This is a genomic window from Granulicella sp. WH15 (genome assembly GCF_009914315.1).
In the GTDB taxonomy this organism is placed as follows: Bacteria; Acidobacteriota; Terriglobia; order Terriglobales; family Acidobacteriaceae; genus Edaphobacter.
In genome coordinates this window covers 4,197,799-4,313,141 of the sequence record NZ_CP042596.1, presented here as the reverse complement: position 1 = coordinate 4,313,141, position 115,343 = coordinate 4,197,799, and the positions used below count along the sequence as shown (strand labels likewise).

General features: G+C 60.8%; 87 protein-coding genes and 1 pseudogene (2 of these 88 only partly in view). 37 read left to right on the top strand and 51 right to left on the bottom strand.

The features are described 5' to 3' along the window. Positions 1-609, bottom strand: the 5' portion of a protein-coding gene (locus FTO74_RS17850) for a hypothetical protein (RefSeq protein WP_162539354.1). 729 nt of this gene lie to the left of the window's left edge; 609 of the gene's 1,338 nt are visible here — the first part of the coding sequence; it begins with the start codon at positions 607-609; the stop codon falls past the left edge of the window. Between the two features lie 307 nt (positions 610-916). Here FTO74_RS17850 and FTO74_RS17845 point away from each other — a divergent pair, with 307 nt between their 5' ends. Together FTO74_RS17845 and FTO74_RS17840 are read left to right on the top strand one after the other, a co-directional pair. Continuing rightward, positions 917-4,510, top strand: a complete 3,594-nt coding sequence (locus FTO74_RS17845) for a TonB-dependent receptor (RefSeq protein WP_345933675.1) — start codon at positions 917-919, stop codon at positions 4,508-4,510. A gap of 52 nt (positions 4,511-4,562) precedes the next feature. Continuing rightward, positions 4,563-5,381 (top strand): glycerophosphodiester phosphodiesterase family protein, encoded by an 819-nt coding sequence (locus FTO74_RS17840; RefSeq protein ID WP_162539352.1) that lies wholly within the window; start codon positions 4,563-4,565, stop codon positions 5,379-5,381. 133 nt (positions 5,382-5,514) lie between these two features. Here the strand turns inward: FTO74_RS17840 and FTO74_RS17835 are convergent, their stop codons facing one another. Then, positions 5,515-6,459, bottom strand: coding sequence for a cupin (locus tag FTO74_RS17835; protein ID WP_162539351.1), 945 nt, complete (start codon positions 6,457-6,459; stop codon positions 5,515-5,517). A gap of 128 nt (positions 6,460-6,587) precedes the next feature. Here FTO74_RS17835 and FTO74_RS17830 point away from each other — a divergent pair, with 128 nt between their 5' ends. After that, entirely contained in the window at positions 6,588-7,493 is a 906-nt protein-coding gene (locus FTO74_RS17830) for an AraC family transcriptional regulator (protein ID WP_162539350.1), read from the top strand. A 163-nt stretch (positions 7,494-7,656) separates the two neighbouring features. On the opposite strand, the gene FTO74_RS17825 is transcribed toward FTO74_RS17830, so the two are convergent. From FTO74_RS17825 to FTO74_RS17750, 16 genes are all read right to left on the bottom strand, one after another. Further along, complete coding sequence (locus FTO74_RS17825) at positions 7,657-8,694, bottom strand: NAD-dependent epimerase/dehydratase family protein (protein WP_174242239.1); 1,038 nt, start codon at positions 8,692-8,694, stop codon at positions 7,657-7,659. A 295-nt stretch (positions 8,695-8,989) separates the two neighbouring features. Then, positions 8,990-9,685, bottom strand: coding sequence for a hypothetical protein (locus FTO74_RS17820; RefSeq protein WP_162539348.1), 696 nt, complete (start codon positions 9,683-9,685; stop codon positions 8,990-8,992). 5 nt (positions 9,686-9,690) lie between these two features. Continuing rightward, the gene (locus FTO74_RS17815; protein WP_255462370.1) at positions 9,691-11,220 is read right to left on the bottom strand and encodes a FlxA-like family protein; all 1,530 of its coding nucleotides are present in this window, start codon (positions 11,218-11,220) and stop codon (positions 9,691-9,693) included. Beyond that, positions 11,201-12,979, bottom strand: coding sequence for a HAMP domain-containing sensor histidine kinase (locus FTO74_RS17810; RefSeq protein ID WP_255462369.1), 1,779 nt, complete (start codon positions 12,977-12,979; stop codon positions 11,201-11,203). Before FTO74_RS17810 ends, FTO74_RS17815 begins: the two co-directional genes overlap by 20 nt. Positions 12,980-13,058: 79 nt before the next feature. Beyond that, positions 13,059-13,802 carry a response regulator transcription factor gene (locus tag FTO74_RS17805; RefSeq protein ID WP_345933670.1) on the bottom strand — a complete coding sequence of 248 codons (744 nt, stop codon included), beginning with the start codon at positions 13,800-13,802 and terminating at the stop codon, positions 13,059-13,061. A 148-nt stretch (positions 13,803-13,950) separates the two neighbouring features. Beyond that, entirely contained in the window at positions 13,951-14,721 is a 771-nt protein-coding gene (locus FTO74_RS17800; RefSeq protein WP_162539347.1) for a methyltransferase domain-containing protein, read from the bottom strand. A 19-nt stretch (positions 14,722-14,740) separates the two neighbouring features. Beyond that, on the bottom strand, positions 14,741-15,964 hold the full coding sequence (locus FTO74_RS17795) for an O-antigen ligase family protein (RefSeq protein ID WP_162539346.1): 1,224 nt from the start codon (positions 15,962-15,964) through the stop codon (positions 14,741-14,743). A 6-nt stretch (positions 15,965-15,970) separates the two neighbouring features. Beyond that, positions 15,971-16,441, bottom strand: coding sequence for a cytochrome c (locus tag FTO74_RS17790; protein WP_162539345.1), 471 nt, complete (start codon positions 16,439-16,441; stop codon positions 15,971-15,973). A 12-nt stretch (positions 16,442-16,453) separates the two neighbouring features. Next, positions 16,454-16,819: a cupredoxin domain-containing protein gene (locus FTO74_RS17785; RefSeq protein WP_162539344.1), complete on the bottom strand. Its 366-nt coding sequence runs from the start codon at positions 16,817-16,819 to the stop codon at positions 16,454-16,456. A gap of 122 nt (positions 16,820-16,941) precedes the next feature. Next, positions 16,942-17,739 carry a WecB/TagA/CpsF family glycosyltransferase gene (locus tag FTO74_RS17780; protein WP_162539343.1) on the bottom strand — a complete coding sequence of 266 codons (798 nt, stop codon included), beginning with the start codon at positions 17,737-17,739 and terminating at the stop codon, positions 16,942-16,944. Continuing rightward, complete coding sequence (locus FTO74_RS17775; protein WP_162539342.1) at positions 17,736-18,458, bottom strand: sugar transferase; 723 nt, start codon at positions 18,456-18,458, stop codon at positions 17,736-17,738. Before FTO74_RS17775 ends, FTO74_RS17780 begins: the two co-directional genes overlap by 4 nt. Then, complete coding sequence (locus tag FTO74_RS17770; RefSeq protein WP_162539341.1) at positions 18,445-19,650, bottom strand: glycosyltransferase family 1 protein; 1,206 nt, start codon at positions 19,648-19,650, stop codon at positions 18,445-18,447. The genes FTO74_RS17775 and FTO74_RS17770 overlap by 14 nt, the downstream gene beginning before the upstream one ends. Further along, positions 19,647-20,978, bottom strand: a complete 1,332-nt coding sequence (locus FTO74_RS17765; RefSeq protein WP_162539340.1) for an oligosaccharide flippase family protein — start codon at positions 20,976-20,978, stop codon at positions 19,647-19,649. Before FTO74_RS17765 ends, FTO74_RS17770 begins: the two co-directional genes overlap by 4 nt. Further along, on the bottom strand, positions 20,975-22,237 hold the full coding sequence (locus FTO74_RS17760; RefSeq protein WP_162539339.1) for a Wzz/FepE/Etk N-terminal domain-containing protein: 1,263 nt from the start codon (positions 22,235-22,237) through the stop codon (positions 20,975-20,977). The genes FTO74_RS17765 and FTO74_RS17760 overlap by 4 nt, the downstream gene beginning before the upstream one ends. Further along, complete coding sequence (locus FTO74_RS17755; RefSeq protein ID WP_162539338.1) at positions 22,234-23,895, bottom strand: capsule assembly Wzi family protein; 1,662 nt, start codon at positions 23,893-23,895, stop codon at positions 22,234-22,236. Before FTO74_RS17755 ends, FTO74_RS17760 begins: the two co-directional genes overlap by 4 nt. Positions 23,896-23,931: 36 nt before the next feature. Next, complete coding sequence (locus FTO74_RS17750; protein ID WP_255462368.1) at positions 23,932-26,928, bottom strand: SLBB domain-containing protein; 2,997 nt, start codon at positions 26,926-26,928, stop codon at positions 23,932-23,934. Between the two features lie 294 nt (positions 26,929-27,222). Between FTO74_RS17750 and FTO74_RS17745 the strand changes: the two genes are divergently transcribed. The 3 genes and pseudogenes from FTO74_RS17745 to ribB form a co-directional block, all read left to right on the top strand. Continuing rightward, positions 27,223-28,221, top strand: a complete 999-nt coding sequence (locus tag FTO74_RS17745; RefSeq protein WP_255462367.1) for a hypothetical protein — start codon at positions 27,223-27,225, stop codon at positions 28,219-28,221. Further along, positions 28,218-28,532, top strand: coding sequence for a cytochrome c (locus FTO74_RS17740; RefSeq protein ID WP_255462366.1), 315 nt, complete (start codon positions 28,218-28,220; stop codon positions 28,530-28,532). The genes FTO74_RS17745 and FTO74_RS17740 overlap by 4 nt, the downstream gene beginning before the upstream one ends. Positions 28,533-28,578: 46 nt before the next feature. Further along, positions 28,579-29,193, top strand: a pseudogene (gene ribB, locus FTO74_RS17735) (3,4-dihydroxy-2-butanone-4-phosphate synthase); the annotation flags it as partial. Positions 29,194-29,340: 147 nt separating this feature from the next. Here the strand turns inward: ribB and FTO74_RS17730 are convergent. Then, positions 29,341-30,279 carry a phytanoyl-CoA dioxygenase family protein gene (locus FTO74_RS17730; protein ID WP_162539337.1) on the bottom strand — a complete coding sequence of 313 codons (939 nt, stop codon included), beginning with the start codon at positions 30,277-30,279 and terminating at the stop codon, positions 29,341-29,343. Between the two features lie 272 nt (positions 30,280-30,551). Between FTO74_RS17730 and FTO74_RS17725 the strand changes: the two genes are divergently transcribed. Further along, on the top strand, positions 30,552-31,568 hold the full coding sequence (locus tag FTO74_RS17725) for an aldolase (protein ID WP_162539336.1): 1,017 nt from the start codon (positions 30,552-30,554) through the stop codon (positions 31,566-31,568). A 6-nt stretch (positions 31,569-31,574) separates the two neighbouring features. Here FTO74_RS17725 and FTO74_RS17720 read toward each other — a convergent pair whose 3' ends face one another. The 11 genes from FTO74_RS17720 to poxB form a co-directional block, all read right to left on the bottom strand. Beyond that, positions 31,575-33,686 carry a glycosyltransferase 87 family protein gene (locus FTO74_RS17720; RefSeq protein ID WP_255462365.1) on the bottom strand — a complete coding sequence of 704 codons (2,112 nt, stop codon included), beginning with the start codon at positions 33,684-33,686 and terminating at the stop codon, positions 31,575-31,577. Positions 33,687-33,757: 71 nt separating this feature from the next. Then, complete coding sequence (locus FTO74_RS17715; RefSeq protein ID WP_255462364.1) at positions 33,758-35,008, bottom strand: nucleotide disphospho-sugar-binding domain-containing protein; 1,251 nt, start codon at positions 35,006-35,008, stop codon at positions 33,758-33,760. Continuing rightward, the gene (locus tag FTO74_RS17710; protein WP_162539334.1) at positions 35,005-36,264 is read right to left on the bottom strand and encodes an amidohydrolase family protein; all 1,260 of its coding nucleotides are present in this window, start codon (positions 36,262-36,264) and stop codon (positions 35,005-35,007) included. The genes FTO74_RS17715 and FTO74_RS17710 overlap by 4 nt, the downstream gene beginning before the upstream one ends. Beyond that, positions 36,257-37,081, bottom strand: coding sequence for a class I SAM-dependent methyltransferase (locus FTO74_RS17705; protein ID WP_255462363.1), 825 nt, complete (start codon positions 37,079-37,081; stop codon positions 36,257-36,259). Before FTO74_RS17705 ends, FTO74_RS17710 begins: the two co-directional genes overlap by 8 nt. Positions 37,082-37,207: 126 nt before the next feature. Then, complete coding sequence (locus FTO74_RS17700; protein ID WP_162539332.1) at positions 37,208-38,701, bottom strand: radical SAM protein; 1,494 nt, start codon at positions 38,699-38,701, stop codon at positions 37,208-37,210. Positions 38,702-38,826: 125 nt separating this feature from the next. Next, positions 38,827-39,447: a GTP cyclohydrolase II gene (gene ribA, locus FTO74_RS17695; RefSeq protein WP_162539976.1), complete on the bottom strand. Its 621-nt coding sequence runs from the start codon at positions 39,445-39,447 to the stop codon at positions 38,827-38,829. Between the two features lie 25 nt (positions 39,448-39,472). After that, a complete protein-coding gene (locus tag FTO74_RS17690; RefSeq protein WP_162539331.1) occupies positions 39,473-40,285 on the bottom strand; it encodes a class I SAM-dependent methyltransferase in 813 nt (270 codons plus the stop codon). Then, positions 40,282-41,601: a nucleotidyltransferase family protein gene (locus tag FTO74_RS17685; protein WP_255462362.1), complete on the bottom strand. Its 1,320-nt coding sequence runs from the start codon at positions 41,599-41,601 to the stop codon at positions 40,282-40,284. The genes FTO74_RS17690 and FTO74_RS17685 overlap by 4 nt, the downstream gene beginning before the upstream one ends. A 200-nt stretch (positions 41,602-41,801) precedes the next feature. Continuing rightward, positions 41,802-42,125: a lyase family protein gene (locus FTO74_RS17680; protein WP_255462361.1), complete on the bottom strand. Its 324-nt coding sequence runs from the start codon at positions 42,123-42,125 to the stop codon at positions 41,802-41,804. 52 nt (positions 42,126-42,177) lie between these two features. Further along, a complete protein-coding gene (locus tag FTO74_RS17675) occupies positions 42,178-43,896 on the bottom strand; it encodes an NAD-dependent malic enzyme (RefSeq protein WP_162539330.1) in 1,719 nt (572 codons plus the stop codon). A gap of 30 nt (positions 43,897-43,926) precedes the next feature. Next, entirely contained in the window at positions 43,927-45,651 is a 1,725-nt protein-coding gene (gene poxB / locus FTO74_RS17670; protein ID WP_162539329.1) for a ubiquinone-dependent pyruvate dehydrogenase, read from the bottom strand. A 544-nt stretch (positions 45,652-46,195) separates the two neighbouring features. Between poxB and FTO74_RS17665 the strand changes: the two genes are divergently transcribed. The 4 genes from FTO74_RS17665 (at position 46,196) to FTO74_RS17650 (ending at position 53,292) form a co-directional block, all read left to right on the top strand. Beyond that, a complete protein-coding gene (locus tag FTO74_RS17665) occupies positions 46,196-47,056 on the top strand; it encodes an IclR family transcriptional regulator (RefSeq protein ID WP_162539328.1) in 861 nt (286 codons plus the stop codon). Between the two features lie 414 nt (positions 47,057-47,470). Continuing rightward, the gene (locus tag FTO74_RS17660) at positions 47,471-50,986 is read left to right on the top strand and encodes a carboxypeptidase regulatory-like domain-containing protein (RefSeq protein WP_345933652.1); all 3,516 of its coding nucleotides are present in this window, start codon (positions 47,471-47,473) and stop codon (positions 50,984-50,986) included. Between the two features lie 48 nt (positions 50,987-51,034). Further along, the gene (locus FTO74_RS17655) at positions 51,035-52,297 is read left to right on the top strand and encodes a mandelate racemase/muconate lactonizing enzyme family protein (protein ID WP_220399049.1); all 1,263 of its coding nucleotides are present in this window, start codon (positions 51,035-51,037) and stop codon (positions 52,295-52,297) included. A 23-nt stretch (positions 52,298-52,320) separates the two neighbouring features. Continuing rightward, positions 52,321-53,292: a hypothetical protein gene (locus FTO74_RS17650; protein WP_220399048.1), complete on the top strand. Its 972-nt coding sequence runs from the start codon at positions 52,321-52,323 to the stop codon at positions 53,290-53,292. A gap of 285 nt (positions 53,293-53,577) precedes the next feature. On the opposite strand, the gene FTO74_RS17645 is transcribed toward FTO74_RS17650, so the two are convergent. The 3 genes from FTO74_RS17645 to FTO74_RS17635 all read right to left on the bottom strand — a co-directional run bounded on the left by FTO74_RS17645 (position 53,578) and on the right by FTO74_RS17635 (position 57,331). Continuing rightward, the gene (locus tag FTO74_RS17645) at positions 53,578-53,952 is read right to left on the bottom strand and encodes a MerC domain-containing protein (protein WP_255462645.1); all 375 of its coding nucleotides are present in this window, start codon (positions 53,950-53,952) and stop codon (positions 53,578-53,580) included. A gap of 155 nt (positions 53,953-54,107) precedes the next feature. Next, positions 54,108-56,861, bottom strand: a complete 2,754-nt coding sequence (locus FTO74_RS17640) for a TonB-dependent receptor (protein WP_162539325.1) — start codon at positions 56,859-56,861, stop codon at positions 54,108-54,110. A gap of 161 nt (positions 56,862-57,022) precedes the next feature. Next, positions 57,023-57,331, bottom strand: a complete 309-nt coding sequence (locus FTO74_RS17635) for a hypothetical protein (protein ID WP_162539324.1) — start codon at positions 57,329-57,331, stop codon at positions 57,023-57,025. A gap of 187 nt (positions 57,332-57,518) precedes the next feature. Between FTO74_RS17635 and FTO74_RS17630 the strand changes: the two genes are divergently transcribed. The 7 genes from FTO74_RS17630 (at position 57,519) to FTO74_RS17600 (ending at position 72,317) form a co-directional block, all read left to right on the top strand. Continuing rightward, positions 57,519-60,329: a response regulator gene (locus FTO74_RS17630; protein ID WP_162539323.1), complete on the top strand. Its 2,811-nt coding sequence runs from the start codon at positions 57,519-57,521 to the stop codon at positions 60,327-60,329. Further along, a complete protein-coding gene (locus FTO74_RS17625; protein ID WP_162539322.1) occupies positions 60,326-61,282 on the top strand; it encodes a diguanylate cyclase in 957 nt (318 codons plus the stop codon). Before FTO74_RS17630 ends, FTO74_RS17625 begins: the two co-directional genes overlap by 4 nt. Before the next feature lie 152 nt (positions 61,283-61,434). After that, a complete protein-coding gene (locus FTO74_RS17620; protein WP_220399047.1) occupies positions 61,435-62,718 on the top strand; it encodes a hypothetical protein in 1,284 nt (427 codons plus the stop codon). A 336-nt stretch (positions 62,719-63,054) separates the two neighbouring features. Next, on the top strand, positions 63,055-66,546 hold the full coding sequence (locus FTO74_RS17615; protein WP_162539320.1) for a carboxypeptidase regulatory-like domain-containing protein: 3,492 nt from the start codon (positions 63,055-63,057) through the stop codon (positions 66,544-66,546). Between the two features lie 133 nt (positions 66,547-66,679). Continuing rightward, positions 66,680-67,840: an endo-1,4-beta-xylanase gene (locus tag FTO74_RS17610; protein ID WP_162539319.1), complete on the top strand. Its 1,161-nt coding sequence runs from the start codon at positions 66,680-66,682 to the stop codon at positions 67,838-67,840. A 15-nt stretch (positions 67,841-67,855) separates the two neighbouring features. Beyond that, the gene (locus tag FTO74_RS17605; RefSeq protein WP_162539318.1) at positions 67,856-69,457 is read left to right on the top strand and encodes a glycoside hydrolase family 28 protein; all 1,602 of its coding nucleotides are present in this window, start codon (positions 67,856-67,858) and stop codon (positions 69,455-69,457) included. 217 nt (positions 69,458-69,674) lie between these two features. After that, positions 69,675-72,317 (top strand): glycoside hydrolase family 3 C-terminal domain-containing protein, encoded by a 2,643-nt coding sequence (locus FTO74_RS17600; RefSeq protein ID WP_162539317.1) that lies wholly within the window; start codon positions 69,675-69,677, stop codon positions 72,315-72,317. A gap of 354 nt (positions 72,318-72,671) precedes the next feature. On the opposite strand, the gene FTO74_RS17595 is transcribed toward FTO74_RS17600, so the two are convergent. From FTO74_RS17595 to FTO74_RS17585, 3 genes are all read right to left on the bottom strand, one after another. Beyond that, complete coding sequence (locus FTO74_RS17595; RefSeq protein ID WP_181955712.1) at positions 72,672-74,252, bottom strand: alpha-L-rhamnosidase; 1,581 nt, start codon at positions 74,250-74,252, stop codon at positions 72,672-72,674. Positions 74,253-74,374: 122 nt separating this feature from the next. Continuing rightward, positions 74,375-75,019: an FMN-binding negative transcriptional regulator gene (locus FTO74_RS17590; RefSeq protein ID WP_162539316.1), complete on the bottom strand. Its 645-nt coding sequence runs from the start codon at positions 75,017-75,019 to the stop codon at positions 74,375-74,377. Between the two features lie 29 nt (positions 75,020-75,048). Then, a complete protein-coding gene (locus tag FTO74_RS17585) occupies positions 75,049-75,570 on the bottom strand; it encodes a superoxide dismutase family protein (RefSeq protein ID WP_162539315.1) in 522 nt (173 codons plus the stop codon). An 84-nt stretch (positions 75,571-75,654) separates the two neighbouring features. Here FTO74_RS17585 and FTO74_RS17580 point away from each other — a divergent pair, with 84 nt between their 5' ends. Beyond that, entirely contained in the window at positions 75,655-76,281 is a 627-nt protein-coding gene (locus tag FTO74_RS17580; protein ID WP_162539314.1) for a thymidine kinase, read from the top strand. A 9-nt stretch (positions 76,282-76,290) separates the two neighbouring features. On the opposite strand, the gene FTO74_RS17575 is transcribed toward FTO74_RS17580, so the two are convergent. The 9 genes from FTO74_RS17575 to trpD form a co-directional block, all read right to left on the bottom strand. Next, positions 76,291-77,958, bottom strand: coding sequence for a glycosyltransferase family 39 protein (locus tag FTO74_RS17575; RefSeq protein WP_255462360.1), 1,668 nt, complete (start codon positions 77,956-77,958; stop codon positions 76,291-76,293). 4 nt (positions 77,959-77,962) lie between these two features. Continuing rightward, complete coding sequence (locus FTO74_RS17570) at positions 77,963-78,307, bottom strand: DUF3467 domain-containing protein (protein ID WP_162539312.1); 345 nt, start codon at positions 78,305-78,307, stop codon at positions 77,963-77,965. A gap of 175 nt (positions 78,308-78,482) precedes the next feature. Beyond that, positions 78,483-79,220 carry an SPOR domain-containing protein gene (locus FTO74_RS17565; protein ID WP_162539311.1) on the bottom strand — a complete coding sequence of 246 codons (738 nt, stop codon included), beginning with the start codon at positions 79,218-79,220 and terminating at the stop codon, positions 78,483-78,485. Then, positions 79,221-80,021 carry a slipin family protein gene (locus tag FTO74_RS17560; RefSeq protein WP_162539310.1) on the bottom strand — a complete coding sequence of 267 codons (801 nt, stop codon included), beginning with the start codon at positions 80,019-80,021 and terminating at the stop codon, positions 79,221-79,223. It abuts the gene before it with no gap. Positions 80,022-80,126: 105 nt separating this feature from the next. Continuing rightward, positions 80,127-80,843, bottom strand: coding sequence for an outer membrane beta-barrel protein (locus tag FTO74_RS17555; RefSeq protein ID WP_162539309.1), 717 nt, complete (start codon positions 80,841-80,843; stop codon positions 80,127-80,129). Between the two features lie 93 nt (positions 80,844-80,936). Next, positions 80,937-82,322, bottom strand: a complete 1,386-nt coding sequence (locus FTO74_RS17550; protein WP_255462359.1) for a nodulation protein NfeD — start codon at positions 82,320-82,322, stop codon at positions 80,937-80,939. Further along, complete coding sequence (locus FTO74_RS17545) at positions 82,319-83,923, bottom strand: tetratricopeptide repeat protein (protein ID WP_255462358.1); 1,605 nt, start codon at positions 83,921-83,923, stop codon at positions 82,319-82,321. Before FTO74_RS17545 ends, FTO74_RS17550 begins: the two co-directional genes overlap by 4 nt. Before the next feature lie 65 nt (positions 83,924-83,988). Next, positions 83,989-84,384: a VOC family protein gene (locus FTO74_RS17540; protein ID WP_162539307.1), complete on the bottom strand. Its 396-nt coding sequence runs from the start codon at positions 84,382-84,384 to the stop codon at positions 83,989-83,991. Positions 84,385-84,445: 61 nt separating this feature from the next. Continuing rightward, positions 84,446-85,483, bottom strand: coding sequence for an anthranilate phosphoribosyltransferase (trpD, locus tag FTO74_RS17535; RefSeq protein WP_162539306.1), 1,038 nt, complete (start codon positions 85,481-85,483; stop codon positions 84,446-84,448). A gap of 226 nt (positions 85,484-85,709) precedes the next feature. Between trpD and sucC the strand changes: the two genes are divergently transcribed. The 3 genes from sucC (at position 85,710) to ndk (ending at position 88,321) form a co-directional block, all read left to right on the top strand. Then, positions 85,710-86,888: an ADP-forming succinate--CoA ligase subunit beta gene (sucC, locus tag FTO74_RS17530; protein WP_162539305.1), complete on the top strand. Its 1,179-nt coding sequence runs from the start codon at positions 85,710-85,712 to the stop codon at positions 86,886-86,888. Beyond that, on the top strand, positions 86,889-87,779 hold the full coding sequence (gene sucD / locus FTO74_RS17525; protein ID WP_162539304.1) for a succinate--CoA ligase subunit alpha: 891 nt from the start codon (positions 86,889-86,891) through the stop codon (positions 87,777-87,779). Positions 87,780-87,904: 125 nt separating this feature from the next. Then, on the top strand, positions 87,905-88,321 hold the full coding sequence (gene ndk / locus FTO74_RS17520; protein WP_162539303.1) for a nucleoside-diphosphate kinase: 417 nt from the start codon (positions 87,905-87,907) through the stop codon (positions 88,319-88,321). Positions 88,322-88,481: 160 nt separating this feature from the next. Here the strand turns inward: ndk and FTO74_RS17515 are convergent, their stop codons facing one another. After that, the gene (locus tag FTO74_RS17515; RefSeq protein ID WP_162539302.1) at positions 88,482-89,771 is read right to left on the bottom strand and encodes an SGNH/GDSL hydrolase family protein; all 1,290 of its coding nucleotides are present in this window, start codon (positions 89,769-89,771) and stop codon (positions 88,482-88,484) included. Positions 89,772-89,993: 222 nt separating this feature from the next. Here FTO74_RS17515 and FTO74_RS17510 point away from each other — a divergent pair, with 222 nt between their 5' ends. The 6 genes from FTO74_RS17510 to FTO74_RS17485 all read left to right on the top strand — a co-directional run bounded on the left by FTO74_RS17510 (position 89,994) and on the right by FTO74_RS17485 (position 95,659). Then, complete coding sequence (locus FTO74_RS17510; protein ID WP_255462357.1) at positions 89,994-91,067, top strand: aldose epimerase family protein; 1,074 nt, start codon at positions 89,994-89,996, stop codon at positions 91,065-91,067. 6 nt (positions 91,068-91,073) lie between these two features. Next, complete coding sequence (locus FTO74_RS17505) at positions 91,074-91,778, top strand: CoA transferase subunit A (protein WP_162539300.1); 705 nt, start codon at positions 91,074-91,076, stop codon at positions 91,776-91,778. Next, positions 91,775-92,440, top strand: a complete 666-nt coding sequence (locus tag FTO74_RS17500) for a 3-oxoacid CoA-transferase subunit B (protein WP_162539299.1) — start codon at positions 91,775-91,777, stop codon at positions 92,438-92,440. The genes FTO74_RS17505 and FTO74_RS17500 overlap by 4 nt, the downstream gene beginning before the upstream one ends. Before the next feature lie 111 nt (positions 92,441-92,551). Then, a complete protein-coding gene (locus tag FTO74_RS17495; RefSeq protein ID WP_162539298.1) occupies positions 92,552-93,604 on the top strand; it encodes a UDP-glucose--hexose-1-phosphate uridylyltransferase in 1,053 nt (350 codons plus the stop codon). Beyond that, positions 93,601-94,758, top strand: coding sequence for a galactokinase (galK, locus tag FTO74_RS17490; protein WP_162539297.1), 1,158 nt, complete (start codon positions 93,601-93,603; stop codon positions 94,756-94,758). Before FTO74_RS17495 ends, galK begins: the two co-directional genes overlap by 4 nt. Next, positions 94,748-95,659, top strand: coding sequence for an ROK family protein (locus FTO74_RS17485; protein WP_255462356.1), 912 nt, complete (start codon positions 94,748-94,750; stop codon positions 95,657-95,659). The genes galK and FTO74_RS17485 overlap by 11 nt, the downstream gene beginning before the upstream one ends. Before the next feature lie 148 nt (positions 95,660-95,807). On the opposite strand, the gene FTO74_RS17480 is transcribed toward FTO74_RS17485, so the two are convergent. After that, a complete protein-coding gene (locus FTO74_RS17480; protein WP_162539296.1) occupies positions 95,808-97,067 on the bottom strand; it encodes an ROK family protein in 1,260 nt (419 codons plus the stop codon). A 373-nt stretch (positions 97,068-97,440) separates the two neighbouring features. Between FTO74_RS17480 and FTO74_RS17475 the strand changes: the two genes are divergently transcribed. From FTO74_RS17475 to FTO74_RS17450, 6 genes are all read left to right on the top strand, one after another. Next, a complete protein-coding gene (locus FTO74_RS17475; protein ID WP_162539295.1) occupies positions 97,441-99,174 on the top strand; it encodes a sodium:solute symporter family protein in 1,734 nt (577 codons plus the stop codon). A gap of 24 nt (positions 99,175-99,198) precedes the next feature. Continuing rightward, entirely contained in the window at positions 99,199-99,468 is a 270-nt protein-coding gene (locus FTO74_RS17470; RefSeq protein ID WP_255462355.1) for a hypothetical protein, read from the top strand. Between the two features lie 130 nt (positions 99,469-99,598). Beyond that, positions 99,599-101,011: an L-fucose/L-arabinose isomerase family protein gene (locus FTO74_RS17465; RefSeq protein WP_162539294.1), complete on the top strand. Its 1,413-nt coding sequence runs from the start codon at positions 99,599-99,601 to the stop codon at positions 101,009-101,011. 65 nt (positions 101,012-101,076) lie between these two features. Beyond that, a complete protein-coding gene (gene xylB, locus FTO74_RS17460) occupies positions 101,077-102,549 on the top strand; it encodes a xylulokinase (protein ID WP_162539293.1) in 1,473 nt (490 codons plus the stop codon). Between the two features lie 247 nt (positions 102,550-102,796). Continuing rightward, a complete protein-coding gene (locus FTO74_RS17455; RefSeq protein ID WP_162539292.1) occupies positions 102,797-103,198 on the top strand; it encodes a DUF2237 domain-containing protein in 402 nt (133 codons plus the stop codon). Positions 103,199-103,501: 303 nt separating this feature from the next. Continuing rightward, entirely contained in the window at positions 103,502-106,930 is a 3,429-nt protein-coding gene (locus FTO74_RS17450) for a TonB-dependent receptor (RefSeq protein WP_162539291.1), read from the top strand. Positions 106,931-106,998: 68 nt separating this feature from the next. On the opposite strand, the gene FTO74_RS17445 is transcribed toward FTO74_RS17450, so the two are convergent. Beyond that, positions 106,999-108,426: a sodium:solute symporter family protein gene (locus FTO74_RS17445; RefSeq protein WP_162539290.1), complete on the bottom strand. Its 1,428-nt coding sequence runs from the start codon at positions 108,424-108,426 to the stop codon at positions 106,999-107,001. A 244-nt stretch (positions 108,427-108,670) separates the two neighbouring features. On the opposite strand from FTO74_RS17445, the gene FTO74_RS17440 reads away from it, so the two are divergent. Then, on the top strand, positions 108,671-110,191 hold the full coding sequence (locus FTO74_RS17440) for a hypothetical protein (RefSeq protein WP_162539289.1): 1,521 nt from the start codon (positions 108,671-108,673) through the stop codon (positions 110,189-110,191). Between the two features lie 128 nt (positions 110,192-110,319). Here the strand turns inward: FTO74_RS17440 and alaS are convergent, their stop codons facing one another. Next, positions 110,320-113,103 (bottom strand): alanine--tRNA ligase, encoded by a 2,784-nt coding sequence (alaS, locus tag FTO74_RS17435; RefSeq protein WP_162539288.1) that lies wholly within the window; start codon positions 113,101-113,103, stop codon positions 110,320-110,322. 60 nt (positions 113,104-113,163) lie between these two features. Between alaS and FTO74_RS17430 the strand changes: the two genes are divergently transcribed. Further along, positions 113,164-113,424: a type II toxin-antitoxin system prevent-host-death family antitoxin gene (locus FTO74_RS17430; protein ID WP_162539287.1), complete on the top strand. Its 261-nt coding sequence runs from the start codon at positions 113,164-113,166 to the stop codon at positions 113,422-113,424. Continuing rightward, positions 113,363-113,863 (top strand): PIN domain-containing protein, encoded by a 501-nt coding sequence (locus FTO74_RS17425; protein ID WP_162539286.1) that lies wholly within the window; start codon positions 113,363-113,365, stop codon positions 113,861-113,863. The genes FTO74_RS17430 and FTO74_RS17425 overlap by 62 nt, the downstream gene beginning before the upstream one ends. Before the next feature lie 4 nt (positions 113,864-113,867). On the opposite strand, the gene FTO74_RS17420 is transcribed toward FTO74_RS17425, so the two are convergent. After that, the gene (locus FTO74_RS17420) at positions 113,868-114,809 is read right to left on the bottom strand and encodes a hypothetical protein (RefSeq protein ID WP_162539285.1); all 942 of its coding nucleotides are present in this window, start codon (positions 114,807-114,809) and stop codon (positions 113,868-113,870) included. Continuing rightward, a protein-coding gene (locus FTO74_RS17415; protein WP_162539284.1) for a regulatory protein RecX crosses the window boundary here: on the bottom strand, positions 114,802-115,343 show its 3' portion. 13 nt of this gene lie beyond the right edge of the window; only the last 542 of its 555 coding nucleotides appear in the window; its start codon lies beyond the right edge, outside the window; it ends in the stop codon at positions 114,802-114,804. The genes FTO74_RS17420 and FTO74_RS17415 overlap by 8 nt, the downstream gene beginning before the upstream one ends.

The window sequence follows — 115,343 nt, the reverse complement described above, 5'->3', positions numbered from 1 at the left end:
TTGGGCCCAGAGCTTGTCCGTGGGTGTTTTTCGACCCCATGACCAGTGGGTAAAGAAACCGTACGCAGAGAGAGATGCGAGTAGAACTCCAGCTATCGCAAGTACGCCGGGAAGAAGGAATCTGGGCCTGGCTGGTATCGCCTTCACTCTCGGAGTTATCTCAGGCAGTATCTCCTCGGCATATTCCGCGTCATGCGAATCAGCTTCTGGAATCGGCTCAGATGCTCCGGATTCTTTTCTTTCTATCCGCTCGAATACAGGAATGTAACTTCCCCGCGGGATGCTCAGATGCAGAATCTCCGAGGCGCCTTCCTCGCGGAAGTATGTTTCAATGCGGAGTCGCAACCGACCGGCATGAGCGCGGACGATATTGTCATCACGAGGGTCGTACCCAACGGGACGACCAAAGACAGTTTCACCTATGCTCTGTTCGTTGAGACCTGTGCTTCGTCCAAGGATCGACTGTCTACAGACATAGAGCAGAAAGCTTGAAAGACGGGGCGAGCGCGCGAAGTGAGGAGTGGCGACGATCCGTTGGGTCAGTTGCCATCTCGGATCTCTATCGAGGGAGCCTGTACGAGGTTCCTCCTCCTTCATCGCCGTAATCATAAGCTAACCTAGAAAATTTTATAGAGTACACGTTGCTTCCTCGGTGAACGGAGTATGAAATAACCGCGAGCCAGACCAATTCTCAGGTTGTACCGAGGTGAGATGAGACTCGTATCCCCCTTATTTCAAAGTACTTTCGCAAAGTTACAGTAAAACGTGTGTAAACCAACCTTGTTTAGTGGACGTGTTTCTGCATAACTAGCGCTAACGCGAAAGACGGTTATCCAGAGAGCCTACGTCTTCAGGATCGGCAATCGTTCCGGTGCATGAAATAGCGCCGTAAGCACCGTCGTCTCACATTTCAACTATGCCTGGTCGAAATGCTTTGTCTAATCGCCCCTCGTTGGGTTCCAACCGGTATCAAGAGGCCAACATGCGTCAGAAAAGATATTCATCTACTTTTAGTTTTTCTTTCAGGTCAATATTCCGGTTTGCATTTCTATTTTCCCTTGTTTTTGTATCTGGACCCTTTGCCAAGGCGCAGAAGATCACTGCCTCGCTTACGGGAACGGTTCGCGACGCCAGCGCCGCCACGATACAGAACGCGGCTATTACCGCAACCAATACCGGTACCCAGGTGTCCGCGACGACGCGAACGGATCGTGCGGGACAGTTTGAATTTTCGAACCTGCCTCCGGGGCCGTACAGCCTGTCGGTGGATGCAGCCGGATTCAAGAGGCTGCTTCGCTCCGGCCTGGTCTTAAATATCGATCAGACGGTGCACTTCGACCTTGGGCTGGAGGTCGGATCGGACAATCAAACAGTTGAAGTCAACTCTGCTGAGCCTCTGCTGGAGGCTCAGACTTCGGATATCGGTCAGGTCATCGACAATAAAAGTATCGAGAATCTTCCCTTAAATCAGCGCAATCCATTTGCCTTAGTGCTTCTGGTTCCGGGAGTATCGGGCACGGTAACCTCCACCTTTACAGGGCTTCAGTTCAATGTGAACGGTGGCAGATCCGGCACTACGGATGTCTTGCTGGATGGCGTTCCATCTGCTCCTCCGACCGATGATTCGAATGCCTTGACGATCTTTCCCTCGGTCGATGCGACGCAGGAGTTCAAGGTACAGACGAGCAATTACTCGGTGCAGTTTGGAAACGCCGGTGGAGGCATCATGAACGTCCTCTATAAATCCGGCACGAATGATCTTCATGGGAGCGTTTACGACTACTTTAGAAATTCGTATCTCGATGCGAACAATTACTTCTCCAATCAGGCGGGTGTGCCGCTGCCGAGCTTCAAGCGAAACCAGTTCGGCTTCAGCTTAGGTGGGCCTGTCTACATCCCCAAGCTTTACAACGGTCGTGATAAAACGTTTTTCTTTGTGGACTATGAAGGGCTGCGTCAGGACACAGCCACTTCCGTCCTGACGACGGTCCCGACGCTTGCTGAGCGAGGCGGCGACTTCTCCGCCGACACTACAAGCTCCGGTGCTCCGATCACGCTCTACGATCCGACAACGACGAAGGCCACGACCTCTTCCTCGGGCGGAATTACCTATACAAGAGCCCCATTCAAAGGGAATAAGATTGATCCCTCGCGCTTCGATCCAGTCTCAGCGAATATTCTGAAGTATTTTCCTCTGCCTAATAGATCCAGTTCCTCGGGAAGAAATAATTACTTTGCGGCGGGCTCTGCACCCTACACGATCAATCAGTACGACATCAAGGTCGATGAGATTCTTTCGGCCCGGCAACGTATGTCGTTCCGGTTCTCCAAGAGAAATCCCGTCTCTGGTTTCGCGCCTCTGTTGCCTGCTTCGATCCTGGTTGCTCAGACCGCAACCATCAGCGCGCAGCCGGCGATAGGCGCAGGCTTCGACTATACCTTTGCCAAGAGTTCTACTTATATCTTCGAACTAAGGGCCGGCGTCAGCCACGTCTATCAGAACGCTACCGCGCCTTCCAGCGGATTCGATCCCACCACGCTGGGGTTTCCGTCTTATCTGGCCTCGTCGGCTCTTGCGACCTCGAAGAGCGCCCTGACCTTTCCGGCAATCGTTCCGTCTGGGTATGTGCAGATTGGCGCGGGTAATTATGGATCCATTGGTTCGGCGGGATATCTTGGCGACACCTTTCTCATCAACAACACGAAGATCGTTCATCATCACACGCTGAACTTTGGAGGAGAGTTCCGCATCCTGGCTAATAACGACGATCAGGTGGGACAGGCATCCGGAAACTTCAGCTTCGGTACGAACTTCACGCAGGGGCCGAATGCCCTGACGGCTTCCAGTTCCGCGGGAGACGGTTTTGCCTCGTTCCTACTTGGATTAGGATCAGGTTCGGTTACACATTACTTCAAGGTCGTCAATACGATCAGCCACTACGCAGCCGGTTATCTGCAGGACGACTGGACAGCCTCCGACAAACTTACTTTGAACCTGGGCATTCGGTACGATCTGTTTCTCCCCAGGACCGAACGGGATAATCGAACGACTTATCTGGATTTGAATGTCCCATCCCCGCTTGCGGCGACGACAGGACTTACTAGCCTGAAGGGCGGACTGGAGTATGCCGGAGTCAATGGAAATCCCAGAACGACAACCGACACGGTGTACAAGAACTTTGCACCTCGGGTGGGCTTCGCGTATCACCCGATCGACCGGCTCGTCGTCCGCGGAGCCTTCGGCATATTCTTCACCAACAACCCCAACCAGGCTGCCTCTACCGTTCAGAATACCGGCTACCGCACCAGCACATCCTATCTAGGCACAATTGACGGAGCCACACCGAATAACTATCTCTCCAATCCATTTCCAGGAGGTGCTTTTACTCCTGTGACGGGAAGTTCGCTGGGGTTAGTTACGGGAACGGGTGGAAGTATTTCTGCCAGTATTCGCAGACAGCCCTCTCCTTATACAGAGAACTACAACCTTGGCGTGGAGTATCAACTAGCGAAGGACTGGATGGTCGGTGTCTCTTACGTTGGCAATCACGGCGTCCAACTGCCGACCTCTCCGAACTACGATCAACTTCCAGATTCAGACCTCGCATTGGGAAGTCAGTTACTGGCGACGGTTCCTAACCCGCTTCAGGGGCAGGTTCAGATAGCTGGTCCACTCTCGGGAGCCACGATCCAGAAGAGATATCTGCTCTCACCGTTTCCCCAATTTACAGGTGTAAGTGGCGTCGTTGTCGCTGGGGCGATCTCGCACTATGACTCGGTGCAGATTCGAGTTGAAAAGCGATTCAGCAAGCGCGCCACGCTTCTTCTTTCCTACACGGGCAGTAAGTCGATGGACGACGACTCAGTTGGATTTGGCGGTAACTTCGGAACCAATGGTGTCTATCAGGATGCGAGTATTCCGCTGATACAGGATTCATATTCCTTATCTACCTTTGACGTATCGCGCAATCTGGTTATCAGTGGCGTATACAAGCTTCCGATAGGACGAGGTGAGCTCTTTGGCAATTCATGGAATCGCTTTGTCGATGCGCTATTTGGTGGATATCAGTTCAATGGAATCTTTTCAGCCCATAACGGCAATCCGCTGGCCTTCTCGGCAAACAATGTCGCGAATATCCTGAACCCCGGCGAACGTCCGAATAGCAATGGTCAGAATGCGAGTCTCGGAGGAAGGGTGGAAGACCGATTGAACCGATACTTCAATACGTCCAACTTCTCTCAACCCGCCATCTACACGTTGGGGAATATGTCGCGCACGTCTGGATATCTGCGCACTCCCGGACTGCGCAACTTCGATCTCTCAGTCTTCAAGGAGTTTGCCGTGACGGACAGAGTAAGAACGGAGCTGCGAGGTGAAGCCTTCAACGCCTTCAACACGCCTCAATTCGCGGGGCCCGATACAGGCGTATCCGATGCAACGTTCGGTGTCATCTCGTCTCAGGCCAACTCGCCACGTCAGATACAGATCGCGCTGAAGATTCGGTTCTGATCTCGTTCGACATAACGCTGCATACCGACCCATCTTGATTAGGAGAAGCTGTATGACCAAGAAAGCTATGTCACTTTTCGGAACGGCCCGCTGGACCGTTGCTCTTTTATTCCTGCTGCCAGCAATGTCCCAGATGCTTGCGGAAGAACCCATTCGGATTATTGGGCATCGTGGTGGTGTGGTAGATGAACACCATCCTGAAAACTCCGCGGGAGCAGTCAAGGAAGCGATTGCCCGAGGCTATTGGATGGTGGAGATCGATCTGGATGAGCCCAAGGGAGGAGGCATTGTGGTGCATCACATGTCTTTCCTTCAGGACTTCGGCGTCAATAAGCAGCCGAGCGATATGACGATGGCTGAGATTCGGGAGTTGACTTCTCCTGTCGATCACTCGCATCCTCTCGCGTTCAGCGAGTATGCGGCTCTGTGCAAAGGCAAGATCCAGCTCATGATTGATACCAAGCAGGCCGGGCATCCCAAGAGCTACTACGAATCCATGGAGAAAACTCTTCGGGACAATGGCCTGCTGGAGAATGCTTTCTTTATTGGCACGGATGAGACGCGAGAGTACTTCAAGGGGAAGGCCCGGATCAGCATCGGTGTGTCGGAGCTGGCCAAGAGGCTGGACGCCGGAGAGGATCTTTCGAAGACGTACTTTCTGTTTGACCACGGGATAACGCTCAACGAAAGAAGCGTAGAGCTTGCGAAGCGCGCGGGAATTCCAGTGGTTGTTTCGATCAACGAATTTCACTATGCGTACGTGCATAGCCCTGACCCGATTGCGGCCGCACATGCCGATGTCGACCGGGCTCGACGACTGGGAGTGAAATACTTCCAGATTGATGAGACGTACGATAAGTGGCTGCGTTGAGAAGTTAGAAGCGAGGACTTATAGAATCGCTTCTATACAACGAGCTTGCTGGAGCAAGATGCCCCATTCATACGCGATAAGGCTGCGTATGAATGGGGCGTTGCGTTTAAGTTGTAGCGGGTTGATGTAGGACTTAGTCTTCGGTGAAGAACTGGATGTCCAGGGTGCGGAGGTAGGTGTGCAGACCGGCGTCCTGGATTGGCATGACGTAGGCGTCCGCGGACGACGCGTTGATGTGCTCGTGCCAGAAGCCCGGAGGCGTGACGAAGGCCGCGCCCTTGACCCAGTCGACGCGGATGGCGTCCTTGATGGTGCCGTCGGGGTTCAGTTCGGGGCCGAGGAGGGTGTAGGCTCCGGGCTGCGCGTCGACTACGAAGTCCAAAGCGACCGACTGGTGGCGGTGGGGCAGCTGGCGGGTACCGGGGGAGACGACGCCGAACATCGTCCACAGGGTATGGGTGATGGTCATGGTCTGCTCGAAGTTCTTGTTGGCCAGCAGGACGCTGATGCGGCTGCGCTTCGAGGACTCGGGATCGTTCTTGGCGGCTTCAAGCTCGGCCATTACGGCTTCATGAGTGTAGACCGTGGGCTGGAAGCGGGAGGTCGCCTTCTGCGCGCCGAGGTAGGCGAAGAGGGGCGAGTCGTTGACGAGGTAGAAGGCAGTGTCGGTGTCAGCGTTGTGGATGGTCTCGAGCGCGGGCAGAGCTACGAAGTCGCCGGTCTTCCAGGCGATGGAGCCGTTGGCGGTCTCGGTGTGGCCGCTGCCGTGGATGACGTAGAAGAACTCGCTGCTGGCGTTGGGGGCGCTGGTGAGCTGCTCGCCCGCCTGGATGCGGACGAAGCTGGCGAGAAGACTGGGGCCGGTGGCGGGGTAGGGGGTGCGCAGGGCCTCGCTCAGGTCGAGTGGGATGAAGCGGCTGGGACCGGTGGCGTAGATCTCGGGCGAGAACTGCCGGATGGGTATGGCGGGGGTGGCGCCGGACTCGATGGGGTTGGCCGCCTTGCTGTACTCGTAGATGGCGGCGGCGCGGGTGAGCTGCTCGGTGGGGATGAGGGGAGATGCGGTCTCGGTGCTCATATTTGTCGCTCCTTGGGTGCCTTTAGGGGGCTGCAATGCTTTTTTAGTATGGGTGGCGGGGTGGCTCGGAGTATTCCCGATCCTTAGCGGAGATTCTGGAATCTTTAGAATGATTGCAAAGAGGTGGGATGAAGAGGATTACGGCTCGGGAGCGGGATGGTGCGGGGTTGCGGCATATCCTCGTGGGGGCCGAGGATGAGCTGCCGCCGCATCATGTCTGGTATGAGGGTAAGGGCTACTCGCTGTATGCGGCTGAGCAGCCGAAGAGTTCGTGGCGGGAGCACTCTCACGACTGCGTGCAGGTGACGATTGGGTTGGAGCCCGCGCATGTGCAGGCTACGTGGACCGGCTCCAAGGCGGCTGGGCAGAGGGAGCTGAATGGGAACCTGGTGTCGATTATTCCGCCGGGGGAGCCGCACAGCACGCTTTGGCAGCGGCGGGCGATTCTGATTCATCTTTATCTGGGGAATGGGCTGCTGGAAGAGGTGGCGAAGAAGCTGGGCGATGTGCCGGGCGCGCGGCTGCGGCCGGTTTACCTGGTGCGGGATCTGTTTGTGGAGGAGATGGGGCGGGTACTCTTTCGGGAGTGTCGCGGGGGGCGGCCCGCGAAGTTCTTTGTGGATGGGGCGGTGGGAACGCTGGTGACGCATCTGCTGCGGGCTTACGGGGCGGAGGCTTCGGCTGTAGAGGCGCAGCCTGGAGGGCTGGGGCCTGCTCGTGAGCGAAAGGTGCGGGAGTATGTCGAGCGATGCCTGGAGGGGGATCTTTCGATCCATGCGCTGGCTGGGGTTGTGGGGATGAACCCGCAGTACTTTGCGAGTGCGTTTCGGGTGACGACGGGGTTTACGCCGCATCGGTATGTGTCGCACCGGAGGATCGCGAGGGCGCAGCAGTGGCTGGCGGAGTCGGAGCAGACGATTGCGGAGATTGCTTATCGGTGTGGGTTCAAGAGCCAGGGGCAGTTTACGACGTTGTTCCGGCAGTTTACGGGGATGACGCCGGGGAGGTTTCGGGTGGAGAAGTTAGGGGAGTGAGTTTTTGCGCAAGCGTCAAAGCTCGCATTTGCGGCTGGTTTTAATGTCCGGGCTAAGCCCGGACCTACCTCAGAAGCAACGGCAAGAGCAAAGGCAACAGCAGATTCCTCCGCTTCGCTCCTGAATGACAACCAGAAGAACAGGCAACGGCAAGGTAACAGCTTTACCTCAGGATGGCGTGGGGTAAGTCGGCATGGGCGCGCGGGATGGGGTGGTGGTGGAGGTCTGCTTGCATCTGCTCTTCGATCCAGCGATAGGTCTTCTTCATACCGTCGCGGAGGCGGATGGATGGCTCCCAGCCCAGGCGATTGAGGATCATGGTGTTGTCGCTGTTGCGGCCATTGACGCCTCGGGGAGCGGTGAGGTCGTAGGTGCGGTGGAGCCGGATGCCTGCGATCTCTTCGGCGATATCGACCAGTTGATTGATGCTGACCAGCTCGCTGGAGCCCAGGTTGATGGGCTCGTCGATGTTGCTGTTCATGATGCTCTGGGTGCCGTGGACGCAGTCGTCGATGAACATGAAGCTGCGGGTCTGATGGCCGTCGCCCCAGATATTGATCTCGTGGGAGCCGGAGAGCTTGGCCTCGATGACCTTGCGGCAGATGGCGGCTGGCGCCTTCTCGCGGCCGCCGCGCCAGGTGCCCTGGGGGCCGTAGACGTTGTGGTAGCGCGCGACGCGGCAGGTGAGGCCGAAGTCTTCCTGAAAGTGGCGGCACATGCGCTCGCTGAAGAGCTTTTCCCAGCCGTAGCCGTCTTCGGGCATGGCGGGGTAGGCGTCCTGCTCCTTGAGGGCGATGACGTCTGGGCGGGTCTGGCGGGCGGCGTTGTAGACGCAGGCGGAGGAGGCGTAGAAGAAGCGCGAGACGCCGGACTCGCAGGCGGCCAGAAGCATGTTGGTGTTGGTCAGCACGCTGAGCATACAGAGGGCTTTGTTCTGCTCGATGAAGCCCATGCCGCCCATGTCCGCGGCGAGTTGGTAGACGTGGGTGGCTCCTTGGGTCGCGGTCAGGCAGCTTTGCTGGTGTTTGAGATCGAGGGAGAGGTTTTCGACTTCGGGGGAGAGTTGGTGCCACTCGTCGAGCGGTTTGATATCGACGGCGCGGATGACCTGGATGCCCTGGGATAGAAGACCTTTGACGAGGTGGCCGCCGATGAATCCGCCTGCTCCGCAGACGACTGCCTTGGGTGTTTTGGTATGCATCTGCACTCTCCGGCCCATGGTTGGATGAGCCCTAAATGGCAATTTATGAGTGTGCAGAGCTGGAGTTGTCAGTCTGATGTCATCTGATTGTCATGGGGCACTTCGTGCCGTTCTCGGGGCGGTATGGGTAGGATGATCTTCTGAGGGCCTCCCGCTGGTCGGCATCGAAGATTTTTGTTTTTGACCAGTAGGAGAAGCAGTAAAAGACGCGTGAACACCCGTCTCGCGCGTAGCGAGCCCGTCCGGCAGGACGTCTTTGCTTACTCGAGCCACGGCAACAGCCGCAACTGCACGATTAGTAAGGGGTTTTGGGGGTTGTGTCGTAGGTGGCGCCGAATTTGTTGGAGTGCTTCATGGCTGTGGTTCGGGGGATGGGGGCTTTGATCTCGCCCAGATTGGTGAGGCCGGAGGAGAGATGGAGATGACGCTCCAGGCTGCTCAAGACAGGCTGAGGAAGGCCCTCGATCCAGAGGTGCAGCTTGTAGTCGCCGGAGGGGATGCCATGGAGGTCCAGAGTGTCGCGGGCATCGGCTATGGCGTAGAGCGGGGTCGAGAGTGAGAGGACGACGGCGCTCATCTCGGGGTGGATGTTGCAGAAGATGTAGGACGCGCCTTCGCGGGGGAAGGTGACGGATTTGCTGGAGCCCGCTTCGTAGAGGCCGAGGTCGAAGCGGCGGCCGTCGAAGAGGGAGAAGACGTTGTGGAAGAACGGGTCGGCGTTGGGGAACTGCACGGAGCTGCCTACGGGGATGACCTGCAGGTGGGGGCTGAACATGCGGTTCTCTTGCAGCAGGGTGTAGCGGCCGTGTGGCGGGAAGGGCAGCGTTGGGGTGCCTGCGAGCGGCTCGAGCCAGGCTACGGCTGGTACGTGTCCCTGGGGGCCGGGAGTGGAGGAGACGATCTGGAGACGTAGCTCAGCGTCGGCGGCGATGGACTGGGCCAGCAGGGGAGGGGCTAAGAGGATGATAAGGCTGGAGAGTAAGTGTCGCATGGCCATCAGAAGCGATACCCCGCGCCCAGGCCGATAATGTTGCTGCTGGTGGCCGGGGAAGAGATGGGGGAGCTGATGAGGTGGCGGTACTCCAGGGAGAAGACGAGGTAGGCGCTGGGGCTATAGATGACGTTGCCGGTGTACGTGCGGTTGCGGGCGAGGTTCTGGTAGATGGTGCCGGTGGGGGAGGCGTAGCGGCGAAGCTCGTTGGCGAAGGCGTTGTCGATTCCGAAGGCGGCGTTGAACTGGAGGCGGGCGTTGACGGTCTGCTGGAGCTGCGCCCAGCCTCCCACGTCGCTGAGGGGACGGTAGCGGTAGCTGCCGGTGGTCATACTGGTGCGGTAGGCGAGATCTTTGTAGGCTCCCGCGCCGAGGCCGCCGAGGGACTGGCCGCGATAGAAGCTGCCGGTGAGAGCGAAGTGAGCGGGGAGTTGGAGGCGCGTGTCCAGCGTGCCCGCCCAGGAGTCGAAACGGTAGCCGAGGGGATCGCGGTGGGGTGCGAAGTAGCCGCCGATGCCGATGTGGGAGCCCTCGTCCGGGGTGGTGCTGCCGAGGACGGCGATGCGGGCTTCAACACCGGGCCAGCGGCTCTGCTCGGAGAGCGTGGGGGGGACGGCCGCTGCTGCAGAGGGGACGGGGAGTGGGGCGTCGCCTACATCGACCAGGGCGGCTTGCAGACGGAGGGCGTGCGTGGTGGCGAAGGGGAGGTCGTGGGTGATGCCGAGCTGCGGATTCCATGTCCAGAGGTTGCCGGACCAGGCGAGTGCGGGCTCGGCTACGGCGGTGAGGGTGGCTGGGCTGTCGGGGCTGAAGATGGGACGGTCGAGGGAGAAGTAGGCTTCGGTGTGGTCCCAGCGGAGGCCCGCGTGGGCGGTGCGGAGACGCAGCAGGGTGGCGTTGTTGCTGGCGTAGCCGGTGTAGCTGATGCCGGTGCTGGTGCCGGAGGTCGGCGGGCTGCCCGCGAAGTCGACGTGCAGGTCGGCGTAGCTCTGCGCGCCGAGGATGTGGGGGCCGCGGGCGTCAAAACCGAGGACGGTCTGGCGGACGGTGGCTCCGGTGCTGCCGGAGCCGGGGAGGGCCAGGGTGGGCGTGGAGGGAGCGTCGACGGCGCGGGTGTTGACGAAGCCGTTGAAGAGGAGCTGGCCGGTGATCTTGAGAGGGTATTTTGATGCGGTTTCGACCTTGATCTGGTCGTGAGTGGCGATCTGGGTGGCCTGCATCTCCTGGCGCTCGCGGAGGTCGTCGATGGCCTTGGTAGTGTCGGTGGTAGCGGCGGTGGTTTGGGATAGCTGGCTTTGCAGCGCGGCTAGCTGGGCGCGCATGGCGTCCAGTTGGCGCTGCGATTCCTGAAGCTGTGCCTGGGTGCGGGCCATGGCGTCGGTGAGCTGCTGGATCTGTTGGGAGAGGTCTGTGGGATTTGTAACCGTATTTGTTGTTTGCGCGTGCAGGGGCGGGGCGAGAAAGAGCACGAGCAGCGGCACGATGCGCCACGGCCCGCGTAGGCTCGGCGATTGGCTAGGTCCAGACCTTCTCATGTGCGATGACCCGATCCTGACGTTCGACATCTGAGGTGCTCGTTGCTTCGTCTGTGCGCAGACCGCGCTTTACCCGCATCTGAAAGATAGTCTCGCCGGGGCAACTGCTGAGGAGGATGACCTCACCTCCGTGTTCGACGGCGATGCGGTGGGCGAGGGTGAGGCCGAGGCCGGTGCCCTTCTGCTTACCCTCGCTGACGAAGGGATCGAAGAGGCTCTTGCGGATATTCTCCGGTACGCCGGGGCCGTTGTCGATGATGTTTACGATCATGTGCTCGGGCTGGGCCTCGAGCGTGACGGTGACGCTGGGGACGGTGCCGGTTTCGGCGGTGTGGGCGGCCTGGCAGGCGTTGAGGAGAAGGTTGTAGATGGCGCGCTCGATCTGCTTGCCGTCGACGAAGGCCGCGGTCTGGGTGGGCTCGCCGAGGCTGGTGATGAGCTTGACGCCGTGGGAGTCGGGGTGAGAGCGGACGAGAGCCAGGGCGCGGTCGAGCAGGGTGGAGAGCAGCTCGGGGGTGCGGCGGACGCTGGCTCCGGTGCGGCTGAAGACCAGCAGGGACTCGATCATGTCGGTGGTGCCGAGGACGGCAGTGCGGATGTCGGCGAAGATCTCGGCGCGCTCCTCGAGCGAGAGGCGGTCGGACGCGAGGAACTCGGAGTTGGCGTAGACAGCGGCGAGGTAGTGGCGGAGATCGTGCGAGACGGAGCTGGCCATGCGCCCGATGGTGGCGAGACGCTCGGACTCGAGACGAGCGCGGTTGGCCTGCTGGATCTCATCGCGCATTCTGTCGAAGGCTGCGCTGAGCTGGAGCACCTCCTGGGTGCCGTGGCGGGGGATGCGGAAGTTGCTGTCTCCCATGCCGAAGGCCTTGACGCTATCGGATAGCTCTTCGAGCGGGCGCGTGAGGAGGCGGGAGAGGGTGATCATCAGGACGGTGCCGGAGAGAAGGGCCAGAAGGCCGGTGCTCAGGACCATGTGGTCGATGCGGGCGATGCGGCGCTCAGCGGGCGCGAAGGACTTGAGGACGACCAGCTCGAGCGGCGAGGTGGCCGAGGTGGAGAGGTCTTCTGTCGCGGAGAGGAAGCGGGTGCCGCCGAGGGTGACCGTGGATGGGGAGGAGCTTATGGACGGATGGCTGGCGAGACCTGCCTGGTTGGCGGGCGTGAGCGTGCTGGCTACGATGTGGCCGCCGCTGAGGAAGGTCGCCTCGACGCCGGTTGGCTCGCTGATCTGGCGGACGGTGCGGCCGATGGAGATGCCGCTGATGACGTAGCCGAGGAGAGTGCCGTCGTCGTCGCCGCCGAAGTAGAGCGGGCGCAGGGAGCAGGCGTAGAGCAGGCTGCCGTCGATGAGGTACTGCTTGTCGGGGGAGGAGACAAGGGATTGCAGGGCGGTGTGCAGGGTTGCGTCGGGGGGGGCGTTCTTGGAGTAGACGGCTACGATGCGGCCGCTGGGATTGGCCAGGGCGAAGAGGTCGTTGCCGCTGAGCTGCCAGAACTCGGTCGCGCCGTCCTGGATGGTGAGGTCGTCGCCGCTGGTCATCAGAGCCTTGAGCGTGGGCAGCTCGGCGAGCAGGGCGTTCTCGCGCTCCAGCGCGGCGAGGCGCTCGGCCTGAAGGTTCTGGAAGGTGATGACGGAGTGGGTGAGGTCCTGCGAGAGATCTTCGGTGACCTGCGCGCCCAGACGATGCCGTATCAGCAGCATGAACAGAGCTGTGACTATGACAGTGACCAGGGCCATAGCGAGGACGAGCAGCACCTGGGTTCGTACGCCTTGCTTCCGCGGCCCGGTCGTTACTGGGGAGAGAGGATTACTGGCCGGAGAAGCCGTTTTTAAATCATGGGACAAATTTGTACCCTGCGCCGTAAATTGTGAGCAGATGCTTGGGATTGGCCGGGTCGGGCTCCAGCTTCTGCCGCAGTTTGAGGATCTGGTTGTCGACGGTCCGGGTGGTGGGATACGCGTTGTATCCCCAGACCTCGTTGAGGAGAAGCTCGCGGGTGAGCACGCGGTCTACGTTATCGGTGAAGAACTTCAGTAGCTTGAACTCGTGGGCCGTGAGCACGACGGGAGTACCGCTGCGGCGCGCGGTCATACTCTTGAAGTCGATCTCGCACTCGCCGAAGCGGAAGACGTTGGAGCCGGAGGGCTTGCGCTGGCGGCGGATGGCGGCCTGGATGCGGGCCGTCAGTTCGCGAGGGCTGAATGGTTTGGTGACGTAGTCGTCGGCACCGAGCTCGAGGAGGAGAACTTTGTCGACGACCTCGCTGATGGCGCTGAGGACGATGATGGGGGTCTCGTTCGAGAGGCTCTTGAAGGTCTGGCAGAGCTCGCGGCCGGAGATGCGGGGGAGGATGAGGTCGAGGACAACGGCCAGGGGGCGCACGCTGCGGAAGAGGTCGAGGCCGGTCTGACCATCGCCCGCGACTGCGACTGCGTAGTGCTCCTCAAGGAAGATGCGGCGGAGCACCTTCTGCATACGCGGGTCGTCTTCGATGATAAGGATGGTGCCAAGGTTCGCGGTCGGTGTGGACGCGAGCTCTATCTCGTTTTCTTCAACCATATCTGTGGTGGCGACCATAGCTTTCACCTCTTACTTATATTCTGGTCGATCCAACTCTACAATGACTACTCTTAACGGGGAAAAATGACAATCGTATGACATTTTAGGGCGGTTTAGGCTTCTTCGCGGCTAATTGCAAGGTTGGGTGTGAAGATAAGTCCGGAAGTTACGGTCTTGACGGAGTTGCCCTGGTCAGCACGCAGAGCTGGAACGAGCGAAATGAGGGATAGGCCCGAAGAAGCTTTTTGGCGATGGTCTTGATCCGGCTTTGATTGCTGCCCTGTATCCAGTTGAAATAGTGATGGCCGATGCAGCTTAGCCCTACGCTCTGGGCGATGTCTGAGAGCTCCTGCCGGGTGTACTCCCTGATGTGTCCGGGATTGATGGAGTAAAGCCGGAGCCGCTCGTAAGGGTTGCGTCCAAGCAACAGGCGGAGCCGCTTGCTGATATCAGTCGCGTTGGGGGTGGTGCAGATGAGCACTCCCTGATCGGTGAGTAGGGAGCTGAGAAGCGCAAACACAAACTCGGGAGCGACGCAGAGGTGTTCCAGCACCTCTGAAAATACGATCAGATCAAAGCGTCCGCAATCGGGCCAGCTCGAGACCACATGCGCGTTCAAAAGGTCGAAGGGGATGTGGGGAACGGACTTTAGATCGCTCGTCTCGCGATGGCCTCCGTCGTCAATTGCCGGATCGAAGCCTAGCGTGTGGATGTTGGGATAGAAGTTCAGGAGATATGCGGTTAGCTCGCTTCTTCCTATATCGAGTACCCGTGCGGAAGGGATTGGAACCTGGCCCCGGCATAGACGGAGAATGTCTGCGAAGCGCGCTTGATGGGTGTCGAAGTAAGTATGCCGGGACTGCTCGCCGCAGGTAATCGCTTTCTCGTTCTCGAGGAGTTGGGTAAGTACATGCTCGGGATGGACCGGATGAGACACGCTTCCTCCTGTGTGCGGGCTAGCTTTCGAGTGGGAGATCGGATGAGTGGGTTTGCTCCATCAGGAGGCTGAACATGACGATTGCCCACAACGAAAGCGAGAGGTCGAAGACTTCGGTATCGGCCAGGCCGCGTATCAGCACGAAGATCAGTAGAGCGCAGTAGAAGGTGCGCAGGGAGCCGGTGGTAAAGCGTCGAATTTGCAGGTAGAAGCTGATGTAGAGACCAGCCATCATGGCGATGCCAACTGCTCCGTAGGAGTAGAAAAGCTGAATCAGCTCGTTGTGTGCGTGGCGGGCTTCGAAGTCGCCGAAGGGGGGGATCACCTTCCAGACGGAGTAGAAGCCGTGGCCGATCCACGGTTGCTTGATGGCTTCGTCGAGGATGACGGCCCAGATGCCGAGGCGGCCGGTGAGGGTCTCGGGGCTGTTGCCCGCGTTGGAGTAGATGTCGAAGTAAGAGGTCAGGAGACTTGAAAATGCGAGGGTGATCAGTGCGGTCGTGAAGAGGAGCAGGAGCTTGGTGCGGCGGCTCATGGAGCGGTCGCGCAGAAGGATGAAGCCCTCGGCCACGAGGAAGGCAACGATGGTTGTTTTGCTGAGGCTGCGGAGGAGAGTTACGCCGAGCAGGATAGCGGGGATGGAGTAGCGGGCGATCTTCTGCTGTATGAGGTACTGGGCGAAGAAGAAGGCGAAGGCGCAGAGGTAGCCGATCTGGTTGGCTCCCAGTAGCTCCTCGTCGCCGAGCCTTAGGTCTGACTGGGTGGGCAACAGCCATGCGATGACCGCGATGGCGGACGCGCCGCAGACGTAGCCCTTCATCAGGGAGTGGACGAGGCTGGTGGTGGGTTGGATGCGCAGAAGCAGCACGATCATAGCTGTGTCGGCGGCCATGGCGCACCAGTAGGCTGCCGCTGCGGAAAGAGAGGCAGCAACGCTCCAGGAGAGGCTGCAGCAGGTGAAAGCAAGAAAAAACAGCACCCAACGGATGGAGGGAAGGTACAACATGCTGCCGAACGTTCGGTCGGCTGCGCCGAGGGTGCTGAAGGCGACGACGAAGAGGAGCAGGAGGTTCAGTGCAATGCTGATCTCGGTGCCTGTTTGCGGATCGGTGCCGAGGGCGCGCACGGAGAGGAGAATGATGAAGAGCCGGAAGGAAAAGAAGAAGCCGACGACAAAGGGCATCGCCGTGTCGGGCGATGGTGCGGCGATCTCTCCGGCGAAGTGGCTCTGCTCTGAACTCATATCTGCTTAGTGGGTGTACATCTCTGGAGTGCCTTGACTGCCTGCGGGCGGCAGGTGGCGCAGGTAGACGACGATCGACCAGAGCTCGTCGTCGCTGAGCGTTCCCTGCGAGCCGGGCATCCCGGATGGGCGGATGCCATTGTCGAGAATCCACTTGAGCTGGCCGTCGGTGTAGCGCTGGACCTCGGCCGAGGCCAGTGAGGGGATGGGCGGGGAGATGTGGTCGATGAAGGGAACGCCGGTGTTCTGGCCGTCTGTGCCGTGGCACGCGACGCAGTAGTGGGAGAAGGCTTCCTTACCGTCCTCCCAGTTCTGATGGGTGTAGGGGATTGGGTTCTTCTGGTCTTTGTTGCCGATGAAGATGTGGTGCTTGGCAAAGGTAATGGTGCTGGTCTCGAACCGGCTCGGAGGACTGGCCTTGCATCCGGCCAGTCCCAGCAGACAGATTGCCGCGATTGTTATTTGGGGAGGGCGCATCTTCTCATTCACCTAGTCCACTACGTGAAGGGTCAACATCATGCCGCCGTGGCCGGAGCCGCAGAAGACGGAGCAATGGGCTACGAAGTCACCGGTCTTGTCGGGAGTGAGCGGAAGCTCGGCCGAGCCGCCCTTGTTGATCTTCGCGTTCAGGTTCAGCTCGCGAAAGCGCAGGCCGTGGGCTACGTCGAGGCTCTTGATGACGAGCACTACGGGCTGCCCCTTCTTCAGGGTGATCTCGCCGGGCTCGTATGCGAAGCGCTTGGCTGTGATCTCGATGCGCTTGGGGGCTTCCTGCGCGTGAATGATGTGGGTGGAGAATGCGCCCGCAGAGACAAACCCGGCAAGCAGGAGCAGCAGCAGCAACTTCGTTTTCATGGAGACTCCTTGAAGGTTGGGACTAGGTGAGTAGGGACTTGTGGTGCCGGTAAGGCGCTCGGGGTTTATCTACCGACATATTCACGTTAGTGGTGAGCCGGTCGGCAGTTGTCATGCCGAGGTTAGTCAATTGTCACGGGATTATCTTGCCGTTTGAGCAGTTGCAAAGTGATCTTCCAGAGAAAGGCGGGGTTGTTCTGGAGGTAGCGTCGCCAGAGGCGTTTGGGGTCTTGCATGAGGCGATGCAGCCATTGCAGTCCTGCGCGCTGGATCCATGCGGGGCTGTCGCGCAGGCGGCCGGTGTGGTAGTCGAAGGCTGCTCCTACGCCTACGAGGAGCGGGACGCCGAGGCGGTCCACATATTGAGCCATAAAGCGTTCCTGCTTGGGAGTGCTTAGGCCCACCCATAGGATGTGCGGCTGGGCGGCGTGGAGCTGAGAGAGAAGGTCAGCTTCCTCGGCCGGGTTCAGGCTTCTGAAGGGAGGAGTGTAAGTGCCGACGACCAGAATGCCGGAGAACTTTATTTCGAGGGCCTGTTTCAGCTGCTCGGCTACGCCGGGCTGGCCGCCGTAGAGGAAGTGGCGATAGCCGCGTTCGCGCGAGAGACGGCACATGGAGGCCATGAACTCCGGACCGTAGACGCGGTCCATGTCGGCGAAGCCTTGCAGGTGGCCTACCCAGGACATGGGCATACCGTCGGGCGTGTTGAGCACAGCGCGGTTCAGGATTGTGCGGAGTGTGGAGTCGCGTTGGGCCTCCATGACGCCGTGTACGCCGGTGATGCAGATGTAGCCGGGGAGTCCGCCTGCGATCCAGCGATCAGCCAGGTCAACTGCGCTATGCATGTTGATGGCCGAGACATTGACGCCGAGGACGTTGGCGTGAGCGTGGTTGCAGGTTGGATCGGGATGCTGCTTCATACGCCTCCGCGCATTGCGAAGATCAGGGTGTGGATGAGGATGGCCAGATCTATAGAGAGGGTGCGGTGACGGATGTAGAAGAGGTCGTGGTGGACGTTCTCGTGGATGGGAAAGGCGCGGTCGGGGCTTAGCTGCCAGAGGCCGGTGATGCCGGGAATGACCTGGAGCCTTTGCCGCTGGCAGCGGTTGTAGCGGTGCACGATGAAGGGCATCTCGGGACGGGGGCCAACCAGCGACATCTCGCCGAGGAAGACGTTCAGCAACTGCGGAAGCTCATCGAGGCTGGTCTGGCGCAGAAATCTTCCGAGCCTGGTGATGCGCGGGTCGGTGGATGTCTTGGGGGAGTAGTCGTAGCGCCGCGCGGTGTAGGACATCGAACGGAATTTGTACATGTTGAAGGGGATACCGTGGCGGCCTGCTCGTCTCTGCACGAAGAGAGCGGGGCCACGCGAACTGAGGCGGATGAGGAGTGCGATGAGAAGCAAAACGGGGGAGAGCAGAAGCAGGAGAAGAGACGATACGACGAGATCGAGCAGCCGCTTGCTGAAGGTGTAGCTCCAGCGGGGGGTGCGCTCGATCCTGATGCCGCGGCGGCGCAGGAGTTTGCAGAGGAGGACAAGGCGCAGGAATGACCGGCGTGAGAGCGTGCCCTGGCGCTTGCCGGAGGTTGCGACGGCATCGGAATAGATCTTCTCGACGTAGGATTCAGAGGTAATCACGCTCATCCTTTCTCTGCACCAAATAACGACTGCCGTTTGGAGACGGCGTCCGAGCGGTGCGTATGTGGGCTGCCGAGGGCAGAAGCTCGCGATAGAGGTTGATGTACTGCGTGCCTAGTGCCTGGGAAGAGAATTGGGGAAGAGAGAGGAGCAGAGGTGGAGGCTCTTGAAGAGTGGCCAGGATGGCTTGTGCGAAGCGTTGTTCCGCGCCTGGTCCTAGAGCAACGAAGCGGCAGTGGTCTGCGTCGATCTCGCGGAAGGCGGGGATGTCGGAGCAGAGAACGCGGCAACCGGCGAGCAGGGCCTCGGCGACGGGAAGGCCGAAGCCTTCGGTCTCGGATGGCGCTGCGAGAGCTTCGCAGTGCCGGTAGCACCACTGCAGTGCCGGTTCGGAGAGGCCTTGAAGAAAGACTATGTTGGGTTTCAGTTGCAGTTCAGAGATGAGTTGATGAATATGCGGGGTCTCGGGGCCGGTGATGCCGATGACCACTAACTTCATGCGCGAGGGAACGAGGCTTCCGCGCAGCAGGCGATGGAAGGCTCGGATGAGAAGGGGAATGTTCTTGTTCTTGCGGTGCTGGGAGACAGTGAGCAGGAAGGGTTCGCCGTGCCAGTCGGGGAGTGGGGAGTATTCGGCGCAGACTGGATCCGGCTCAACGCAGTTGTAGATGCGGAGTGATTTTTTTTGCGCCGTTCGCGGTAGATACTGCTTCATGCGAAGAGCGGTGGTGTCGGATACGGATGCGATCGCGTCGACTGCGTGCAGGCACTGGCGCAGGATCAGGCGATTGAAGAGCACTTTGGGGAAGCCGAAGTTCTCGGGGATCTCATAGGGGTAGAGGTCGTGCAGGGTGAGCACAATGGGGCAGGAGATTGCTGAGGCAGCAACAGGTACGGGATAGGAGAGATGGACGATGTCGGGCTGGATCTCTGCGGCCAGTTGGGGGAGGCGACGATAGTGCCATAGGTTGCGGCTCAAAGGGGTTGGAGCCATATCGGCGATATGGAGGGTGACGCGGGATGTTGTGTGCAGGCCCGCCGCCTCCGCCAGTTCTCGCTGCCAGGGGGCGAGGACGAGGTGTACCGATGAGATGTCGGGCTGCGTGAGGAGGCAGCGCACCATGTTCAAGGCGTGGCGTTGCAGGCCGGAGATGTGGGATGAGAACTGGGCCGCGGTGATCAGGATCTTCATCGTGATGGACCTTCCTGAAGCTCCGGGGCGATGGGCATGGAGGTCATGGTGGTTGGGGTGGGAGCGAGCTGTCGCATGAGGGGGAGATAGACCAGCAAGGAGGCCGCGCCGTAGCAGATGCGTGTGATCGCTAGTCCATGAAGGCCGTGGTGGTGAAGCATGTAAAGCATTAGGAGCAGCAGGCCGCTGCGGCTCCCCAGGCTGATGTACGCGACGATGCGGAACAGGCCCAGGGCCTGCATGGCGTAGGTTCCGGTGACGCTGAGCCCGGAGAGAGCGGAGCCTGCGATGACCAGGGGAAGAATGGAGGTGGCGCTGTGAGCCACCGTGGGGCCAGCCCAGATGCGAAGGAAGCTGTTGCCGAAGAGGAGCAGGAGGGCTGCTCCGCAGGAGACCAGGAGCAGGTTGCAGAGGAAGGCTTTGAAAACTGTGCCGCGCAGGGCGGCTGGCGAAGAGGTGCTCGCTCGGCTTGAGAGGTAGGGGAAGAAGAAGCCGAGGCCGGATGCGGTGAGGCCGAAGAGCGGCTCGGCAAATTGGATTGCCAGAGAGTAAGGCGCGACTGCGGCGGCTCCGAGCGAGATGCCGAGCAGGATGCGGTCGAGCTGACGGAAGAGGATGCTGCCGAGTGTCTGGAGCCAGAGGAAGATGCCGGAGCCTAGCAGGGCATGGGTCTCCTGAGGCTGGAAGGACGGCCAGAGGGAGGAGATGTCGATGAACTTGCGCAGGTGCAGGAACTGCAGGCAGGTGCCGATGGTGAAGAGCACTGCGGTGGCGAGCATGATGCTCTCTGTCTTCATGCGCAAGGTGGCGAGGAGTGCTGCCGAAGCCAGCGTGAGGATACGGATGGCGGTGCTGATCTGTACGGTGCCGCGGTAGGCTTCGAACGCGCGCTGCGTGCTGACGCTTACTGCTTCGATGGCGCGTATGAGGATCATGACGCTTGCGATATGAAGGGATGCCAGGCACTCGCTGAGGGGAACGGTATGGGAGACGGCGAGGTGGCGGGCCATGTAGGGAGAGGCGAGCCATGTCGCGAGTGCCACGACGCTGCCGAGGATGAGGTTGATCGCGAGCAGGGTGCGAACGGTATGGGCGATCTGATTGGGCCGGTCTGCGCCGCGTAGCCCGGCTACGCGCTGGATGCCTGCGTCGGAGAAGCCGGAGGCGAGGATGCCGCCGGCGCTGACTACTGCTGTGGCTACCATCCACAGGCCATACTCCGCCGCGCCCAGCCTGCGCAGGACGATGGGAGCGACCACGATCATGCCGAGGGGATAGGAGGCATAATCGAGCACGCCGTGCAGGGCGTTGGTGAGGTGCCTCTTCATGCAGCGCGCTTTCCTGGCGATGCGATGAAGTGGATGCGACGACGAATGACGGGGATGATCTCGGCGGCGAGCGTTTTGCGGGGATCGTTGGGGAGCAGGTGAGACCAGCCTTCGCGGAGGAGGAGGGTCGCAGATGTTGCTGCGACGGCAAGAAAGGTCAGCAGAAGCGTGACGATGAGGCGTGGGGGAAAGGACTTCTTCTCGGGGATGCCGGGTGCGTCGATAACGCTGATGACGGGGACGTCCTTTGCCTCCTCGATGCGGGCCATCTCATACTGTTGAGTGAGCAGCTCGAAGACGGTCTCCTGTACTCTTACGCGGCGGTAGAGGTCTGCGTAGGGAACGGCTAGGCGGGGGAGTTGGCGCAGGGGTGGGTAGAGTGATCCTTTGTCGTTTGCAGCAGGCTCTGATTGCAGTGGGGCCGATGTGCCGGTCATCTGCGTGAGGTCGCGTTGCAGGGCGGCGATGCGGGCCTGGGTCTCGCGCACGCGTACGTTGCCGTCGCCGTAGAGTTGGCGCAGGGATTGCAGGCCAGACTGCTCGACGAGCAGCTCTCCTTGTATGCGTGCTCCGGCTTCGACCATCGCGCGGGTCTGCTCTTTGATGTCGACGGTGCTGTTGCGGCTGGAGAACTCGCTTAGTTCGAGCTGTGCGTGTTCGAGATCGTTCTGCACGGAGTGGAGGCGATGCTCGATGAAGATGCGCTCCTGGTGAGCGGCGGAGGTGCTGGTCTGCATGACAAGCTTGTTCAGCTCTTCCAGGTAGGCCTGTGCGAGATCGCGTGCGCGCGTGGGGTCGGTGTCTTCTACCGAGATGGTGATAACACCGCTCTTCTTGTCGTCGCTGATTTTGGTGTTGTGCGCCAGGCGCTTGGCGGTGGAGATACGATAGCGCGAATGGTAGACGTGTTGCAGATCGAAGCGGTCGATGAGGTGGCCGCCGACAGTGCCGCTCTGCAACAGGGTGACGAAGAGAGCCGTGGTGGTGTGGCCGCCGAGGAGGCCGCTGGCAAGGCTGCCGAGTGAGCCCAGTCCGCCGCGTCCGGCGAGGGCTGCGAGCATCATCGCCCCGGAGTTTTGCTGGTCGGGCGGCATGATGCTGGCTGTGGCTTTGTATTGCTTGGGAAGAATGCAGGCAATGCCCAGGCTGAGAACGAATGAGATGGCGGTGACGCGAGCCAGGAGTTTTCTGTGCTGCCAGAGCAGGGCGACGCGGACGGCCCAGTTGGCGGGAATGGGGGATGCAGTGCGGGTGTTCATCTCGTTCTCCCGAGGGGCCTGTAGGAAAGCTGAAGGGTGAATGCGTTGTTGTGTTGTGGCTGCGCGTAGAGCAGAGGGAAGCGCCAACGCTCTGCCTGGTCTTCGAGACGAAGCTGCCACTCGGGATGCAGAGCGATATCGGCTGTGACCCGTAGGTCGCGCAGGGAGCCGCCTTGCAGGAACTCGCTGCTTGCGTTCATGCTGCGGGTGCTTAGCTCGATGAAGCTGCGTGGAGAGATCTGCCAGGTTGCCCAGAGTTGTTCGCCCTGGCCTTCGCGTCCGATCCAGCTGCCGATGAGCTGACGATTGTTGGTATAGCCGCTGAGGTAGTGGACGTTGAAGTAGTAGAAGCCGGGGAAGAGGCTGCGATGAGGGGAGAGCAGGCCTTCGGCGCGGACTGTGAGATGCGGCAGGCGTGGGACGCAGCGAAGGGTGAAGCCGGAGATCCACGTGCTCTGCGTGGGGTAGTTCAGCGGGAAGGGTTCGTCTTCGGCGAAGGCATCAACGTAGCCCGTGAGGCACTGGCGCAGGCCGGGGATGCGGTAGGAGGCGTCGAAGGCGGTGCGGCGGTCGCCGGGGTCGTTCTGCTCATCGCCTGTGCCGACGGAGAAGATGCTGCGGGAAAAGCTGGAGGTGGTGAAGGGGGCGCCCTTGCCAGCGAAGAGTACGGTGCGGGAGACGCCGAACTGGAAGTTCGGCGTGGGCGCGAAGGAGAACTTTTCACCGTGGATGAAAGGTTGATTGTCGATTGCGGTGCCTGGGGTTCCGAAGGTTGTATGGTCGGCCTGTAGATACTGCGCGCCTGAAAGGCGGCCTACCAGCAGTTGGGCACGGATGGGGCCGAGAAGCTTGAGAAAGCCGGGCAGTTCAAAGGGCTGGAGACGATCGTAGCGAAGCATGGTGATAGGCTCGGCGTTATTGCTAAAGAGTGTGGAACCGCTACGCGCGGGACCCCACCAGAGCGTCTGCTGGCCGAAGGTGAGTTGGTTGTTGGCAAAGGCGAAGGAGACGTTTGCTTCGAGAAGGCGGCCGCGAAGAAAGTTCGATGTCGGGCCTGCGGCTGCAAATGGTGTGAAGTCCGCGAGGGCTATCTGTTGTTGGGCCTGCATGTTTGGGGTGGGGGTTGAGGGAACGCGTTGCAGCTCGCTCCGGATGTATGCGGAGAAAGGCCCGGCGGTGGCTCGAATCGTGATGCCGGAGTAGAGATTTGCTCCCTGGCCGAAGGGGCGACCATCGTCATCAACGAGTGTTGATGCAAAGTGGTAGCCGTCGGTTAGTGGCTTGCCTGCTATTGATGTAATGCGTTGATCTATCGACTCGAGGCGAAGCTCGGTGTTGCGCTCGCCGCTGCGTCGTTGCAGCTCTGGTGTGAACTCCTGCTTCAGCGCGCGCAGTGTGGAGGCTATTTCGTTGCTGATGGGCTCATCTGTCGTCAGCTCTTCGGCCTCTTCGAGCAGGCGGGCACAGTCGAGGCGAGTCCAGGGGCGCAGATCGAAGAATGCGCTCTGGAGGTAGCCCTTGGAGGCGAGCAGATCGAAGGCGGGATAGACCCAGCTCTCGATGGGCACGTATGGCGATGCCATATAGGACACGTTGCGTTGGGGCGTGTCCTTGGACTGTGCTGCGGCGTGTTGAGTGACGACAGATGTGAGGCTCATAAGAATCACCGTGACGATGCGAGACGCTGGCATTGCTTACAGGGCTGCTGCCGCGATACCTGCGGTGATACCGATGGACGAGGCAAGCTGGGCGGTGGTCAGGAGGTTGCGCCACAGGAGAGAGGCTCCGATGATCTTCTGCGGCACTACGACGACGTCGCCGGGATTGAGCCGGGTGGAGAGCACGTTGGGGTCGAAGAAGCCGCCGGAGTGGTGTCCCACTACGGAGCCGTTGGCTCGGATGATAAAGATTTCCTTCCTGTTGGCGGTGCTGTTGGTGCCGCCAGCGTGGCTCAGATACCAGGCTGCTGTTTTGCCCGGTGCGAAGGTGAGCGCGGTGGCGTTGTAGACCTGGCCCGACACGAGCACGAAGCCGGGGCGTTTGGGGATGGTAAGGACGTCACCGCGACGCAGCTCAATGTCCGCGGGGGTGTTGGCCCAGCTATTGATGTCGTCGCTGATGTGGATGACCATGCGGCCGCTGGCGGGTTGGCTCTTCAACTGATTGAGGGCCTGCTCCTGTTGCGACTTGATGAGTTGCAGCGTGCTGCCTGTGTCTCCGGCTCCAAGAGCTGGGCCAAGGCGTGCGGCTGCGGAGTTGGTCTCAATCTGACGGATCAGCTCTTGACGGCTCTTCTCTTCAAGCTCTCGTACCTGCTCGCGGATAAGCACGGCGCCCTCTGGATATGCGGTGTCGCGCAGGCCACCGGCACGGCGGAGAACGGAGCTGAGATGCTCGCCCTCTTGAAAGCCGTAGTTGCCGGGGAAGCGGACCTGACCTTCGATCCTGACTGATTGGCCTATGTCGTTCCAGCCGGTGATCTGGTGGATGGTGAGGATATCGCCGGGCTTGAGAGGCACGTCTGAGTTGGGCTCGGTGCCGTTGACGGCGGCTCCGATGTGGAGTGTGGCGAGCTTGCCTGCTACGCGGTTGCCGCCTTCGATGCCGTAGCTGGTGAGGTCGGCGCTGTCGAGTAGTGCGTCGCGCTTGAAACCACCGGCCATGCGCACGAGCTGAGCTGCCGTCATGCCGGCCGAGAGGGGATAGTTGCCGGGGCGGAGAACTTCGCCGTGGATCGTGACCTTGGGGGTATCGACCTCGTAGCGGCCGAAGATGCGGATCGTATCGAAGGGCTGAAGCGAGAGGTTCGCGTTGCCGATGAGCACGTCGGGGACATCGAAGGAGATAGTCTCGGCATGGAGGTCGGGGGGAACGAGGCGCACGATCTCGCCGTGGGCCGCGGGCTCCGGCAGCATGTCCTGATAGCTGTGCAGCACATCGCTAAGGCGCATGGCATCGGAATAAGGCAGGCGTCCAGGGCGTACGACGTGGCCTTGTAGGTAGATGGCGCGCTCGCTGTAGGGAAGGATGGGGGCGATGTGGATGCGGTCTCCATCTTTGATAAGGAACTTATCGATAGCGGCGTGGTCTGGCTGTGGGGCTTGTCCGCTGGAGTTGCTTAGGGTTACGGTCTCGCGCTGGTGGTTGGCGTCGATGCGCTCGATGGTGATGTGGCCGAGTGAGGCCGCAACCGTCAGGCCACCTGCGTCTTCCACCACGGAGGCAAGGGTTGATTCGCCGGGCTTGAGCTCGTAGATGGCAGGCCGCTTGACTGCGCCTGAGACCGCGACCTGCGGGCCTGCGGGAGGGACTTGTAGTGTGTCTCCGCTCTCGAAGCGTGCGCTGTTCTTCTGAACGCCGTGGAGGAGAAAGTCGTAGAGGTCGATGTCTTCGATGAGCTGCTGTCCGCGATAGTGGCGGACGATGCGGAGCGAGCCGACCGAGGTGGGACCGCCAGCCGCGTAGAGGGCGCTGAGGGGAGTTGCGAGCGAGCTGATGTCATAGCCGCCGGGGCGTTGCACATCGCCTACGAGGTAGACGCGGACCGAGCGCAGGCGCGAGATCATGACGGAGACCTGCACGTTGCGGTACTGCTGCTTGAGTGCGCTGGTGATCAGGCTCTCGGCGCGTTGCAGAGGCAGACCTGCGACCTGAAGTGAACCGGCTTCGGGTAGCAGGATCTGGCCGCTGCGGTCGATGGCGCGCGTGAGGCTCTGCGTGACGCCGCCCCACAGGTTAATGGTGAGCGTGTCGCCAGGGCCGACGACGTAGTCCGGTCCCAGGGGGATGTCGAGGGGCGTGTCGCGAGTCGAAGTTCCGCGAGACATGGACGAAGAGAGGTCGCGGGTGACGAAGACCTCTGAGCCGAAGCGCTTGAGAGGGGCCGACTGCTCTGGGATCTGTGTGTACAGATCGCGCATAGAACGCAGGTTGTAGGGCGTTGGTTGATGAAAGACCTTGGGGGCATCGGTCGAGGCGCTCGTCTCTTCGTGTCCTCGCCGGGCCGCATTGTTCTGACGGTTGATGCTGGTGTTGGTGCGAGGCGACAGCGTGGTTTCGTCCTCATCGAGGGGAGAGGAGTTTGAAGAGAACCGGGTGGCGGTGCTCATGTTGTCCGACAATGCCAAGGCAGACTGCGAGGATAAGGGATCGTCCTGCGCGTTGCCTGTAGCCATGGATTGCAGGCCGTTCTGGGGAGAGATGTATCCGCGCGAGCGCAGGAAGGTTGTGATGTTTGCACGCACGCCGGCGTTGGTCATGATCTGGTTGTCGAGCATCGCGTCGGAGATATCGCTTGCTTCGACCTGCGTCCCCTGCTGCTGCAGACGGTCGGCGACCTGGGACTTTACCTCTGTCGATAGGTCGGGGTTCTGCTCGAGGATACGAATGATCTGGTCGGCAGGCAGAGAGGCTGCGGGAGCATCCAAATTGCTCGAAGCAATAGAGGAGGTGCGATCGTCGCTTGTATCTGTGCTACCGCCAAAGGCCATCGCGGAGGCGCTGGTGTCTGGATTCGTCGGAGGCTGCGATGTGCTTGTGCTCTGCGTCGAATCAAGGACGGACGACTCCTGGGCCATGGCGTGGCTCGGAAGAAGAAGCATGAAGCCTGCGACGGATGACAGGGCTAACAGAAGCACCCGGGCAGGCCGGGCGAAGCGGACATTCAGATGCGTGTGTTGCCGTAGAGTCATATGGTTGCACCAGTGAGTAGGAGCACTGCCGGAGCAGTCGGCTCTTCACCATTGACCCTAGAGAACAGGGGGGGGGAGCGGTGTCATGGGTGCGTCAGCGAATTGTCATTCCTTTGTTGCTCGTGCGGTTCGGTAGCCGTTGGTTGTCGCGGCTGCAAAAGTGACAATCCATTGACAAGGACTAGACGATCCGGAGACACGCCGAGGCGAGCATGTCGATAGTTTGCAGGTATGCCGCGTTTATTTTCGCATCTCACTCTCACTGAAGTGGCACGGTCAACGAGGCGTGTTGCCTTGGTTCTGGCCATGCTTTGCGCCGTGCGGTATGGAGCCGCACAAGATACCCCATTGCTGTCCGGTGGTGTGGGGTTTCTCACTAGAACCAATGGAGGCAGCACATCTTATACGCCCATCATTGAGCCGCTGCTGGCTGCGCCAATCGGAAATCATTTTCTTGTGGAGTCTCGAGCCGCGTTGACCGAGTCCTTTGCGCCTAATGGTGGCGGTCAACCTGGGTACGATCATAGCCATTTCATCGGGTTGACTTATCTGCAGGGAGACTATCTTGCGACCCGGCACCTCACGATTGTGGGCGGCAGCTTCATCACGCCCTTCGGTACTTATAACGAGCGGCTCTCCCCTCTCTGGATTGGGAATCTGCAAGATGGCCCATTGATCGCAAGCCTGGGTGCAATGGGAACTGGCACTGGAGTTGGTGGAGAGCTGCGTGGCTCTGCTATCTCACGTCATAAATACTCGATCGATTACGTTGGCTACTTTTCCGCACGCAGCGGGAATGAGCAGTTCAATTCGGAACGCTCCACTGGCGGCCGCGCGAGCCTCTATCTGCCGGATAGCCGGTTGGAGGTAGGTGTGTCGTACGGGCGATTGCTGCAAGGGACACAAGAGAACTTCTACGGCACGCATGTATGGTGGGAGCCGAAGAATACTGCACTCCGGATTCGCTCGGAGTTTGCGCGTGGCCATCATGCGCAGGGCTACTGGATCGAAGCAGACTATCGGACGCAGGCTTTTGGAGGGCTGGATAGCTGGATCGGCCGTATCGAGCCGGTGTTCCGTATTCAGCAGACGTTTCGTCGAGATACCGTTGTCAGCGATGGCCTGCCGCTCGTAAATACTCAGCGTGCGGACTTTGGGCTGGACTACAACCTGCCGCATAACACGCGAATTCTTACCAGCTACTCACGGCAGTTTTCTTCCACCGGTAATAACAACATCTGGGAGACGGGGATCGTTTATCGCTTCCTATTTCCAGCCTGGAAAGGAAAATGAAGATGAGCTCGAAATATATTTCTCGATTTGCACTCGCAGTTGGTGCGTTTCTACTGATCTTTGTTGCTGCGGCACAGGCGCAGACAGCGCCGACGCAGCAGGCAGCTCAGAAGCGCGTTGCTCAGCCGCAGAAATCTGAGCAGGTTCACAGCGAGGGCGAACGCATCTTTGCTCAGAACTGCTCTCGTTGTCATACGGCACCGGATGGATTTTCGCCGCGCATCTCGGGCACGGTGGTGCGTCATATGCGCGTGCGGGCGCAACTGAGTCAGCATGATGAGGAAGAGTTGCTGCGCTTCTTCAACCCGTAGCGCTGAATGTGTGGAATGTAAATGAAATGCATGGGATGGAATGAGTATGCTGATGCCATTTGTCACTGTTCCGGAGGCGCTTGAGTGCTTTGCCCTTGGACGCATGATTGTTGTGGTGGACGATGAAGACCGCGAAAATGAAGGCGATCTCACGCTTGCCGCGGAGTTCGTAACGCCCGAGGCCATCAACTTTATGGCGAGGTTTGGCCGTGGGCTTATCTGCCTGACGCTGACGGAAGAACGTGCCGATCATCTGCGGCTCAATCCTATGGCCCAGGTGAATACCTCTCGCTTTGGTACTGCGTTTACGGAGAGCATTGAGGCCAGGGAGGGCGTGACGACGGGCATCTCCGCGCATGATCGCGCCCATACCATTCGTGTCGCCATCAATCCGGATTCGACCACGCAGGACCTCGCGCGGCCTGGTCATGTGTTTCCCTTGCGGGCGCGCAATGGCGGCGTGCTGGTGCGTGCGGGACAGACGGAGGCCTCGGTGGATCTGGCCAGGTTGGCGGGGCTTAGGCCCGCGGGGGTTATCTGCGAGATCATGAAGGATGACGGCACAATGGCGCGTGTGCCGGATCTCGTTGATTTTTGCTGTGAACACGGTCTGAAGATGCTTACCGTTGCGGAGCTTATCCGCTATCGGCTCCAGAATGAATGCGACGAGCCTTGCTTCTGATCTGCGGCCTTGCACCTGATAGTCGGCTGGTGCAAGGCTGAGGTTTATAGCGTAAGCATCGACGAAAGAGCTCCGTAATCTGAACGGTTGCATTCAGATTACGGAGCTCTTTTAGTTCATCGGTAGCTAGATAAGCTGGCTGACCATGCGTGCATACTTCGCGCGAGCCGATGGGGATTCAGCTGTCTGGGACAGATGCTCCAGCTCTGCCTTGGAGGGCTTGAAGGTTAGCGGAATACTCCTCCAGTAAAACTTCAGCTCATCCGACTGCCAGTTGGCGTAGGTCTTCTCCCAGGACTTTCCGGACTCACCGGCGAAGACCAGATTGGATGGATTGAGGACGCGACGAGCATCTTGGAATCTGCAATCGAGCGAGATGCGCATCTGCTCGGTAAGGTTCGGAGATGCCGCGTGAACGGTCAGGCTGTGGAAGATCAGGACATCACCGGCGTTGATGCGACCCCCAACCCATGCCTCGCCTGCGGCCTCTTCTATCGGGATCTCCGGGACGTGGAGATTCTCTCGCTGGTGCGGCTGAACACCGAAGCGATGGGAGCCTTCGAGTATCCGTAAGGGGCCTGCGTTGACAGGGCAATCGTGCAGGGGTATCCACACGGTGAAGAACTCGGGGTCTCCTCCCATGAACTCGTAGTCCTGGTGGGCATGAACGACGAGATGCTCGCAGTTGGGGAAGATCAGGCGGCCGATTGGCTTGGGGTGAACCAGCACCTGATCGCCGACGAGCATCTTCATCACGTTGTGCAACGTGGATTGATGGGGCAGAGCATGGAAGGATTCGAGGTTGAACACCTCTTGGTAGACACGCTTGAACACTGGGTCCGGATCGCCGCAGGCCGCGCCCATCCTGGCAATTCTCTCTCTAGGGTCGCTGTCTGCTGCCAGCCAGTTCGCGGTGGATAGAAGCTGTGTTACATCATCCAGCACGGAGTGGACAGCGTCCTGGGGCAGGAGGCCGCGGATCAGTACATAGCCCTTGGAGGCGATCTCATCCTGCAGAACCTCTGCTGTGAGATCGGCTGCCTTGAGTTCGTGAAAAGCTTTCATTCGGTTCACCTCTGCCGAGCCACCGATTGGTGGTGGCGCTGAGTTCACCATAGCTAAGGGGTACACGCGTGGGTGTCTCCGGATCATCTGCTCTTTGTCAATTGATTGTCACGTCGCGATGGACGAAAGAGGCAGACGTAGGGCGGTGACAATCTTCTTACTTCGAGATGACAATTACTTCTCTGCTGGTTCATTAAGCTCGGGGTAGCGTCTGCTCCCATCGCGTTTCAGTATGGCGGCGCGCGAATGAACGAGCAGAGGAGAGAAGCGATATGGACAGCGAGCTTATCGATCAGGTAGCCCCGGAAGAGGTGGTAGAGAAAGCACTCGGAAGGTCGCAGGACGCGCTGCTGTGCGATATGGATCTGCCTTTGCGTGAAACGTTTTATCCGCTTGGCTTTGCTATCGAGATTCTGACCAATCATCGCGATGTGCTTGAAGCAGCGAACGAGAGTTTTGGGCACATCAAGGAGTGTCGTGCCGTTACAGGTTTGCAGATACGCATTGGAATCAGCGAAGGGACTAGTCTTGCAACTCCCCCTGAGCCAACTCGTCGAGAGTATAACCATCTGTACTCCCTGGTTGCGGATGTACAGAATCAGGCGATGCTGGATTTTAAGACTTGCACTGGCTTTGCGTGGTTGACCAGGGCTGCGTCGATGAACAGGCTCTACCTTCGTTACAACTTTATAGAGAAGATGGTCTACCTGCTGTTGGGTGCGTCAGTCGTTACCGATCTTCATGCGGCCTGTGTTGGCAAGGACGGAAGAGGACTCTTGCTCTGTGGTGACTCGGGTGCGGGAAAGTCAACGTTGGCTTATGCCTGTGCGCGTGCTGGATGGACCTATACGTCGGATGACACTAGTTATCTCATCAACCAGTCGGATGCTCCGCGAGTGGTGGGGCACTCGCATCGAGTACGCTTTCGTCCGGCGGCGAAGGAGTTGTTTCCAGAGCTGCTTAGTCATGAGGTAACGCCGCGTATGGAGGGGAAACCTTCCATTGAGGTTCCGGTATCTGAGTTGCCCGTTCTTCGCACGGCAAGCGATGCCAGGGTGTGTGCGATTATTTATCTCGTGCGTCGTCCGTCTGCACTGGGAAGGCTTGTGTCCTTGCCCGAGGGTACGGCCGCAAGGCGTATGCGCAGAGAGCTTTATTCAGCGGGTGAGATTCGTGCCCAGCATGAGAAGATCCTGGGGATATTCGATCGAGTTCCGACGTATGAGCTTGAATACTGTGACTCGGAGCAAGCGATTGAGCAGCTCGATCTTCTGGTTAGTGGCCTATAAACTTTTTTATGGAATGACTCTTCGCCGCGCCACGGCTGTGAACCATATGCTGCGGCCGCAATCGGTGGAATAGAGCAGGGTGTGTGAGTCGCTCTCCCATGAAGGTTGAATCTGGTTGCAGGGAACGTCGGCGATCCTGTGGGTTGCGCCGCTTGCCCGATCACGAAGCCAGAGGTTCCAGACACCGCGATCAAGATGACTGTAGGCCATCCATCGCCGGTCGGGAGAGAGTGACGGATAGCGAGAGGCCTCGAGTGTGATCGGGGAGTTATTGTGAGTCGCATCCGTTATGTATATCTGGGGCTGATGGCCCGCTTCGGTGGCGGAGAATGCGTACTCACTCTCAGAGAGGAACGAGTCTTCGTAGATATTTAGCTGAAGAGGAGTCAGTGCAACATCAGGTGCGGTGTTGGATTGAAATGCTCTGCGGAGCATAAGTCGTCCGCGGCCATGATCGTCGCGTATGAATGAGAGATCGTGGCCATCGGATGAGAGTGCCGGTTCTCGCGCATCCTCGATCACGAGGTGTGTAGTGTCTTGCAGGTCTATGAGCTGTGAGCGGGGGCTTGATGCCTGCTCCACAAAAGTGTGTCCGGGGTCGCGGGTGAAGGAAAGATTGTCGTACGGAGCGTCGGCAGCGGGATTGACTCGAACTCCATTCTGGACATGGGTGACTAGCTGGTATCCCGTGAAGGTAAATGAACTGTAACTGATTTCATTACGAATTAACTGTGGAGTTGAATTGAGAAATCCCTGTGTTTGCAGGGGTAAACGGTAGGCGTACTCCTGCCGCATGGCTCGTTCGATGTGAAGTGTTGAGCTTGCGCTGAGGATTACGGATGTGGCCATGACTATTGGCCAGGCGTAACGACTCCAGTCACGGGTGGAACTTGTTTGCGTAGTGTCGCGCCACAAGAGGGCGTAAGTCCCGCAGAGTACTGCCATCATTAGGGGAAGTCGCGGAACGTACAAAAGGACTGAGAGGCCCAATGGTCTGTTGGGCACGGGGAATGGAAAGCCGATGCCAAGGTAGGCAGCGATCAGGGCTGCGAGCCACAGATGGTATCCGCGTTGGAGCAGCGTCGCCGCCAGCACGCATACAGGAAAGAGCATGAGAACGAAGTTGTAAGAGGCCGGAATGGTGGAGATGGCGAGAGCAGCCGTCAATAGCGCCGACCATTCCAGCAGGATGCGGTGTTTGCTGTGATCTTTTCTGCGAATGAGCAGGATGGCTGGCGCTAGTGCCAGCATCTGCAGCGCGGGCGCAAGCAGTGAATAGCAAAGGACGGATGCGTGCCAGGGATGCGGGTTCCACTGGGGTTCGGAGAGGAAGAGGCAATGCAGGACACCGGAGATGGAGGCGGCGGCCGTATAGGTGCCGAGCCCCTCTCCGCGCATGACCCAGGGTAGAATCTCCTGGAGCCAGGTACGGTGTGCGTTCAGGCCGAAGATGGCGATGGAGATGGCAACTGCGGAGAGGCCTGTAAGTGCGCCTGATGCGAGCGCACGCCAGTCTCTGCGCTGTAGAAAAAATACGAACAGGAGAAGCGGAAAGACCTTACAGGCCGCGGCAATCGCCACCAGCGCACCGGCAAGAGCGCGATGTCCACGCAAATAGCTGAAGCAAGCTGCGGTGAGCAGCAACAAGAGAATCACGTAGAACTGGCCGTATAACAGATTTCGATGCAGTGGGAAGCTGAGGAACATGGCCAAGGCAATGCGTTGAGCGCTGAGACCTGTGAGCGAGCGCAGCATCCAGCCGATGGGGATGAGGAAGGCCAGGTTCAGCAGTATCCAGATGTGTTTGGCGTGTAGAGGGGTGAAGCCTGTGAGTGGCCAGACGGCGAGAGTCGAGAACGGTGTAATGGGTAGCAAGCCGATGACGCGGATGTCGATGGCTCGATGATCCTTCTCGCGCTCGATCCAGGGCCATTCGTACATGCGCGAAGTATCGTAGCCCTCATGCGCGAGATGAGCCGCCAGATAGTAGTTGGGGAAGTCGGTGTTGAGCGTACGCCAGGCGCGCGGCAGTGTGTGGATGCAGAGAAATGACACGGTCAGGAGAAGAAGCGCGCGCTCCAGCCAACTGACGACACGATGATGTTGCGGAGTAGTCACGCACCAGCGTAGCTTCGCGCTGTGGGTGCAGTTGTCATTTGCTTGTCATCCTTCTGTTAGACGAACGTCATTCAAGTGTTGTTGGAGCTATGTCTCGCCAGGGCAGCTTCGATGATATCCGAGGCACGCTTGAGGCCGTGTATGGACTGCATCTGCGCCTGGATTTTTTTTGCTGCATCGCGATAGCTTGCGTCGCTCTGTAGTCTTACCAGTGCGGCGCGTATCTGTTGCGAGGAGCGGTTGGGGATGGAGAGGACTTCGGCTGCGTTTAATCGCGCCAGGCGAGTGGCGACGGCAGGTTGATCGAGAACCATGGGTAGAGCGAGCATGGGCTTGCCCTGCATGAGTGTCTCGAGAACGGTGTTCGGGCCGGCATGAGTGATTACAATCTCCGCTCGCTTGAGAAGTTCAAGCTGTGGAGCATCTTTCACGACCAGAGGATCTCCGGGGAGGTCTACGAAGAGCGCCGGGTCTCGCCGACCACCCAGTGTGATGACCAGTTGCACATCCAAGTCGCTACATGCTTCGGCGATTCGATGAAAGATGGCAGGATCGTTCTTGCGTGTTGTTCCCAGCGATGCGTAGATGATGGGGCGACCATCGAGGCGATCCCAGGGAAATGGAATGGATGGTCGAGTGTTTTCGTCCACGAATGGTGCGGTGTAGAAAAAGTTTACGGGAAGTGTGGCACGGGGGAGATCGAGGCACTGGGGAACTTGCGTGATGTGGGCGAGTGAAGGAAAGGCCTTATAAGCTTTGCGAATTGGTCCCAGGCCGACGCGGCTTCTGTACTGGTCAAGCCTGCGGCGGACGGGGCCTTTCATGCGCAGCACAGAGACCTCCAGAGCATACTTTTGCAGGCGGTCGAGCCATGATCCTGTAGGTGCGATGAATGAAGGTGCGTTCCATCCGAAGTTGTGCGGGATGGAGGTGGAGACGATGAAGTAGGGGAGGCGAAGCATCTCGGCCAGGGTGGGGCCGGCCAGAGAGATTTCGCCGATAAGGAGCGTATCTACGCCGGAGCCTTGAATGGCTGCGGGAAGCTCTTGCAGAAAGAACTCCATGTCTTCGGCGATGCGGTTTACACCATTGCGCATCGCTGCAATGCGCGAGGATGGCTTGAGCTTTGAGTGGCTCGAGTGGGACTCATGCACTCTAATGGCAGAGAACTCCAGGCCATGACGAAGTATCTTCTGCTCGAACTCCGGGCTTTGAAAGAATGTGACTCGGTGCCCGCGCGCTACCAGCTGTCGTGACAAGGCTATGAGTGGGTTTAGATGGCCGGTGCCTTTGTAAGAGAGGACGCCGAAGTGGGCTTTCATGCAGCATCACCGCAATGTGGCGGAGAGCAGAGCTGGCGGCCTCCGAGGCGTACTTGTCCTGGTCCGAGAATCTCTTCTGCTCTTTGTAGTAGCTCATTTACGGGAGCGCGCAGCCACCGGAGTGTTCCATCGATGGATAACGGGTTCAGGCCATCTCTTGACTGGGAAGGAAGCCGCTTCCAGATTGCCTCTGAGGCAAGTTGTACGCGCCCTGCAACTATCACGAGCTCTATGTCCGTGATGGAAAGTGTCCGCAACCTGTCCGCAGCGTGTTGTCCCGTATCTTGAATCGCGATCAGGTCGGCTGCGCCGGATGCACAGATCTCGCCTTCGTCGTTGCTCAAACGCAGTATCTTTGCGGGAGCTTCTGTCACCATGTGATAAGCGGTTCTGGGGGCGATGCCGCAAGAGACGATAGCAAATCGAATCTCGTCCAGGAGGTCGCCTGTGGCTGTCAGGGGGGAATCGTTGCCGAGAGCGATGTTTTCCAGAGTGCCGAGGACGTCCATGTCGGGGAGCTTGTCGAAGAGAAACTTGTTGGACGAAGGACAGACGATCAATGAAGCTCGTTGCGCCTGCAATAAGGAGAAGCCCGCGCTGTCAATGGCAAGACCGTGTACGAGCACGGTATTCTCATTCAAAAGATTGAGGCGATCAAGTTCGAATAGCTCTTCCCGCATCTGCTCGTCAAGGCCTTCACACGCGTGGATGATAAAGGCGCTGTCTGCGGGCGTGGCGGAGTAGGCTGCGTGAAGATCGCCGCCCAAAGCCAGAGAATGTCCCCAGCCGTATTTCTGAATCACCTTTGTCGGAAAGTCTTCCCTTTGCAGCTCTGGCCAAAGCGTGTCGTGGTGGCACACGGTTGTGACTCCGCAGAGAAGGTTTCGTATGCCGCCCCACCACAGACGTACATCCCTGGGGATGGATCGGTACTTTGCAAACAGATCAGGAAACCGGGCGTGTATGTCTTCGCCCCAGTCTATGTAATTGCGGTACGGTGGGTTCGCCAGTCTCGGATGCAGGGCGAATTGCAGGTGATCGTGTGCATTGACCAAGCCAGGCATTACCAAAAAGCCACTGAGATTGATCTCTGTGTATTCGCCTGTCGAAGGTGATAATGCTCTATCGTGCAGTATGTGCATGATGCGGCCATGAGCAATCTTTATGGATGCGTATATGTTTTCCTGTGGGCCGATAGCGCAGCGTGCGCCATGAATGAGCGTGGCTCCGTTGCACGAGGAAATGGAACTACGCATCTTTCCTCGCGACGTAAATACGAAAGCGGGATGGCTCACGACGGTGGCGCAGCTTGGAGATCCACGGTCGCATGGCCCACTTGAGGCCGTACCAGGGAGAGTGCACTGTCCATTGGATTGAGAGCTTCTTTGCAAGAGTTTGCAGGCGCTCGTCGGTCAGGAACTCGAGGCTGGTTACTGAATTGGATGCGGTGCCAAAGCGTTGACGAAAGGCGGCGTGGCGTTCGGCAACCATCAGGCTTCCGCTCTCTTCGCGTGAGTACCAGGGCGTGTCGCTGATGATTGCCAGGCCACCGGGTTTGAGGCAGCGCAGAGACTCACGCAGAGTGGCCTCATAATCTTCAGAGTAGTGGAAGGACGCGTTGAAGATGATCGCGTCGAACTGTCCGGCCTGGAAAGGGAGATGTGTAGCTTCGGCCTGGAAGCGTGGAATTGGATTGGGAAGATGCTTGTCGAAGTGAGCAGCGGCACCCAGGCCGTCGTCTTCGTTGGTGAGCAGGTCCACGGCTATGGGGCTGTAGCCAAGGAGCGCCAGACGAAAGCTCATCCAGCAGTTACCGGCACCGAGATCCAGAATCGATCCGCGATGATGCAAGGGCTTTAACACGCGCCGGATCAGGTAATCGTAGCTCTTCGAGCGGATCTTCCATTGGCTATTGTTTCTTCCACTGCTGTCTTTGTACGGCAGCGATAGGTAGAACTCCTCGCTCTGGCTTCCTCGCCCCTCTTCTGCTCGGATATGTTCATAATCGGCGATAAATCTGGCATAGTAAGCAGCTCGTGCGGGTGGCAGGGCGTGCACGATGCCATTGCGCATCTCCATGTGGACTGAACATTGCGAACACCGCAGCCCCTGCATCTTGCTTCTGCAACGAGGGCATTGGAGGTGAACTCCGAGATGATCCTCGGATATGGTTCTGGCAGTAAAAGAGAGCGCCTGCATCTATGCTTTCCTGAGCGGAAGCAGTTGTTCCACGGGCACGATGACCGGTGGGGCAAAGGCTTCTATGGTTTCGGGAAAGGTGAATGCATCTGCATCGCGGCTCACTGGTTCTAGCTGCTCGACCTTTCGCCATAAGTCGGCGACTCGGGTGGCTGTATGTTGGGAGGGCTCAGGCTCCTGCCATGAATCGACCTCTGCATGAAGCGCTTCGCGCACCGCACGATAAAAGTCAGTCGTATAGGCGGCGCTGAACATGATGCACAGATCGTCGCTGTCGGTCCAGTTACGCTTTGTGCCAAGCTGAGCCTGCACGCGCTCATAAAAAAGCGTGCCTGGCAGGGGGTATGAGAAGGAGATCCCGATGTCATCTGGGCGCATCTTGCGAACGAAGGAGATCGTCTGCTGAAGCTCGGTCCAGGTCTCGCCCGGATAGCCGAACTGGAGAAAGAAACATGCGCGAATGCCCGCGTCTTTCAGGCGATTGCGAGCAGCGATGATTGTGTCGAGGGTGATGCCTTTGTCCATCGCGTCGAGTATCTTCTGCGCGCCGGATTCAACGCCCATCCACACCTCTGCGCATCCGGCCTCCTTGAGATGTAGGACTGTCTCTTCCCCCATTAGGTCGGCGCGAGACTGTACCTTGAAGGGGATAGACGCATTCCGCTTGGTTACCTCTGCCGCGAACTCGCTGACCCAGTGATGATTGAGTGCGAAGACATCATCTCCGAACCAGATGTGCTGGACTCCGGCGCGTTTCAACAACTCCATCTCGTCGGCTACGGTAGAGGCTGCGCGAAGATGGAAGCGATTGCCTGATATCGGTTTTGCGCACCAGTTGCAGCGGAATGGGCAGCCGCGGCTGGCTACCATGTTCGTCGAGAAGTACCCATGAGCACTCAGCCATGCTGCACGGTAGGGGGCCAGATCGATCAGGTCGCGGGCGGGAAGTGAAAGGTCAGACCACGCCGGGTTTTTCGCCAGATGCTGTTGACTTCTGACAGTCTGCATGTGTTCGTCGAGCCTTACGAGGCCATCTAACTTTGGTAGCTCCGTGTTGTTGATGATTGAGTGGCATAGCTCGACTAGAACTTCCTCTGCTTCGCCGCAGAGCACGTAATCAAAGCCATTGGCGAGGAACAGATCGGGATTGTCGGTGGAGTCGGAACCGTGAACCAGGACGATAGCGCCGATCTCTCGAGCTGCCTGTGCGATCTCCCAGGCCACCTCTCTCATGCGCGTGAGGCACATCTTGGAGAGGAAGTTGAAATCGTCCTCGTAGACGGCCACGATCTGCGGCTGATGCTGTTGCAGCATGGCCTTGAACTTCTCTGCTGGAGTTTCAAGCATCGCATCGAAGACCGCTACGGAGAAACCACGATCGCGCAGTGCTGTTGCCGCATAGAGCGTGCCGATCGGTACATAGGGCTGCATTTTACGCAGCTGTTTGGCGTCGTACGGAAGATGATACGAGTGCGTCAATAAGATATCAGCCACGGTCCACCTCGGTGATTGCGCGGCTGCCCTGCGAGCGTGCATGTCGTGAGACTGGATGCGATGGGGAGCTCCGCTTCATGTAGTCAGCGTAGCTTTGTGTAGCGTGGCCACTTGTCTCAAGAATGTCAGATCAATGTCATCGTTTTGGAACCCGTGAGATGACCGAGCTGATCACGCTTGACCGCGAGATAGTGAGCCGAGTAGGGGCTGCCGGGTACGTCGGCGCTCAGGCGCTCGACGATCTCGATTCCCGCGGCAAGCACGGCGTCGATCTTCTCGGGGTTGTTGGTCATCAGGCGCAGTGCGGGAATCTTAAGGTGCTGCAGAATGGCCACGGCAAGGCGGTAATCACGCAAGTCCACTGCATGCCCCAACTGGAGATTGGCTTCGATGGTGTCGAGTCCCTGGTCCTGTAGGGCGTAGGCGCGCAGCTTCTCCATAAGGCCGATTCCGCGTCCTTCCTGATGTTCGTAGAGAAGGACGCCGGTGCCTTCTTCTGCGATGGTGCGCAAGGCGAGGTGAAGCTGATCGTGGCAATCGCAGCGCAGAGAATGGAACACGTCGCCGGTGGCGCATTGAGAGTGGATGCGAACCAGGGGAGGGGAGCTGTGAATGTCGCCAAGCACGAGGGCCAGGGCGCTTTCGCGTTTGACGGTATCTCCTTCGAGAAGACCTTCGAAGCCTAATAGCCGGAAGTTAGCCCAGTGTGTTGGAAGAGCGATTTCAGCGATTTTTTTTAGCGTAATCAATGTGGGTGTTCTCGAGGATTGCTTATTGTTCTGTGCGGCGAAGCTGATACAGCACGTGGTCGCCCAGCATCGCCATGGGGTGGGCGAGAGCGCGGTCACATGCCTCCATGGTGGCGAGCAGTCGCGGGTGGTTTGAGATCCAGGGCTCTGCTGCACTGGGCGGCACGGCGATGCCGATACCAATTCGTTTTTCGAGTACAAACCATGGAGCGAAGGAACGTTCGATCTCTGGACGTCGATGGTAGACGACGTTGAACTCACGCTTGGCTAGGCGCGCCGGTACGATACCTCGCTTGGAGCGACGCAGTGCCAGATGAGGCCGACCGCGTAGGGTTTCAACTATCATCTCGCCGGGGCAGCATGTGCCGAAGAGCACCAGCATGGCGGCGGCCCCAGGTTTGAGCAGGCGGGCCAGGCCGCGCGCTACCGGGGCAAGATCGACGACACAGTTGAGTGGAGCGAAGTTGGAATAGGCTCCGTCGAACAAAGGATGACCCGCTGCGAGATAACGGTCGGCGAACTCTTCCATCTCTTCTCCTGCGGCTATCTCTGCCGTGGAACCGAGTGGGGTTAGCTTGGCTGCTGAGAGTTGCACCATCGTCGGCGAAGGGTCTGTAAGGTGCACCTTGAAGCCATGTTCGGCAAGGAAGGTCGCATCTTCGCCTGTGCCGCCGCCGAGTTCCAGCACTCGGCCTTCGGATGGAAACTGCTGCAGCAGGGCTGCGCGTACTGCGCGGCGCTGTGCCGCCACACTGGACCAGGCTCCGAACCGCGAGTCGAAGGCTGGAGCGATCGCATCAAAGGCAAGAGCTGCGGGACGCAAGGATGAAGTCATAAGGGGAGCCGATCCAGGTGCTGCCGCCAGCGGTGTCGCTCGATGGCATAGCGCAATCCTTCCACGATGTGAAAACGCAGGCGGGCAAGAACGTGTTTAATCTGCATGCAGTATCGCGAGATGCGTGTTGAGAGTGTTTCGTTGAGTACGGCTTGTCTCACTGGTAGCGGCAGGCGAGACGGCAGGAGCAACTGGTTAAGTGGACGCTTGCCTGTGATGCCTGCGATCTCTAGTTCCTTCTGCAGAAGAAGATACAACTTGGTTCCGGGATAGCTTCCGAAGATGGTGCGTTGACCGTATAGATCGACCCAGAGGCGTATGGATGGAGGCAGCGTCGCAACGGTCCAGGAGGTAAGTTCCGCGGGAGCGAAGTCGCCCATGACAGAGGTAATCAGGTAAGTTACTATCCCGATTCCCAAGGTTGTTCTTAGGTCACTCTCGGCTGCTGCGCGAAGCTCGCGCCAGAACGTGGTATCGTCGCGGCGCGCGAGTATGTGGCGGTAGAACTCAAGCAAGTGTGCGGAGCGGGAGAAGGCGCTGCATACATCTTTGAAAGCATGAAGTCCTTGGGCCAGGAAGAGGTCGACGGGTGAAAAGACCGGCATGGTGATGCCGCAGATCTCTCGGTGCACGATGCGGTGCAGGCGCGAAGACTCAGAGGTCTTGGCTTCCAGATGCAGTTCTACAGCGAGGCTGGGGAGATCCTTGTAGAAATCCTTCATCGAGACGTATGGTGCTGCGTTGGTTTTGAACTCCCAGCTTTTACCGCTGACTGCGTATAGGCGATAACCACGGCGCTCAAGGATCTGTTGAGCTTCGGGTGCGTGCCGTTCGGCGATAAGGTAATCGAGATCGAACTGATGGCGCAGCTCTGGACTAGGCACCGACACTGGGCTTAGTGATACGCCCTTCATTACGGCATACGAAAGGCCAGCCTTTTGAAACTCAAGCTGAAGCGCAACAGACTCGTCGATCATGCCGCGTGTTCGCTGGGTATTGTCGTCCATGTTTTGTTGCAGACGCTGGAGTACGGATGGAGGCAACGCACTGTGCAGCCCCAGTTCCGCGAGCCGATCGAGTAGGTAGAGCGCAAGGCCGCTGATATCGAGCCAATGAAGTAGACTACGCCATTGACTGCTGGTGAGGTGGAGCAGCAGCTCGACCTGATAAGGGACCGGCTCGGCGAAGCTCAGCAAAACAGCCTTGTGGATTTGCTGTTCTCGGCTCAGGCGATGAAGTGTGCTGGCTGCATCGTCTCGCAATGCCCAGGCAGGGGAGTGTACCTGTTGCGAAAGCTCTTGGCTGGAAAGGGGCAAGCAGGTGTCTCCTCATCTGTGAGGCTAGCAAGCGGTGCGGGGAGCGTTGTCATCTTGTGGTCAAGCAATTGTCACGGTTTTGTTGGTGCGGCAGATCACCCCTATACTGTCGGGCAGCGAAATGGAAACGCGAAGCGAGTTGCGTTGGCTGGCGCGATGATATGTGAGACGAGCATAGAGCGGCCAGGGGCTGTGGGTTGTCACTCTTTTGTCAGTGAACGGTCGAACCATCCTGAGTGTGCTCTAGTAAGGCCCGACCATCTTGGTTGGATCGACTGGATGATGAGTGGCTTGTAGACGTTCATCTCCAGGTAGCCGCCCGCGCCACCGAAGCCTGTGGCCACGTAGTTGTCCATGACCTGCACCGCGATCATCGTGAGGGCTTTGGCTTGGTTTACCTTGCCCGGCATGATGGAGGAGCCGGGTTCGTTCTCGGGAGTCAGCAGTTCGGCAAAGCCCGCACGTGGGCCGCGGGAGAGGAGGCGGATATCGTTGGCGATCTTGTAGAGAGAGACCGCCAGCATGCGTATCTCACTTTTGAGACATGGGGCACATGAGGTTGAGGCTATAGGCGATTTACTTGCATGGCTCGATATTCTTCCGTTGGTAAGGAACGTAGACAGGCTCCCAGGTGTTGGCTTGAAGCTCGCGGTTCAGAGCATCCTCGTTGGCGATCTGTGCTTGTCCATCGCGAATGGCCTGCCTGCCTACGGCCTGGCCGATCAGGTGACCGAGGCTGCGGGCCTCTGAAAGCGGCGGGAGGAGGCGCGCTTGCTTATCCGTCTGCGTGGGTAGGTGGCGGATCAACTCTTCGGCTGCCGCTTTAATCATTGCATCGGTTACGCGTTTGGCCTTTGAGGCAAGGATGCCGAGCGCGAGACCGGGGAAGATGTACGAGTTGTTCGTCTGGGTGACGGGGACTTTTTTGCCCGCGACGTTCACTGGCTCGGAGGGGCTGCCGGTACCGATGAGAGCACGGCCATCGGTCCAGTCCATCAGGTCTTGAGCGGTGGCTTCGCTGCGCGAGGTAGGGTTCGAGAGCGGAAAGATGACGGGGCGCTCGGCGTAGGTCGCCATCTCTCGGACTGCCTGTTCGGTGAAGGCGCCGGGTTGGCCGGATACACCAATGAGTACTGTGGGCTTTGCGTTGCGCACTACGTCGAGCAGCGCGATCTCGCCGTTCGGCTGCCGCCAGCTCTCGACCTCCTGCTCTTTGCGCGCGTAGGGCATCTGCTCGGGGCGCACGTCCTGGCCCGCCTCGGTAACGAGGCCGTAGCGGTCGATGGCATAGAAGCGGCTGCGCGCCTGTTCGGCGGTGAGCCCCTTGTCCTGCATGAACTGCGCCAGCATATTGGTGATGCCCAGACCCGCGCTGCCGAAGCCAACGATCGCAATCTTCTGCTGCTCAAGCGGCACTCCGGTTACGTTGATCGCAGAGATGAGGGTGGCGGCGGCCACAGCAGCGGTGCCCTGGATGTCGTCGTTGAAGGTGCAGAGCTGATCGCGATAGCGGGCGAGGAATCGGGCAGCATTCGCACCGGCAAAGTCCTCCCATTGCAGGAGAACGTGCGGCCAGCGCTTCTTTACGCTCTTGACGAAGAGGTCGACAAAGTCGTCGTACTCCTGGCCGCGAATGCGGGGATTTCGCCATCCGATATAAAGAGGATTCTTCAGGCGGTCCTGGTTGTCGGTGCCTACGTCGAGCAGGATGGGAAGGCAGTGCTCGGGATGAATGCCGCCGAGCGCGGTGTAGAGAGCCATCTTGCCGATGGGAATACCCATGCCGCCCGCGCCCTGATCGCCCAGTCCGAGGATGCGCTCGCCATCGCTGACGACAATGCACTTTACGTCGTCGTAGATGGCGTGGCTCAGAATCTGATCGATACGATTCCGATTGGGATAGCTGAGAAATAGTCCGCGTGGCTTACGCCATATCTCGCTGAAGCGCTGGCAGCCCTCGCCGACGGTCGGAGTGTAGACGAGGGGCAGCATCTCTTCGATGTTGCGCACCAGCAGCGCATAGAAGAGTGTCTCGTTGGTGTCCTGCAGATCGCGGAGGAAGCTGTATTTGCTGAAGGTGGTAGGTTGCGCCCGCAGGGCCGCCATACGACGCTCAAGCTGGTCAGCGAGACTGCCCACAAGCGGAGGCAGCAGGCCGTGCAGGTCGAATACATCGCGCTCATGATCGGAGAAGGCTGTTCCCTTGTTGAGACGGGGGGAGTTGATCAGGTCGAATCCCGAGAGGGAGACCTGAAGAACTCTTCCGGAAGCGGCCGCTTGCAAGTGCTCGTTCATCTATCACTTCTCCAAAAGCTGTTGTGTGTGTCAGCGCAGCAGGTTGGTCCGAGCGAGGTCCACTACTTCATCTCCGCGTCCGCTCAACACAGCGCGAATCATATAAAGGCTAAAGCCAAGGGCCTGTTCCATGCTAATGGTTGGCGGCATGGACAACTCCTGCCGGTTGACGAGCACCTCGACCAAAGCAGGACCGGAGTGCGCAAAAGCCGCGGCCAGAGCGGGGCGCAGCTCCTCCGGTTTCTCCACGCGGATGCCGAGGATGTCGGCGGACTCGGCCAGCTTTGCGAAGTTCGGGTTGAGCAAATTGGTCCCATAATCGACCAGTCCGGCTGCTTTCATCTCCAGCTCCACGAAGCCGAGGGAGCTATTGTTGAAGACGATGAGTTTGACGGGAAGGCTGAGCTGGCGGAGCGTGAGCAGATCGCCGAGCAGCATGGCCAGACCGCCATCGCCGGAGAGCGTGATGACCTGTCGGCCAGGATGGCTGGCCTGCGCGCCGATGGCCTGGGGCAGGGCATTGGCCATGGAGCCGTGCGTAAAGGAGCCGAGCAGCCTGCGCTTGCCGTTCATGTGCAGGTAGCGCGCAGACCAGACCGTAGGTGTGCCCACGTCGCAAGTGAAGATCGCATCCTCTGCGGCCAACTCGTCGAGCAGCTTGGCGACGTACTGTGGATGGATTGGCGTGCGGCCTGGCTCCCCCACGGCAAGATCGTCAAGGCCCTTGCGTGTGTCTTTGTAGTGGCTGAGACACAGGTCGAGGTACGAGCGGTCGGTCTTGTCTTCGAGCAGGGGAGTCAGTGCCGCCAGCGTGTCCTTCACGTTGCCGATCAGTCCCAGATCGGCTGGAGTACGGCGTCCGATCTGCTCGCCGAGGCGGTCGACCTGGATAATCTTTGCGGTCTTCGGATAGAACTGCTGATAGGGGAAGTCCGTGCCCAGCATGAGAAGGACATCGCAGTTCATCATGGCGTGATAACCGGAGGAAAAGCCCAGTAGGCCAGTCAGCCCAACGTCATAGGGATTGTCGTACTCGATAAACTCCTTGCCGCGCAGCGCATGGACGATCGGTGACTTCAGCCGCTCCGCCGCTGCGATCAAGTCGTCATGAGCTCCCGCGCAGCCCGCTCCGCCAAGAATGGTCACCCTGCGCGCGCGGTTGAGGATGTCAGCCGCACGGCGAAGTTCATTGTCGGACGGGAGCAATGACGAGGCCGAGTCCTCGATCCCAAGTGAGAGCGCAGCGGCAGATGTTTCTCGCAGCGCCACGTCGCCGGGAATGACGATCACGGCAACGCCGCGCTTGGTGAGAGCTGTGCGCATGGCGATGCCCAGCACGCGTGGCATCTGCTCCGGCTGCGAGATCAACTCGCAGTAGTGGCTGCAATCTTTAAAGAGATGCTCGGGATGTGTCTCCTGAAAGTAGCCGCTGCCGATCTCGTAGCTGGGAATTTGCGCTGCAATTGCGAGCACGGGAACACGGCTACGGTGGCAGTCGAAGAGCCCGTTGATGAGGTGAAGATTGCCCGGGCCGCAACTGCCTGCGCAGACCGCAATCTCTCCCGTGAGATGAGCCTCCGCGCCGGCGGCAAACGCGGCCACCTCTTCGTGCCTTACATGCAGCCATTCAATCTGCTTGTTCTTCCGAATGACCTCAGTGAGTCCGTTCAGGGAGTCACCTACTACCCCGTAAACCCGCTTTACTCCGGCGTTCACGAGTGTCTCGATGAAGATCTCCGCTACCTTTTTTGCCATGTGTTTACTCCGCCTTTGCAAACGATGGATTAAGGAGTTACGTGGAATAGTGCTGGAAATTCGATGCTACGCCTTCGACATTATCTTAGGGCAAGTCCTCGCATGATATGGCAGAGATGACTCACTTATTCACAAGGCTGTCAGGAAGTAGTTTATGAGAGAGCGCGATTCCGAAATAGGTGTCGCAGGACATTGCTTGCGGTTGAGCCGATAGGCGATCCATTCGTCAAATGGACGCTAGCATGGAAAAAATACGGACAGCAATCGAAAAGTAAGATTTCTTGACTGTAATTCCTGGAGTCTGCTACTGTCCTGCCCGCAGAATGAAACATCTATTGCATATCTTGAAATCTTCATCGCCGAGACCTGCGAATGGGGAAAGTCATATGGCGATTGAACGCAAATGAGGATTCGATCCTGCCTTTCTTTTTGGCTATTTGTGCCAAGTGTGATTGCATCTCTCGATTTGGAGTCGCAAGCAAAGGAGGTGAGCGCAGAATAATATGCGCTGCCCCTGTCGAAAGCAATTCTGGGGAGTTGCTCTATGCGGGCAAAGTCGAAGTCGGCTCCAGTGGGAGTAATCACGAAAGTGCTAAAGATTCTGGAGTTGCTCGATCGAGCCCCTGATGGACTCCAGCTACGAGACTTGGCCAGACAGACGGGGATTAATAAAAGCACGGTACATCGGTTTGCCAGCCATCTGGAAGCAGAAGCTTATCTGTTTCGTGATGCAGGTGGAACTTACACCCTGGGACCGAAGCTGGCTCGCTTAGGGAGCGGAATCAGCTTCCAGGCAACACTTTGCAAGATTTGCCGGCCCATGCTGGAACATCTGTGGAAAGTAACTGGCGAGACAATTAACTTGGCGATTCTCGATGGCTCCGATGTCCTCTATCTGGATATTCTTGAGACACTGCACACCTTCAGGCTTGTCTCTAAGGTTGGAATGCGTCGTCCTTTTCATTGCACCTCGCTCGGAAAGGCAATCGTCGCAAATATTAAGGATGAGCAGGTAAGGGAGCAGCTCTTTGCCAATGTTCAATTTGATGAAGGCAAGACCCCGCGAAGTATCACGAGTATAGGAAGGCTGAAAAGAGACCTGGTCAATATTCGAGAGCGTGGGTTTGCGCTTGATGAAGGCGAGGCCGTAACAGGGGTGCGTTGCCTCGGCGCAGCCATCCTTGGCGCGGACGGGAAGGTTGTCGGAGGGATAAGTATATCGGGCCCGATGGTAAGAGTTACACGAGAGCTTCTGCCTTTGTTTTCTATGAAGCTACGTGAAGCTGCGCAAGAGATATCGACATGCCTGGGTTACCGACCTGCTGAAAAGAATAAAAGGCCGGATTCTTCTGCTTTCGTGTTTACACAAAAACGTGTCTCAGCCAAACGTATGGGCGTGAAGTAGAACCTGCTTTGCCAGACGAATTGTTCGAACTTGCACTTAACGATTGTGTGGACAAAAGAGCGTATTGCAAAAAGCAACTTCCTCCTCGGGTCATTCACAGATTTATTGATCCGTACTTTTCCCCACTTCGACTAGGCACAGCTCTCCTACGAGCACTTCATCGTTAGGGGTAACAAATTCCGCTGAAATTTCATTATGTGAAATTTTCATTTTGTATTTCAATCTACAAATTTATGGGACTAATGAAGTATTCGCATCAAAGTAGCTGTTTTAGCACTTAAAAGGCTTGACACGTATCGTTGATGGTGGTGTATGGTTGGACCCGCTTAGCGATAGGGCCGTCAGTTTAGACAAAGCCTGCGTAATCACAGTGACTGTCTAAGCCTTATCTGACGACGCTAGGTTGAGTGCTGGATGGGAGATCATATGCTCAGGCGTGCTCAGATATTTTTAGGTTCAGTCCTGTTGACAGTCTCACTCGCATCCGCTCAGACAAGCGGAACGATCGTAGGAAACGTGCATGACGCAATGGGAGCTCAGGTTGATGGAGCTTCTATAACCGTCACCAATATTGAAAGAAATACAAGCCAGACGGTTATTTCCGGCGAGGATGGAAACTATGTGGTTCCATTTCTTCCGCCCGGAAGTTATCGCGTTACCGTAGAAAAGCAAGGGTTTCAGCGGCAAGCTTCACCACCCACGCAGATAGACGTCGATCAACGCGCGCGCCTTGACTTCGCCCTCAAGGTCGGTTCAATCTCGGAGTCGATTGAGGTGACGAGCGCTGCACCGTTAATCCGATCAGAGACGGCCGAGCTCGGAGAAGTAATCGGACAGAAGCCAATTGAAGCTCTCCCGCTCAATGGTCGCAACTTCGCACAACTTGTCTATCTGGTTCCTGGCGTAACGACAGGACAGCAAGGAGAAAACCTCTCGGGGCAGAGCACTTATAATCCGCGTGCGGCTTCGGACTTCAATGCGCTGGGGGCCCAACAAAACTCAAGTGGATGGCTCGTTGACGGAATTATGGACAATGAGTTCACGTTTAATACAGTGATGGTGCAACCGTCAGTTGAGTCAATCTCAGAGTTTAAGGTTCTTACAGGCGTTTACTCCGCAGAGTACGGCCGCGGCAGCGGTATCGTGACGACGCAGACAAGATCGGGCACAAATCAATTTCATGGTGAGGTATTTGAATACCATCGTGACAAAGATCTGAGCGCGAGAAGCTACTTCAATCGTCCCCCTGCAATCAAGCAAAATTTTATTCGAAATCAGTTCGGGGCAGCATTGGGTGGCCCTATCTGGAAGGACAAAGCATTCTTTTTCATGGATTACTATGGTGAGACCCAGATTCAGGGAAATACCTTTGTCGACACGGTGCCAACGGCCCTGGAGAGAACCGGCAACTTCAGTGAACTCTGTGCGGGAAACGGCGGATCACTCAACGCCGATGGATTGTGTATTGATAGTGGTGGCAATCCGTCGGGAGGTCAGATCTATGACCCATACTCCACGACACTTGTAACGGTAAATGGACAGGCGACTTTTGCTCGTACCCCACTGGCAAATAACGTCATACCTCAAAAATATCTAAACGCTGTTGGTCTCACAGTCGCGAGTATCTATCCATTGCCTCAGACTGGTGGGTTGATAAACAACTATACCGATAGCATTGGAACCACTCTTAATGACAATGGCGGGAATATCCGCGTCGATTATAAGGTCGGCAGCAAGGATTCAATGTTTGGTCGTTACAGTTATGAACGATTTACTGGTTTTTCTGCAAAAGGCCAAGGTGGCTGTTGCATTAGAACACCTGCCGGACTTCAGGAGAAATACAATCTGGGGCCGTATATCTCGGGTGGTCAGAACACTGTTTTGCTTGCTGGCGGGGCAGTACTTAGCGAAACTCACGTTTTTTCGCCATCATGGGTAAATCAGTTCAGTATTGGTTACGCGCATACCAATCCACTGACACAGCAGTCGGATTATGGACTGAACGGTGCAACGGGTTTGGGAATTAATGGAATTAACTTCAACGACGCTACTTCGGGAATTCCGACACTTACCATTTCAGGGGTAGCAGGTGCTTACACGGCAATTAATGACGGACCCAATTTTTTGCCTATTCAGGCACGACAGACCAGCTATCAGATAGAAGATAGTGTTTCCTGGACCAGAGGTTCACATTCAATAAAGTTTGGTTATCGTCTCGTCGACGATCAGGCTTCTCCTTTTACCGGGATCAATACGCGTGGCACTCTTACTTTCGGTCTCAATCTGACAAATAATCCACAGACCGCATCGGGTGGAGATGGCCTTGCATCACTCGAGATGGGGTTGATGGCTAATGGAACTGCTGCCGGGGCGACCAGGGGAGTGCTGCTGAACCCCTATGTATTGACGACTTGGGAACATGCGGCATACGTCCAGGATGATTGGAAGGTAACTCCACGTCTCAGTTTGAATCTGGGAATGAGGTGGGATCTGATTACTCCATATACGGAGCAGAAGAATCGCTTGACGAACTTTGATATGGCGAGTTTGAGTCTGATCTACGCCGATACGCCTGGAGTATCCGATACGGCTAATGTTAAGACTCAGTATAGAAACTTTGGCCCACGTATTGGATTTTCCTATGACATAACAGGCAAGGGCAAGACGGTGGTTCGTGGCGGATATGCGATCTCCTATTTTCCTCAAGAGCCAACCGGGACAGGCCTTCTGGGGATTCAGAATCCATGGGCTGTTACTCAAAATTCTGCAACTTTTACCAATAACTACCCAACAAGTTCACAGTTGGCAACTTCTGAGCCACTATTGTCGCAGCCTTTTCCTGTGCCCACACCTGTGAAACCTGTTGGTACAGCGGCTTTAATCGCTGCAAATCCCAGCATTATTGGATTGGCTTATGCAAACCAAACGCCTTCCTTCCAGAGTTATACGCTCAACATCGAACAGCAGTTCTTGAATGATTACCTACTTGAAGTTGCCTATGCGGGAAGTCACTCGAATCACTTGCTTTACTGTTTTAATCCGCAAGAGGTAGAGCCTGGACCGTCGAGTATTTCATCCAATAGCCGTGTGACTATTCCTGGAATAGCGTCAATCCGCTCGATTAACTACTGCCAAAATACAAATCGCGGAAACTACAACGGTCTGAATGCAAAATTGACCAAGAGGTTGAGCGGGGGATTAAGCCTGATCGCCAGCTATAGCTACTCTAAGTCCCTTGACTATGGCGGAGCTACTAACAGTGGCGGTGCAGTAGGCAGCACGCAGACGATTACAAATATTCTAGGTGCTTACGGACCATCTGGTTATAACGTTCCTCATCGGTTTGTCGGTAGTTATGTCTGGGAGTTGCCCTTCGGCAGGGGGAGAAAATTCTTAGGTGAGAATCGCATCGCTTCTGCGATTGCAGGAGGATGGGAGTTCGATGGAATCGCCACAATTCAAAGCGGCCTACCCTTTACGTTAACAAACATGAGTAGTTGCCCAAATAACGCGACAAATTGCTGGCCGGATAGAATTCCTGGAGTATCGCTAAAGCCTGCTCATCAGGACTATGCCCACTGGTTTAATGCGGCAGCCTTCGCCGTGCCCTGCCAGGTTGCTCTCACAGCTACAAATGGGTGCCCGACGGGAGAGGCCGCATATCGATTTGGAACTGAGGGGCGGGGAGCACTCCGTGGCCCTCAAACAGTGAACTTCGATCTCTCTCTTGCTCGCACCTTCCCGATCTGGAGACAGATTAATCTAATGGCTCGGCTAGACGCGTTCAATGCGCTAAATCATCCTCCCATGAGTTTTCCCAACCAGACGATTAATTCTTCTGCCCCCGCTAATACGTCGGAGGCCATTACCTCAACCATCTTGGGAGTTGATCCTCGTGATCTTCAGATATCCGCGAAGATCAACTTCTAACTGGAAATCTAGACTTACTCTACACAACAGCAAAGAAAGGAATAAATTATGACGCAGTATTCGAGAAGGTCATTATTGAAGGGTGCTGCTCTGCCGGCCCTTGGAACCTTTGCCCTTCCTACATTGGCTGCGGCAATACAGACAAACAGTTCACCACAGCAACGTCCCAGGATGAAGATTACAGACATACGTACGGCTCAGGTTAATGTACATGGGCCACAGACTCATGTACGTGTTTACACGGATTCAGGGCTCTATGGACAAGGTGAATCGACTGATGCGGCGGTCGGTACAGCATCATTGGTGCGCAGCTTTCGCAGGATATTGATCGGGCAGGATCCTCTCAATGTCGAGGCTTTATGGGAGAGAGTACGGGTCTCCGGAATCTTCGCAGGGGCGCAAGGTGGTCAATATATTACTGCGCTGACCGGGATTGAGATAGCGCTCTGGGATTTGGCAGGAAAAATACTCGGACTACCCGTGTATCAATTGTTAGGTGGTAAGTTTCGCGATAAAGTGAGGATCTATTGCGACTCCGACATGGATGACCCACTTGGTCCCGAGTCGGATAAGAAACTTCCCTGGATCAAAAGCAAAGGATTCACTGCGATGAAAATCGATCTGGATGAGGCCAAGGATCCCGCACGGTTTGACTCGGTCAATTGGACGGCCAGCAATGGTGAGATCGATCGCATGGTGAAGTGGGTAGCTCACGTTCGTGAGTCGATTCCAAAGGAGATGGATCTGGCCTGCGATATGCACGGCCGCTACGATGCTCCTACGGGCAAGAAGGTCGCAAAAGCGCTGGAGCCATTTAGGCTGCTCTGGCTTGAAGAGCCAGTTCCGCCTGAAGATATCGATGCAATGGCCGACATTCGGCACTCAACGTCGACGCCTATCTGTTGTGGAGAAAATTTGTACATGCGGTGGGGATATACGGAGTTACTCCAGAAGCAGGCGGCTGACATCATCATGCCGGATATTCAAAAAGTAGGTGGGCTTTCTGAAGCGAAGAAGATCGCGAATATGGCGCAAGCCTATTACATTCCGTTTGCTCCTCACTGCGTTGTATCGCCGATTGGGCAGATGGCCTCAGCTCATGTCTGTGCGGCAGTACCTAATTTCCTCGTCTGTGAGTGGCACTGGATCAACCATGTGGATCTTTGGACAACATTTGTGAAAGAGGGCGAAATCATTGTGAACGGCTATATTACTGTGACTGACAAGCCTGGTATTGGAGTTGAGATGGATGAAGATGCTGCCAAGAAGGCGCAGATCAAAGGTACACCCTGGTTTGAACCTAATCTGTAACGCCACGAAGGAGATAAGTTAAGATGCTAGATCGTACATTGAAGTGGAACGTGGCAGTTGTTGTATGTTGGATGGCGTTCATTGCTGCTGTCCCAAAGGTAAAGGCGCAGCAGGAGTTTTTTACACGTGAAGATGTCATTAAGTACACGCCCGACTGGCAAGGAGAGCGGTTTGCTGATGGACGGCCGAAGGTGCCGGATAGCATTCTGGACCGCATGAAGACAGTGACTCTCGAAGAGGCCTGGGCTACTCTGCAGGAGGCCAACTTTATGCATCAGTATGAAGATGGATGGCTTTCCATTCATTCCGATAAAGTGTTGGTTGGGAGAGCGCTTACGGCTGTGTGGATGCCGGGACGGCCCGATATTCAGAAGGTGATCGAAGAGCAGGGCGTGAAGGATCACAGAGCTGGTGCGATGAATGCATGGCCAGTGGATATGCTACAACCTAGGGATGTCTATGTTGCCGATCATTTTCAGCTCAAGGTGGATGGGCCTTCAATTGGTGATAACGTGGGCAATGCCATTTATGCGAAATCTGGGAACGGAATTGTTTATGACGGGGCTGTTCGAGATATCAATGGACTTGATGAGCTTCCAAACTTTACGGCGTTCGTGCGTTCTTATGATCCCTCCCATCACTATGGCTCGTTGCGAACGGGAAAGCTGCTGAATTCGACGATGGTCAGTATTAATGGGCCCGTGCGTATCGGTCATGCGTTGGCGATGCCTGGAGATGTTGTTCTAGGTAGAAATGGTGGAGTGATTTTTATTCCTCCACAGCTAGCGGAAAAGGTAGTGAAAAGCTCCGAGCGTACGCATCTGCGGGATATGTTCGGACATCAGCGTCTTCAGGAAGGGAAGTACACTGCCGGGCAGATTGATGCACGCTGGACTCAGGTTATCGAGCAGGATTATATGGGATGGCTAAAGCAGAATGAGGATCATTTGCCAGTTTCCAAAGAGCAGATCGAGGAAATACTGAAAGAGCATTGATTACTATTTGTAGCCAGCGTAGAAATAATTTTTAAGATTGGTAGCCTTGATAGGGCAGGGATTGAGTTAGTCGCGGAAGGAAATTCCAAGCCATGCTCCAGCGGCAACAGAGAGAAGGCAGAGTAGGGCAATCAGCAGTATTGTCCACCTTTGCCTGATGCTAAGGCGAAGACGCTGGAGTCGCTTTCTGCTGCCGCGGAAGCGTCGTATGCGATGCGAATAAGCCATAGTATGCCTCGCTTGTCGTAGAGTGCTATTTCATCAAGCTGGCTTATGCTTTGTTGTCTAGGTGCAGGCCGTACATTGTTTGCAGAAAGTGTGGTTCTGCCGGTGTGCGGTGATCATACAGATACTTCCGGCCAATGTAATTGCCACCTCAAGCCAGTGTGAGGGCAGTCGGTCTCCGAAGAGTGCGCCTGTAGAGATAAGTGCCAGGCCAAGCGCCATGAGAGCGAGGATCGACCGCCTCTTATGCTTCTGATATCCGGAAAGGATGGCTACTGCTCCGAGTATCGTTACCAGGATGGCCAGTACTCGGTGAGTTGTTTCTTCGGCTGGTAGCAGGTGGGCATAAACCGCCATTAATGAGAGCACGATAGGTGCTCCGACGCAGTGAACAAAGCAGGCGGCTGAGGCGATGATTCCGATCCGATCTACCATTCCCACCAGGGATTGACGTTGCCACATGGAGTGACTTCTCCTGCTGCAGGATGCAGCGAATTGCAAATTTGTAAATAAAAAAGGATGGAACAAAGCGTGTTTGTATCGACCGAAGAATCTCGGCCGATACGAACACGCAATGGTTGTGTCGCGGGTTAGAAGTGGTAACCGAGCTCCGCGGTAAAGGTGCGCGGAGTAAGGTAGTGGGTTCCACTGAACGTCGAAAGGAAGTTGTACAGCGCGTACTTGTTGGTTAGGTTGACGGCCGTGCCGCGAAGGCTCCACCGATACTTCACACCGTTAAAGAGATTGTCTTCTCCAATTGATGCGTCGAACACATTGCGCGGCGCAATGCGTGGCGGATTCTTGTCGTCGTTCTCGGTGCCGGGTGCGGGGATGCTGAGCAGCTTCGAGGAGATCTGCGAGGCCAGGCAGGTTGTGGGTAGAGCCGCGTACGGCGTGGCTTTCACGCCATTGCAGACGAGTCCTGCTTCAAACTCCTGATCGGCGGTAAAGCCACTCAGGTCAACCGCAGGTTGCCCATTGATGGTTGTGGAGATCGGCTGGCAGAGGCTGTTGGGATCGGTCGTGTTGTAGCAAGGAGCGGAGCCGGCAGTAAGTCCGCTGTCGTAGCGCCAGTTGAAGCCGACCCACGGGCCGCGTTTGTGGGGAAACTGGTACTGCAGGTGCGTTGTCTCGTTGAACTTTTCATCGTGGTCGATGCGGAAGGGATAGGTGCTTCCCTGCTGCGCCGGTGCAGCACCAGCGCCTGCGCTCTGCGGCGGGAAGAAGCGTGCAGCCACCGAGGACATGATGACGAAGGCGGAGAAGCTATGGTAGTTAGGAACATCGACGCGCAGAGCAAAGCCCGGGATCTTTGAGTTATGCCAGTCAATGGGGAAGGTGATGGGGGTGTTGCCCAGGACGCTGAAGTCGAAGGCGTTGTGAGTGTACTTCCAGATGTAATCGCCGCTGAAGATCAGGTTCTTGCCGAAGGCCTGCTGCAGTCCGGCATGAAACTCATTCCTGAAGCCGGGCTGTAGGTTGCTGGCCGCGGGAGAGATCCCAGGGGAGCAAGCCAGCAGCGGGTTCAGCACATTATTGCCGCAGCCCTGGCTGGATAGAACGAGGTTCTCGTTGAAGGGAGTTTCGAGCGTACGCGCATAGGACACACGCAGCACAGTATTGGTCTGTTTGATAGTGTAGGCGACGCCAAGTCGTGGCTCAGCCTGTCTTGCGATAGTAAGTCCGTTATAAAGATCGCCGCGGATGCCTAGATTAAAGAGCCAGTTACCAGTCTTGATTTGATCCTGAATATAAAGAGCGAGTTCTTTTACGTCGGTATGTCCGAAGTAGTTATAGAGTGAGCCGCCGCGAGTAAGGTCATATGGTGCAAGGTCAGGGTTATAAAAGCCACCTACCGAGGGATCGTTGGAGAAGCTATTGATCCCATCGCACTGCGAAGGATCGGTAAAGCCCGGCAGTCCGCTACCTGTCCCATCGACGCAGGGTGCATTGGTGGCGGCGTTAACCAGGCCAAGGTTGTCATGCTCGCGGAGAAATGTTTGCGAGTAGAAGACTCCAGCCTTGATATTGTTGATGCCCTTTGCATAAGAGTAGTCCGCGTGCACGCCGACGTTATTCAGCGAGCGAGCCTGGGAGATGGACTGAGCCTGAATCGGCCCCAGGTCGGCCAGAGGATTGTTGCTAGGGTAGTAGTTATAAGCGTCGCGCCGAACATAAGCCCCCACGTTGAAGACCGAGTTAGCTCCAATGGTGTGCGTGTAAGTCGGTGCGATATTGAAGGTAACGATCTTCGATCTCTGATCGGCATCGCCTACACTGCCGATGACCGGGTTGGCGCTGCTCCCGGCGCTGACTACATTTTGAACATTCAGATTGTCGTAAGCGTTTGGCGTCTGGAACCACGAGCGGCTCAGACCCAGGTTGACGTGGATGGAGTCGCGCGGAGAGAGTTGCCGGTCGAAGCGATCGAAGCTGTTGACTTCGTTGCCCTTATCGTGGAAGACAACAAACTCCGGCGGATCGAGAAAGCGTCCTGTGTTCAGTCCGTCTACCTCGATGAAGTTACCCCACTTATCGCCGCCATAGCTCAGGTCCACCGAGCCGGTCGCCGAGCCGAAGGTGCCGTACGAAGCGGTAATGGCTCCAGTCGGCGTATGCACGCCCTGTCCCGAGCGGGTGGTCACCTGGATCACGACGCTGGTCTTGCCGCCGTACTCAGCCGGAGGTGCGCCGGAGATAACCTCGAGCGATTGCACCGAGTTAGAAGGAATCTGGTTCGAAAACACCTTGCTCTGCTGGTCTGTAATGGGTTGGCCGTCGATGGAGAAGGAGTTGGAGGCGTGGTCGCCGAGGCCGTGGAAGAGACCGTTTGAGTCGGCCGCGATACCCGGCGAGGCCAGCGTAACCAGCGAACTGAGAGACGACGACTGGCTCTCCAGGGGAAGTCGATCAAAGAGCTTGCGGTCGACGTCGGTATGGAAGGTCGAGTCGTTTTCGAGCAGGTCGCCCGCATCGACGTTAACCACAGTGGTGCTGCTGCCCGCCTTCAGGCTGATCGCGAGAATGATGGGCACGAACGAACGCACATCGACATCCCGGGAGATCGTCGAAAATCCTGCCGCCGCAATCGTAAGGTGATAGGGATTCAGTGGAAGATTGGTGAGCTGATACTTGCCCGCGCCGTCCGACTTGGTCTGCTGGGCATAATGACTTACAGGGTTTTCCAGAGTAATGGAAGCACTCGGAACAACCGCGCCGGAGGCATCGGTCACCGTGCCATAGACGGTGCCGGAGCTTCCAGCCGATTGCGCGAAAAGGGCTGATACAACTGAGACGAAAAACACGAATGTAACGACAACACTGCGTCGGATAGACGTGTGCATACACAACCTCCCTGAGGTTTAAAGGCCTGAATTGTTCTTTAGAAACGCTGTTCTCGAACGGATAACTCCGTGAGACTCTGTCCCATCGATCTAGGGGTGCCAGATACAGTTAGTCCTGCTTAGTGGCAGTTCTAAGTCGAGTGGCGCTGCATCTAGGGGCTTTAGGCGTTGGCAGGCGGGGGGCGTGTAAACAGCGCGAATCGGGATAAGGTACGTGGGCGGGCAACAGGAAGTGCTGCCTCTACTTTGGAATAGACCTCGGACGCCGGTATCTGCGGAGGTGCCGCTGTAAGCTGAATGGTCAAATGCGCTGTAGCGCACAGGCCGCAATCAGCACGCGAAACGCTGCCTTGGTTGTGAGAATGGACGACAGACAGTGTTCCGCCAAGCAGCACCAACGCAATGCACAACAGGCCGATGACGATCTTCCATGGCAACTGCATGTGAATGGTGGTGTACTTGCGGATCATAGATTGAATATAGTTTATGTTTCTGTCAATTGATAGCGAACACTCAATATCCATATGGGGAATGAGATCTGTATTTCTGCTTAAGTTCCTGCAATCAGTGATAGATAGAGTCACAAAGCGCATACCGGATCAGGCTCGGAAGTAAGTATGATTGTGATGGGGATTTATCGGCAGCAGAGGTCAATTCATGGAAGCAACTGCTACTTTTCTTATCGGGCACTATGACTATCGGCTCGTCGCCTTGTCGATTCTGGTTGCGATCTGTGCCGCCTATGCCGCGCTTGACCTGGCAGGCCGTGTCACTGCCTCTCACGGCTTTGCCAAGCTCGTCTGGCTTATCGGCGGTGCGGTCTCGATGGGGCTCGGTATCTGGGCCATGCACTATCTGGGCATGGAGGCTTTCCGGCTGCCGGTCAAGGTCTACTACGACTGGCCCACCGTGCTGCTCTCGACGGCCGCGGCCATCGCGGCTTCGGCGGTGGCGCTCTTCGTCGTCAGCCGCAAGACCATGGGAACCGGTGCCATCGCGGTAGGCGGCATCCTGATGGGGGGCGGCATCGCGGCCATGCACTACATCGGCATGGAGGCCATGCGCTTGCCTGCCATGTGCATGTACTCCGCGCCGACGGTCATTCTCTCGGTCGTCCTCGCGATCCTTATCTCGTCCGCAGCCCTGTGGCTTACCTTTACAGTGCGCAGCCAGACCGACACCTGGAGCTGGCGCAAGACAGGCAGTGCCGTCCTGATGGGGCTTACCATTCCGATCATGCACTACGTCGGCATGGCGGCAGTACGTTTCACGCCCGCGCCGCTCGACCCCGCCAGCCTCGACCACGCGATCAATATCTCGCAGGTCGGAGTGACCGGTATCGCGTTGGGAACTCTCTTTGTACTGGGCGGCGTCTTCATCGTGGCCTTGCTCGACCGCCGTTTCTCCCTGCAGGCGCTGCAACTGGAGCTGAGCGAGCAGCGTTATCTCATGATGGAGGAGATGACCGCCGAACGCGAGCGGACCCGCGCCGCCGAGGCGGGAAGCCAGGCCAAGAGCGAGTTTCTCGCCAACATGAGCCACGAGATCCGCACCCCGCTCAACGGCATCATCGGCATGACCGACCTCGCGCTTGAGACCGAGCTGACGCGTGAGCAGCGCGACTACCTGGAGACGGTCAAGCTTTCCGCAGACTCCCTGCTTAACGTTATTAATGACATCCTCGATTTCTCGAAGATCGAAGCGGGCAAGGTCGATCTTGAAGTGATCGACTTTGACCTGTACGAGTGCATCGAGGGCACTCTGAAGACGCTCGCCCTCCGCGCTGATGAGAAGGGGCTCGAGCTGCTGTGCGAGGTTGCCCCCGACGTCACCGAGTCGGTCGTCGGCGACCCCGGCCGCCTGCGCCAGATTTTGCTCAACCTGGTCGGCAACGCCATCAAGTTCACCGCCGAGGGTGAGATCGCGCTCAAGGTCCAGGCCGAGCTGCTCGAGGACAAGTGCACCACGCTGCACTTCATCGTCTCCGACACCGGCGTCGGCATCGCGCCCGAGAAGCTGACCACCATCTTCGATTCCTTCAGCCAGGCCGACACCTCCACCACCCGTGAGTATGGCGGCACCGGCCTCGGCCTCACCATCTCCCGTCGCCTCATCGAAATGATGGGCGGCCGCATCTGGGTCGAGAGCGATCCGGGCGTTGGCTCCCGCTTCCACTTCACGGCCAAGCTGGGCACGGATGCCGTCCGTCAGGTCGTCGTGGAGAACGCCGCTCCCGGCACCCTGCGCGGGGTTAAAGTGCTCATCGTCGACGACAACCGCACCAACCGCCGCATCCTCGAGGGCTTGGTTACGCGCTGGGGCATGAAGCCCACCGTCACCGCCGACGGAGAGGTTGCGCTGAAGCAGCTCGAGGCCGCGCAGGCCGCGCGCGAGCCCTTCGACCTTATCCTGACCGACATGCACATGCCGAAGATGGACGGCTTCACCCTGGTCGAGCAGATCAAGGAGAAGATGGAGCTTTCCACCTCGACTATCATGATGCTGACCTCCGGCGGCCAACGCGGCGACGCCGCCCGCTGCGAGGAGCTGGGCATCTCCGCATACCTGCTCAAGCCCGTCCGCCAGGTGGAGCTGCGCGAGGCGATTGCCCGTGTCTTGGCCTCTAAAGAGCAGGTGGGAGCCAAGCCCTTGATTACCCGCTACACGCTGCAGGAGGAGCGCGATCCCTCCCGCAGCCTGCACATCTTGCTGGCCGAGGACAACGTCGTCAACCAGAAGCTTGCCACCCGTATGCTTGAGAAGCGTGGCCACCACGTCATCGTCGCGAGCAACGGCCGCGAGGCTCTTGAGGCGCTCGACCGGAAGACCTACGACCTGGTACTGATGGACGTGCAGATGCCGGAGATGGACGGTCTGACGGCCACCCGGTATCTCCGCGAGAAGGAGCTTGCCGCAGGGAAGGATCACCATCAGCCAGTCGTCGCCATGACGGCTCTGGTGATGAAGGGCGACCGCGAGCGCTGCATGGAGGCGGGCATGGACGGCTACCTCTCCAAGCCCATCCGCCCGCAGGAGCTGGACGAGGTGTTGGACCGCTACCTGATGCAGCAGGGCGACGAAGAGCCTATGGCCACCGAGCCGGTAACCACCGACTCAGAGCCGTCCGCAGTGGACGCAAAGGAGCTGATGCGCCGCATCGACGGCGACCGCGAGCTGCTGGCCGAGCTGCTCGAGCTCTTCCGCGCCGACTATCCGGAGCAGATGGGCCGCGCCCGCCAAGCCGTCGCCGCAAACAATCCGGGCGAACTGTACAGCATCGGCCACACGCTCAAGGGGGCCTTGGGCAACCTGGCTGCCACCCGCGCCGCCGAGCTGGCCGCAGAACTTGAAACCATAGGAAAGACCGGCGAGCTTGCGCCAGCTCTGGAGACGCTCTCCCGGCTGGACGAGGAGCTTGTCCGGGTGATTGCCAAACTTGAAGAACTTGCAGTGGAGCTGGTTAAGTGAAGATCCTTGTAGCAGATGACGATCCGATATCTCGCCGCATGATGGCTCGCATCCTTGAGCAGAGCGGCTATCAGGTAACCACAGCCGCCAACGGACGCGAGGCCGTCAGCGAGCTGGCCAAACCGGACGGCCCCCGCTTGGCGCTGGTCGACTGGATGATGCCCGAGCTGGACGGCCTGGGCGTCTGTCGAGAGGTCCGCAACCTCCACGAAGAGTCCTATATCTATATAGTGTTGCTCACCTCCAAGGAGTCGAGCGAAGACGTGGTGCAGGGCCTTGAGGCAGGCGCGGACGACTACCTGACCAAGCCCTGCGATCCCGCCGAGCTGAAGGCCCGGCTGCACACCGGACGACGCATCCTGGAGCTGGAAAACAAGCTGGTCGAAGCGCGCGAGAATATGCGTTTCAAGGCTACGCACGACGCCCTCACCTCGTTGTGGGATCGCGGAGCCATCATGTCGCTTCTGCAGAGCGAGCTAAGCCGCTCCCGTCGAGACGGCCTGCCGGTTTCGGTGATCCTCTGCGACGTCGATTACTTCAAGTTTATCAATGACACCCACGGCCACCAGGCGGGCGACTCGGTTCTCGAAGAGATCTCCCGCCGCATGCTGTCGTCGGTGCGGGCGCACGACTCGGTCGGCCGTTACGGCGGGGAGGAGTTTCTCATCGTCCTCGGCGGCATCGACCGGGATCACCTCCAGCTCCGCGCCGAGCAGCTACGGAACGCGATCCGCTCCACTCCCTGCGAGACCGTCACCGGCCCACTTCTTGTCTCGCTCAGTGCCGGAGCTACCACCATCGAATCTTGGCAGCAGCCGGTTTCGGTCGAGCAGGTATTGAAGCTGGTCGACCAGGCTCTCTATAGGGCTAAGGAGCAGGGGAGAAATCGCATCATCTATGCAGACTCGCCAGCACCGGAGATAGTAGCTGCGGCGGAAGCTGCAAAACCTTAGCCAAACTCGGCAGCATCTACCCCTGGTACTCCGTGCTGCGGCGTGTCTTCCCCTTTTGGGACGCGCCACGGCGTATCCTAAAGACGCGCAGGCCGGAATGATATTCGCAGACTGGAATCCCCGTTACTGGAATTGATATGCTTAGATCTGAAGTGGAACAAGATCCCAGTATCGAACTGAGCGACGAGAAGATTCGGGAACAACTCGACCTGCTGGTACAGGACACAGTCTTCCGTTCCAGCAAGCGCTCCATCGAGTTTCTTCGCTACGTCGTCGACCAGACCTTAAAAGGCTCCGCGGACCAGATCAAGGAGCGCACCATCGGGGTCGAGGTCTTCGGTCGAGCGCCCTCCTACGACACCAACATGGACCACGTCGTCCGCACCGCGGCTATCGAGCTGCGCAAGCGGCTCGCCATCTACTACGGCGAGGAGAAGCACCGTTCCGAGATTCGTATGAGCCTGGTCCCCGGCTCTTACGTTCCCCACTTCACGCTGCCCACGCAGCCCCTGCCGCCGGAACCGGAGGTCGCCCCGGAGCCTGCCGCTTCGGCGGCTCCGACAACCATCGCCACGGCCCAGGCCGAGGGAAGCGTTCCCCCGCCAGAGCCCACTCCCGCCGCGACCATCTCCGCCGCCTCCCACCGGCGCTCGCTCTTCTTCGGTCTCGGCCTCGCCGTTCTCGTGATCCTCAGCGGCGTGGCCTACGGACGCTTCCACGCTCAGGCCACTCAGGACATCTTCTGGCGTCCCATTCTCGACTCCCCCGGCTCGGTCTTGCTCGCCGTCGGCGACGTGCCCAACGGCCCCCCGACCCCCAGCCCCACGGCGGACAACCAGGACGCCTCCCTCCCGACCCTCCAGGCCACCGCCGCCCCCACCGTCCCCTTCGCCGACATGGTCACCATCGCGAGCGTGGTGGGTACCCTCGAGTCGCACGGCAAAAAGGTACTCATCCGCCGCGAGAGCGTCAGCTCCTTCTCCGATCTGCGTGAGGGGCCAGCCGTTCTCATTGGAGCCTTCAACAACGAGTGGAGCCTCCGGCTTACCAACCAGCTCCGCTACACCTTGGCCCTCGACGCCGAAAAACACCTTATCTATATTAAAGACACAAAAAATCCCACCAGCCGCGCTTGGAGCTGGGGAACCGACCAGCCCAAGGTGCACAAGCACGGCGGCCCGGCACTGCACGACTTCGCCTTGATCTCCCGCATTTGGAACTCAGACACCGGCCACGTCGTCATCGTCATTGGCGGCCTCTACACCTACGGCACCCAGGCCGCAGGCGAGTTCCTCACCGACCCCAACCTCGTCCAGTCCATCGTCAAGTCCGCACCGCTCGACGACGCCCACCGGAACCTCCAGATTGTGCTTGGAACCACCGTAACCGACGACACACCCGGCCCTCCGAAGGTTTTGGCGGTCTCGGTGGAGTAGCCGTTTTGCCATCAGAGCAGCCCTTGAGTAAATTTGTTAAGCATAAGAAAATAAACAAGATATTCCAAAACCTGACGGTCAGGAACCGTACCTGTCTATCTTGTTGTCTCTTTGCGTCGATACAAAGCCCTTCGATCAGCTGAGGTCCCATCCTCGCGCAGCAGGCATCAAACCAATGCGCGACGATTATGAGGAGCCAAACGATCAGGGAGCGAATCAGGCGTGTCAAAACTACGCATTCTATCGACCGGAAGCACTCCGGCCCCTCGTTTCTTCCTCCCCGGCGTTATCAGCAGACAAGCACTAACCCGCAGTAATGTTTTCCAGGAGACCTACATGAACACCGCCTTCCGGCTCATCCGAGGCATCGCCCTCGCCTGTGCCCTTTACCTTTGCCTGCCCAGCGCAGCCTTCGCCCAGGGCTTGGGAACTATTAACGGTACGGTCGTCGACTCCACCGGTGCCTCGGTACCCGGCGCTACCGTAGTCCTCACCGAGATCAAGACCGGCCAGACCACCACCGTCCAGAGCCACGACGACGGTCTCTTCGTCTTCCCATCCGTTCCCCCGTCGAACTACAAGCTGGACGTCTCCTCCAAGGGATTCCAGAACTACGACCAGACCGGCATCCTCCTGCAGGCCGACCAGAGCCTGACCATCAACGTTCCCCTGCAGATCGGCTCCGAGACCCAGACCGTCACGGTCGAGGCCAACGCGGCTCAGATCAACGTCACCTCAGGCGGTGTCTCACAGGTCATCGGCGAGCAGCAGGTCATCGAGCTGCCCCTCAACGGCCGTAACGCGGCCAGCCTCACCACGCTGGTAGCCGGTGTCGTCACCGCTCCCAACGCCGGCGCCGACCAGGGCGCCACCAAGACCTTCCCCTCAGCCGTCACCATTTCGGCCAACGGCACCCGCGTCGGTCAGACTAACTACCTGCTCGACGGTGGCAACAACGTCGACGAGTACACCAACGTCAACGCGCCCTTCCCGATGCCCGATGCGGTCCAGGAGTTCAGTGTCGCCACCAGCAACTACAACGCCGAGTACGGCCAGAACGCCGGCGGTGTCGTCAACATCATCACCAAGAGCGGCGGTAACAAGTTCCACGGAGACCTCTTCGAGTTCGTCCGCAACCGTGCCTTCAACGCGGCCAACTACTTCAGCTACGTCAACGGCGTAAAGACCGTCGATCCCCTGAAGCGCAACCAGTTCGGCGGCACCGTCGGCGGCCCGGTCGAGATCCCCGGCCTCTTCAAGAACAAGCACACCTTCTTCTTCGTCGGCTACCAGAAGACCATCGCGCACACCTCTTCGGTCAGCGCTACTGCTGACACGCTGCCCACCGCCGACCAGCTCGCGGGCAACTTCAACTTCACCAGCGCGGCCGCTCCCGGCACCACAGCCTTCAACAGTGCCTGTATTGCGAACCCCTCCCTCGCCACCACTCCGGCGAATGCGGCGCAGTGCTACCCCTACACGGCCAATGGCGGCAACTCGTACACCGCTCACATCCCCACCACCGCCTTCAACAAGTCCTCTCTGGCATTGCTGAAGTACCTGCCCACCCCGGATGCGAATGGGTCCTTTACCTTCGTGAAGCCCAACTTCACCTCGCTCGGTGAGGTTACCGCCCGCGTCGACCAGGATCTGACCTCGAAGGACCGGTTGACCGCCCGCTACTTCTCCGATGGCTACAGCCTTCAGGGTGTGCTCAATCTCCAGAACCTGCTCACCTATGCAGACTCGGCCAACATCCACTACTACAATGCGTTGCTCTCCGAGACCCATACTTTCTCGGACCACATCCTCAACAACCTGATCGTCAGCTACCAGCTCGAGCAGGCTGGCCGCGGACCGCTCCCCGGATCGATCAATGTTAACGATCTCGGCGTCAACATCTGGCAGCCTGACTTCAAACAGATCAACCAGATCCTGGTTGGAACCACCAGCGCCACCTTCTTCAACATCGGCGATAACCCGCAGGGAACCTTTAACCGCGCCAACTACACCCTCGGAGACGACGTTCACATCCAGGCCGGCAGCCACAACATCGCCGTCGGCTTCCACGGTGAGCAGTCCAAGGTAGACGTCAACAATCTCTACCAGCAGCCTGGTCTCTTCACCTTCAACGCCACCGTTACCAACGACGCGATAGCCAGTTTCCTCACCGGTTATGTGCAGCAGTTCAGCCAGGCATCGGGCCAGTTCCTCAACCTGCGTGGCCACTTCTTCGGCTTCTACGGTCAGGACGCCTGGAAGATCGGCCGTCGCTTCACCCTCACCTACGGAGTTCGCTACGAGCCCTTCCTGCCCTGGCATGAGAAGGAAGGCCGCATGGGCAGCTTCTTCCCCGATGCCTACGCCTCCAACACCCACTCGACGGTCTTTCCGCTCGCGCCTGCCGGTCTCAAATTCGCTGGCGACCCCGGTTTCAACCCCAATGGCGTGCCGAACATCTACACCCACTTCATGCCGCGCATCGGTTTTGCATGGGATGTTTTTGGCGACGGCAAGACCAGCCTTCACGGCGGCGGCGGCTCCTTCTACGACTCCCGTATGAGCAGCGTGTTCTATAACATCTACTCCAACACCTCGCCGTTCATCACCAACTTCAACGTCAGCTCGGTCCTCGGTTCCACCACGGCCGGCAATACTGTCATCAACTTCAGCGATCCTTATGGCAGCACCGGAAGCGCCAATCCGTTCCCGGCGGCACAGCCTCCGCTGAACACCTCGCCGATCCCGACGCAGGCGTTCCTCACCTACGATCCGTTCCGGCCCTTTGCTACGCCAATCACCTACTCGTACAACCTCACGCTGGAGCAGCAGATCACCAACAACCTCTTGACTCGCATTGCCTACGTCGGCTCTCATAGCAGCCACCAGTGGGTGCCAGTGGACATCAACCCGACGTTGAACGCGGATGCGGTGCCGGTTAACGATCCTCGTTACAATCGTCGCCTTTATAATCCGACCGGTTGCTCTGCTACAAACAGCTGCTATACCCAGTCCATTACCGAAGCCAACATGGGCGGTAACGCAAGCTACAATTCGCTGCAGTTCTCCGCGGAGCAGCGTATGCGCTCCGGTCTCACCATCCTGGCCAACTACACATGGTCCAAGGCAATCGACAGCACCGCCTACAACCAGTCTTCTACCGCCATTGCTTCCAGCAGCTCTTATGTCTTCCCGATCTATGAGCCCAACTTCAAGCGCCTCGATCATGGCCCGTCAGACTTCGATCACACTCACGTAGCCTCCATCTCGTTCGTGTACGAGGTTCCCAAGGTCTTGAAGGACGCTCCGGGAGCGGTTCGCTATATCGTCAACGGCTGGCAGGCTTCGGGTCTCTTCCAGACTCGCAGCGGCGATCCCCTCACAATCCTTGCTGCGTCAAGCAACATCGATGGTTCCTCGCAGAATCGTGATCGTGCAGTCCTGATCCCAGGCGTCAACCCCTATGGTGGAACGGCCTGCGGGACCACTGCTCACTGCAAGAATGGCCTCAATCCGGCTGCTTTTGCTAATCCGACGGCTAATCCGGCCGCCCCTGGGAATAGCTACGGCAACATCGCCAAGGGTTCCTTCCGCGGACCACGTTACACCGACGTGGATATGGCCCTTACCCGCAACTTTGCTGTCACGTCCCGGGCTGCTCTGCAGGTACGTGCCGAGTACTTCAACCTCTTCAACCACACCAACTTTGGCGATCCTAATACGACACTCGGCGGACCGTTCGGCCGGATTACCGGTACGACCCCGCAGAACGGAGCCAGCGCGAACGATCCCCGTATCGCGCAGTTCTCCGCCAAGCTGGTCTTCTAACCGCCTCCTCGGTGCTCCGAGTAAGGTTGGCGAATGAGGCCACAGATATCCCGTCTCCCCAGGTCTTCGGAGATATCTGTGGCCTCGCGCCATCGTTACAGGCACGTCTCGACAACCCTCAAAGGAGGATGGTTTGAAAGATCACGCACGCAATAGCAGCTCCAACCTCACACGCAGAGATCTTCTGCGCACCGGCTCCGCCGCCTTGGCCGCTTCTGTGCTTTCCACGCCGCTGGCCTGGGCTGCGGCGTCAGACGCCGACATCACCGGCCGTAACTCCCTGAAGGCTCACGCACACAAGCACGGCCTCCTCACCGGCTTTGCGGTTAACGTCCATCTTCTCCGGACCGATCCCGTCTACACCCGCATTCTGACCGAGCAGGCCAGCATCCTGGTGCCCGAGCTGGCGCTCAAGTGGGTTGCTCTCCGCCCCGCGCCCGACAAGTTCGACTTCACCGACGCCGACACCTTCGTCGACTTCGCCCATAAGCACAAGATCAAGCTTCGCGGCCACACGCTCGCCTGGCACGAGTCCATCCCGTCCTGGTTCGAAGCCACCGTCACCAAGGAGAACGCGCGCCACTTCCTCGAAGAGCACATCGCCACCGTCGTCGGCCGCTACAAGGGCAAGATGCAGTCTTGGGACGTCGTCAACGAGGCCATTCTGCCCAAGGACAAGCAGCCCGGCGGCTTCCGCGACTCACCCTGGTACAAGCGTCTCGGCCCCGAGTACATCGACATCGCCTTCCGCGCCGCTCGCCAGGCTGACCCGAAGCTCATCCTCACCTACAACGACTACGGCGTCGAGTACGACAACGAGGAGGACGGCGAGCGCCGCAAGGTCATCCTCGAGTTCCTGCGCAGCCTCAAGACCAAGGGCGTGCCTCTGGACGCCGTAGGCATCCAGTCCCACATCAAGGCCGGTTCTCCCTCCACCATCGGCAAGGGCCTGCGCGAGTACATGGCCGCCGTTCGCGAGATGGGCCTTCAGATCTACCTCACCGAGCTGGACGTCAACGAGGACGACCTCGCCTACAACGATGTAGCCAAGCGAGACGAGACCATCGCGGCCACCTATCGCGACTTCCTCAACGTCGCTCTCGCCGAGCCCTCCGTCAAGGACCTGCTCATATGGGGTGTCGGCGACAGCCACACCTGGCTCAACGATGGCCCCACTCACCACCGCAAGCAGCCCAACCGGCCCCAGCGCTCGCTGCCCTTCGACAACGACTACCGCCCCAAACCGGCCTTCTTCGCTATCCGCGATGCCTTCGACCATCGCGCCAAAGCCTAGCTCGACAGGAGACTTATGATCCGCAGAGACTTCCTCCGCCGTGGCTCGACCGGCATCGCCGCCGCGCTCATTCCCACTGCCTTTGAGGCCCACTCGCTTCAGGCCCAAGCCCACAAGGCGGCCACGCCCGCCACCGGCAACTTCAACGTCCGCAGCTTCGGCGCAGTCGGCGACGGCTCCACTATCGACAGCCCCGCCATCAACCGGGCCATCGAGGCCGCAGCCGCAGCAGGAGGTGGCACCGTCCACTTCCCGGCAGGCACCTACGCCTCCTACACCATCCGGCTCAAGAGCCACATCTCCCTGCACCTCGACGCGGGCGCGACCATCCTCGCCGCCAGCGTTCCCAACGAGGGCACCACCACCGGCGGCTACGACGCAGCCGGTCCCGCCCAGCCGTGGGAGGCCTACCAGGACTACGGCCACAACCACTGGCCCAACTCCCTCATCTACGGCGACGGCCTCGAGAACGTCTCCATCTACGGCCCCGGCCTCATCTGGGGCAAGGGCCTCAGCCGCGGTGAGTCGGGCGAATTGCCCCTGGCCGAGAGCCCCGGCGTCGGCAACAAGGCCATCGCGCTCAAGAATTGCCGCAACGTCACCCTGCGCGACTTCTCCATTCTCATGGGCGGCCACTTCGGCGTCCTCCTCACCGCCGTCGATAACGTCATCATCGACGGCCTCACCATCGATACCAACCGCGACGGCATAGACATCGACTGCTGCCGCAACGTCCGCGTCTCGAACTGCGCCGTCAACTCGCCGTGGGACGACGCCATCTGCCCCAAAAGCTCCTTCGCCCTCGGCTACGCCCGCTCCACCGAGAACGTCACCATCTCCAACTGCTACGTCACCGGTCTCTACGAGTTCGGCACCCTGCTCGATGGCACCTTCAAGCGCGCCAACTACTCACAGGAGCGCAAGGCCGTCGGCCGCATCAAGTGCGGCACCGAGTCCAACGGCGGCTTCCGCAACATCACCATCACCAACTGTATCCTCGAGGGGTGCCGCGGCTTCGCGCTCGAGACGGTAGACGGTGCCTACATCGAAGACATCACGGTCACAAATCTGGTCCTCCGCGGAGCCGTCCACGCGCCCATCTTCCTGCGCCTGGGTACCCGTATGCGTGGGCCGAAGGGCGTAGCGCCCGGTGTCCTGCGCCGCGTCGTCCTCTCGAACTTCACCAGCATTGGCTCGGCGGCGGAGTACCCCTCCATCGTCAGCGGCGTCCCCGGCGTCCTGGTCGAAGACATCAAGATCAGCGACATGTACCTCTCGAATCTCGGTGGCGGCACGGCCGAGTGGGCGGCGATGAACCCGCCCGAGCTGCCCGGAGCTTACCCCGAGGCCAGCATGTTCGGCACGCTGCCCGCGCGCGGCTTCTTCCTGCGCCACGCCCGCAACCTCGAGCTGAGCAACATCGAGATCGCCACGGAGAAGCCGGACCAGCGTCCCGCCGTCTGGGCGCACGAGGTCAACGGCCTGGACATCTTCCGCCTGCGCATGGGCCGCGGCACCCCGGCCTTCGCGCTGAGCAACACCCGCGACTTCCGCAGCTTCGGCAGCCGCGACGCCAAGGACGTAATGCTCGACAAGACCGACCGCTACACCCTCTAACGGCCACAAAGCCGTTGTTGTTGTCGTTGTTCCTGCTGTTGCCGTTGCCTGTTTTCTTGGTTGTCATTCAGGAGCGAAGCGGAGGAATCTGCTTTTGTTCTTGCCGTTGCCTCCAAGGCAGGTCCGGACACTACCCCGAACCTGCCAGCCTCAAACAGCCGAACGGGCAGTCCAAGGCTGCATACAACTCAAACCCCACACACCCAAAGGGCCAATCATGTCGTTCGCACGTCGCATCACCTCGGTTCTCGCGCTCTCGGCCCTAGCGGCCCTGCCTCTCCTCGGCCAGCAATCCAAGCCCGACGCCTACCTCGACCCCACCCTGCCCCTGCCGCAGCGCGTAGACGACCTCGTCCACCGCATGACCCTCGCCGAGAAGGTCGCGCAGATGCAGAACGAGGCTCCTGCCATCCCGCGCCTCCACGTCGCCGAGTACGACTGGTGGAACGAGGGCCTGCACGGCGTAGCCCGCTCCGGCTACGCGACGGTCTTCCCGCAAGCCATCGGTCTCGCAGCCACCTGGGACGCCCCCCTCATCGAGCGCATCGCCGACACCATCTCCACCGAGGCCCGCGCCAAGTACAACGAGGCCCAGCGCCACGACAACCACGCCATCTTCTACGGCCTCACCCTCTGGTCGCCCAACATCAACATCGACCGCGACCCGCGCTGGGGACGCGGCCAGGAGACCTACGGCGAAGATCCCTTCCTCACCGGCCAGATCGGCTCCGCCTTTGTCCGCGGCCTCCAAGGCAACGACCCCAACTACTTCAAGGTCATCGCCACGGCCAAGCACTTCGCCGTCCACAGCGGCCCCGAGTCCTCGCGCCACACCTTCGACGCCGTCGTCTCCCCGCACGACCTCGAAGACACCTACCTGCCCGCCTTCCGCTCGCTCGTAGTCGACGCCCACGCCGACAGCGTCATGTGCGCATACAACTCCATCGACGGCTCGCCCGCCTGCGCCAGCAAGCTGCTGCTCCAGAAGACCCTCAAGCAGAACTGGCACTTCAACGGCTACATCGTCTCCGACTGCGCCGCCATCACCGACGTCGCCGTCGGCCACAAGTTCTCGCCCGACATGGCCCACGCCGCCGCCGTCTCGGTCCAGACCGGCACCGACCTGAGCTGCGGCAAGGAGTACGCGGCCCTCATCGACGCCGTCCACCAGAACCTCATCACGGAGGCCGAGATCGACCAGGCGGTCAAGCGCCTCTTCACCGCGCGCTTTCAGCTCGGCATGTTCGACCCACCGGCGAAGGTCGCCTACAACGCCATCCCGTTCTCCGAGAACGACTCGCCCGCCCACGGAGCACTCTCGCTCGAGGCCGCGCGCAAGTCCATCGTCCTCCTCAAGAACGCGGCCAACACTCTGCCGCTGGCGGGTTCCATCCATACCCTCGCGGTCGTCGGCCCCAACGCCGTCGCCATCCCCGCGCTTGAGGGCAACTACAACGCCGTCGCCTCCCACCCGGTCACGCCGCTGGCCGCGCTCGAGCAGCGCCTCCCCGGCCACGTCCTCTACGCGCAGGGCTCGCCCTACGTCGAAGGCGTCCCCATCCCCGTTCCTCCCACTGCCTTCTCGCACCTGAAGGCCGAGTTCTTCAACGGCTCCGCCCTCACCGGCACGCCCGCCGCTACCCGCACCGACCGCAACATCGACTTCGACTGGAACTCCGCCGCGCCCATGCCCGGCGTCTCGGACACGGCCTTCTCCGTCCGCTGGACCGGCGACCTGGCCGCTCCCACTCCGGGCACCTTCACCTACGCCTTCGCCTTCTCGCACTGCAGCACCTGCGAGGACGCCGAGAGCATCCACGTCTGGCTCGACGGCAAGCAGGTCTACGAGTACATCCACGCCCGCAAGCATGGCCGCCGCGCCCCCACCACGCCCTTCCAGCTCACCTTTACGGACACCAAGCCCCACCCCATCCGCATCGAGTACACCCACGACGCCCCCCACTTCGGCGCGGGCCTCACCTTCAACTGGCAGCCTCCCGTTGCCGCCCTGCGCGAGCAGGCCGTGGCCGCAGCCGCCAAGTCCGATGCCATCGTAGCCTTCCTCGGCCTCAGCCCCGAGGTCGAAGGCGAGGAGATGCCGCTCAAGGTAGCAGGCTTCGCGGGCGGCGACCGCACCACCATCGAGTTGCCCGCCGCCCAGCAGCAACTGGTCAGCGCGCTAGCCGCCACGGGCAAGCCGCTGGTCATAGTCCTAATGAACGGCGGAGCCCTGGCCCTCGAATCCGCCGCCGAGAAGGCTTCGGCGATCCTCGAAGCCTGGTATCCCGGCCAGGCTGGCGGCACGGCCATCGCCGAGACGCTCTTCGGCCAGAACAACCCGTCGGGCCGCCTGCCGGTCACCTTCTACGCCAGCACCGCGCAGCTCCCCGCGTTCGACAACTACGCGATGGACCAGCGCACCTACCGTTACTTCACCGGCGCGCCACTCTGCCCCTTCGGCTTCGGCCTCAGCTACACCAGCTTCGCCTATAGCGCAGCGAAGCTCTCCACCAAGACCCTCGCTGCGGGCCAGCCCCTCAGCCTCACCGCCGAGGTCAAAAACACCGGCTCTCGCGAAGGCGATGAGACGGTGGAGTTCTACCTCATCCCCAAACACATCGCCGGAGCACCCCTCCGCACCCTGGTCGCCTTCGAGAGGGTCCACCTCAAGCCCGGCGAGTCCAAGCCGGTCCACGCCACCATCTCCCCTCGCAGCCTGAGCCTCGTAGCCACTGATGGTATCCGTTCGATCCAGTCCGGAGACTACGACCTCTACGTCGGCTCCGGCCAGCCCAGCCCATCCACGACGGGCCTAACCCTGCCATTCAAGATCGAAGGCACCGCCCCCATCGCCCCATAACCAATACCAAAACACCAGCAAAAGCGCCCTCCATCGCGAGGGCGCTTTTGCTGGTGCTTGTTCCTTTGCTGTTGCCTGTTTTCTTGGTTGTCATTCAGGAGCGAAGCGGAGGAATCTGCTTCTGTCTTTGTTGTTGCCCTTAGCGCTGAAGGCGCGCGCTATACCAGCCTAGGGCGAAGCCCTAGGTAACCGTATGAGTAGGAATGACAAGGGCTGAAGGCCCGACCTATCCCTTGCACGATATTGTCCTGCCGGACGGGCCTCCTGCGCGGAGAGCGGGCGTTCGCACGCCTTTTTACTGCTTCGCGTGGTCCTCCCGCTGGTCGGAAGCAAAATCCCCAACGGGAGGATCACTCACCCCAACTTCACCCGCTCATTCGGCTTGATCGTCAGCTTCCGCTGATGCTTCCGGCCATCGCTAATGCTCACCTCCTGCACCGTCGAGGCAACGCCCACAGCCTCCTGCAACCGCCCCTGCCGATCCGTCACGATCCTTACGACCCCGCCCTTCACACTGGCCACCAGCCGCCCGCCCAGTGTCAACGAGGCCCCATCCCCCTCATACTTCATCACCGCCCTGCCGCCGCCCACAGGCATCTCAAACCGAGCATCCTGCGAGACCGCATGACCCGGCCGCACGCTCCACACCAGCGTCTCGACCTCCTCCCGCACGCCCGCCAGCCGCCACGTATGATCCATCATCACCAGTGCGCACGGCGAGTAGCTGGGCAGATCCTCCTGCGTAAACGCCCCAGTCAGCGGATCGATCTGCTGGCGGAAGGTCATATCCGCCTGGATCGCCTCGCACCACATCTCCATCATGTGCGAATGCTCCGCCGACCTGCCATAGTGATCGAACCACCGCCCCGCCCGCAGCGCCGTCAGCGCCTGCGCGGCCCCGCCCCATGAGTTACGCGGAATCGGCCTCACGAAGGTAGGGTCATCCATCGCAATCGACGGCATCGGAAACTTCGGCCAGAACGCCTTCGGGTTGTGGATCTGCCGCTCCCACAGCGCGTCGAAGGTCTTCTGATCGACCACGTGCTCGCTACACATGCGGCTCAGTACGTCCGACCGCACCCGGATAAACTTGCCCTGCGCGTCCAAGTCATAAAAGGCCGCATCCTCGGGCACGTACAGTTTCTCTAGGATCAGTCTGCGCATCGCCTCGGCCTTCTCGGTCCAGTGGTCGGCCTCGGCGTTCTTGCCCAGAGCCTTCGCCATCGAGGCCAACGCCACCCGCGCACCGTACGTCGTCGCCGAGAGGTCCGGGCATAGCCACGGCAGCGTCGGCAGCGGCGGAAACAGCTTGGCATCCTTCTTCGGGCACTGCGGAGGAATCCCCGCCCAGCGCGGGCTGTTGTCGTGGCCCGTGTCGTAGGTGCAGAAGCCCTCGGTCAGCCCGGTGCCGCGCGTGTTCCTGAATTTGATCAGCCAGTCGTCCCATCGCGAACAGGCTTTATAGGCCGCCTGCAGCAACTCGTCATCGTGCGTATCCCGGGCCAGCTCCCACGCTGTCGCGGCGATCGGCACCACCATCTGGATCTGCCCAAAGCCGGTCTCGGTCATCTTGTTGTTCGCCGGTAGCTGCCCATCTTCGCGCTGTAACGCGAAGAACGTCAGATGCCCATTGCGCGCCGTATCCGGGCGGAACTTGCGGTACACCAGCCCCTCATGCGGCCCGCACTCCATCCAGATGCCCGCGTAGTCCGCACCTTCGATCAGCACTGGCCTGTCGAAGCGCGGCAGCGTGCGCACATTGCCTGCGAGCACCTTCAACGCCGCATCATAGGCTCGCTGCCACCGCTGGTTGCCGGTTGTAAACACCGGAGTAGGCTCACTCGCCAACTCTCCCCACATCTCTGCCGGACGAGCCACTGCTACTGCCGCCGCCGCACCCAACCGAAGAAACCGCCGCCGCTCCATTGAAATCATTCCTCATCTGAAAACACGCCGGATATAACAGTCAACCTGTCTCCTCGATATCTCGCATAATGGGAGCAAAAGTAATCTGATTTTTCACTTTGGCGACGCTCCAGAGAGGGAAGGGAAGAGGCCTACTTGCGCTCCACCATAGCCTGCATCGCCAGGCTCTCTGGCGTCCCAAGCCGCTCCAGCCCCGCGGCCACCGCAGCCCTATCCCGCTCATTCCGGTTCTGGCTCGCCTTCCACCTGCCTTCGAGCCGCCGTATCGGCAGCTCCAACCCCACAATGCCGTTCATCATCTGTGCGATGTACTCCGCGGGCGCATCGCTCACCTGCCACGGCCTCTCTCCATCCAGCGCATGAACAGCCGCTTCATGGATATCGGTCAGGCTCGTCAGGTGCGCCAGCAACCACTCTTCGTTCTCAACGATGCGCAGCGTGCCGTAGGCATGGACCACGGCATAGTTCCACGTTGGAACCTCTTTGCCGTGCTCTGTCCGGCCCGGATACCAGGCCGCTGAGATGTAGTGATGATGTCCGGCAAAGATAGCCAGCGCCTCGGCCGCCGCGACCAGATCGCGCCACTGCGGATTCGCCCGTGAGACATGGCCCTTCAACACGCCGTACTCGGAGCCGTCGTCTTCGAGCACCAGTGGAAGGTGCGTAGCCACAAGCCCGCCGCTGCCCAGAGTGACCAGCGCCCCTAACGGCTGGGCGCGGATCAGCTCATGGATCACAGGGATTCGTGTCTCTTCGTTTGCCTTGGGAATGTACACAGCGAGCCTCCAGCAAACGAGATTGTGCTTTACTGTGCGGCGGGAATCACGCCACAAGCGATGCGGTTGCCCGCCGCGCCCGTCGGATCGGTCTTCATATCGTCGGCCTTCTCGTGCACCATGATCGCGGTGCCGAGGATCGAGTTCGGAGCGCCCGGCGTCAGCGTCAGATAATCCACCGTGAAGCTCGCCTGGCCCACATGGCCCTCGCCGATCATCAGGTTCTGCGGCAGGTCGCCGTTGTGGTGGCCCATCGGGTTCATCGTCCCGTGCTGCTTCTTGTCCGGGTTGAAGTGGCCGCCGGCGGTCTTGAAGTCAGGCGCATCGCACACCGGGTTCTGGTGGATATGTACGGCATGTTCACCGACCGGCAAGTTCTTCAGCTTCAGGTCGATCTTCAGCTTGCCCTTCTTCGTCTCCTTGAAGGTAGCGGTTCCGGCGTCCTCGCCGGCACTCGTCTTCAGCGAGACGACCAGCGATTCTTTGGGCGCTTTAGCAAACGCGGGGGACACAAGCAAGCAAACGGCAAGAGCGGCGAGAGAAGGACGCATAAGAAAAAGTCTCCTGAAGTTACGGCTCCAGAATACTCCAGCTCGATGAAATCCACCGCCCCATCCCTGTACGATGGAAAAGTTATGCAGCCGCACACCCCAGCACGTACCGAGCCAGGCCGTATCGAAGTCATAGTCGGACCCATGTTCTCCGGCAAGAGCGAGGAGCTGATCCGCCGCCTGAAGCGCGCCCGCATCGCCCGCCAGCGAGTCGCCTGCTTCAAGCCCGATATCGACCTCCGCTACCACCGCACGGCCATCGCCTCGCACAGCTCGCAGACCCACGAGGCCACCACGGTAGCCAACACCGAGCGGCTCAAAGAGGCTCTGCACCCGCAGCTCGCGGAGATCGAGGTCGTCGGGATCGATGAGGCGCAGTTCTTCGACGACTCGCTCGTGGCCTACGCGCTGGACCTCGTCCATCTGGGCAAGCGCATCCTCATCGCGGGCCTCGACACGACCTTCACGGGCGAGCCCTTCGGCCCGATCCCCGCGCTGATGGCCGTCTCGGATGAAGTGGCAAAGCTCTCGGCAGTCTGCATGGTCTGCGGCGCGCCCGCCATCCACACGCAACGCCTCGGATCCAGCCAGGAGCTGGTGGTGGTCGGTGCCGCTGGTGTCTACGAGGCCCGCTGCCGCGCCTGCTTCCGGCCGTATCTGGACGAGAACGAGTCCGAGCAGTTGATTCTGCCCGCTGTTGAAATCCTGTAACTGTAAAAGTTACTTATTTGCGAATGGCACAAACAGCCGCGCCTCGACACTGCGCGGAAACCGCAGCACCGCCACCCATTCACCCTTGCTCTGCGCCTGCCAGACGATATCGCCGTGCAGCATCGCCGCCGCTTCCTCCGGAGATACATCGCGGTGAAAGTCGAAGTAGCGCATATCCGTGGCTTCGTGCCCACGGCTCAGGTTCAGCGCGCCCGGCGGCGGTGTCCACTTGCTCGAAAAGATCAGCATGGTGTCGTAGCTGCCGGGATCGGCGGCGGCCTTCTGGATCTCTTCAGCGGTGAAGTTCTCGAGCGGGGTGACGCGGAAGGACTTGTGCGCGTAGCCCAGCTCGGGCCGCGTCAACTCGGAGGTCGCGGGCCACGCCGTCAACACGGTGGCCGCGGGAAAACGCTTCTCGATCAGGTTGATCGCGCGCTCGTGCAGGATCACCATATCGCGGTAAGTGAGGTTGTCCTCGGGCGCGAAGGTATAGGGCGGATTGACCCACAGCGCCGTCAGGAAGGTCGCGGCGGTAAGCCCGGCCAGCCATGCCCAGGCCCGCATCCGCGCCGTCCATACGGAGACGCAGAGCAACAGCACCAGCGGAAAGACGGGCAGCAGGTAGCGGGTCAGCAGCGCACCGCCGAGAATCGAAAACGCGACGAGATTGCCGAGCACAATGACCAGGATCGCGGGAAAGGCAGGACGCCGTAGCGACCGGGGGATGAGGTTGATGGGCTTAGCCGTGGCCAGCAGCGCCAGCGTCAGGACCACGGGCACGTACATGTTCATGTGGAACGTGACGTGGACAACCCGATGCCACAGGCTGAGCAGGATGCGCGCGCTGCCCAGGTTGGCCGTGGCGTTGTAGCGCAGAAACTCGGGGTTGCCGAAGACGAAGCCGGTGCGGTGGAAGTGGTAGGCGTACCACAGCGCCAGCGGCAGCACGGGCGCGGCCAGCGCGGCGATCCAGAACAGATGGATGCGGCGGTAGACGGGCCTTCCGGGGCGGTCGGCCAGCTCCTCCGGCCCGGCGATGAAGAGCTGCACGATCTCCCACAGCGCCAGCGCGGCCGGGGTGACGATGGCCGTCTCCTTGGCCAGCGCGGCCAGCGAGAAGAAGACGGCGGTCCAGGCGAAGCGGTGGGGCGCGGGCCGCACCAGCGTGGGCTGGACGAGGTAGAACGAGAGCGCCCACAGGGTAAACGCGGCGGCGAAGATGTCGGCGTGCGCCAGCGTGCTCTGCGCGAACCAGACAGGGTAGATCGCCGTCAGCAGGGTGACGACACCGGCGATGATCGGCCCGGCCAGTCCGCGCGCCAGACGGAAGACGCCCACGAGCGCGAAGGCCGCGATCATGCAGACCAGGGTGCGCGTGGCACCGACCGAGATGCCGCCGCAGAGACGCCACCAACCCGCCAGCAGGAGTGACGGCAGCGGCGGGTGCGCGTTGGTCAGCGTGGTCGTGGGGATGAGCGAGCCGGTATGGAAGAAGTCCAGCGCGGCGGGGATGTAGTACCCGGCCTCGTCCCAGTAGTAGGGGAGCTGGAGCAGGTTCCAGTGCGCCAGATATACGGCAACGAAGAAGAGCGGGTAGAGAAACGGCAAAGGGAGCGGGCTGCCAGCCGGAGCGGCCAGCAAGGAGAACCTGGTGCGACTCCGGTTGGGGGTAGCCACGGCGTTAGTTGACGGGGCCGTCCTGCGGCGGGAAGGGGATTGGCTGGACTTTGGCCTGCGCAGGCTGCGGCTCGAGGGCGAGCTTGCCGAAGGTCTGCTCATACTGGGCGAGGTTGTGGCCGAGCACGTTCCATAGGGCCTTGGCCTGCTGCGGGCTGACGTAGACGCCCTGGAAGTTCTCGAGGTCTACCTCTTCGGCCGAGTCCTGGCGCATGGTGCCGAAGACGAGCAGGAAGTCCCAGACGGACATGCGGACCTGCACGCTGTTGGCGTAGCCCTCGCGATAGTTCTCGGAGTTGTGGAGCTTGATCGCGGGCTGGTCGGGACGCTGGTCTGGCGGATTCTGCATGGGGCCTCGGGGTGCGGGATGAGGAGCTTGAAGCGGGTACTCCTGCAGTTTACAGGGAAATGGTGAAGCGGGGAGGGCCTCCCGTTGGCTGGCAACAAGCAATGCTCGCTGCCGACCAGCGGAAGGCCCTCAGAAGATTACTTCCCCACGCCGTCCCGAGAACGGTACGAAGTACCTACTTTACGATGGCGTTGAAGCCGTCTGCCAGCAGCCGCTGGCGCATAGCGTCGGCCTCTTTGCGGCTGGGGAAGGGGCCGATCTGGACGTGGAGCAGCTTGTCTTGCGGCTCCTGGTGGATGGCCACGTTATAGCCGCGCCGCTTCAGCGTGGAGATGAGCAGGTCTGCGTCCTCCTGGTGGGAGACGGCGGCGATCTGGACCACGGCCGAGGCCGCTCCAGCCGGGATCGCCGGTAGGATGGCGGGTGCAGCTCCGCCGGACGCGGCCACGAGCCTGGCCACAGGTCGGGCGGGCGCAGGTGCGACGACAGGAGTGGCTACAGTCGCGGCCGGAGGAGCAACAGTGGCGGCAGGCTTGCCGGTGCTTTCGGCCGGGGGCGGGGTCTTTGCCTTGGCGCTGGGCTCTTCGGGGGCCGGGTAGGGAACAGTGACGGCCGTGGAGCGGGGCTGGGCCGGGGCCGATGACGAGCCGAGCGGACTGCCGGGCGACGGCTTGAAGCTGCTGAAGTTTGTGGCGACGGCGGCTTCGTTCGCGGTCTGCGCCTGGGCGGTCAGGTGGCGGGTTCCCAGCGAGTAGCCGAAGCCGAAGAAGACCGCGCAGAGCAGGGCCAGGGCAAAGAAGATGCCGAGCAGCATGGTGGTGCCGAGCGAGATCTCGCGGTCTTTGGGGGCGGAACGGACGCCGTAGTCCTCGTCCTCTTCTTCGTCGTGCATCAGGCGGCTTCTCACGGGCATTTAGACTCCCTTGTTCTCTGGAGTAATGGGTTTCTCAGGCGTTATCGGCGAAAAGGAGCGATTGAGCAGGTTCATCAGCTCCATTGGCAACGGAAAGACGATGGTGGTATTTTTCTCGACGCCGATCTCGGTCAGGGTCTGGAGGTAGCGTAGCTGCAATGTCATGGGCTGCGTGGCCATCAGGGTGGCGGCCTCGACCAGCTTGGTGGCGGCGTCGAACTCGCCCGCGGCGTGGATGATCTTGGCGCGGCGTTCGCGCTCGGCCTCGGCCTGCTTGGCCATGGCGCGCAGCATCGACTCCGGCATATCCACCTGCTTCACCTCGACCGAGATGACCTTGACCCCGAAGGGCGCGGTGTGGCCGTCGATAATGGTCTGGATGCGCTGGTTGAGGGCCTCGCGGTGGGCCAGCAGCTCGTCGAGGTCCACCTCGCCGAGCACCGAGCGCAGCGTCGTCTGGGCGAACTGCGAGGTCTGGTAGATGTAGTTCGAGACCTCGATGACGGCGCGAGTGGGATCGACGACGCGCAGAGTGATGACGGCGTTGACCTTCAGGGTCACGTTGTCGCGGGTGATGACGTCCTGCGAGGGGACCTCCATCGCCTCCTGGCGCAGGCTGACGCGCACCATGGTCTGGAAGGGCGGGAAGAGCAGGATGAGGCCGGGACCGGAGGCGGCTTCCTTTACGCGGCCTAGCTGGAAGACGACGGCGCGTTCATACTCACGCAGGATCTTGATGCTGTTGAAGAGATACAGCACGAGGATGGCGAGGAGTACGAGCAGCGGGATCGGCAGTAGCATGGCGAGCGAGTACCTCGGCGCGGAGCGTGAGGGCCGCGATTGAAAGGACGCTGCGATTGTAGAGCACGCAGCGTCCTTCCATGTGCAAAATTTCAGTGCAGGTAACTAGAAGTGCAGGTAGAAGCCTGCGCCCGGCTCGATGGTGTCGGTGCGCTTCAGGTTGGTCAGGTAGTTCTGGCCGAAGTCGGGAGCCAGGAAGAAGGCCTGGCGGAACTGCGCGCGCAGCCCGAAGTGCGAGCCGACGGGCGCTTCAACACCGACGTTGTAGTAGTAGGTGGCGCGTGCCTGCACCGGCAGGCCCTGACCGCCGCCGACCGTGGGACGGAAGGCCGTGGAACCCGCGCCGCCGCCGAAGAAGGGATGGAGTACCCCGGCGATGACGTGCTGGGGGTGCGCCACGTAGCCGAGGCTGTACTCGGTCGCGTTGGCCTGGATCGGGCCGGGCGGGTTGTAGCTATAGTTCTCCGTGTAGCGGGCGTAGGTGTAGTTGAACTCGAAGCCGACCCACGGCTTGGCGATGTAGCGCACGTTGAGCATCACACCCACCGTGTTGCTCGGCGTCAGTGTCAGCGAGCTGGGGTAGTTGGGCGCGGTCGTCACCGTGATGGGGCCGGTGGTGCTCTTGGTCAGCGAGCCGATGCCGATAATGCCGAAGTCGACCCTGTCGAGCTGGCGGCCGAGCGGACCCTGTGGCGGCTTGCCTTCCTGAGCGTTGGCGTTGGGAGCCTGGAGTGCGAAGGGGGCTGCGACGAGAGCCAGACCGAGCAGAGAACGAGCGATGCCGTGGGCGTTGGCCCGGGTCCGGCGAGAGACAATGAGCATGTAGTGCAGACTCCCTTGCTGAAAATCTTTCAGCCTTTAGTCTACTCTGCGCGGTGGCCGGGATGGGCGATTCGCGCCATAAATGGCAAGGATTCAGGTGCGGGAAGATCCGGCGGGTTCGGCCGGCTCGACGATCAGGGTCAGGCCGTCGATCTCGCGGACCAGGACGGAGCTTCCGGGCGGCAGCGGGCCGGGGCTATTGCGCAGGAGAGCCTGCCAGAGTTCACCGCGCACCTCAACCTGACCGCCGGGGGCCCCATCGGCGGCCAGCGCGGTACTGGCCACGGCCAGCCTGCCGATCATCGCCTGCGGGCCGAGCAGCACCTTATTGCGGCGGGCGCGCATGGCGATCCACCCCAGAAGCAACGAGATAGCCCCGAAGCCCACCCCGGCGGCCACGGCTACCGAGAGGTGGACGCGCAGCTCATCAATGGGGCCATCGACCAGCGTGGACAGGCCGAAGACGAGGCAGACGACTCCGGCCAGCCCCAGGATTCCGTGACTGGGAACCTTGATCTCGAGCACGAGAAGCGTCGCTGCGGCCAGCAGCAGGAAGAGCGCGGCGTGGTGGACCGGCAGCAGTCCGAGGCCGAAGAGCGCCATCAGCAGACACAGAGCGCCCAGCGAGCCGGGAATGATGGTGCCGGGGATGTTCGATTCGAGGTAGAGCAGCAGGATGCCGGAGAGCAGCAGCAGCACGGCGAAGTCGGGGTTGGTGAGGCGCGTGAGGATGCGCTCGCGCAGCGACGGGTCGATGGGGTCGATGGCCGCATGGGCGAGGTGGAGCGTGACGCGGCTGCCGTCGAAGCGCTGAACGGTGCGGCCGTCGAGCGTGGCCAGCAGGGCCTCGTCGCTGGGGGCTACGAGGTCGATCAGGTGCAGACCCAGCGCCTCGGCGTCGCTTGAGGACTTCGAGTTGCGGATAGCGTCCTCGGCGACGTCGGCGTTGTGGCCGCGGCGTCCCGAGTAGGAGCGCAGAAAGGCTGCGGCGTCATTTTCGATCTTTTGCTTGAGTACCGGGTCGAGGGTACGGCCCTCCACAATAGGATGGGCCGCGCCGGTGTTGGTGCCGGGGGCCATGGCAGCGACATCGGCTGCTTCGAGCAGGAAGAACCCCGCCGAGGCCGCCCGGGCACCCGCCGGGGAGACGTAGAGGACGACGGGAACCGGAGAGTTCTCGAGAGCTGCGACCATCTTGCGGGTCGAATCGAGCAGCCCCCCCGGTGTGTCGAGTGAGACCAGCACCAGTTCGGCATGGCGGCTGGCGGCCTCGTCGAGACCGCGTTGAAGATATCCCGCCGAGATCGGCTGGATGGTGTCGTGCAGGGTGAGCTTGACGACGACCGGAGCGGCTTCGGCCTGAACCGCCAGGATGAGGAAGAAAAGGAGGGCAGTTTTTCTAACAAGCCTCCTCCGCAGCCAGTTGAGGCAGCCGAAACCCCAGGCGCAGGCCGGGGTGCGCCTCCCAAAGTAGCTCACGGCACGCTCTGGCCGCGCGCCTGCAGGGCTTGGCGCATCCCCTGCGCACCGGGGTTGGTTGGCTCAAGATGCAGCGCCTTGCTGACGTTATCGGCGGCGTCGGAGAGCTTGTTGGCCTGCAGGTCGATGCGGGCCAGCACCAGATAGGCGGCGGCGTTGGGCTTGAGCTGCAACGACTGCTCGGCCTCGCTGCGGGCGGCTTCGGGGTTGCCGCTCTGCTCGCGCACCTGCGCCAGCCCGGCGTGGCCCAGCGGCCCGGTGGGGTCGGCCTTGATGGCCGTCTGGAACTCCTGCTCGGCCTCGGGCAGCAGGCCCTGGTTCATGTAGTCGCGGCCCAGCTGGCTGTACTCGGCAGCCTGGCTGGCCGGGGGCAGGGTGGCCAGCCGCAGGGAACGGACCTGGTCGAGCTGGAAGGCGGCCTGCCGGAACGATGCCTCGGAGTAGGTGCGGCGGATGCGCTCGGTAGGTTCGACGCCGTTCGAGCTGCCGGCGCGTCGGCCTGCGTCGATGAGGTTCTTCAGCGCGACGGCCTCGCCGTCCGAGGGCTTCAGCTTGAGCGTGGCGTCGATCTCGCGGTGGGCGGCGGCGAAGTCGCCACGGCGATAGCTGGAGACGGCCAGGTTGTAGTGGAAGTCGGCGTCGTTGGGATCGGCATTGACGGCGCGCTGAAAGAGCGCGGAGCCGTCGCGGCCCTGGCGGGCGGCGGCGACGCCCTGGTTATTGACGACCTCGGGCAGCGGCAGCCGCGTGGCGACGAAGCTGAAGGCGGCCTCGGCCTCGGCGTACTTGGCCTCGTTGAAGCGGGCCAGTCCGCGGAAGAACCCGGCCTCGAGCGCCAGCCGGTCGGTCTGGGGAATTTTGGCCAGAGTGCTGGCGGCCTGGTCGTACTGGCGGTCGGCGAACTGCTGGCGGCCCAGCGCGAGCAGCGCGGCTGAGTAGGTGGGCGACTCGGCGACGGCGGCGCTCAGGAACTTGATGCGCTGGGCGGGTGCGGTCTCGCCGACGCCGCGAATGTAGTTCTCGAAGGCATCCAGACGCACGCCCTGGGAGGCGGAGAGGAAAGTCTGTTGGGCGACGGCGAACTGCGGGTCGATCTGCCGGGCGATCTTCCAGGCGACGGCGTTCTCGATGTCGAAGAGCCGGGCCAACTCGCTGGAGTCGTCGAGCGCGGGGGAGAGCTTGAGCTTATTGACCTCAAGCACCTGCGCCTGCACCAGGATGCGGCCATTCTGCACGTTGAAGTTGCCGACCACGACGAAGTCCGCGTCGAGCGTCTGGGCGATGCGGATGGTGGTGGCGCGCGTGGGCCGAAAGTCGGCGGGAAAGCCGAGGTGGTCGAGCGCGAAGAGGCGGTCGTCGCGGGTGATCGTGAGGAAGCCCGCTGAGCTGAGGCGCTGGTTGAGCGTGTCAGGGAAAGAGTCGGCAATCCAGTTCAGGTTGGGCTGGCCGGAGCGGTTGTCGAAGGGCAGCACCAGGACGACGCGGCCAGTAGGCTCCTTGACGTCGCCGGTCTGGGCTTGCGCAAGGCTCGACGCGCAGAGAACCGCGCACAGGAGGAGAGACGCGAAGACGGCAAGGCGCGGGCGAAGGAGCTTCAGCACGTTCTCGATTATATGCGGGCCCATGCAGGGAAAGGCCATGGGCTACGTTTGCAGCCGGGGAAGGGCTATTCCTCCGGTGTGTCCACCAGCGGCTCCCAAAGCTCGATCCGGTTGCCCTCCGGATCGACGATCCATGCGAACCGGCCATAGCTGTAGTCCTCGCGCTTGGGGTCGATGGGGACGCCCGCTTCGCGCAGTTGCGCCAGCAGGCCCTCCAGGTCATCCACGCGATAGTTCACCATGGCGGACTTTCCGGCGTCGCCAAAGTGTTTCGTATCAGCAGGAAAGAGCGACCATGTGGTCAGGCCGGTGCCGGGTGGGAGCTCGTCGCTCCACGGCATGGATGCGAAGCCGTAGACTGCATGCACGTCGAGGCCGAGATGCTCGGCATACCAGGCTCGCAGGGTTTTGGGATCTTGTGCGCGAAGGAAGATACCGCCGATGCCGGTTACGCGTGCCATAGACTCCTCCAGTGCAGGCGCTGCTGAGTTCGATGCTATCGGGAGAGTACCAGTTATGTCCTTATTGGGAAAGCCGCAAAACCAGTGCCGTGACTTGACCCGAGTCGATCGTCCGCTGGGCCAGCTCGACGCCCGCGCGGAGATTTGGGGCGAGCGCCGCCGTCACCAGCACCGCCGCCGCGTTGAGCACCACCACATCCCGCGGAGCACCAGTCTGTCCAGCGAAGATGGCCCGCAGGATAGCCGCGTTCGCCGTCGCATCTCCGCCCGCAAGTGCTTGCAGAGGAGCCTGTTGCAAGCCGACGTCCTCCGGTACGAAGGTCGAGAGCGTGACCTTGCCGTCGCGAATCTCGGCGATCTGGCTAGGCCCGCAGAGGGAAATTTCATCCAGCTCCCCAGCCCCGTGGACGACGAAGGCGTGCCGCGTGCCGAGGGTTGCGAGCGCCTCGGCGACCAGTGGCACGAGCCGCGCCGCATAGACGCCCATCACCTGCGCGGGCGCTCCGGCGGGGTTGGACATGGGGCCGAGGATGTTGAAGACGGTGCGTACGCCGAGCGCACGGCGGATAGGCATGACCGTCCGGAGCGCGGGGTGCAGCGTGGGCGCGTGCAGGAAGGCGAAGCCGTGGGTGCGGAGCGCCGTTGCGGCCTCCTCGGGGTCGAGGTCGACTGGAATTCCGAGGGCTTCGAGCACGTCGGCTGAGCCGGAGCGCGAGGTGACGGCGCGGTTGCCGTGCTTGGCGACGCGGGCACCGGCGGCGGCGGCGACGAGCGCGGCGGCGGTGGAGATATTGAAGGTGCCGGACTGGTCGCCGCCGGTGCCGCAGGTGTCGACCAGCAGGGCGCGTTCCGGCTCATCCACGGGAACAGGCGTGGCGGCGGCGCGCATGGCGTCGACGAACCCGGCGATCTCGGCGGCGGTCTCGCCGCGTGCGGCCAGTGCGCCGAGCAGGGCGGCGATGCGCAGGTGCGCGGCGGGGGAGTCGTCGGCGTGGAAGACGGCGCGGAGCAGCTCAGCGGCCTCGGAGCGGGTGAGGGTGGCGCTGTGCTCGACGATGCGCTTCAGGTGACGTTGGACGATCTGATTGGGGTCGGACATGGTGGGGTCGAGGCTTAAGTATAGGGGGTCGCCCACGCGAAGCGTCCAAAACCGCACGAAGTGCCGCCCGCCCGGCGCAAGGGCGCATTTGCTGTTGCTTCTGCCAGATGAAAATCCGGCGATTATCGTCTCCGTGGGCGGTTATCGGGCGCTTGCATTGCATATCCCCACGCCCGTTCGCTACGATGACTTGTCTTCTGCAACCGGACCTAAAGGAAAGCTATCGATGAAGATCCACGAGTACCAGGCGAAAGAGATTCTGCGGAAGTACAACGTTCCGGTGCCGGGTGGCGAGATGGCCACCACGCTCGAAGAGGCGGATACGGCGGCCAAGGCGCTCTTCGGCGCGGGCAATGCCGTCGTCGTTGTGAAGGCCCAGATCCACGCGGGCGGCCGCGGCAAGGGCGGCGGCGTCAAGGTCGTCAAGACGCTCGAAGCGGCGAATGAAGCCTCGAAGGCCATCCTTGGGATGCAGCTCGTCACCCACCAGACCGGGCCGCAGGGCCAGAAGGTTCAGCGCCTGCTCATCGAAGAGGGCTCGCTGATCGACCGCGAGCTGTACCTCGGACTGGTGCTCGACCGCGCCAGGGCGAAGATCGTTTTCATGGCCTCGCAGTCGGGCGGCATGGAGATCGAAGAGGTCGCGCACAACACGCCCGAGCTGATCTATAAGGAGTACGTCGACCCGGCGGTCGGCTTCCAGCCCTACCAGGCGCGCAAGCTGGCCTTCAAGCTGGGCCTCGCGCCCACGCAGATCAACGCGGCGGTCGGCTTCATGATGGGCCTCTACAAGGCCTTCGTCGAGACGGACTCGACCCTGATGGAGATCAACCCCTTCATCACGACCAAGGATGGCAAGCTGCTGGCGCTGGATTGCAAGATCAACTTCGACGACAACGCGATGTTCCGGCACAAGGACCTGAAGGAGCTGCGCGACCTGGCCGAAGAGGACCCGCTTGAGGTGGAGGCGTCGAAGTTCGCGCTCAACTACATCAAGCTCGACGGCAACATCGCCTGCATGGTGAACGGCGCGGGCCTCGCGATGGCCACCATGGACATCATCCAGTACGCGGGCGGATCGGCGGCGAACTTCCTCGACGTGGGCGGCGGCGCGAACCAGGAGCAGATCGAGAACGCGTTCGGCATCCTGCTCAGCGATCCCAACGTGAAGGCGATCTTCATCAACATCTTCGGCGGCATCCTGCGCGTGGATGTGCTGGCGACGGCTGTTGTCGCGGCGGCGAAGAAGCTGAACGTGCAGATCCCGATCATCCTGCGGCTCGAGGGCACCAACGTCGAAGAGGGACGCAAGATCCTCGCTGATTCGGGCCTGAAGTTTGAGGTGGGAGCAACGATGAAGGAAGCCGCTGACCTGGCCGTGGCTGCTGCGAAAGGTGGTAAGTAAATGGCAGTTCTCGTTGATAAAAATACGCGTCTGATCGTGCAGGGAATCACTGGTCGTGAGGGCACGTTCCACGCCAAGGGCTGCGCGGAGTATGCGAAGCAGTTTGGAGTCGATCTGGTCGTCGGCGGCGTGACGCCGGGCAAGGGCGGCACGACCCACGAGGGCTGGCCGGTCTTCAACACCGTCGAAGAGGCCGTGAAGGAGACGGGCGCGAATGCTTCGGTGATCTTTGTACCGCCGCCGTTTGCTGCGGACGGCATCCTCGAGGCCACCGCTGCCGGAGTACCGCTGGTCATCTGCATTACCGAAGGCATCCCGGTCCTCGACATGGTGAAGACCTGGGAGGTCGTGAAGGGCTCGAAGACGCGGCTGATCGGGCCGAACTGCCCCGGCGTCATCTCGCCGGGCAAGGCCAAGATCGGCATCATGCCGGGCCGCATCCACAAGGAAGGCTCGGTCGGCATCGTCTCGAAGTCGGGCACGCTGACCTACGAGGCGGTCTACCAGCTCACGCAGCGCGGCATCGGCCAGTCCACGGCCATCGGCATCGGCGGCGACCCGATCATCGGCACCACGCACATCGACGCGCTGAAGCTGCTGAACGAAGACCCCGAGACCGAGGCGATCATTATGATCGGCGAGATCGGCGGCTCGGCGGAAGAGGCTGCGGCGAAGTACATCAAGGAGTTCGTGAAGAAGCCGGTGGTCGGCTTCATCGCCGGGCAGACGGCGCCTCCGGGCCGCCGCATGGGCCACGCGGGCGCGATCATCTCGGGCGGCGAGGGTACGGCTGCCGAGAAGATGAAGGCGATGGCCGAGGCCGGAATCACGGTCGTCAAGTCTCCCGCCGAGATCGGCGAAGCGATGGCGCGGCTTCTGGGCAAAGCGTAACTGTTTCGGCAGCAAGAAAAAAGAGGGGAGTGGCGAGGTTCGCCGCTCCCCTTTTGCGTGCGAGGCAGTTCTTTTTCACAGCCTCCGTTACACTGGAAGCACAAGATTTGCCAAGGAGAACTACGTTGTCACAGCGCACATTCAGCATCATCAAGCCGGACGCCGTCCGCAAGGGTTACACCGCCGCCATCCTCGCCGAGATCGAGAAGGCCGGGTTCAAGATTGTTTCGATCAAGCGTATGAGCATCTCGAAGGCGCAGGCCGAGGGCTTCTATCACGTTCACGCGGCCCGTCCGTTCTTCGGCGAGCTGACCGAGTTCATGAGTTCGGGGCCGATCTTCCCGATGGTTCTCGAGAAGGAGAACGCCATCGCCGATCTGCGCAAGCTGATGGGCGCGACGAATCCTGCTCAGGCCGAAGAGGGCACGATCCGCAAGCAGTTTGCGGCGTCGATCGGCGAGAACGCGATCCACGGCTCTGACGCCGAGGACACCGCCGCGTTCGAGATCGGCTACTTCTTCGCCGGAATCGAACTCCAGTAGGGCACTTCGTGCCGTCCTCGGGGCGGTATGGGAGCGTGATCTTTTGAGGTCCTCCCGTTGGTCGGAAGCGAGCATCTTTCGTTTCCGACCAACGGGAGGACCTTTGCTTTTTGAATCACCCAGGCAAGGATGAAAGTCACGAAGTGACCGCCCCGCTGCCTTATTTCTTCGGCGTCAGCAGCTTCAGGTCGATAGCCTCTCCCATAGCCTTGTAACCCGCGTCCACCGGGTGAAGGTGATCCCCATGCTCGTAGCTGGGAAGGAACATATCCGGATGCGCCGGGTCCTTGGTGGCGGCCTCGAAGTCGATAAACCCATCGGCCAGCTTATTGGTGCGAATCCAGTTATTCAGGGCCACGCGGATAGCCTCACCCGCTGGCGATGAGTAGGCGGCTCCGACGTACGGCGTCAGCGTGCCGATGAAGACCCGTATCCCCTTCAGATGAGCACGCTCGACCATCTGCGCGAGACCGGCGATGAGATCGTCGGCCGAGACGACGTCGTAGGGGTTCTTCAGATCGGCAGCATGGCCGATGTCGTTGATGCCTTCGAGGATAATCAGCGACTGCGCCCCGGACTGCGCCAGCACGTCGCGGTCAAAGCGGGCCAGCGCCGACTGCCCGGTGCCGTCGTGCAGGATGCGGTTGCCGCCGATGCCCATGTCCAGCACGCTGAGGCTGCGAGTGTCCTTGTTGGCCTGTAGACGCCGGGCCAGCACGTCGGGCCAGCGGGAGTTGCTGTTGGGCGTCGCCCAGGAGCCGTCGGTGATGCTGTCGCCGAGCGCTATGACGGTGCCGGTGTCACCGGGGGCCATAGCGTCGATGCCCTTGAGGAAGTACCAGGAGTTGATGGTCTTGACCCCGGTGGTGGCCCCGGTCCCGCGGGCGGGCTCGGTGGAGGTCGCGGCGACGGTCTGGACCGGCGGGAAGGATCTCTGGCCGACCAGGTTGCCGGGGGCCAGCTCGTTGGTCTGGAGCGCGGTGCCGTGGTAGGTGATGTGGGTGATCTTTTGGGCGGGCAGGAAGATGCTGACGGTGAGGTTGGCGAAGGCGGGGAAGGTGATGCCCGCGGGGTCGCTGACGACACTGGCCCCGACCGGGATGGTGATGGAGGGGTTGCCGTTGAAGGTGAGGGCGTTGGCGCTGGTCAGGGAGATGGAGCCGGGGTCGGCACCGGCGAGCGCGACGTGGGCGGCCCCGATGATGAGCGGCTCGGTGCCGAACTCGTTCGAGAACTTGACACGGATGAGCGAGCCTCCGAAGGAGACGTGGACGGTCTCGCGGAGGGTACTGTCCTCGCTCCCCAGGGACATATTTTTGTTGTCGAGCGCGAAGGGCGCGGCTCCCCAGACACCGATCCAGTGGTCGGGAAGCTTAGGCTTTTTGGCTTGGGCGGCGGCAGGCAGCAGGACGAGGAGGCAGCAGGCGAAGGTCTTGAGGAGGCGGCTCATGTCGTGAAACATCATCGTCGCTCGCGGGAGCGGACGCAAGCTGAATTATTGAGAAGAAAAGATGCGAAATGCCAGGACCGGACGAAGCGCGATGTGGCTGTTCGTGTTGGGCTTCACGTATAGTTAGCGGGATTGGAAACTCGTGCTCCGGCCACTATGCGGAATACAAAGGATCGCCTGACGATGCGGATGATGAGATGGGCTTGCGCTATTCTGCTTAGCATGACCACTGCTATAGCTGCACACGGTTCGGTAACCAAGAAGCCCTTCGGCACCATGCCGGACGGGACGACTGTCGACCTCTACACCTTGAAGAGCACGAGCCTCGAGGTAAGCATCACGAACTACGGCGCGCGCGTGGTCGCGATCCGGACGCCGGACCGTACGGGCAAGGTGGCCAACGTCGCCCTCGGTTACGACACGCTGGACGACTACCTGCACGATCCTTCGAGCTACTACGGCGCGGTGGTTGGCCGTTACGGCAACCGTCTGGCCAAGGGCCAGTTCACCATCGACGGGCACCAGTACCAGGTGCCGCAGAACGACCACGGCCAGTCGCTGCACGGCGGCACGCACGGCTTCGACAAGATAGTCTGGGCCGCGAAGGAGATCGCGAACGGCGTGGAGCTGTCGCTGGTGAGCAAGGACGGCGATATGGGCTTTCCCGGCACGCTGACTGTACACGTCAAGTACACGGTAGCGGGCGACGCGCTGCACATCGACTACAGCGCCACGACCGACAAGACCACCGTCATCAACGTAACCAACCACAGCTACTTCAATCTTGCTGGCGAAGGCTCCGGCCTGATCCTGGGGCACGAGATGCAGATTGAGGCCGACGCCTTCACCCCCGTGGACGCGGTGCTCATCCCGACCGGCGTGCTCGAGCCGGTCAAGGGAACCCCCTTCGACTTCCACAAGTCCACCGTCATCGGCGACCGCATCGGCAACGACGACGAGCAGCTAAAGCTGGGCGGCGGATACGACCACAACTGGGTGCTGAACGGCCCCAACGGCGTGATGAAGACCGCGGCCCGCGCCTACGATCCTTCGACCGGACGCGTGCTGACCGTGACTACGACCGAGCCGGGGGTGCAGTTCTACTCGGGCAACTTCCTGACCGGCGCGAAGCCCGGCCATGAGGGTCACCTGTACCCGAAGCGCTCGGGCTTCTGCCTGGAGACGCAGCACTATCCCGACTCGCCGAATCACCCGAAGTTCCCTTCGACCGAGTTGAAGCCGGGGCAGACGATGCACAGCACCACTGTCTTCACCTTCACCACTCAGGGCAAGTAGGCACCGATGCACAAGGTCGTGGAATCGGCAGAGGCTGCCGTCGCGGATATCCGTGACGGCAGCACGGTTATGCTCGGAGGATTCGGGCTGTGCGGCATCCCGGAGAACCTGATCGCGGCGCTGGTGGGCCGTGGCGTCAAGGGATTGCAGACTATCAGCAACAACATGGGCGTGGATGGCTTCGGCATGGGGCTGATGCTGGAGGCGGGAATGATCGCCTCACACATCGGCAGCTACGTGGGCGAGAACCGCCGTCTGGAACAGATGGTCATCTCAGGCGAACTAGCTCTGACGCTGATCCCGCAGGGCACTCTGGCCGAGCGGATTCGCGCGGCCGGTGCGGGGATTCCCGCGTTCTATGTTCCGGCGGGGCTGGGCACGGTCGTAGCCGAGGGCAAGGAGACGCGCTCTATCGGCGACCGCGAGTACCTGCTGGAGCACGCGCTGCACGCCGATTTCGCGCTGGTGAAGGCGTGGAAGGGCGACCGCCACGGCAACCTTGTCTACCGCAAGACGGCGCGGAACTTTAACCCGGCGATGGCCACCGCGGCGAAGATCACCATCGCCGAGGTGGAAGAGCTGGTGGAGCCGGGCGAGCTGGACCCCGACCACATCGTGACGCCGGGCGTCTACGTGCAGCGGATCGTCCTGGGGCAGGGCTACCAGAAGCCGATTGAGGCAAATCTTTTGAAGGCAAGGGCCAGGGCATGACAGGCACTGTGAGCGGCAAGGAGCTAATCGCGCGGCGCATCGCCCGCGAGATCGGCGATGGGTTCTACGTCAACCTCGGCATCGGCCTGCCGACGATGATCGCGGGCTATGTTCCGGCAGGTATCGAGGTCGTCTTCCAGTCCGAGAACGGGATGCTGGGGATAGGGCCGCCGCCCTCGCCCGACGAGGAAGACCCGGACCTCATCAACGCGGGCAAACAGACCGTGACGGCCCTGCCGGGGACGAGCTTCTTCGGCAGCGACGAGTCCTTCGCGATGATTCGCGGCGGCCACATGGACATGAGCGTGCTGGGCGCGATGCAGGTGGCGTCGAACGGCGATCTGGCCAACTGGACGATTCCCGGCAAAATGGTAAAGGGAATGGGCGGCGCGATGGACCTGGTGGCCAGCGCGCGGCGCGTCATTGTGGCGATGGAGCACACGGCGAAGGACGGCTCGCCCAAGATATTGGAGGAGTGCACGCTGCCGCTGACCGGGCGCAGGGTGGTTCACGATATCGTCACGGAGCTGGGGTGGATCAAGGTGACTCCTGACGGGCTGCTGCTGGTCGAGATCGCGGACGGGCTGACGGTGGAAGAGGTTCGTGCGCGGACGGGCTGCGCGTTGGCCGTGGCGGACGAACTGCGGCCAATGACGGCTTAGAGCGAAAAACACGCGTAACGCCCAAGACCGCCGAAGTGCCTCCCGCCAGTGTGAGGACGCTTTTGCCGTTGTTGCCTCTGGGGCAGGTACAGTAGAACTACAATCTCCTCTATGAGTTCAGAGACTACACAGCCGAACCGCAACCGCCCGCACCGCCGGTATAACCCGCTGCGGCGGTCGTGGGTTCTCGTCTCTCCGCAGCGGACAGCGCGCCCCTGGCAGGGAGAGACGACCAAACCGGCTGCTCCCCAGCGCATCGCCTACGACCCATCTTGCTACCTCTGCCCCGGCAACAAGCGCTCGGGCGGGCAGGTAAATCCGCAGTACGACGGCGTCTTCGTCTTCGACAACGACTTCGCAGCCCTGATGCCGGGTGAGCCTGAGTCACTCGTTGGCGAGCCGGACGATCTTCTGCGCGCCGAGGCCGAGACCGGCATCTGCCGCGTGGTCTGCTTCCACCCCGACCACAGCCTGACGCTCTCGCAGATGCAGCCCGCCGATATCGTCAAGGTCGTCGAAGTCTGGCAGCAAGAGACGGTCGAGCTAGGGTCACGCCCGGAGATCAGTTACGTCCAGATCTTCGAGAACCGCGGTGCGATGATGGGTTCGAGCAACCCACATCCTCACTGCCAGATATGGGCCTCGGGCCATGTGCCCGACGAGCCGCTGGCCGAGACCCTGGCCCAGCGGGAGTACTTCTTGAAGCACGGCACCACCCTGCTCGACGACTACCTGAAGCGCGAGCAGCAGTCCGGCGAGCGGATCGTCTGCGAGAACGCCCATTTTGTCGCACTGGTGCCCTTCTGGGCGGTGTGGCCGTTCGAGACGCTGGTACTGCCCAAGTCGCGGCTCGGCAGCTTCGCCGACTTCACGCCGGAGCACTCTGCTGCGCTAGCCGATATCCTGAAGCGGCTGACCACGCGCTACGACAATCTCTTCCAGGTCAGCTTTCCCTACACGATGGGCTTCCACCAGCGCCCGACCGACGGCGAATCCTACCCGGAGTGGACGTTTCACGCGCACTTCTACCCGCCGCTGCTGCGCTCGGCCGAGGTGAAGAAGTTCATGGTCGGCTTCGAGATGCTGGGAATGCCGCAGCGCGACATCACGCCCGAGAGCGCGGCGGAGCGGCTGCGTGGGCTAAGCGAGGTGGCAGGCGGATGAGCGAGATTAACCCCAGAATCGAGACGCTGTTATCCAGGCACCAGCCCGCCGCCGGAGCCGCAACCAAGGTCGTGCAGGCTCCCGGCCGCGTCAACCTGTTGGGCGAGCACACCGACTACAGCGGCGGCTTCTGCATGCCTGCGGCGCTCAGCTACAACACCCTGGTAGCGGTCAGCCCGCGCCCCGACCGCAAGCTGCGTCTCTACTCGCTCGACTTCGAAGAGCGCGTGGAGGTCGATCTCGACGCCCTGCCCAGCCCGCAGAAGGGGCACTGGAGCGCCTACTGCATCGGCGTCGCCTGGAGCCTTGAACAGGAGCGGGTCCCCCTGCGTGGCGGAGACCTGACCCTCACGGGCAATGTGCCCCAGGGCTCGGGCCTCAGCTCCTCGGCCTCGGTGGAGGTGGCCACGGCCACGGCTTTGCTGCATCTGGCGGGTGTCACCCTGCCCGGCGAGCGCATCGCCCTCATCTGCCAGCGCGCGGAGAACGACTACGTGGGCGCGCCCTGCGGCATCATGGACCAGTTCATCTCGGCCTGCGGGCGGCGCGGCAACGCGCTGGCGCTCGATACGCTCAAGCTGACCTACGAGCTGGCTCCACTGCCCGAGACGGTGCGGCTCGTCATCGCCAATTCGATGGTCCGGCACTCGATTGGCGGCGGCGAGTACGGCACTCGTCGGCGCGAGGTCGAGGAGGCAGCAGCAGCCATCGGCGTGCGCGAGCTGCGCGATGCCACTCTGCTCGACCTGATCGAGAGCGAGGGCAGAATGTCTCGGCAGGCGTTTCTGCGCGGGCGGCACGTCATCACCGACAGCCAGCGCGTGCTCGACGGCGCGGCGGCCCTGAAGGCGGGCGAGCTGCGCCGCTTCGGGCACCTGATGCTCGAGGCCCACGCCAGCTACCGCGACGACTTCGAGGCCAGTTGCGAAGAGTGCGACCTGCTGGTCAATCTGGCCAAGGAGCTGGAAGGCTGCTACGGCGCGCGGCTGACAGGCGGCGGTTTTGGCGGATGCACGGTAAACCTGGTCGAGACCGGCGCGAGCGAGGGCTTCGCCCAGGCGCTGGCGGCGGGATACGAAGAGGCCACCGGCATTACGCCGGAGATTTATATATGCGAGTTGGCGGATGGCGCCGGATTGGTGAGTGAGAGCTGAGATGAGGATTGGGATCGACCTGGGTGGAACGAAGATTGAGGCGCTGGCGATCGGCGATGACGGCACGGAGATGGTGCGGCACCGCGTCGATACTCCACGCGAGTACGGGGCCAGCATCGCCGCGATGGTGGCTCTGGTAGAGCGGATCGAGCGCGAGACCGGCCAGCGGGGTACGGTCGGCGCGGGGATTCCGGGGACGGTCTCGAGCCGCACCGGACTGGTGAAGAACGCCAACTCGACGTGGCTGAACGGGATGCCGCTGACGGTGGACCTGGGTGCCGCGATGGGGAGAGAAGTGCGCGTGGCCAACGACGCCAACTGCCTGGCGGTCTCGGAGGCCACGGACGGCGCGGCTGCGGGCGCTCGGGTGGTCTTCGCGGTGATCCTCGGGACGGGCTGCGGGGGTGGAGTTTCCTTCAGCGGGCAGATCCACAACGGGGCCAATGGCGTAGCGGGCGAGTGGGGACACAATCCGCTGCCGTGGGCGACAGCCGCGGAGACGCCCGGGCCCGCATGTTACTGCGGCAAGCACGGCTGCATCGAGACCTGGGTCTCGGGCAGCGGCGTGGCGCGGGAGTTCGCCGACGTGACGGGCCGGAAGTTGACCACGCGAGCGATCGTGGAGGCCGCCGAGGCTGGAGATGCCCAGGCTATGGCTGCTGTGGAACGGTTTGAGGAGCGGCTGGCCCGCTCGCTGGCCACTATCGTCCATACGCTCGACCCCGATGTGATCGTCTTCGGGGGCGGGCTGTCGCGTGTGGCCCGGTTGTACGAGGAGCTGCCCGGCAAGATGGCTCCGTATGTCTTCGGCGGCGAGTTTCATACGCCGCTGCTCCCGGCGAAGTATGGGGATTCGAGCGGCGTGCGTGGAGCGGCGTGGCTCTGGCCTGCACGGGGGTAAACCACGAACCGCATGAAGTGCTACCCGTCCGGCGTAAGAGCGCCTTTGCCGTTGTTTCTGGAATAGGTCGGCAAAAGCTCTGTCCTGCCGGACGGGCCTCCCGTGCGGAGGGCGGTCACTTCGTGACTTTCATCTTTGTTTTGCTAGTTCAAGAAGCAACGGTCCTCCCGTTGGTCGGAAGCCGGGAGTTTCTCTGGCTGGAGACGCGCTGCAGCAGCACTGCCGCCGCCCCCCGCAACCTCGCCGACTCCGCATCCGTCGCCGGAACCAGTCTCGGAAGTACCTGCGCCAGCATATTAGCCGACATATGCTTCTCAATTACCGGCGCAAAGATACCCCACAACGAGGTAATCTCCCCCGTCACCAGAATCACCTCCGGCGAGAGCGCCGCCACCAGCAGCCGCAGGCCCTTGCCGATGTACTCGGCCTGCCGGGTCAGCGCGGCGAGCGCGGGAGGATCGCCCTCTTCGGCTAGATGCAGCAGGCTATCCATAGTGCTCACGGCGGGCGCGCCGGTCTCGTGGCGATGCTCGTCATAAAAACGTAGCGCCGCGGAAGAGGAGCCGAGCATCTCCCAGCAGCCGAGCTGTCCGCAGGCGCAGCGGGGGCCGTTGCTGTCGAGCTGGATATGCCCGAACTCCCCTGCCATGCCCGCCCGCCCGCGCGAGAGCTGCCCGTTGACCAGCAGCGCCGTGCCGATACCCTCGGCTATGGCCACCAGCACTGCGTCGCGGATACCGTCCATGCGGCCAAACCAAAGCTCGGAGAGCAGGCAGCCGTTAGCGTCGTTCTCCAGTTCGACGGGCAGCCGCGTCTGCGCCTCAAATGCCTCGCGGATATCCAGATTGGCCCAGTCCAGGTTGGGCGCGAAGATCAGGTGCTGGGTCGAGGGGTCGATGCGTCCGGGGAGGCTGACGCCGATGCCCTCGATGGTCAGGGAGGGGTGCTCGGCCTGGATGGCGGCCATGCAGTCGGAGATGCTGCGGATGGCGCGCTGCGGCTCGGAGGCCAGCGGAATGATGCGCCGCGTGAGCAGCCGACCGGGCAGGTCGATGAGCGCGACGATGGCGCGCTTGGGGCGCACGTCGGCCACCAGGATGGCGAGCCGGTCGTTGAGCGTGAGCATGGTGGGACGGCGGCCGCGCGGCCGGGCCACGGAGCCGCCCTCGGTGATCCAGTGGTCGGCCTTCAGGTCGTCCACGATGAGTGAGACCATGCCGGGCCGCAGCCCGGAGATGCGGGCCAGGTCGGCGCGGGAGACGGGCTGGTGGGCGCGGATGAGCTTCAGCAGCGGGTCGCGCGCCTGCACCCTCAGGTCGCCCGCAGGCACATCCCCGGCGAGCCCACCGTTGCTGCGGGGCGCGGTGTCGGGCTTCGAGTTCGGCGTCGTATTGCGGGCTGGGGTCATGTAGGGGGCGGAATGAGACTTGGCAACCGATATTATTCTCTCGGGGAAGAAAAGAGCAAGCCCCCGAGGGCGCGATTTTTTCACATAAGAGAAAAAGCCGGTTTTGGTGTGCTGGTCGGACCAAAAAGTATCCCTATAACGGCTCCATCACAGGCTTTACTCCTGCCAAATTCCGAGTTGCATCACGCTTCGTCTTTACTGCATTCGGAGAGCAATCCCGTCTCCCGCGCCCGTTCTCCGCAATCTTTATTTCGTTGACGTACCCATAGCGCGCAACATATATTCACGTTCGCAGACTAAAGCAAAGTCGGCCGCGTATCCGCATGTTCCGGGGTACCCGAATGTGAGCTGAAATCGGGTGAACCCCAAGTATATGAACTCTTCTCCATCGCTCGCTCTGCTCCTTCCGCACGGTCAGCTCACGCACCTTGCCGGCGTCGATATCGTGATCCTGGCGTTGTACTTCGCGCTGGTCATCTTCATCGGCTTCTACGTCAAGGGTTCGACCAACACCAGCGAGGAGTTCTTTCTGGCCGGACGCGAGATGTCGGCGTGGATCGCCGGTCTGAGCTTCGTCTCGGCCAACCTGGGGTCATTGGAACTGATGGGCTGGGCGGGCGCGGCCTACCAGTACGGCATGCTGGCCACGCACTGGTACTGGATCGGCGCGATCCCGGCCATGCTCTTCCTCGGCATCGTGATGATGCCGTTCTACTACATCTCGAAGACGCACTCGGTGCCCGGCTACCTGCACCTGCGCTTCGGCGAGGGCGCACGCGCAGTCAGCGCGGTCTCCTTCGCCCTGATGACCATTCTGATGAGCGGTGTGAACATGTACGCCATGGCCGTCGTCATGCAGACCGTCCTCGGCTGGAACATCACGTTCTCCATCTGGGTGGGCGCGGGCACGGTGGCGCTGTACGTCATGCTCGGCGGCCTGCGCTCGGCCATCATCAACGAGGTGCTCCAGTTCATCCTCATCTGGGCGGGCGCGGCGATGATTCCGATCCTCGGACTCATCGAGGCGGGCGGCTGGACGCAGCTCAAGCAGAACATCGCCACCAACATCGGCAACGCCAACTACACCCACATGTGGACGACGCTCGGCCACTTCAGCGACAACCCCATGGGCGTCCACTGGACCGGCATCGTCTTCGGCCTCGGCTTCGTCATCAGCTTCGGCTACTGGACTACGGACTTCCTCGTGGTCCAGCGCGTGCTCAGCGCCAACAACCTGCGCGCTGCCAAGATGGCCCCGGTGATCGGCGCGGCCTTCAAGATGGCTGTCCCGCTGATCGTCATCGTGCCGGGCCTCGTCGCCCTTTCGCTGCACAACCCCGACGGCTCGAAGATGTTCGACCTCGTCCCGGCCAGCATCGCCAAGGTGACCGGCCAGCACAGCTACGACGACGTGCTGCCCCTGATGCTGATCCGCTACTGCGGCCCCGGCCTGTTGGGTCTCGGCATCACCGCGCTGATCGCGGGCTTTATGAGCGGCATGGCGGGCAACGTCAGCGCCTTCTCCACCGTCTGGACCTACGACCTCTACGGTGCGTTCATCAACAAGAAGGCATCGGACAGCCACTACGTTGCGATGGGTCGCTGGTCCACCGTGGTTGGTATGCTCATCTCGATCGCCACGGCGTATCTGGTGATGAACGCCAACTCGATCATGGACTACGTGCAGGCGCTCTTCAGCTTCTTCATCGCGCCGCTCTTCGGCACGGTGATCCTGGGCATGTTGTGGAAGCGGGCGACCAAGGCGGGCGGCTTCTGGGGCCTGCTGGCGGGCACGGCGTCCTCGGTGGCCATGTTCATCTGGGTCCAGACCGACGGCACCGCGCTGCGCTACATTGCGATGAGCCCCGACGCCAAGCCGATGGCCGAGAACCTCTACCGCGCGCTGTGGAGTTGGATCATCTGCGTGGCGGTCACCATCGTCGTGAGCCTGATGGGCAAGCCGATGCCGCACGAGGAGCTTTCGGGCCTCGTCTACGGCGTCACGCCGCTGCCGGACGACGGCGCGAAGAACCTCTTCGAGAAGCCGATCTTCTGGGCGGTCGTCGTCATCACCGTCTTCTTCGTTCTCAACCTCATCTTCTTCTAGAAGCAACTGGTATCAGGAGCCGTCATGCATGACGAGACGCAGGACCCCAAGCCGCACATCAACATCCCCGAGGGAGTAGCCGTCGCCGACGCGCACACGGAGCTTTCCATCTGGTTCTTCTGCGGCATCCTGATGCTGGCCTACGGTCTGGTGCTGATCGTGCAGGGGATTCTCGACCTTTCGAACCCTCCGCACACGATCCTGGCCAACCTGCACCCGACGCTGAAGTGGGGCCTCTTTCTCACACTCTTCGGAGGCTTTTACACGATCCGTTTCCGCCCCGGCAAAGGATAACGAAGCGTTCTCACAACTTCGTTACCATAAGGTTCAAGCCTGACTCAACCCGGCGTCCGCACGGCAACGCACTCGGTCCAGTCAATAACTAATAACGAGAAGCTTTTACTAACATTTTTTAGGAGCGCACATGGCGAAGCAGATGACAATGGGTGTAATCGTAGGCAACCGTGGCTTTTTCCCCAGCCACCTGGCCACGAGCGGCAGGCTCGAGATGATCGCGGCGCTTGAGGCCGCGGGCATCAAGCCGATCGTCCTCACCCCCGAGGAGACGGCGCACGGAGCAGTCGAGACCTACGAGGACGCGAAGAAGTGCGCGGTCCTGTTCAAGAAGCACGCCGACGAGATCGACGGCATCATCATCACGCTGCCGAACTTCGGTGAAGAGCGCGGCCTGGCCGACGCCATCCGCCTGGCGAACCTGAACGTTCCTATCCTCATCCAGGCCACGCCGGATTCGACCAGCAAGATGACCATCGCCTTCCGCCGCGACAGCTTCTGCGGCAAGATGTCGATCTGTAACAACCTGAAGCAGTACGGCATTCCGTACACGCTCACCACGCTGCACACCGAAGCTCCCGATTCGGCTGAGTTCAAGGCCGACCTGTCCGTCTTCGCGGGCACCTGCCGCGTCGTGCGCGGCCTGCGCAACGTGCGCATCGGAGCCATCGGCGCGCGTCCCACGGCCTTCAACACGGTCCGCTACTCGGAGAAGCTGCTCGAAAAGAGCGGCATCACGGTAGAGACGCTCGACCTCTCCGAGGTCATGGGCCGCATCACCCGCATGAGCGACAACGACGACGCCGCGCAGGCCAAGCTCGCCGCCATCAAGCAGTACATCCCCGTCGGCCAGACCCCCGAGGCCGCGCTGATGAAGATGGCCAAGCTGGGCGCGGTTATCGACCACTGGATGAAGGCGTCGGAGCTTACCGTCTCGGCCGTGCAGTGCTGGACCTCCATCGAAGAGTTCCTCGGCATCGTGCCTTGCACGGTGATGAGCATGATGAGCGAGAACCTGATCCCCTCGGCCTGCGAGGTCGACGTGCTGGGCACGCTCAGCATGTATGCGCTGGGATTGGCCAGCGAGACGCCCTCCGCGCTGCTCGACTGGAACAACAACTACGGCGACAACCCGGACAAGGCTGTCTGCTTCCACTGCTCCAACCTGCCCAAGCACTTCTTCAATGAAGGCGTGAAGATGGACTATCAGCTCATCATCGCGGGCACGGTAGGCAAGGAGAACACGCACGGCACGCTCGACGGCACGGTCAAGGCCGGAGCCATGAGCTATGCGCGCTTCTCCACCGACGACTTTACCGGCAAGATCACCGGCTACGTGGGCGAGGGAGCCTTCACCAACGATCCGCTCAACACCTTCGGCGGCGCGGGCGTGGTCGAGATCCCCAAGATGCAGGAGCTGCTCCGCTACATCTGCGAGAACGGCTTCGAGCATCACGTGGCGGCGAGCTTCTCGACCACCGCGGCCCCTGTCTTCGAGGCAGCCAGCAAGTACCTGGGCTGGAAGATGCACTGGCACAAATAAAGCAGCACAGCGGGGGAGCGGGGCAGTGCGCCCAGCTCCCTCTTTTTCTTGCGAGGGATACGAAAATGTTCTTAGGCGTGGATGTAGGTACGGGTGGTACGCGGGCGATCCTGGTGGATCGGGACGGGCGCGTGGTGGTGTCGGAGGCTTGCGAGCATCAGCCGATTCACTCGGCGGAGATCGGCTGGGCCGAGCAGGACCCCGACGACTGGTGGCACGCGGCCAAGACCGCCATCGGCGGCGTCATGCGCTGGGCGCGCGAGAACGGCAAGGCAGTCGAGTCGGTCGGGCTCACCGGCCAGATGCACGGCTGCGTTATGCTTGACGCCGACGGCAAGGTGCTGCGTCCGGCGCTCATCTGGTGCGACCAGCGCACCCAGCCGCAGTGCGACTGGCTCAACGAGACCATCGGCTACGAGCGGATGATCGAGCTGACCTGCAACCCCGCGCTGCCGAACTTCACGCTCACCAAGCTGCTCTGGGTGCGTGAGCATCAGCCGGAGATCTTCGCCAAGATCGCCCACGTGCTCTGCCCCAAGGACTACGTTCGCTACAAGCTCACGGGCGAGTACGCCATTGACATGCAGGAGGCCTCGGGCACACTGCTGCTCGACGTCACCTACCGCCGCTGGTCCACCGAAGTCGCCGCCGCCGCGGGCATCCCCATGTCGTGGCTGCCGAGCCTCTTTGAAGGCCCCGAGGTCTGCGGGCGCATCCTGCCCGAAGCTTCCTCAGTCACCGGCCTTGCCGCTGGCACGCCGGTCGTCGCGGGCGCAGGCGATCAGGGCGCGGGCGCGGTCGGCATGGGCATCCTCGAGCCGGGTTCGGTCTCGGCCACTATCGGCACCTCGGGCGTGGTCTTCGCGGCCACGGCTGCGCCGACCAAGGACGCGCACGGACGCCTCCACACCTTCTGCCACGCGGCTCCCGGCATCTGGCACGTCATGGGCGTCACCAACGGCGCGGGCCTCAGCTTCCGCTACTTCCGCGACACCTTCACCCCGCAGCTCGGCTACGACGACCTGACCGCGCTGGCCGCGAAGGTTCCCGCCGGTTCGGACGGAATGCTCTGGGTGCCGTACCTCTTCGGCGAGCGCACTCCGCACCTCGACCCCGACGCCCGCGCGGCCTTCATCGGCGTCACGGCCTCGCACACCCTCGGCCACTTCGTCCGCGCGGTTTTGGAAGGCGTGGCTTTTAGCCTCAAGGACACCTTCACCCTCTTCGAGGAGCTGGCGATCCCGGTCGAGAAGATCCGCCTCGGCGGCGGCGGCGCACGCGGCCCGCTCTGGCGGCAGATCCAGGCCGATGTCTACAATCACTCGGTCGAGCTGCTCGAGGCCGAGGAGGGCGGAGCCTTCGGTGCAGCGCTGCTGGCGGGTACGGGTGTCAACGCGTGGCCTTCGGTGCAGGCTGCCTGCGCGGCCACCATCCGCGCGGCGGCGGTCATCCCCCCGACCAGCGCGGCGGCGATGCAGGCTGCGTATCCGCGCTACCGGCGTATCTACCCGGCGCTCAAGGGAGTGTTTCAGGCGTAAAGATTCTGTCCTGCCGGACGGGCCCGCTACGCGCGGGGCGGTCACTTCGTGACGCGTATAGCTTGTCTCGGTAAATCAACCACAGCGGTCCTCCCGTTGGTCGGAAGCAAGCGATTCTCGCTACCGACCAACGGGAGGACCGCTGTGGTTGATCCTGCCCATACCGCCCCGAGTACAGCACGAAGTGCCCCGGCATGAGGGCGCTTTTGTTTTTAAGTGGGATACTGGAAAGAAGGACAAGTAACCGATGCCGACAATTGAACCGATCTCTTCCCGTGGCAAGAATGTACTAGGCCAGCCGCTGGCGATCTGCGGCTGCGAGCCGATGACCGGCTTCTACCGCACTGGCTGCTGCGAGACCGGCCCGGAGGACTTCGGCGTACACACCATCTGCTGCGTGGTAGATGAGCCGTTCCTGCGTGCATCGAAGGCGCTGGGTAACGATCTATCGACGCCGATGCCGCAGTACGGTTTTGCCGGGTTGAAGCCGGGTGATCGCTGGTGCGTATGCGCGGCGCGCTGGCTCGAGGTGCAACAGGCTGGAGCCGCATGTCCTGTTCTGCTCGAAGCGACACATGAAAATACGTTAAAAATCGTGCCCTTCGAGCTGTTGGTGCAGTATGCGGTGATCCCCGACCAACTCCACTGAGTGCGTGGGTTAGCTGTTCCGATACGGGACAACGCCTGAAAATCCTCTATGAGATGGTGGGAGTGCGGCATTTCGCGCGTGGCCTTAGACGGGATGTTGTCAGCAAAGTTGAGACAAGGAAGTAAAAATAACTTGACTTCTCTTCCGTGCTGAAAGAGGCTTGGGTTATTCAATACTGAAGAGACTGAAGATTCGTCTCGAGCTTGCACCCTTCTCCCCTTGGGGCAAGACTGAACCATAAACGGCAGCACCGCGACCCAGACGGTGCACCGACGTAAAAAAATCAGGAGCCAGACAGTTCATATGAACTTTAAACGATTTAAAACGCTCGCCATTACGGCGATCTTTGCTGCTGCGGCGCATTCAGCCCTCCCCCAAACCTCCGGTGTCGGTAATATCACCGGAACGGTTACAGATACGTCCGGAGCTGTCGTACCCGGCGCTTCGGTCGTAGTTATCGATACGGATACCGGCGTCACCCGCAACCTGACCACCAACGGTGCGGGCGAGTACAACGCGAGCTTCCTCCAGCCCGGCCACTATGAAGTGATCCTGGGCGGCGGCAGCTTCGGCAAGGTCGATCGCAAGAACCTGCTGTTGACCGTAGGCCAGACGCTCTCGATCGACGCCGCGCTCTCCGCCGGTTCGGTCGCCACGCAGGTCGAGGTCACCAGTGCGGCTCCGCTCGTCGACACCGACAAGACCGAGGTCTCGCAGACCATCGGCGCGGCTTTGATCGCCAACCTGCCCATCGCCTCGCGCAACTGGAGCGCCTTCGTCCTCAACACGCCGAACGTCACGCAGGACGGCGGTTCGGGTCTGGTCAGCTTTCACGGCATCAGCGGCCTCTACAACCAGAACTACGTAGACGGCTCGAATAACAACCAGATGCTCTTCTCCGAGGCCCGCGGCCGCGCCTCCGGTGCGCCATACGTCTACTCCATCGACTCCATCAAGGAGTTCCAGGCCGAGACCTCGAACTACTCGGTCGAGTTCGGCCAAGCGGCCGGTGGACAGGTAAACGCCATCACCAAGAGCGGCACCAACCAGTTCCACGGCGACGCCTTCTACTACCTGCGTTATCCGACACTCAACGCGCTCGATCCCTACAGCAAGTTCCAGGCACTGCACAACGGAGCCACGCCCTTCCTGCTGACCCAGCCCGTCCATCAGCAGCAGCAGTTCGGCGGCTCCATTGGCGGACCGATCATCAAGGATCGTCTCTTTTTCTTCTTCACTTATGACGGCTTCCGTAAGGTCGGCCGCGCGCTTTACTCCGATACGAACTACATCTCGCTGACGCCTTCGGCTGTGGTTGCGCCGCCAGCGGGCACCTCGGCGACCACCCTGGTGACGCCGACGCAGTGCCCCGCGACCATCACCGCGGCGCAGTGTAACAACGGTATCGCGTTCCTGCTGAACGTAGCTAACATCGCTCCCGGCCAGACGCCGCCCTCGCGCTTCCAGAAGCAGAACCTCTTCTTCCCCCGTCTGGATGCTCACATCAACAGCCGAAACGATGCGTTCGTGGACTACAATTTCGCGGACTACGACAGCTCTTACGGTTATAGCCCGGCTCCTACCTTCTCCAACAGCTCGCCCAGCACCAACGGTCCCACCAGCTACCACGAGCGTTTCCTGGTAGCCGGACTCACCACCCAGATCGGCAAGTCCTCGGTCAACCAGGTTCACTTCCAGTACGGACGCGATCTTGAGACTGCTGGTGCCTATGCCTCCGGGCCCAGTGTGGCAACAGGCGTCGTCACCTTCGGTATGCCCAACGCTCTGCCCCGCGTGGCCGAGCCGGACGAGCACCGCACCCAGTTCACCGATGTCTTTTCCACCACCAAGGGACATCACACCCTCAAGTTCGGAGGCGACGTCAACCTCGTTCACGAGGTCATGATCAATCTCTTCCAGGGCGGCGGTGTCTACAGCTACGGCGACTCCACCCCCACGCTCAACTTCCAGGACTGGATCCAGGACGCCTTCGCGGGTCAGGCAGGTAACACCGATCCTTACGCCGGATATCACTACAACACGTTCGTCCAGACGATCGACATCGTGAACACTGCTCCGGGAACGCAGGGTAAGGACGACTTCTGGATGAAGATGTTCGACGGCTTCGCCGAAGACACCTGGAGGGTCACACCCAACTTGACCCTGACGGTCGGCCTCCGTTACGACATCCAGTTGACCCCCGCACCGGGCCTCGTCAACAACAACTTCGCCCCGATCTCGACGCAGTATAGCGGCACGATCAAGAATGTGACCGACCGCGTTCAGCCTCGCATCGGCTTTAGCTGGACTCCCTACGGCGGCTCCGGCACGGTGGTTCGCGGCGGTTACGGTATGTTCTCCGCGCTCAACCAGGGCAGCACCTACTACGCTATGCGGGTTGAGAACGGTGTCGTTCAGGTGAACTACAACTACACGGGATGCCAGAGCTCGGTCGGCGCTCCGACGACTGCGAACCCCAAGCCGCGGTGTACGACGGTTCCCAGCGCCAGCAACAGCCTGCAGTATCCCCTCGTGCCGTTCCCCGTCACCGGTCCTCCGCTCTCGTCGGCGCTCTTTCCTACCGGCGGCACGGCTCCCTCGGTCAATGGCCCCGCGATCCTGGGTTCTCAGAGCTTCCACGGTCTGGACCCCAACTTCGTTCCGCCGCTGGCGCACGAGGCTGACCTGAGCGTGGAGCAGGCTCTGCCCGGCAAGATGACCCTCTCGGTCGGCTACGTCGGAACCCGCGCTCTGCGCCTGCCGGTCTTCGTCGATGCTAACCTCATCGGGCAGACGCCCCATGGAACGGCCAGCTACAACGTCACCGACTCCAGCAACAAGGTCATCAAGCAGTTGACGGTGCCGGTCTACCTGCAGAGCGACCGCCGCAGCTCGGCGATCACCTCGATCAACACCGGCTTCAGCATCGCCAACACCTGGTATAACTCGCTCGCGGCAACGGTTCGTCGTCCCTTCAGCAACGGACTCGAGGTGCTGGCGAACTATACCTGGGCGCGTGCGACCGATACGGGCCAGGTTCAGGGAACCAATGGAACCTTCTACGGCGGCGACACACCGCTCGATCCGAATAACGTTCGCCGCGATAACGGCCCGTCGGATACCGACATCCGCAATCGCTTCACCCTCAGCTTCGTCTACAAGCCGCAGATCTTCGAGGGTAACAAGATCGTCAAGCACCTCGTCGACGACTTCACCTTCTCGGGCGGCTTTATCGCGTCGGGCGGCCAGCCGATCTTCCTTGGGATGAGCGGCACGGTCTACTCCGGTACGGGAACGAGCTATGGAGCCGACGGCAACATCTATGGCGGCGCCATGAGCTCCAGCTCGGGTTCGGCGACCACCGGACGTCCTCCCCAGATCGGACGCAACAGCATCTACGGGCCGGGGTTCAACAACTTCGACTTCCGGGTTGCGCGCGATATTCCGATCTACCGCCGCATGTACATGCAGGTTACGGCGGACGCCTTCAACCTGCTCAACCACACCATCATCACGGGTGTGAACGGAACCTACTCGCAGTATCTCGCGTCGGGCTCCTCCTCTGGAACCCTGAAGTGCAATGTTACGAGCGCACCGACTGGCTCCACGTTCCAGGGCTGCATCGCGCCCTACAGCGGAACCGGTCTGAGCGCCTTCGGGGCACCCTCGGGCACCAACAACAGCCTCTACGGCCCGCGTCAGATGCAGTTCGCCGCGAAGCTGTTCTTCTAAACTCAACCGCAGCAGCAAAGAGCACGGCCCCGGATTTATCCGGGGCCGTGCTCTTTTTACTGTGGTGACTACTCCGCGAAGGGAGCTAGCTGGGCTTCGCTTGGCGGCTTCGTCATCAGGCTTACCAGCCCGAGGCAGAGCAGCGATCCCACCAGAGCGGGGAAGATCGCGTCGCGCTCGGCGATGGCGGGCGGCAGGTGCGTGTGGATGAAGTGCGTGTCCCACAGCACTGTGACGAAGGTGCCCACAGCAATGCTGGTCACGGCTCCCGCCGCCGTCGCACGCCTCCAGAAGAACGCCGCCAGGATCACCGGCGTCAGCGCGGCCGAGTAGATCGTATAGGCGTAGAGCGCCTTTTCGAGCACCGAGTGGGTTCCCAGCGACTGCGCCAGCGACCACAGGCCGAGGAAGACCACGAGCACCCGGCTGACCAGCAGCACGCTGCGGTGCGAGGCGTCGGGCCGCAGGTAGCGCACGAAGACATCGTTGATGAGGTTGGTCGCGGGCGAGAAGAGGTAGTTGTTGGCGGTCGAGATGACCTTGGCAAAGATGGCCCCAACCATCACGGCTCCCAGCAGTCGCGGCAGCCCGTGCAGCGCGGTGTAGGCGAGGATCTCGCGCGGGTTCTCGTGGACTTCTCCAGCGGGAAAGAGCGCCGAGCCGACCACTGCCAGAGCCGCGATAACCGACTCGAGGATCACGATGCCGATGAACCAGCCCACGACGGCGCGGGTGGCATCCTTCTCCGTCTTGGCCGAGAAGAACTTCTGGTACATCGACTGGTTGCCGAGCATGAGCAGGCACGTGGGCAGGAACAGTTCGAAGGCGCGCAGCAGGGTGAAGTCGCCGAGGAGCTGAAAGTGTGTGGCGGGCAGGGTCGCGGCGATGTGGTGCCATCCCCCGGCCGCATGGGCGAGCACGGGTAGCGCGGCCAGTAGCGCGAAGGTCGCCAGAAGCCCAATGGCGACGTCCATGTAGGCGACCGAACTCATGCCCGCGATGGCGGTGAAGACGATGACGAAGGCGGCGATGATCTCCTGCCCGTGGCGCGCGCTCAGACTGGGGAAGACGAGGTGCATGATGTCGCCGCCGCCGATGAACTGGTAGCTGGTGATGGCTGTGTAGGTGAAGAGCACGGCGATGACGCCGAGCACGCGTGCGGTCTGGTTGTAGCGGGCCTCGAGCAGGTCGGGAATGGTGTACTGGGCGAACTTGCGCGCGCGCGGCGCGATGAAGTAGATCAGCAGCAGCCCGGCCCAGCCTCCGGCGGCCTGCCAGAGCGCGGCAAAGCCGTGCCGGTAGGCGTTCTCGGCTCCGGCCAGCAGCGAGCCCGAGCCGATCCACGAGGAGAGCAGCGTAAAGATCAGTACGAAGGCAGGCAGGGAGCGACCGGCGACGAGGTAGTCGGCCCGGGTCTTGACCTTGCTGACACGCGTGAGCGAGACCGTGAGGAGTGTGAGAACGATGAGGCCGAGGACAAAAGCGTAGAGGTTCATGCGTGGGGTCAGTGTACTTGAGCGGGCGAGTGCGGCGGTGGACGCGTACATCGGCCATTCACACTGCGACGCGGGTTTTGACGTTTGCCGGGGTGCCCCCTACACTACACAGAGACCTGCTTAGAGTCATCGGACTGCTGGGATGGCTTTGTTCTTGTTCTAGGTAGAATCACGGCTCGCCTTGGGCAGCCAGCCTGGGCAACCACTCGAGATATAAACTCCTCGGCTCGTCGAAAGCGTATTCATGAATCTCAAGCGTATCTTCCAGCTCCTCCTCTCCAGTTTGCTCAGCCAGGGAGTTTCGGTTATCACGCAGTTGTTGGTGCCGCCATTTTTTCTGCGCTTTTACGGCAGCGGCGTCGAGGTCTATGGGGAGTGGATCGCGCTGAGCGCCTCGGTCAACTACCTCTCCACGCTGAACTACGGCATCCAGACCTACGCCAATAACGAGATGACGATCCTGTACAACCGGGGCGACGTCGAAGGAGCCAAGTCGGTTCAGGCGAGCGCCTTCCGGCTGTTGCTGCTGCTGGTGCTGGTGTTCGGAGTGGTGGGGGCGGTGGTCTTCTTCCTGCCCATCGCCTCTTGGCTGAAGCTGCGGCATGAGAGCTCGATGGCCGCGGCGCTGACGCTCTACCTGCTGATCTTGCAGCTCGGCGTCAACATGCTCTTCAGCCTGCTGACCAACTGCTACATGGTGGTAGGGCAGTTGCATCGGGGCTACTCCTGGGCAAGCGCGCAGAGGCTGTTCAGCGTGCTGATTATGGCGGCGGCGATCTGGCGGCGCAGCTCGTTTCCGGTGCTGGCGGGGATTCAACTGGGCTCGCTGCTGCTGTTTATGGTGCTGGTGCTGATCGACGTGCGCCGGACGTCGGAGATGCTGCTGCCCTCGCTGCGCTACGGCAGTTGGAAGCAGGTGTTGACGATTCTCAAGCCCAGCGGCCACTTCGGCCTGATCGCCGTCGCCGGGTTCCTCACCTGGCAGGGGCCGGTGCTGCTGATTCAGCGCGTGCTCGGGCCGGGAGCGGTGGCGGTCTTTGCCCTGATCCGGGTGGTCTTCCAGATGTCGCGGCAGTTGTTGATGACTGCCAGCACGACCATCGCGCAGGATATTACGCGGCTGGTGGGGCAGCAGGACTGGAAGCAGCTGCGGCGGCTCTACGACCTCTCCGAGCGCGTCGTCCTGTTCCTCATTCCGGTGGTGAGCATCGGCAGTCTGCTGCTGTGCCCGTTCCTGTTCACGGTCTGGCTGCACAAGCGAGATATGTATAACCCGATGCTCTGCCTGCTGATGGCGATCGTCTCGGCGGTGCTGGGGATCAAGGAGCATAAGACGCAGTTCCAGTCGTCGAGCAACGAGCACGAGAAGCTGTCGGTGTTCATCCTGTGGGGCTATGCGATCATGCTGGGCGTGTCGGTCTTTACGATGCACCTGTACGGATTGCCTGGGTTCATCCTGACGTGGCTGGTGTGGGAGGTCATTCAGACGGGCTTCGTCCTGCGGATGAACGACGAGCTCTTCCCCAAGGAGATGGCCGTCAGCAGCGAGCCGATCGTCCGCCTCGTCCTCTTCCTGACGGTTGCCTTTGCGATTGCGGCGGTGCCGACGTGGCGTGGCGTGCACTGGCCGTTGGTGACTGTCGTGTCGGTGGCTGTGGGGATGTCCGCGGCCTTTGCGGTCGCGGCCTACTTTGTCTTTGGCATGGGCGAGGTGCGGGAGCTGCTGGTGTCTCGGCTACGGAGTCGCTTTGCCCCGACCACCTAGTGCTCTCCTCGTTGGCCGGAAGCGATGCTGGCTTCCGACCAACGGAAGGACCCATGCTGATTACTTACCCATACAGCCCCAAGAACCGCACGAAGTGCCGCCCGCCCGGCGTGAGGGCGTTTTTGCTTTTAGCCTAAAAAGCTGCTGATAATCTCAGGAGCCTTGGCCAGCGTGGCATCGAGCGCGGAAACATCGCTTCCGCCCGCCTCGGCCAGATCGGGCCGTCCGCCTCCCTTGCCGCCGACGAGGGTTGCCAGTTGGCCGACGATCTTGCCCGCCTGCGCCTTGCCGGTCAGGTCCTTGGTGACGCCGACGATGAGGGTGACGCGGCCTTCGTTTGCGGCTCCCAGCACGACGATGCCCGAGCCGAGTTTGCCCCGTAGCTGATCGACCAGGTCGCGCATCTGGTTCTTATCGACGCCGTCCACGCGCTGGGCCAGCACCTTGACGCCCTTGACCTCGACAGCCGAATCGACGGAGTCCGAAACTGACGCCTGAGCGGCCTTCAGGCGCAGCGCATCCAGCTCGCGGCGGAGCTTCTTGATCTCCTCCTCGGTGCTGGAGAGGCGCGAGCGCAGGGCATCGGCGGGGCTGGCGTCCGAGCCGCCCAGCGAGGTGACGACGCGGGCTACATCGAAGTCGCGGCGGAACTCGGAGAGGGCTCCGGTGCCGGTGACGGCCTCTACCCTGCGTACGCCACTCGCAACGGACGTCTCGCCGACCAGCTTGATGAGGCCGATCTCGCCGGTGGCCCCGGTGTGGATGCCGCCGCAAAGCTCGGTGGAGAAGCTGCCGATCTTGACCACGCGGACGCGCTCGCCGTACTTCTCTCCGAAGAGCGCCATCGCGCCGAAGTCGTTGACGGCCACGTCGATGGGGACGTCCACCATGGTCTCGACGCGGGTGTTGGCGAGCACCTGCTGGTTGACGATGTCTTCGATCTGCTGCAGCTCCTCATCGGCCACCTGGGTGAAGTGGGAGAAGTCGAAGCGCAGGCGGCTGGGGTTGTTCAGCGACCCGGCCTGCTTGACGTGCTTGCCCAGCACCTCGCGCAGCGCCGCGTGGAGCAGGTGGGTGCCGGTGTGGTTGCGGGTGGTGGCGCGGCGGTTGTCGCCGTCCACCTGGGTGTCTATTATGTCGCCAACCAGTAACGGTTGGCGGGCAGTTATCTTGTGCGCGAAGACGCCCTGCACGGGCTTGGTGCAGCCGTGGACCTGGGCGACGACGGTCTGGTGGTCGGCGGAGATGAGCCAGCCGATGTCGCCGACCTGTCCGCCGGAGTCGGCGTAGAAGCTGGTGGCGTCGAGCACGGCCTCGCCCTCTTCGCCGGGCGCGAGACTCTGCACGCCGACGCCGTTCTTGACCAGTGCGAGAACCTTTGCGCCCTCGACGAGCAGCGTGGAGTAGCCCTCGAAGTCGGTCTGGGGCAGCTCGCGGTAGACGGGCGACGCGGACTTCTGCGAGCCGCCCTTCCAGCTTGCGCGGGCGCGGGCTTGTTCCTCTTCTTTGGCGGCCTCGAAGCCTGCCATGTCGAAGGCCATACCGGCGTCGCGTGCGGCGTCTACCATGAAGTCGAGCGGGAGGCCGAAGGTTTCGTAGAGGTGGAAGGCCGCCCTTCCGTCAAGACCCGATGATTTACCAAATCCGCTGCCTTCACTCCAACCTGCTCCAGATCCAGATCCAGATCCTGTTCCATCCTCAAAGCCAGAGCCATCCGGTGATTTGCTGAGTTGAATTAACTCGTTCATCCTGACGGAGCCAGCTTTTAGCACTCTCTCAAACTGCTCCTCTTCCGCGAGGACGATCTTGGCGACGCGCTCGGTGGTCTCAATCAGCTCGGGATAGGCGACCTTCATCTCGTCGCGGACGGCGAGGACCATCTCGTGCATGAAGGGTTTTTCCTGTCCCAGCAGACGGCCGTGGCGGATGCCGCGACGGAGGATCTTGCGCAGTACGTAGCCGCGTCCCTCGTTGGCGGGAAGAACGCCGTCGGAGATGAGGAAGGTGGCGGCGCGGGCGTGGTCCGCGATGATACGCAGCGAGGGTGCTCCCTTGGCGTCGGACACTGCCGCCTCGGCAGTCGTCATGGAGGTGAATCCGGTCAGCTCGGCGGCGCGGGCGATCAATGGGGTAAACAGGTCGGTCTGGTAGTTCGAGAGCACGCCTTGCAGCACCGCGGAGATGCGCTCGAGGCCCATGCCGGTGTCGATGGAGGGCTTGGGCAGCGGTGTCAGGGTACCGTCGCTGGAGCGGTCGAACTGCATGAAGACCAGGTTCCAGATCTCGACGTAGCGCTGGTCGTCGTGCGGGAAGGGCTTGTCCTCTCCGGTCTCCGAGGCTGCCAGGCCGAGGTCGTAAAAGATCTCCGAGCAGGGGCCGCACGGGCCGGTGTCGCCCATCTGCCAGAAGTTGTCCTTGGCGGGCATTCCGAAGATCTTTTCCTTGGGCACGCCGGCCGCGATCCAGAGCTGCTCGGCCTCGTCGTCGCGCGGCACCTGCGGGGTACCCTCGAAGACGGTGACGTAGAGCTTGGCCGGGTCGATGGCGAACCACTCGGGCGAGGTCAGCAGCTCCCAGGCGTAGGCGATGGCGTCGCGCTTGAAGTAGTCGCCGAAGCTGAAGTTGCCGAGCATCTCGAAGAAGGTGTGGTGGCGGCGGGTGAAGCCAACGTTCTCGAGGTCGTTATGCTTGCCGCCGGCGCGGACGCACTTCTGGCTGGTGGCGGCGCGGGTGTAGTCGCGCTTCTCGACGCCGAGGAAGACGTCCTTGAACTGGTTCATACCGGCGTTAGTGAAGAGAAGCGTCGGGTCGTTGTGCGGGACGAGCGAGGAGGAGTGCACGCGGCGGTGCTGCTTGCCCTCGAAAAAACGCAGGAAATCTTCACGAATCTGGCTGCCGGAACGGTAGATCATAAGCTGTTAGTTTAGCAGCGCGGAGTTGACGGAAGTACAATGAAGCTGAGGGCATGTCCAATGCGCCAGGTTCAACTTCGGGAAGAGGACAAACAGTTGGCCGCACTCATCGCCGAGGCGGAGGCCGCTGAGGGCCTGACGATTCTGCGCGCGGGCAAGCCTGTGGCGAAGATCATCCCCTTTACCGTTCCCGAGGCCGGATCGGCTCTCGATGCCGAGCGCGAGGCTGCCCGGACGGAGCTGCGCCGGATCATGGACCATGGCTACGAACTGGGCGGGTACCGGATTGCCAGCCGGGACGAGCTGTACGACCGTGATTGAACGGGCGACCGTCGACACCAACATCCTGATCTATTCGATTGATGCCGCAGAAGGGCATAAACACGGCGTGGCGCGTCGCATCGTGGATGCGCTATCGGATGCGGGCGCGGTGATTCCCTTGCAGGCTCTGAACGAGTTCTACTTCGTCTGCTCGCGCAAGCGGAAGATGCCGGTGCAGGAGGCGCAGGCCTTCAACCGGTCGCTGATGAAAAGGCTGAAGGTCGTGGGGCCGTCGCCGGAGGATCTGGCCGATGCGATGCAGATTCATCAGCAGGGAGCTATGCAGTTCTTCGACGCGCTGCTGGTTGCCACGGCGGCGCGGGCGGGATGCGCGGTGTTGCTCTCGGAAGATATGCAGCACGGGTATTCGACCGGCGGGCTGACGATTGTGAATCCATTTGCGCTGAGTGAGCCGGAACTCGATCAATTGCTGAGCTGAGGGGCTATATGCCAGGACGCCAGGTGATGCCTTCGAGCCGCAGCGTGGGGTCGTTTGTGGCGCGGAGGACGGGGAACTCGGCGCGGTGGCGGAGCATCTCCAGGCAGCAGACCAGGGCGTCGAAGGCGTCTTCGCTGGCGTGGGCTTTGGCCAGGATGGGGCGGGGGAGCGTGGTGTAGAGGGTGTCGGTCTTGCGGCGGTTGAGGAGGTACTCTCGGCGGGCCACGGGGTTGGATTTTTTGACCGCGCCGGTGAGCAGGCGGGTGTACATCTCGATCAGCAGCGGCTGGCAGGGCCGGGCCGACTCGAAGGGCCACACGCGGAAGCCCGCCTCGTGGAGCCGCAGCAGCCAGGGCATCGCCCGCAGAGAGCCAGTGCCGACCGAGCCTGAGCCGCCGATCTGGAAGGGGGATTTTGGGGTGATTCCGACCATCTTGGCGGCGCGGATAGGGTCGCCGCCTGCCAGTGCCTGCTCGATCTTGTTGTCCATGTCGGTGCGGCGCATCATGGTGGGCAGGCCCGCGCCGCAAAAGACGTCCGGGCGTTTGTGGGGCTTGCCCCAGAAGCGTGGGTCGCGCTCCTCGGCGGCGCACTCTTCGCCGAGCCAGCGTTCGCCGTGGCCTGCGGCGACGTGACGCCAGAAATCGAAGACCGTGGTGCAGCCGTGCTCGGCCAGGAACCAGGCTGGGTAGCTGAAGCAGCAGTCGATGCTGACGACCATGGATGGGGTCTCGGCGGCCAGCTCGAGGAGCCACGCGGTGAGCTGCTCGCGGGTGCGGCCGTCTTCGAGCAGGAGCTTGCCGCCGTGGATCTTGCCCTGGGGGTGGGCGGTCCAGACACCGGCCCAGATCTTTTTCTTCTGGCCGGGGCCTTTGTCGCCGGACCAGTCTATAGCTACGATGCGCTCGATATCTCGCTCCTCGGCGGCTACTATGCGCTCAATCATCGGCGTAGGTGTCCGAGTCGCCGCTGCCCTCTTCGATGATCGCGGTCTCGGGGAGGTTCCAGCCGCGCAGCAGCTTGAAGATGGCCGTGGAGGAGTAGCCCGCGCGGATGAGCCGGTTCATGGTGCGGGCGGTCTCCTTCTGGTCCGTGGGCTGGGGGATGCGCTTGCGGAGGCAGTACTGGCGGGCCAGCTCGACCTCGTCGGCGTCGTCGTAGGCTTTGGCGAGGGTGGCGGCTACGGTTTCTTTGTCGATGCCCTTCAGGGTGAGGTCCTGCTGGACGCGGCGGCGACCGAAGCCTTGGTTTTCTTTGCGCAGACGAGTGTAGTCGGCGGCGAAGCGGGTGTCGGAGAGGTACTTCAGGTCGATGAGGCGGGCGACGACGGCGTCCATGTCGCGCTCGCCCTGCTCGCCGGGGAAGGCGCGGGGTTTCATGAGGCGCTTGAGGTCGCGGATGGTGCGCATGCGGCGTGAGAGGGCGGCGATGGCGTAGTCGAAGAGGCCGGGCTCGCCGACCGGATCGCGCGGCTTGGAGC

Bases quoted from the DNA above. Each gene is read 5' to 3' on its own strand.
- FTO74_RS17780 (WP_162539343.1), bottom strand. From the start codon at position 17,739: ATGAAGCAGCATCCCGATCCAACCTGCAACCACGCTCACGCCAACGTC.
- FTO74_RS17580 (WP_162539314.1), top strand. From the start codon at position 75,655: ATGCAGCCGCACACCCCAGCACGTACCGAGCCAGGCCGTATCGAAGTC.
- FTO74_RS17425 (WP_162539286.1), top strand. From the start codon at position 113,363: ATGGCTACGAACTGGGCGGGTACCGGATTGCCAGCCGGGACGAGCTGT.
- FTO74_RS17615 (WP_162539320.1), top strand. From the start codon at position 63,055: ATGAACACCGCCTTCCGGCTCATCCGAGGCATCGCCCTCGCCTGTGCC.
- FTO74_RS17785 (WP_162539344.1), bottom strand. From the start codon at position 16,819: ATGAAAACGAAGTTGCTGCTGCTGCTCCTGCTTGCCGGGTTTGTCTCT.
- FTO74_RS17805 (WP_345933670.1), bottom strand. From the start codon at position 13,802: ATGGTCGCCACCACAGATATGGTTGAAGAAAACGAGATAGAGCTCGCG.
- FTO74_RS17565 (WP_162539311.1), bottom strand. From the start codon at position 79,220: ATGCCCGTGAGAAGCCGCCTGATGCACGACGAAGAAGAGGACGAGGAC.
- FTO74_RS17710 (WP_162539334.1), bottom strand. From the start codon at position 36,264: ATGCGTAGTTCCATTTCCTCGTGCAACGGAGCCACGCTCATTCATGGC.
- FTO74_RS17740 (WP_255462366.1), top strand. From the start codon at position 28,218: ATGAAGATGAGCTCGAAATATATTTCTCGATTTGCACTCGCAGTTGGT.
- FTO74_RS17755 (WP_162539338.1), bottom strand. From the start codon at position 23,895: ATGAGCCTCACATCTGTCGTCACTCAACACGCCGCAGCACAGTCCAAG.
- FTO74_RS17475 (WP_162539295.1), top strand. From the start codon at position 97,441: ATGAACTCTTCTCCATCGCTCGCTCTGCTCCTTCCGCACGGTCAGCTC.
- FTO74_RS17555 (WP_162539309.1), bottom strand. From the start codon at position 80,843: ATGCTCATTGTCTCTCGCCGGACCCGGGCCAACGCCCACGGCATCGCT.
- FTO74_RS17690 (WP_162539331.1), bottom strand. From the start codon at position 40,285: ATGACTTCATCCTTGCGTCCCGCAGCTCTTGCCTTTGATGCGATCGCT.
- FTO74_RS17660 (WP_345933652.1), top strand. From the start codon at position 47,471: ATGGGAGATCATATGCTCAGGCGTGCTCAGATATTTTTAGGTTCAGTC.
- FTO74_RS17445 (WP_162539290.1), bottom strand. From the start codon at position 108,426: ATGAACCTCTACGCTTTTGTCCTCGGCCTCATCGTTCTCACACTCCTC.
- FTO74_RS17795 (WP_162539346.1), bottom strand. From the start codon at position 15,964: ATGAGTTCAGAGCAGAGCCACTTCGCCGGAGAGATCGCCGCACCATCG.
- FTO74_RS17465 (WP_162539294.1), top strand. From the start codon at position 99,599: ATGGCGAAGCAGATGACAATGGGTGTAATCGTAGGCAACCGTGGCTTT.
- FTO74_RS17470 (WP_255462355.1), top strand. From the start codon at position 99,199: ATGCATGACGAGACGCAGGACCCCAAGCCGCACATCAACATCCCCGAG.
- FTO74_RS17640 (WP_162539325.1), bottom strand. From the start codon at position 56,861: ATGCACACGTCTATCCGACGCAGTGTTGTCGTTACATTCGTGTTTTTC.
- FTO74_RS17515 (WP_162539302.1), bottom strand. From the start codon at position 89,771: ATGAGCCGCCTCCTCAAGACCTTCGCCTGCTGCCTCCTCGTCCTGCTG.
- FTO74_RS17835 (WP_162539351.1), bottom strand. From the start codon at position 6,459: ATGAGCACCGAGACCGCATCTCCCCTCATCCCCACCGAGCAGCTCACC.
- sucC (WP_162539305.1), top strand. From the start codon at position 85,710: ATGAAGATCCACGAGTACCAGGCGAAAGAGATTCTGCGGAAGTACAAC.
- FTO74_RS17630 (WP_162539323.1), top strand. From the start codon at position 57,519: ATGGAAGCAACTGCTACTTTTCTTATCGGGCACTATGACTATCGGCTC.
- FTO74_RS17440 (WP_162539289.1), top strand. From the start codon at position 108,671: ATGAATCTCAAGCGTATCTTCCAGCTCCTCCTCTCCAGTTTGCTCAGC.
- FTO74_RS17500 (WP_162539299.1), top strand. From the start codon at position 91,775: ATGACAGGCACTGTGAGCGGCAAGGAGCTAATCGCGCGGCGCATCGCC.
- FTO74_RS17815 (WP_255462370.1), bottom strand. From the start codon at position 11,220: ATGAGAAGGTCTGGACCTAGCCAATCGCCGAGCCTACGCGGGCCGTGG.
- FTO74_RS17600 (WP_162539317.1), top strand. From the start codon at position 69,675: ATGTCGTTCGCACGTCGCATCACCTCGGTTCTCGCGCTCTCGGCCCTA.
- FTO74_RS17680 (WP_255462361.1), bottom strand. From the start codon at position 42,125: ATGCTGGCGGTCTCTCTCTACAAGATCGCCAACGATATCCGCCTCCTC.
- FTO74_RS17675 (WP_162539330.1), bottom strand. From the start codon at position 43,896: ATGAACGAGCACTTGCAAGCGGCCGCTTCCGGAAGAGTTCTTCAGGTC.
- FTO74_RS17705 (WP_255462363.1), bottom strand. From the start codon at position 37,081: ATGCGCAATGGCATCGTGCACGCCCTGCCACCCGCACGAGCTGCTTAC.
- FTO74_RS17760 (WP_162539339.1), bottom strand. From the start codon at position 22,237: ATGAACACCCGCACTGCATCCCCCATTCCCGCCAACTGGGCCGTCCGC.
- FTO74_RS17510 (WP_255462357.1), top strand. From the start codon at position 89,994: ATGACCACTGCTATAGCTGCACACGGTTCGGTAACCAAGAAGCCCTTC.
- FTO74_RS17635 (WP_162539324.1), bottom strand. From the start codon at position 57,331: ATGATCCGCAAGTACACCACCATTCACATGCAGTTGCCATGGAAGATC.
- FTO74_RS17820 (WP_162539348.1), bottom strand. From the start codon at position 9,685: ATGCGACACTTACTCTCCAGCCTTATCATCCTCTTAGCCCCTCCCCTG.
- FTO74_RS17480 (WP_162539296.1), bottom strand. From the start codon at position 97,067: ATGACCCCAGCCCGCAATACGACGCCGAACTCGAAGCCCGACACCGCG.
- xylB (WP_162539293.1), top strand. From the start codon at position 101,077: ATGTTCTTAGGCGTGGATGTAGGTACGGGTGGTACGCGGGCGATCCTG.
- FTO74_RS17455 (WP_162539292.1), top strand. From the start codon at position 102,797: ATGCCGACAATTGAACCGATCTCTTCCCGTGGCAAGAATGTACTAGGC.
- FTO74_RS17560 (WP_162539310.1), bottom strand. From the start codon at position 80,021: ATGCTACTGCCGATCCCGCTGCTCGTACTCCTCGCCATCCTCGTGCTG.
- FTO74_RS17430 (WP_162539287.1), top strand. From the start codon at position 113,164: ATGCGCCAGGTTCAACTTCGGGAAGAGGACAAACAGTTGGCCGCACTC.
- FTO74_RS17750 (WP_255462368.1), bottom strand. From the start codon at position 26,928: ATGACTCTACGGCAACACACGCATCTGAATGTCCGCTTCGCCCGGCCT.
- alaS (WP_162539288.1), bottom strand. From the start codon at position 113,103: ATGATCTACCGTTCCGGCAGCCAGATTCGTGAAGATTTCCTGCGTTTT.
- FTO74_RS17585 (WP_162539315.1), bottom strand. From the start codon at position 75,570: ATGCGTCCTTCTCTCGCCGCTCTTGCCGTTTGCTTGCTTGTGTCCCCC.
- FTO74_RS17605 (WP_162539318.1), top strand. From the start codon at position 67,856: ATGATCCGCAGAGACTTCCTCCGCCGTGGCTCGACCGGCATCGCCGCC.
- FTO74_RS17420 (WP_162539285.1), bottom strand. From the start codon at position 114,809: ATGATTGAGCGCATAGTAGCCGCCGAGGAGCGAGATATCGAGCGCATC.
- FTO74_RS17595 (WP_181955712.1), bottom strand. From the start codon at position 74,252: ATGATTTCAATGGAGCGGCGGCGGTTTCTTCGGTTGGGTGCGGCGGCG.
- FTO74_RS17715 (WP_255462364.1), bottom strand. From the start codon at position 35,008: ATGAAAGCCCACTTCGGCGTCCTCTCTTACAAAGGCACCGGCCATCTA.
- FTO74_RS17840 (WP_162539352.1), top strand. From the start codon at position 4,563: ATGACCAAGAAAGCTATGTCACTTTTCGGAACGGCCCGCTGGACCGTT.
- FTO74_RS17825 (WP_174242239.1), bottom strand. From the start codon at position 8,694: ATGCATACCAAAACACCCAAGGCAGTCGTCTGCGGAGCAGGCGGATTC.
- FTO74_RS17650 (WP_220399048.1), top strand. From the start codon at position 52,321: ATGCTAGATCGTACATTGAAGTGGAACGTGGCAGTTGTTGTATGTTGG.
- FTO74_RS17730 (WP_162539337.1), bottom strand. From the start codon at position 30,279: ATGAAAGCTTTTCACGAACTCAAGGCAGCCGATCTCACAGCAGAGGTT.
- FTO74_RS17725 (WP_162539336.1), top strand. From the start codon at position 30,552: ATGGACAGCGAGCTTATCGATCAGGTAGCCCCGGAAGAGGTGGTAGAG.
- FTO74_RS17495 (WP_162539298.1), top strand. From the start codon at position 92,552: ATGAGTTCAGAGACTACACAGCCGAACCGCAACCGCCCGCACCGCCGG.
- FTO74_RS17790 (WP_162539345.1), bottom strand. From the start codon at position 16,441: ATGCGCCCTCCCCAAATAACAATCGCGGCAATCTGTCTGCTGGGACTG.
- FTO74_RS17655 (WP_220399049.1), top strand. From the start codon at position 51,035: ATGACGCAGTATTCGAGAAGGTCATTATTGAAGGGTGCTGCTCTGCCG.
- FTO74_RS17450 (WP_162539291.1), top strand. From the start codon at position 103,502: ATGAACTTTAAACGATTTAAAACGCTCGCCATTACGGCGATCTTTGCT.
- trpD (WP_162539306.1), bottom strand. From the start codon at position 85,483: ATGTCCGACCCCAATCAGATCGTCCAACGTCACCTGAAGCGCATCGTC.
- poxB (WP_162539329.1), bottom strand. From the start codon at position 45,651: ATGGCAAAAAAGGTAGCGGAGATCTTCATCGAGACACTCGTGAACGCC.
- FTO74_RS17665 (WP_162539328.1), top strand. From the start codon at position 46,196: ATGCGGGCAAAGTCGAAGTCGGCTCCAGTGGGAGTAATCACGAAAGTG.
- FTO74_RS17505 (WP_162539300.1), top strand. From the start codon at position 91,074: ATGCACAAGGTCGTGGAATCGGCAGAGGCTGCCGTCGCGGATATCCGT.
- FTO74_RS17570 (WP_162539312.1), bottom strand. From the start codon at position 78,307: ATGCAGAATCCGCCAGACCAGCGTCCCGACCAGCCCGCGATCAAGCTC.
- FTO74_RS17830 (WP_162539350.1), top strand. From the start codon at position 6,588: ATGAAGAGGATTACGGCTCGGGAGCGGGATGGTGCGGGGTTGCGGCAT.
- FTO74_RS17645 (WP_255462645.1), bottom strand. From the start codon at position 53,952: ATGGTAGATCGGATCGGAATCATCGCCTCAGCCGCCTGCTTTGTTCAC.
- FTO74_RS17765 (WP_162539340.1), bottom strand. From the start codon at position 20,978: ATGAAGAGGCACCTCACCAACGCCCTGCACGGCGTGCTCGATTATGCC.
- galK (WP_162539297.1), top strand. From the start codon at position 93,601: ATGAGCGAGATTAACCCCAGAATCGAGACGCTGTTATCCAGGCACCAG.
- FTO74_RS17845 (WP_345933675.1), top strand. From the start codon at position 917: ATGCCTGGTCGAAATGCTTTGTCTAATCGCCCCTCGTTGGGTTCCAAC.
- FTO74_RS17770 (WP_162539341.1), bottom strand. From the start codon at position 19,650: ATGAAGATCCTGATCACCGCGGCCCAGTTCTCATCCCACATCTCCGGC.
- sucD (WP_162539304.1), top strand. From the start codon at position 86,889: ATGGCAGTTCTCGTTGATAAAAATACGCGTCTGATCGTGCAGGGAATC.
- FTO74_RS17540 (WP_162539307.1), bottom strand. From the start codon at position 84,384: ATGGCACGCGTAACCGGCATCGGCGGTATCTTCCTTCGCGCACAAGAT.